This window comes from Gemmatimonadota bacterium, assembly GCA_021295815.1.
Classification (GTDB): domain Bacteria; phylum Gemmatimonadota; class Gemmatimonadetes; order Longimicrobiales; family Gaopeijiaceae; genus JAGWBQ01.
In genome coordinates, this window is sequence record JAGWBQ010000010.1 from 1 (window position 1) to 91,296 (window position 91,296).

72 protein-coding genes are annotated in these 91,296 nt (G+C 66.2%); 41 read left to right on the forward strand and 31 right to left on the reverse strand.

Features of this window, described 5'->3' with window-relative positions; translation table 11 throughout:
- The 4 genes from J4G12_05560 to J4G12_05575 all read right to left on the reverse strand — a co-directional run.
- Positions 1-296 (reverse strand): NUDIX hydrolase (locus tag J4G12_05560; GenBank protein ID MCE2455272.1); only part of this gene is annotated, 296 nt, incomplete at its 3' end.
- Between the two features lie 11 nt (positions 297-307).
- Positions 308-1,582: an insulinase family protein gene (locus tag J4G12_05565; GenBank protein MCE2455273.1), complete on the reverse strand. Its 1,275-nt coding sequence runs from the start codon at positions 1,580-1,582 to the stop codon at positions 308-310.
- Between the two features lie 131 nt (positions 1,583-1,713).
- On the reverse strand, positions 1,714-2,982 hold the full coding sequence (locus J4G12_05570; protein ID MCE2455274.1) for an insulinase family protein: 1,269 nt from the start codon (positions 2,980-2,982) through the stop codon (positions 1,714-1,716).
- 70 nt (positions 2,983-3,052) lie between these two features.
- Positions 3,053-4,243, reverse strand: coding sequence for an aminotransferase class I/II-fold pyridoxal phosphate-dependent enzyme (locus tag J4G12_05575; GenBank protein ID MCE2455275.1), 1,191 nt, complete (start codon positions 4,241-4,243; stop codon positions 3,053-3,055).
- Between the two features lie 80 nt (positions 4,244-4,323).
- Here J4G12_05575 and gpmI point away from each other — a divergent pair, with 80 nt between their 5' ends.
- Positions 4,324-5,901, forward strand: coding sequence for a 2,3-bisphosphoglycerate-independent phosphoglycerate mutase (gene gpmI / locus J4G12_05580; protein ID MCE2455276.1), 1,578 nt, complete (start codon positions 4,324-4,326; stop codon positions 5,899-5,901).
- A 42-nt stretch (positions 5,902-5,943) separates the two neighbouring features.
- Here the strand turns inward: gpmI and J4G12_05585 are convergent, their stop codons facing one another.
- From J4G12_05585 to J4G12_05605, 5 genes are read right to left on the reverse strand one after another with little or no spacing between them, the layout of a single operon-like run.
- Positions 5,944-6,558 (reverse strand): nitroreductase family protein, encoded by a 615-nt coding sequence (locus J4G12_05585; protein MCE2455277.1) that lies wholly within the window; start codon positions 6,556-6,558, stop codon positions 5,944-5,946.
- 52 nt (positions 6,559-6,610) lie between these two features.
- The gene (locus tag J4G12_05590) at positions 6,611-7,204 is read right to left on the reverse strand and encodes a hypothetical protein (GenBank protein ID MCE2455278.1); all 594 of its coding nucleotides are present in this window, start codon (positions 7,202-7,204) and stop codon (positions 6,611-6,613) included.
- Positions 7,192-9,357, reverse strand: a complete 2,166-nt coding sequence (locus J4G12_05595; protein MCE2455279.1) for a M28 family peptidase — start codon at positions 9,355-9,357, stop codon at positions 7,192-7,194. The genes J4G12_05590 and J4G12_05595 overlap by 13 nt, the downstream gene beginning before the upstream one ends.
- Entirely contained in the window at positions 9,344-9,853 is a 510-nt protein-coding gene (locus J4G12_05600) for a sigma-70 family RNA polymerase sigma factor (GenBank protein ID MCE2455280.1), read from the reverse strand. Before J4G12_05600 ends, J4G12_05595 begins: the two co-directional genes overlap by 14 nt.
- The gene (locus J4G12_05605) at positions 9,850-12,171 is read right to left on the reverse strand and encodes a VWA domain-containing protein (protein ID MCE2455281.1); all 2,322 of its coding nucleotides are present in this window, start codon (positions 12,169-12,171) and stop codon (positions 9,850-9,852) included. Before J4G12_05605 ends, J4G12_05600 begins: the two co-directional genes overlap by 4 nt.
- 109 nt (positions 12,172-12,280) lie before the next feature.
- Here J4G12_05605 and J4G12_05610 point away from each other — a divergent pair, with 109 nt between their 5' ends.
- The 4 genes from J4G12_05610 (at position 12,281) to J4G12_05625 (ending at position 18,308) form a co-directional block, all read left to right on the forward strand.
- Positions 12,281-13,402 (forward strand): saccharopine dehydrogenase NADP-binding domain-containing protein, encoded by a 1,122-nt coding sequence (locus tag J4G12_05610; GenBank protein MCE2455282.1) that lies wholly within the window; start codon positions 12,281-12,283, stop codon positions 13,400-13,402.
- Between the two features lie 171 nt (positions 13,403-13,573).
- Positions 13,574-15,283, forward strand: coding sequence for a D-aminoacylase (locus J4G12_05615; GenBank protein MCE2455283.1), 1,710 nt, complete (start codon positions 13,574-13,576; stop codon positions 15,281-15,283).
- 336 nt (positions 15,284-15,619) lie between these two features.
- Positions 15,620-16,837, forward strand: coding sequence for a hypothetical protein (locus J4G12_05620; protein ID MCE2455284.1), 1,218 nt, complete (start codon positions 15,620-15,622; stop codon positions 16,835-16,837).
- A 1,225-nt stretch (positions 16,838-18,062) separates the two neighbouring features.
- Positions 18,063-18,308, forward strand: a complete 246-nt coding sequence (locus J4G12_05625) for a hypothetical protein (GenBank protein MCE2455285.1) — start codon at positions 18,063-18,065, stop codon at positions 18,306-18,308.
- 122 nt (positions 18,309-18,430) lie between these two features.
- On the opposite strand, the gene J4G12_05630 is transcribed toward J4G12_05625, so the two are convergent.
- Positions 18,431-18,604, reverse strand: coding sequence for a hypothetical protein (locus J4G12_05630; protein MCE2455286.1), 174 nt, complete (start codon positions 18,602-18,604; stop codon positions 18,431-18,433).
- A gap of 512 nt (positions 18,605-19,116) precedes the next feature.
- On the opposite strand from J4G12_05630, the gene J4G12_05635 reads away from it, so the two are divergent.
- From J4G12_05635 to J4G12_05655, 5 genes are all read left to right on the forward strand, one after another.
- Positions 19,117-19,917: a hypothetical protein gene (locus J4G12_05635; protein ID MCE2455287.1), complete on the forward strand. Its 801-nt coding sequence runs from the start codon at positions 19,117-19,119 to the stop codon at positions 19,915-19,917.
- Between the two features lie 858 nt (positions 19,918-20,775).
- Complete coding sequence (locus J4G12_05640; protein ID MCE2455288.1) at positions 20,776-21,219, forward strand: hypothetical protein; 444 nt, start codon at positions 20,776-20,778, stop codon at positions 21,217-21,219.
- 5 nt (positions 21,220-21,224) lie between these two features.
- Entirely contained in the window at positions 21,225-22,382 is a 1,158-nt protein-coding gene (locus tag J4G12_05645) for a hypothetical protein (GenBank protein MCE2455289.1), read from the forward strand.
- A 2-nt stretch (positions 22,383-22,384) separates the two neighbouring features.
- Complete coding sequence (locus tag J4G12_05650; protein MCE2455290.1) at positions 22,385-23,614, forward strand: hypothetical protein; 1,230 nt, start codon at positions 22,385-22,387, stop codon at positions 23,612-23,614.
- 318 nt (positions 23,615-23,932) lie between these two features.
- Positions 23,933-24,556, forward strand: a complete 624-nt coding sequence (locus tag J4G12_05655) for a hypothetical protein (protein ID MCE2455291.1) — start codon at positions 23,933-23,935, stop codon at positions 24,554-24,556.
- A gap of 150 nt (positions 24,557-24,706) precedes the next feature.
- Here the strand turns inward: J4G12_05655 and J4G12_05660 are convergent, their stop codons facing one another.
- Complete coding sequence (locus J4G12_05660; protein ID MCE2455292.1) at positions 24,707-25,705, reverse strand: YpdA family putative bacillithiol disulfide reductase; 999 nt, start codon at positions 25,703-25,705, stop codon at positions 24,707-24,709.
- A gap of 208 nt (positions 25,706-25,913) precedes the next feature.
- On the opposite strand from J4G12_05660, the gene J4G12_05665 reads away from it, so the two are divergent.
- Positions 25,914-28,208 (forward strand): carbohydrate binding family 9 domain-containing protein, encoded by a 2,295-nt coding sequence (locus J4G12_05665; protein ID MCE2455293.1) that lies wholly within the window; start codon positions 25,914-25,916, stop codon positions 28,206-28,208.
- Positions 28,209-28,241: 33 nt separating this feature from the next.
- On the opposite strand, the gene J4G12_05670 is transcribed toward J4G12_05665, so the two are convergent.
- Both J4G12_05670 and J4G12_05675 read right to left on the reverse strand, forming a co-directional pair.
- Positions 28,242-29,123 carry an ATP-binding cassette domain-containing protein gene (locus J4G12_05670; GenBank protein ID MCE2455294.1) on the reverse strand — a complete coding sequence of 294 codons (882 nt, stop codon included), beginning with the start codon at positions 29,121-29,123 and terminating at the stop codon, positions 28,242-28,244.
- 19 nt (positions 29,124-29,142) lie between these two features.
- Positions 29,143-30,411, reverse strand: a complete 1,269-nt coding sequence (locus tag J4G12_05675) for an ABC transporter permease (GenBank protein ID MCE2455295.1) — start codon at positions 30,409-30,411, stop codon at positions 29,143-29,145.
- Positions 30,412-30,646: 235 nt separating this feature from the next.
- On the opposite strand from J4G12_05675, the gene J4G12_05680 reads away from it, so the two are divergent.
- Positions 30,647-30,907 carry a hypothetical protein gene (locus J4G12_05680; GenBank protein ID MCE2455296.1) on the forward strand — a complete coding sequence of 87 codons (261 nt, stop codon included), beginning with the start codon at positions 30,647-30,649 and terminating at the stop codon, positions 30,905-30,907.
- Between the two features lie 7 nt (positions 30,908-30,914).
- Here the strand turns inward: J4G12_05680 and J4G12_05685 are convergent, their stop codons facing one another.
- The gene (locus J4G12_05685; protein ID MCE2455297.1) at positions 30,915-31,190 is read right to left on the reverse strand and encodes a hypothetical protein; all 276 of its coding nucleotides are present in this window, start codon (positions 31,188-31,190) and stop codon (positions 30,915-30,917) included.
- Between the two features lie 172 nt (positions 31,191-31,362).
- Here J4G12_05685 and J4G12_05690 point away from each other — a divergent pair, with 172 nt between their 5' ends.
- The 6 genes from J4G12_05690 to J4G12_05715 all read left to right on the forward strand — a co-directional run bounded on the left by J4G12_05690 (position 31,363) and on the right by J4G12_05715 (position 38,925).
- On the forward strand, positions 31,363-31,932 hold the full coding sequence (locus tag J4G12_05690; GenBank protein ID MCE2455298.1) for a cytochrome c3 family protein: 570 nt from the start codon (positions 31,363-31,365) through the stop codon (positions 31,930-31,932).
- Positions 31,933-31,946: 14 nt separating this feature from the next.
- Positions 31,947-34,979: a 4Fe-4S dicluster domain-containing protein gene (locus tag J4G12_05695; protein MCE2455299.1), complete on the forward strand. Its 3,033-nt coding sequence runs from the start codon at positions 31,947-31,949 to the stop codon at positions 34,977-34,979.
- 89 nt (positions 34,980-35,068) lie between these two features.
- The gene (gene nrfD, locus J4G12_05700) at positions 35,069-36,412 is read left to right on the forward strand and encodes a polysulfide reductase NrfD (GenBank protein MCE2455300.1); all 1,344 of its coding nucleotides are present in this window, start codon (positions 35,069-35,071) and stop codon (positions 36,410-36,412) included.
- A complete protein-coding gene (locus tag J4G12_05705) occupies positions 36,409-36,945 on the forward strand; it encodes a DUF3341 domain-containing protein (protein ID MCE2455301.1) in 537 nt (178 codons plus the stop codon). Before nrfD ends, J4G12_05705 begins: the two co-directional genes overlap by 4 nt.
- The gene (locus J4G12_05710; protein ID MCE2455302.1) at positions 36,938-37,594 is read left to right on the forward strand and encodes a cytochrome c; all 657 of its coding nucleotides are present in this window, start codon (positions 36,938-36,940) and stop codon (positions 37,592-37,594) included. Before J4G12_05705 ends, J4G12_05710 begins: the two co-directional genes overlap by 8 nt.
- Positions 37,594-38,925, forward strand: a complete 1,332-nt coding sequence (locus J4G12_05715) for a hypothetical protein (GenBank protein MCE2455303.1) — start codon at positions 37,594-37,596, stop codon at positions 38,923-38,925. The genes J4G12_05710 and J4G12_05715 overlap by 1 nt, the downstream gene beginning before the upstream one ends.
- 106 nt (positions 38,926-39,031) lie before the next feature.
- Here J4G12_05715 and J4G12_05720 read toward each other — a convergent pair whose 3' ends face one another.
- From J4G12_05720 to J4G12_05740, 5 genes are all read right to left on the reverse strand, one after another.
- Entirely contained in the window at positions 39,032-40,369 is a 1,338-nt protein-coding gene (locus J4G12_05720) for a serine hydrolase (GenBank protein ID MCE2455304.1), read from the reverse strand.
- Between the two features lie 149 nt (positions 40,370-40,518).
- Complete coding sequence (locus J4G12_05725) at positions 40,519-41,304, reverse strand: inositol monophosphatase family protein (GenBank protein MCE2455305.1); 786 nt, start codon at positions 41,302-41,304, stop codon at positions 40,519-40,521.
- Entirely contained in the window at positions 41,301-42,137 is an 837-nt protein-coding gene (locus J4G12_05730; GenBank protein MCE2455306.1) for an RNA methyltransferase, read from the reverse strand. The genes J4G12_05725 and J4G12_05730 overlap by 4 nt, the downstream gene beginning before the upstream one ends.
- A gap of 13 nt (positions 42,138-42,150) precedes the next feature.
- The gene (locus tag J4G12_05735; GenBank protein ID MCE2455307.1) at positions 42,151-42,372 is read right to left on the reverse strand and encodes a twin-arginine translocase TatA/TatE family subunit; all 222 of its coding nucleotides are present in this window, start codon (positions 42,370-42,372) and stop codon (positions 42,151-42,153) included.
- Between the two features lie 38 nt (positions 42,373-42,410).
- Positions 42,411-43,517 (reverse strand): acyl-CoA dehydrogenase, encoded by a 1,107-nt coding sequence (locus tag J4G12_05740; protein ID MCE2455308.1) that lies wholly within the window; start codon positions 43,515-43,517, stop codon positions 42,411-42,413.
- A 290-nt stretch (positions 43,518-43,807) separates the two neighbouring features.
- Between J4G12_05740 and J4G12_05745 the strand changes: the two genes are divergently transcribed.
- Positions 43,808-44,650, forward strand: a complete 843-nt coding sequence (locus J4G12_05745; GenBank protein ID MCE2455309.1) for a GLPGLI family protein — start codon at positions 43,808-43,810, stop codon at positions 44,648-44,650.
- 19 nt (positions 44,651-44,669) lie between these two features.
- A complete protein-coding gene (locus J4G12_05750; protein ID MCE2455310.1) occupies positions 44,670-47,513 on the forward strand; it encodes a TonB-dependent receptor in 2,844 nt (947 codons plus the stop codon).
- Between the two features lie 74 nt (positions 47,514-47,587).
- Here the strand turns inward: J4G12_05750 and J4G12_05755 are convergent, their stop codons facing one another.
- The 6 genes from J4G12_05755 to J4G12_05780 form a co-directional block, all read right to left on the reverse strand.
- Positions 47,588-48,007, reverse strand: a complete 420-nt coding sequence (locus J4G12_05755; protein MCE2455311.1) for a hypothetical protein — start codon at positions 48,005-48,007, stop codon at positions 47,588-47,590.
- Between the two features lie 220 nt (positions 48,008-48,227).
- Positions 48,228-48,599: a PIN domain-containing protein gene (locus tag J4G12_05760; protein ID MCE2455312.1), complete on the reverse strand. Its 372-nt coding sequence runs from the start codon at positions 48,597-48,599 to the stop codon at positions 48,228-48,230.
- 13 nt (positions 48,600-48,612) lie between these two features.
- Entirely contained in the window at positions 48,613-48,816 is a 204-nt protein-coding gene (locus J4G12_05765) for a type II toxin-antitoxin system VapB family antitoxin (GenBank protein ID MCE2455313.1), read from the reverse strand.
- Positions 48,817-49,054: 238 nt separating this feature from the next.
- The gene (locus tag J4G12_05770) at positions 49,055-50,344 is read right to left on the reverse strand and encodes a PQQ-dependent sugar dehydrogenase (GenBank protein MCE2455314.1); all 1,290 of its coding nucleotides are present in this window, start codon (positions 50,342-50,344) and stop codon (positions 49,055-49,057) included.
- Positions 50,345-50,513: 169 nt separating this feature from the next.
- Complete coding sequence (locus J4G12_05775; GenBank protein MCE2455315.1) at positions 50,514-51,671, reverse strand: hypothetical protein; 1,158 nt, start codon at positions 51,669-51,671, stop codon at positions 50,514-50,516.
- Positions 51,671-52,270, reverse strand: coding sequence for a hypothetical protein (locus tag J4G12_05780; protein MCE2455316.1), 600 nt, complete (start codon positions 52,268-52,270; stop codon positions 51,671-51,673). Before J4G12_05780 ends, J4G12_05775 begins: the two co-directional genes overlap by 1 nt.
- 461 nt (positions 52,271-52,731) lie before the next feature.
- Here J4G12_05780 and J4G12_05785 point away from each other — a divergent pair, with 461 nt between their 5' ends.
- The 6 genes from J4G12_05785 to J4G12_05810 all read left to right on the forward strand — a co-directional run bounded on the left by J4G12_05785 (position 52,732) and on the right by J4G12_05810 (position 59,047).
- A complete protein-coding gene (locus tag J4G12_05785; GenBank protein MCE2455317.1) occupies positions 52,732-53,871 on the forward strand; it encodes an amidohydrolase family protein in 1,140 nt (379 codons plus the stop codon).
- A gap of 4 nt (positions 53,872-53,875) precedes the next feature.
- A complete protein-coding gene (locus J4G12_05790; protein ID MCE2455318.1) occupies positions 53,876-54,826 on the forward strand; it encodes a hypothetical protein in 951 nt (316 codons plus the stop codon).
- Positions 54,823-55,467, forward strand: a complete 645-nt coding sequence (locus tag J4G12_05795; protein ID MCE2455319.1) for a hypothetical protein — start codon at positions 54,823-54,825, stop codon at positions 55,465-55,467. The genes J4G12_05790 and J4G12_05795 overlap by 4 nt, the downstream gene beginning before the upstream one ends.
- A complete protein-coding gene (locus J4G12_05800; protein ID MCE2455320.1) occupies positions 55,464-56,696 on the forward strand; it encodes a DUF4350 domain-containing protein in 1,233 nt (410 codons plus the stop codon). The genes J4G12_05795 and J4G12_05800 overlap by 4 nt, the downstream gene beginning before the upstream one ends.
- A 152-nt stretch (positions 56,697-56,848) precedes the next feature.
- Positions 56,849-57,709 carry a MoxR family ATPase gene (locus tag J4G12_05805; protein MCE2455321.1) on the forward strand — a complete coding sequence of 287 codons (861 nt, stop codon included), beginning with the start codon at positions 56,849-56,851 and terminating at the stop codon, positions 57,707-57,709.
- A gap of 18 nt (positions 57,710-57,727) precedes the next feature.
- On the forward strand, positions 57,728-59,047 hold the full coding sequence (locus J4G12_05810; GenBank protein ID MCE2455322.1) for a DUF58 domain-containing protein: 1,320 nt from the start codon (positions 57,728-57,730) through the stop codon (positions 59,045-59,047).
- Here J4G12_05810 and J4G12_05815 read toward each other — a convergent pair.
- Positions 59,025-60,908, reverse strand: a complete 1,884-nt coding sequence (locus J4G12_05815; GenBank protein MCE2455323.1) for a stage II sporulation protein M — start codon at positions 60,906-60,908, stop codon at positions 59,025-59,027. The two genes, J4G12_05810 and J4G12_05815, sit on opposite strands and share 23 nt — an antisense overlap.
- 112 nt (positions 60,909-61,020) lie before the next feature.
- On the opposite strand from J4G12_05815, the gene gcvH reads away from it, so the two are divergent.
- The 6 genes from gcvH to J4G12_05845 all read left to right on the forward strand — a co-directional run bounded on the left by gcvH (position 61,021) and on the right by J4G12_05845 (position 69,672).
- Complete coding sequence (gcvH, locus tag J4G12_05820; GenBank protein ID MCE2455324.1) at positions 61,021-61,413, forward strand: glycine cleavage system protein GcvH; 393 nt, start codon at positions 61,021-61,023, stop codon at positions 61,411-61,413.
- 63 nt (positions 61,414-61,476) lie between these two features.
- Positions 61,477-64,353: an aminomethyl-transferring glycine dehydrogenase gene (gcvP, locus tag J4G12_05825; GenBank protein ID MCE2455325.1), complete on the forward strand. Its 2,877-nt coding sequence runs from the start codon at positions 61,477-61,479 to the stop codon at positions 64,351-64,353.
- 231 nt (positions 64,354-64,584) lie between these two features.
- On the forward strand, positions 64,585-65,304 hold the full coding sequence (locus tag J4G12_05830) for a lipoate--protein ligase family protein (GenBank protein MCE2455326.1): 720 nt from the start codon (positions 64,585-64,587) through the stop codon (positions 65,302-65,304).
- A 179-nt stretch (positions 65,305-65,483) separates the two neighbouring features.
- Positions 65,484-66,167: a MotA/TolQ/ExbB proton channel family protein gene (locus J4G12_05835; protein ID MCE2455327.1), complete on the forward strand. Its 684-nt coding sequence runs from the start codon at positions 65,484-65,486 to the stop codon at positions 66,165-66,167.
- Positions 66,168-66,352: 185 nt separating this feature from the next.
- Positions 66,353-69,121: a DNA polymerase I gene (gene polA / locus J4G12_05840; protein MCE2455328.1), complete on the forward strand. Its 2,769-nt coding sequence runs from the start codon at positions 66,353-66,355 to the stop codon at positions 69,119-69,121.
- A gap of 209 nt (positions 69,122-69,330) precedes the next feature.
- Positions 69,331-69,672: a single-stranded DNA-binding protein gene (locus J4G12_05845; protein MCE2455329.1), complete on the forward strand. Its 342-nt coding sequence runs from the start codon at positions 69,331-69,333 to the stop codon at positions 69,670-69,672.
- Between the two features lie 125 nt (positions 69,673-69,797).
- Here the strand turns inward: J4G12_05845 and J4G12_05850 are convergent, their stop codons facing one another.
- The 3 genes from J4G12_05850 to J4G12_05860 form a co-directional block, all read right to left on the reverse strand.
- A complete protein-coding gene (locus J4G12_05850) occupies positions 69,798-71,780 on the reverse strand; it encodes a hypothetical protein (GenBank protein MCE2455330.1) in 1,983 nt (660 codons plus the stop codon).
- Between the two features lie 95 nt (positions 71,781-71,875).
- Positions 71,876-72,736: an RNA polymerase sigma factor RpoD/SigA gene (locus J4G12_05855; protein MCE2455331.1), complete on the reverse strand. Its 861-nt coding sequence runs from the start codon at positions 72,734-72,736 to the stop codon at positions 71,876-71,878.
- A gap of 166 nt (positions 72,737-72,902) precedes the next feature.
- Entirely contained in the window at positions 72,903-74,717 is a 1,815-nt protein-coding gene (locus J4G12_05860; GenBank protein ID MCE2455332.1) for a BamA/TamA family outer membrane protein, read from the reverse strand.
- A 38-nt stretch (positions 74,718-74,755) separates the two neighbouring features.
- Here J4G12_05860 and J4G12_05865 point away from each other — a divergent pair, with 38 nt between their 5' ends.
- From J4G12_05865 to J4G12_05900, 8 genes are all read left to right on the forward strand, one after another.
- Positions 74,756-77,041, forward strand: a complete 2,286-nt coding sequence (locus tag J4G12_05865; protein ID MCE2455333.1) for an NADP-dependent malic enzyme — start codon at positions 74,756-74,758, stop codon at positions 77,039-77,041.
- Positions 77,034-78,623, forward strand: a complete 1,590-nt coding sequence (gene pckA, locus J4G12_05870) for a phosphoenolpyruvate carboxykinase (ATP) (protein MCE2455334.1) — start codon at positions 77,034-77,036, stop codon at positions 78,621-78,623. The genes J4G12_05865 and pckA overlap by 8 nt, the downstream gene beginning before the upstream one ends.
- A gap of 29 nt (positions 78,624-78,652) precedes the next feature.
- Entirely contained in the window at positions 78,653-80,095 is a 1,443-nt protein-coding gene (locus J4G12_05875) for a CoA-acylating methylmalonate-semialdehyde dehydrogenase (protein MCE2455335.1), read from the forward strand.
- Between the two features lie 141 nt (positions 80,096-80,236).
- Positions 80,237-82,045 carry a hypothetical protein gene (locus tag J4G12_05880; protein MCE2455336.1) on the forward strand — a complete coding sequence of 603 codons (1,809 nt, stop codon included), beginning with the start codon at positions 80,237-80,239 and terminating at the stop codon, positions 82,043-82,045.
- Complete coding sequence (locus tag J4G12_05885; GenBank protein ID MCE2455337.1) at positions 82,042-82,641, forward strand: hypothetical protein; 600 nt, start codon at positions 82,042-82,044, stop codon at positions 82,639-82,641. Before J4G12_05880 ends, J4G12_05885 begins: the two co-directional genes overlap by 4 nt.
- Positions 82,642-82,788: 147 nt before the next feature.
- Positions 82,789-84,027, forward strand: coding sequence for an aspartate aminotransferase family protein (locus tag J4G12_05890; protein MCE2455338.1), 1,239 nt, complete (start codon positions 82,789-82,791; stop codon positions 84,025-84,027).
- A gap of 208 nt (positions 84,028-84,235) precedes the next feature.
- Positions 84,236-85,714: a sodium/proline symporter gene (locus J4G12_05895; GenBank protein MCE2455339.1), complete on the forward strand. Its 1,479-nt coding sequence runs from the start codon at positions 84,236-84,238 to the stop codon at positions 85,712-85,714.
- A gap of 261 nt (positions 85,715-85,975) precedes the next feature.
- On the forward strand, positions 85,976-88,402 hold the full coding sequence (locus J4G12_05900; GenBank protein ID MCE2455340.1) for a penicillin acylase family protein: 2,427 nt from the start codon (positions 85,976-85,978) through the stop codon (positions 88,400-88,402).
- Positions 88,403-88,467: 65 nt separating this feature from the next.
- Here J4G12_05900 and J4G12_05905 read toward each other — a convergent pair whose 3' ends face one another.
- Positions 88,468-90,228, reverse strand: a complete 1,761-nt coding sequence (locus tag J4G12_05905) for a ferrous iron transporter B (GenBank protein MCE2455341.1) — start codon at positions 90,226-90,228, stop codon at positions 88,468-88,470.
- A 98-nt stretch (positions 90,229-90,326) separates the two neighbouring features.
- Positions 90,327-90,695 carry a FeoA domain-containing protein gene (locus tag J4G12_05910; GenBank protein MCE2455342.1) on the reverse strand — a complete coding sequence of 123 codons (369 nt, stop codon included), beginning with the start codon at positions 90,693-90,695 and terminating at the stop codon, positions 90,327-90,329.
- A gap of 355 nt (positions 90,696-91,050) precedes the next feature.
- On the opposite strand from J4G12_05910, the gene J4G12_05915 reads away from it, so the two are divergent.
- The coding region (locus J4G12_05915; protein MCE2455343.1) for a hypothetical protein at positions 91,051-91,296 on the forward strand (246 nt) is incomplete at its 3' end.

A 91,296-nucleotide genomic window follows, 5' to 3' on the forward strand; every position in this document is an offset into this window, starting at 1 on the left:
AGCCCGGTCTCATCTACCAGCTCTCTCCTCGCGCACTCCTCCCAGGGTTCGTCCGCCCTGTCGGGTATTCCGGCGGGGATCTCCCAAATGTACCCTCCTGCGGCGTAGCGGTATTGACGGATGAGCACGATCTCGCTTCCGCGGATCGGAACCACCGCGGCGGCGCCCGGATGCCGGATCATGTCGAGCTCGGCCTCGGAACCATCGGGCATGCGCACCTGATCGACCCGCACCTCGATGCGCCGACCCGTGTGGACGAGGGTCGACCGAAGCCTGCCCGGGGCTGTTCGCGGCATCTCGCTTCTCCTCAACCCTCGTCCGGTTCGACCACGGTCACCTCGCCGATCCCGAGCGCCTCCAACGAGGGCTCGATCTTTTCGGCATCGCCCACGACGACGATCTGACATTCGGTGGGGCGCACGCGACGGCGGAGGGCCTCCGAGATCTCCTCGGACGTGACCTTGGAGACGCGTTCCCGGTAGCGAGGAAAGTGATCGCGCGGGAGGCCGTGCACGAAGGCGTAGCTCAGTCGCGACGCCACCTGACCGGCGGTCTCCAGCCGCAGCCCGAAGGCGCCGATCGCGAAGTCGCGGGCAGCTTCCGCCTCCGCGGCGCTCGCCCCTTCCTCCACGAGGCGTTCCAGTTCGGAGACGATCACACCGACGGCGGGAGCGGTGACCTCGGTTCCGACCGAGGTGGAGACCTGGAAGGGACCGGGAAGAGAGCGGAAGCTGAACCCCGAGCGGGCTCCGTAAGTAAAGCCGTGGCGTTCGCGGAGCGAGAGGTTCAGGCGGCTGGAGAACATTCCGCCCAGGATGAGGTTGCCGACCAGCAGAGCGAAGTGGTCGTCGGTCTTGACCGAGGCCCCGACGTGGCCCACGCGCAGGACCGACTGTACCGAACCCGGCCGATTGACGACCCAAAGCCTGCGCTCTCGCGATGCCGGCCCGGAGCGGTGCGCATCTCGGGGCGGTGGCGAACCGTGCCAGTTCCCGAGCCGGTTCGTCGCCAGCTGTTCCACGGCTGCGGGCTCGACGTCGCCGACGACGATCAGGCCCGCATTCGCAGGCCGGTAACGGGCTTCGGTCAGCTCGCTCAGGCGTACGGGGGAGACTCCTTCCACAGACTCCGGGGTCCCGCTGCGCGGGCGAGCGAACGGATGCCCGGGGACGAAGTAGCGTCGGTTCGCTTCGGTCGTCGCCATACCCGAGGGGTCGCGGCGCATGTGCCGGATGCCGGCCAGTTGCTGGTCGCGCACCCGTTCGACCTCGCGCCGTGGAAAGGCCGGCTCCCTGATCATTTCCGCAAGGAGCGGCAGCGCGGTGTCGAGATGGTCCGCCGAGCATTGGAGATGCGCTGCGGTGCCTTCCCAGCTCACGTTGATCGAGACCGCCGCACCGATCCGCTCGAAGGCCTCGGCCATATCGGCCCCGCTCCGTCGGCCGCTGCCTCCGTCCAGGGCGGCTCCGGCGAGTACGGCCCAACCCGCGCGTTCCCGAGCCATGTCGAGCTCGCCGACCCGCATGAAGAGCGTGACCGAGACGAGAGGCAGGCGGGAGAGCCGGCATACTTGAAGGGACAACCCGTTAGCCAGACTAGACCGGGTGACCGGGGGGAAGTCGAAGTGCGGCCTCGGCCCCGGCCCGGGAGGCCGGCTGCGGTCGAGCGGGACGGTAGGATCGGACGGGCGGCCCGGGTCGGGCGTGGCGGCGGTCACGGTTTCGGGCGATAGGTGATCAGCGCCCGATTGCTCCCGATGAGCAGGTTGCGAGCGAACTCGCGCACGTCCTCGACCGTTACGGACCGCACTCTGTCGAGCTCTCGGTTGACGCGTGCGGGGTCGTCGAAGTAAAGCTCGAACATGGACAGGATGTCGGCGCGGGTGGCGACGCTCTCCATGGCGCGGAGCAGGCCGGATTCGCACATGGCCAGAGCTCGCTCCACCTCGGAGGTCTCGACCTGGCTCAGCGCCTCCAGCTCCTCGACGAGGGCCGATTCGAGCTCGGTCGGGGCGGTGTCCGCGAACCCGGTGGCCGACGCCATGAGCGTGCCGGCGTCGCGCCGCAGAGGAATCACATGCGCCGAGGCGGAGCTCGCGACACGCCGTTCGCGAACCAGCCGTCTTCGCAGGAGGCCGGCTCGCCCCGTTCCCAGCAGGGCTGAAGCGACTTCGACGGTTGCGAAGCCGGGATCGGCAACCGGGGGCGTGCGCGCCGCGAAAAAGACGCGGGGCAGCGGAACCGCCGCCTCCACCTCGCACGAGAGCTCCTCGCCGATGACCGGCCCGGCCCGCGGACGTTCGGGGCCCGGAGCGGGGTCCGGAACCGCATCGTCTCCGATCTCCCCGAAGTACCGTTCGACGGCATCGAGCGCGTATCCGGCATCGAAGTGACCGGCGACCGTGAGAACCGCGTTGCTGGGTCGGTAGTGGAGTCCGAAGAAGTCGTGAACGTCGGCGAGGGACGCGGCCTCGATGTCTTCCGTCAGACCGATTACTGGGTGGGAGTAGGGGTGTCCTTCCGGAAACACCATGGGAAGGATGCGCTCCACCCAGTCTCCGTAGGGCCGATTGTCGTAGTGCTCCCGCTTCTCGGCCAACACGACCTGGCGCTGGTTTTCCAATCGGTCCCGGTCGAGTGTCGGCAGCATCCAGCCCATGCGATCGGCTTCGAGCCAAAGCGCCAGCTCCAACCTTTCCGGCGGCGTCACGGAGTAATAGTTGGTGCGGTCGAACCAGGTCGTGGCGTTGCTCGATCCTCCGACTCGCTCCATGTGCTCGAAATACCCGTTCTTCGGCACGTTGAGCGAGCCTTGGAACATCAGGTGCTCGAAGAGGTGCGCGAGTCCGGTACGTCCCGGGCGTTCATGGCCGGATCCGACGTCGTACCAGATGTTCACGGCCACGATGGGAGCCCCGGGATCCGGGGAGAGCACGATGCGCAGACCGTTGTCGAGCGTGTGACGGTCACAAGGGATGCTCAACACCGGGTCGGCCCTGCGGACGCGCGGCGGGGGGATGTGCGGCGAGTCGCCACGGCCGAGCTGCCGAGAATCAGACGGCAGCGGCGAGCGCCGCTTCGTCGAAGGCGTCGCCGATGAGCGCAAGCCCCTCCGAAAGCTCGTCCCGAGGGTTGCCGAACCCTACCCTCAGGTAGCCGTCCATGCCAAAGTGATCGCCGGGCACCACGAGCAGATTCTTCTCGGTGCGGAGCTTTTCCGCGAAGTCGGTGGAGTTCACCGGGGCGTTGTAGCGGAGATAGCAGATCGCGCCGGCGTCCGGGGCCCGGTAGCTGAAGCGGTCGCCCTGCGCGTCGGCCCATTCGCGAATCAGGGCGAGGTTGGCTCCGACGATGCCCCGCGTCCGAGCGATCACACGCGGTCGCACCTCCGGGTGAAGCGCTACTGCGGCGAGGAGGTCCGAGAGGGTGGCTGGAGCGATGGTCGTGTAGTCCGTGCGCCCCCAAAGCTCGGCGACGAGCTCTTCGGGGCCGACGGCCCATCCGACTCGCAATCCGGGAAGCCCGTAAGCCTTGGAGAGAGAGCCGGTCACGAGGACGCGATCATGGCAACCCCAGAACGACGGGGTTTCGGCCAGAGCGTCGGCTTCGAGGGGGGTCGACAGATTGGCGCCGGTCTCCGCGCCGCCGTAGACTTCGTCAGCGATGATCCACGAGCCGTGGAGCTCGGTTAGGCGTGCGATTTCGCGCATGGATTCGGACGAAAGCGCGGCCCCGGTGGGGTTGTTCGGGTTGGTCACGAGCAGGAAGCGCGCTCCCGACTTGAGAGCTTGCTCCAGCGCGGCCAGGTCCGGCTGCCACCCTTCCTCCTCGATGAGTCTCACCGGGAGGATCCGGCCGGAGAACGAGGCGACGAGGCCGGGCACCTGCCCGTATGTGGGCACCAGCGCCGCGGCTCGTCCCTGCTCTTCGGCGAGATGCCAGAAACAGGCGAAGTTGGCCTCGGCCCCTCCCACCGTCACCAGCACTGAATCCTCGTTCGCGGAGGGATAGAGCCGGGCGATGTTCGCACGAAGCTCGTCCGATCCGTTCGACTGACCGTAGCCGAGCGCGATGTCCTCGATGCGGGCCGTGAGGTCGCCACCGGAGAAAGCCGGAGACTGGTCCGCCAGGTCGATCAGGCCGCGGGTGGAGAGCGGGGCGACTCCGCTTTCCGAGAGGTTGATGCCGACCCGATGCTCGTAGGTCGACTGGTACCGCTCCATGTCGAAGGGGACAAGGCGCATGACATGATCCGGGTGGGTTCCGTCCGGACCGGGCTGCGGTGACAGGCGCGGGCAGGGACGATGGGCGTGGGCGAGGGGAAATCCGTTACACTTTCCCCGTGAAGAACGTTCTCCTGGTGGTCCTGGATGGCTGGGGCCACTCCGACTTCGGCCCGGAGCCCGAACCCGGCAATGCGATAGAGCTGGCGAAGGTCCCGGTCTTCAAGAGCATTTACCGAAGCTGCCCGCGGACCCGGCTCGCCTGCTCCGGCCTGGACGTCGGCCTGCCGGACGGACTGATGGGCAACTCGGAGGTGGGGCACCTCAATCTGGGAGCCGGCAGGATCGTTCCGCAGGACATCGCGCGTATCGACCAGGCCCTCGAAGACGGCTCCCTCACCGGCAGGTTCGACATCGACGGGATGCTCGCGAGGCTGGAGGAGGGCGGGCGCCTGCACCTGATCGGACTGGTCTCGGACGGCGGAGTACACAGTCACGTCCGCCACCTTCTGGGCCTGCTCGACCTGCTGCCCCCCGACGCTCCGGTCCGGGTTCACGCCATCACCGACGGCCGCGACGCTTCTCCTACCGGTAGCGCGAAACACATCGAAGCCGTCGAAGAGAAGTTGACTAGGTTCGCCGACGGTCGCATCGCCACCGTCAGCGGACGCTACTGGACGATGGACCGGGATCGGCGGTGGGAGAGGACCGAGAGAGCGTGGCGGGCCATCGTCGACGGTCGGGGAGCCGTCGAAACGGGAACGGGCTCCGCCTTCCTCCGACGGCGATACTCGGAACAGGTCACCGACGAGTTCGTCGAGCCCGCCGTGCTGGCCGGGCATGACGGAATCTCCGGGAAGGATGCCGTGATCCTCCTCAACTTCCGGGCCGATCGCATGCGACAGCTCGCGGCGGCCTTTGCCGAACCCGAATTCGACGGATTCGAGCGCGCGGGCGACCTTCCGGCCGAGTTCCGGACCATGACGGAGTACCGTGCCGACCTGCGTGCGCGGGCGGCTTTTCCTCCGAAGCTCGTCCGCGACTGCCTGGGCGAGGTCGTTTCCCGCTCCGGCCTCCGCCAGCTCCGAGTCGCCGAGACGGAAAAGTACGCTCATGTGACCTATTTCTTCAACGGCGGGGAGGAGGAGCCCTTCCCGGGCGAGGATCGGGTTCTCGCGCCTTCGCCCAAGGTCGCCACCTACGACCTCCATCCGCGGATGAGCGCGCGCCAGGTCACCGACGCCGCGCTTCGCGGGCTGCAAGACGGGTACTCGTTCGTGCTCGTCAACTTCGCCAACCCCGACATGGTGGGTCACACCGGGTCGATTCCCGCAGCGGTCAAGGCGGTCGAGACCGTAGACGCCTGTCTGGGCGAGCTGCTCGACGCCGTGCGCTCAAGCAGGGAATGGGTGGCGCTGGTGACCGCCGATCACGGCAACTGCGAACGAATGCTCGGCCCGGACGGCTCAACCCATACCGCTCACACCGTCGGACCGGTCGACCTCGTCCTGGTCGATCCGTCGAGTCCGGAAGTCCGTCTTCGGGAGGACTCGGGCGATCCTCATCGACTGGCGGACGTCGCGCCCACGGTTCTGGGATACCTGGGGCTGGACCAGCCCGAGGTGATGACGGGCCGGGATCTGAGCCTCCGCTCGAAGCGAGCTAGGCGTAATCCATGAGCCGCATTCCCTGGCGGGCGACCAGCAGGTGACGCTTGGAGTTCACTCCACGAAAGTTGCGATCTCCTCCAGCGGCTTCTTTTCGATGACCGGCACTCGGGAGTTCTCGGCGGGAAAGCCGCATACCAGTATCAGGAACGGCCGCTCGTTCGACGGACGTCCAAGCGCCTGGTTCAGAAATCCCATCGGCGACGGGGTGTGCGTCAGCGTTGCGAGCCCGGCCCGGTGGAGCGCGGTGATGAGCATGCCGGTCGCGATGCCGACGGATTCCGTGACGTAGTAGTTCTTGGCCTTGGTACCGTCGGCCCGGGCCTGATAGCTCTCCCCGAAGATCACGATGAGCCAGGGTGCGGCCTCGAGGAAGGGCTTGTGCTCGTCGGTGCCGAGATGCGCGAGAGCTTCCAGCCACTCAGGGGGTGCGCGACCGCTGTAAAAGGCGCGTTCCTCTTCTTCGGCCAGCTCGCGGATACGGGACTTGATCGTCGGATCTCCAACCACGACGAAGTGCCACGGCTGACGATTGGCTCCGTTGGGAGCCGTGCCCGCTGCGAGCAGGCAACGCTCGATGATCTCTTTCGGTACCTTGCGATCAGAGAAATCGCGAACGGTGCGTCGCCTGCGCAGCTCCGCCAGGAAGTCGTCCGCGCGACGCGCCATCTCCTGAAGGGAGAGCTCCCGGTAGTCGCGATAGGGGGTGTAGCGCGCCGGGCTATCCAAGGCCAAGCAGAATCGCGTAAATCTCCACGAAGCTCATGTCGCCGGCGGAAAGAAGGAGCGCCTCTTCGAATTCGCCCCCCGAAACTCCGGCGATCAGGCGCAGGTTGACGAAGGCGACCACCTCGTCGGCGGTCAGCTCCACCTCTTCCCAGTCCTTGACCGGCGTCCCCTCAAGCTCGGAATACACTCTCGCCAGCGCACCTGCGGCGGTTCCTTGAGGGAGCGGAAGGTGCAGGCTCTCGACGCCGATGCCGTATCTTTCGAGTATACCGCTCCAATCGACGCCCTCGCGCCAGATGGCCACGGCCGCTTCCGCGGACACTCCCGCTCGCTCCGCGACGAAGAGCGCGACCGGTATTTCGTCGGGGGGGAGATTCCAGTCGTGGAGGATGTCTATCTCCGCCCGGGGAACGTCGAAGAATTCAGCGACAGCCTGGAAGTACCCGTCGAGAACTATCGGGTCGGCGCCGTGTTCCTGGCCCGGCGCGGGTTGCGGCAGGAAGAGGAGCGCGAGCCCGGCTGCTGGCAGGCGCCGCCGGTTAAGGGCGCACCGCCTGCCGACGCGAACGCGTGTCAGCGTCGGCACAACTGGTCGATGTCGGTGCCGGGAGTCCACGCGGGACGCTCGTCGGCGTTGGCGATCTCGACTCCGAGATAGAAGATCAGTCTGGCGAGACGGGCGCCCTTTTCGGCATCGATGCGGTCCGGCTCGTCGTCGCGCCCGTGATAGTCTTCGTGAGTGCCGTTAAAGAAGAAGAGAATGGGGACGCCCTTGCGCGCGAAGTGATAGTGGTCCGATCTGCAATAGAAATTCTGTTCCGGCCACAGGTCGTCTATGGGCGTCATCCCGAGCTCCGGGTGCGCGGCGCCCACCCTTTCGAGGGTCTGCCCCAAATCTGAGTGCTCCTTGCCGATCGCGACGATGGTGTCGGTCCAGTTGCGCCCCACCATGTCGGCGTTCAGGTTGGCCACCATGGACTCGGTCGGTACGGTCGGGTTCTCGCTGAACCACGCGGAGCCCCAGAGCCCCTTTTCCTCCCCGCTGACGAGGATGAAGAGCGAGGAGCGACGGGGAGCCCGGGGAAGCGCGGCTATGGCCTGGGCGATCTCCATCACCGCAACGGTGCCGGAGGCGTCGTCGTCGGCCCCGTTGTAGATCGAGTCGCCGGATGCGTCGGCTGTCCCGGTGCCGACGTGATCCATGTGCGCCGAGTAGACGACGTACTCGTCTGCGAGTTCGGGGTCGCTTCCCGGGACGATGCCGATGACGTTGGGAACCCGGACGAGCTCCCCTGCATCGACATCCGGGCCCGGGTCGTCCCGCAAGGGGAAATAGGCGATCCGAGCCGGGACCGAGCCGTCGTCCAGGGTATCCGTGCCCGCCACCGGAATCCGTTGCAACGGATAGCGCTGGATGTAGCCGCCGTCCTCGGCTCCGCCCCTGATTCCCATGGCGGCGAACTCCGAAGCTATCCAGGCCGCGGTCGCTTCGAGCCCGGGGCTTGGGGTGTCGCGCCCGCTCATGGAGTCGTGAGCGATGACCCCGACCCGGTAGGCGAAGTCGGTTTCGGTGATGGTGGAGGCCACTTCGTCGAGGACGGCCGCGTCCGATCCCGGCTGGCAGGCGATGGCGGCCGAGACCGCGACCGATGCCGCAGCGCGTCCGAGGGCGCCGGGTCGGGACGATCTGCCGCTAAGCGAGGGAGCGGATATCCGGGACATGGCTCTCCGTGAGCTGGGATCGGGCGGATTCGGGTCCTGCGGCTCGACGCACGGGTCCGCCTCGTTCGGCGAAGCTTGAGCGAGCGCCCGTCGAGCTTCCATGGTGTACAGCGGAAGTCCCCGGGCGGTCCGTCCCGGGTCGGGCCCGATCGGCCGGAGTTCGAGCGCGGCCGGATTCAACGGGTTCCGTCTGTGGATGATCGGGGCTTGGTCCGCCGGTGTCGGTTCATCGGCGAACGTCGGCAATTCCGGAAGGACGATCTCGCGGGCGCCCGCGGCGATCTCAGGGTCGGCTCCGGGCGCTCCGGGTTCGGCGTCGACGACCGCCATGGCCGGCACCGACCTGCTCGTCAGCTCCTCGTCGACGACCTCGCCGGCGGGAGAGGCTTCTTCGTCGGGTTCGTCTGGAGCGTCGGGTTCGTCTCGAAGGGCCGACGCGGTCTCCTCCAGCGTCGTCGTCTTCGGCTCCACCAGCCGGGCCGTGGCCGGGTCGGCCCTACCGCCGCCGCCGATGCCGTCCGGTCCGGGCGCCTCGTTCCCGAAAGCGGCGCCCAACTCCATGGTTGCGCCACCCAAGTCTCCCGGATCGCCGCTCGCCTCCGCCGGATCGGCACCCACCTGGGGAAGGTTTACGGCGAGAGCGGTCGCCCTTTCTCCTTCGTCGCCTCCCCCCCCGAGCATCCAGCCCGCACCGAGCGCCGCCGCCAGGGAAGCCGCCCAAGCGAAGCGCATCGCCGGACCACGCTTCTCGGCAGAAGCGCTCGGCGTCGGGCCGAGCTCCGCCCTGCGTCGGAGTTCCTCGAGCGGCGGAACCTCGACCTTCCAGTTCGCGCTGGCCAGAATGGCCGCGGCCTCGTCGCGCAAGGCGCTTTCGGCCGCCAGCTTCTCCGCGCACGCTTCACACCGCTCCAGATGCTCCCTGACCTCGCGCGGCCTGCGCGCCACCGCGTCGAGCTCGCCGTCCAGGTAGGCGTGCAGCGTGCCGTCGTCCAGGTGTCCAGTTCTATTTGGCCGCATCTTTCAGTCCCCATTTCTCAATGCCTGCGTATACCTCGGCGAGCTTCTTGCGGGCTCGCGCCAGAGTGGTGCCCACCGCCCCCTTGGAGAGCCCCACCTGTTCCGCGATCTCCGTGTAACTGGCCCCCGAGTCCCAAAGCAGGATTACGGCCCGGTCGCGTTCGTTCAGCTCCTGGAGAGTTGCGCGCACTCGCTTCCGGACCTCGTCCGCCTCGAGCACCTGCTCCGGAGTGGCCACGCCGGAGGCGGTCGCGAGCTCGCCCTTCAGAAGCGTCAGGTGCTTCTTGCGCCGCACCGCCGCGCGGGCCTCGTCGCGAGCCAGGTTGGCGCTCACCTGGAAGAGCCAGGCGCGAGGTTTCCTAGGCTTGTGCTGGAGCGCGCGCACGAAGGCCTCCTGGGCCAGATCCGCAGCTCGCTCCGGGTCCCACACGTACTTCTGCAAGAAGCGGACGAGTTCCGGGTAGGTGCTCCGGTAGAGCTCCGACCAGTCGGTCATCCGCCCTCGCGGAACGCGCGCACGACCGCCGCGACCTCGGACGGATCGAGCTCCGGCCGGTCGAGGGCGCTCTCGGTGAAGCGCAGGCTCACGCCTACGCCGGCGATGGTCACTTCGGTCAACTCCTTCAGCACAGGCAGGATCTCGGGCAGGTCGCGGACCAGCGCGAACCAGGCGTCGCTGAAGTGCACGATCGTGACGGACTCGACGTCCTCTGCGTGGTGCACGTCCATCCAGACACCGTCTTCCTCCACGAAGCTGCGACCTCCGACCCGCCGCGCCGTTCCTGCAAATCCCGGGAGGGCGTGGCTCTCAACGGCCGCCGACATCACGACCAGGTTGTTGAGCGTCATCATCTCGGTCGCGCGACCTGCGGCTTCGACCGCCGCCTGTCCCGTCGCGTCCGAGCCCCGGGCCGCACCGGGCGTTCTCGGGACGCCGCCGGGAAGCATGGTCCGCCAATCGGGATCGATCGGGGCGTCGGTAACCACCACGCCCGGTTCGCGGACGAGGTAGGAGGTGTAGCGCGACGGAAGTCCGTAGCGAAGCGCCAAGGCCCGGATTTCCTCCAGCAGCTCCGGGGTCTCGCCTTCGGTCCACATCCTTCTCTCCAGGTGCCCGAGTTTCCGGGCCGCCCACAGACGCGGAATGAAGCCGTTGGCGGGTTCCGCCTCGGGGAAGACGAACTCGGTCTCGAACTCGAGTTCCTCCTGACCGCGGCGACCGGCTATCGATACCGAAGCCGGGCCGGAGCCCGAGAAGCGTCCGAAGAGAACGAGCTCCTGGCCGAGGAAGAGATCGGGAAGACGCGCGGGGTAGGAATCGGCGAACTCGACCGACGAGACGTTCACCTCAAGGTCCGTGAGAGCCGGATGCGAGACTCTCCGGGCCAGCTCTCCTACCGCTCGCTCCACGTTCTCTCCGGGTGCCACGTAGTCGGTTGCCCCTCTGCCGGCCTCGCCCAGACGATCGAGGAGATGGGTGTTGACGTCGTAACCGACCCCGAACGAGAAGATGCGGGTACGTCCCACCTTGCCCTCCACGCGGTCGGCGATGCGGGCCGGGGAGGTCTCGCCGTTGGTGGGCAGACCGTCGGTAAGGAAGACGACCACGGGAAGGCGATCCTCCGGGCTGACGATGCGGAGAGCCTCGTCGAGCGCTCCGCCGATGTCGGTGCCGCCGTTGGCCATGAGGCCGGCTATCCAGTCGCGGGCGCGATCGGTGGCCGCCCGGCTCCACGGCTCCCAGTCGTTGGAGTTAGTCATGACCCGGTTCGAGAAGGCGACCAGCCGGAAACGGTCGTCGGGTCCGAGGGAGTGGAGAAGTTGGACCAGGGCCCCCCGCGCCTGCTCGATCTTCGGACCGGCCATCGATCCCGAGATGTCGAGGACCGCCGTGACGTCCCGAGGAATCGATTCGGCGTCGGTGCTGCCGGGCGAGAGGGTGAGCATGAAGTAGCCGGCTTCGGTGGTCGGATGGTGGGTCGCGACGGTCACGCCCACGTACTCGTCGGCCAGCGGCAGGAAGAGAGCGAGCTTCCCGGCGCTGAAGTCGTTGACGTTCACGAAAAGATCGCCCCCCCGCCGTTCGACATCCAGCTCGTGGGTCGGAGAGAACGGATCGTGGAAGCGTTCCTCGTCCTCGACCCTGATGTGGAAGGAGGCGTCCACCGGCTCCGGCAGCGGCCGCAGCTCGACGTCTTCTCGGTCGGCCCGTCCCGCGCCAGGCTCGTCGCGCGTGCCGCGTCCGCTTCCGGGCATCGCGAAGCCCGGACTTCCGCCGCGAAGGGCACCGGCGTGTACGAGCCTGTATCCCGACCCCGAGCGAGCGAGGCGTTGGACATAGCGGATGGTGACCTTGCGTTCCTCTCCCGGACCGATGGGGAAGACTCGCGCTCGCAGAAGTCCGTGGCCGTGGTATTCGATAAGGGCGGGATCCTTCCTGCGGCGCACTATGCTCTCGTAGATCTCGCGCGCCTCGTCCGCGTCCATGATCTCGCCGCGAAGCTCCTCTTCGCCAAGGTAGAGGGAGAAGTCCTCGAAAACCGCCTCGCCCGGAATCGGGTAGAGGTAGTCGCCCTCCGCGACGCGAGCGCCGTCGTTCACGAACCACTCGGAAACGGTGACGTGGGCGAGGGACCCTTCCACCATAACGTCCACTTCGCTGCGGACGCGGTCCACCGCGAACCCTCCGGCCAGGGGGGGAGGCTCGATCCAACCCTGAGCGTCCAGCGAAGAGGCCGGAAGCACGGCGGCGAGGAGCGTGCCTGCAATCACGGCGAGGCGGCAGGAGTTTTCGGCGGGAGCGGTTCTGGTCATCTCGGGCAACTCCTTGGTTCGGATCGGTTTCGACAACTGGGTGACGAATCAGACCGCCCCGGTCGCACGTCCGGCAGGCACGGCTCCGCCGAAAATGTTAGCGTTAGATATGAAGATAGCGGTGCTGGGGTGCGGGCTCGTGGGATCCGCCATCGTCAGGGATCTCGCCGCGAGCGGCCACACGGTCGTCTGCGCCGACGCCGACGCGGAGCGTCTGGAGTCGGCAGATCGCTTCTGCGCATCCGCCAAGCTCGTCGACCTGAGCGCGCCTTCGGCCGTTCGGGCCTTTGTCGCCGACTCCCATATGGCGGTCGGCGCCTTGCCGGGCTTCATGGGCTTCCTGGCGGTGCGCGCGATCCTCGAGACCGGAAGGCCCGTAGTGGACATCTCCTTCTTCCCGGAGGATTACCGCGAGCTCGACGAGGTCGCCCGATCGGCGGGCGTCACCTGCCTCGTCGATTGCGGAGTCGCTCCCGGCCTCAGCAACCTCGTCATGGGACGGGCCGAGGCGAGACTCGACCAGGTGGATTCCTTTCGATGCCTGGTCGGCGGGCTGCCGGTGCGCCGAGATCCTCCCTGGGAGTACAAGGCCCCCTTCTCGCCGCTCGACGTGATCGAGGAATACGTCCGACCGGCGCGTTTGAGGCGGAGCGGGGAGGAGCTCGCGCTGCCGGCGCTCTCGGAGCCCGAGCTGGTGGAATTGCCCGGCGTCGGAATGCTGGAGGCCTTCAATACGGATGGCCTGCGCTCCCTTCTCGTCACCTCCAAGGCTTCGAACATGGTGGAGAAGACCCTTCGCTACCCGGGCCACCGCGCGAAAGTGGAGGCTCTGCGCGACGCCGGCATGTTCAGCGTCGAGCCGGTGGTGGTGGGGGGCGAGGAGCTCGTGCCCAGGCGGGTGACCGAAGCTCTGCTCCGCGAGACCTGGCGACTCGACGACGACGAGGAGGAGCTGACCGTGATGCGAGTGGAGATCGAAGGGGAGCTCGGCGGGCGCGGCTGGAGCCGGCGCTGGGATCTTCTCGACCGGCGGGACCCCACGACCGGGGTCTCGTCCATGGCCCGCACCACCGGCTACACCTGCACCGCGATGGTCGGACTGGTGGCCTCGGGAGCGTGGTCGACTGTCGGCGCCTTTCCGCCGGAGAGGGTTGGAGCCGACCGTACCTGCTACGACGGCGTCGTGACGCACCTGGCCGAGCGCGGCATCGCTCTGCGGGTAACCGGGTAGCGACGAACGGGCCGAGGCCCGTCCGGAGCGCACGAGCGTCCGCACGAGGGCTGGGATGGAACCCCGGGAAGGGTCTGCCCTTGACCGTGCGACTCGTGTCTCCTTAAGCTTCAACGTTCTTGCGGGCCGGGAGTGCGTCCGAGCGTCCCGCCAAATCAACCGAAGCCAGCCATGTCACCTCGTCTCTCCCGCATCGCCACCTTCGCCGTTCTCACCCTCACCGGCTGCGCCGTGGAGGAACGCCCCGGGGCCTCCGACGAGGCTGCGAGCTCGACGGTTCACTACGACCTGATAATCGAGGGAGGCTGGATCGTCGACGGCACCGGCAATGCGGCCTACCCCGGCGACGTGGCCGTCCTCGGAGACCGGATCGCGACCGTCACCGCTCCCGGCATGCTCGCCGAGGCCGTGGCGGCCACTCGCATAGACGCGAACGGCAGGATCGTGGCTCCCGGCTTCATCGACATCCAGAGCCACTCGCGCGGGAGCTTCGTCGGCGACGGCGACGGCCGGGTCGTCTCGAAGGTCACCATGGGCGTGACCACGGAGATCATGGGCGAGTCCACGAGCAACGGTCCCGTGACCGACTCGGTGCTCGTACAGGCTGGCGAAGACGCGGGCCGCACGGTCTTCTCCACCTTCGGCGATTGGATGGAGGCGATGGAGGAGCACGGCGCGAGCGTCAACTTCGGCTCCTTCGTAGGCGCGACCACCATCCGCATCTACGGCATGGGCCACGACATGGGCGCCGCAGGGCCGGAACAGCTCGAGCGGATGCGAGAAGCCGTGCGCGAGTCGATGGAGGACGGCGCATTCGGCATCGGCTCCGCCCTGATCTACCCGCCTGGCAACTTCGCCTCCACCGAAGAGCTCGTCGCCATCAACGAGGCCGCCGCACCCTACGGCGGCGTCTACATCACCCACCTCCGTTCGGAAGCGGACGGCTTGCTGGAGGCGATGGACGAGGCCATCCGCATCGGAGTTGAGGCGGGGGTGCCGGTGGAAATCTACCACCTCAAGGCCGCAGGACGGCGGAACTGGCACAAGGCCGCGCTGGCGGTGGCGAAGATCGATTCGGCCCGGGCGGCAGGCATTGACGTCCAGGCCAACATGTACCCGTATACCGCCGGATCGACGGGACTCACCGCCTGCTTCCCGCCTTGGGCTTCGGCGGGGAACCGGCTTATGGAAAGGCTCGCCGATCCCGAAGAACGCGCACGCATAAGGGAGGAGATGGAGAACCCCAGCGGCACGTGGGAGGACCTCTGCGGTCTATCCACTCCCGAAGGGACCTTGATCGTCGGCCTGGACAAGCCCGAGAACGAGCGCTACGTGGGCAGCTATCTCTCCGAGATCGCGGCGGACATGGGTAAGGACTGGATCGAGACCGCCTTCGACCTCGTGGCGAGCGAGGAGCAGCGAGTGGGCACGGTCTACTTCATGATGAGCGAAGAGAACGTCGCCATGCAGATGGCACAGGAGTGGATGAAGTTCGGCACCGACGCCGGCGGCTGGGACCCGGAGGGGGCCACCGGCCTGACCCACCCGCGGGCCTACGGCACGTTCTCGCGCATACTTGGGAGGTACGCGCGCGAAGAGGGCGTGCTCTCGCTCGAGGAAGCGGTGCGCAAGATGACCTCCGCCGTCGCCACCCGCATCGGGATCCGCGACCGGGGGCTCGTCGTGCCGGGCTACTTCGCCGACCTCGTGGTCTTCGATCCCGAGACCGTCGCGGACCACGCCACCTACACCGAGCCGCACCAGCTCTCCAGCGGAGTCGATCACGTCTTCGTGAACGGGGTGGCCGTGGTCGAGAACGGCGTACACACCGACGCCATGCCGGGCCGACCGGTCCGGGGGAGGGGGTGGAGGGGGCGGTAGGCGGTTCAGCGGTCGCTCGCCCGCGGACCGCGGATCACCCGAGCGTACGCCTCGGCATCAGAGCTGCATCGCATCATCCCGAAGCGCCTGCACGTGCCCGCCGAGGCGCATCCCCGTGCATGACACACCTCCGAAACGACGGCTCTTGACACCCGGGCGACACCCGCTATCTTGCTCGCCCTACGTCGCGATGGTCATCCCGACCTTCGAGACCGTCAATCACCTCTTGCTGGGCGAGCCGCCGGAGGACAGCATGAAATTCTTCACCGCCCCCCCCCTAAATGAGCTGACCGGTTGGCTCGACTGCGAGACCACCGGGGGGACCCAATAAGAATGATGGAGCTTCCCTCGGTGCGTGTGTTCGTCGTCGAATTGACATTGATCGTAGGAGTAGTAACGGGAGATACTGTTCCTGTGCCGGCGCAGCAGGTTGTTGACCTGCCAGCGTTGGACCGCCCACTAGCAGTCGAATACAGGGAGTTGCAGCGATTCGGGGCCTTGACCCACGGATGGGATGCGTTCGCAAGAGTAAGCTCTGTGGCCTTTCTCTTAGACGGAGCGTTAGTAATAACTGATCTGCGAAGCCAAAGGGTGACGGTTGCGAATGTGATGACCGGTGAGCTCTTATCCGAAATATCCAAACAGGGTGACGGACCTGGTGAAATTCGCCAGATACATGACGTGCTGACTGCTCCCAATGGAATCACCGTGTACGACAGAGGCAAGATGGCGTTTCAGGTCTACTCAATGAATGGAGAGCTTGAAAGTTACGTTCCCGTTGGTGTGGCGGCAAGGGAGTGGCTGTCGCCAGATCTCGTCGCGTCGTCTCAACACCTGGAGGTCATACACGTCCCCGAGGTCGTGTCTTACTCCACCCATCGTCCGATCATGCGGCTAACGCTCGATGGTGCAAGGATGAAGAGCAGCCTGTGGGCTCATGCGTGGCGGTCTGGCGATCAAAGGAACGATAGCAACGACCAGTTTCGATGGGACCCGAGAACGGGTAGTTCAGGGCTCGACGCGTTCTATCCAGATTTGTATTTGGATGTGCTCCCTGACGGTAGCCTCCTAATGGTGGACTCGTCGGCCTATGAAATCAAGGTGGTCTCACCTGCTTCTGGGACCCTATCACGAATTATCCGTCGGCCGGTACCGCCTGTCAGGGTGACTGATGCGATAAGGGACGAGGAAAAAAGTCGTCGTCGTCGGGAGGCGGACACAAGGGTCCCTCCCTCTCCTAGAGAGTTGATGGATGCTTACCTGGCGGCTATTGACGAGTTGGCGTTCTACCCCGAGCTGTCAGTCATCACTGCGATTCAAGCGAGCCGAGCGGGTGAGGTTTGGGTCCGTCGACGGTCATCGGTCGATCCGTTGGACGAGAACGGGCCGATCGATGTGATCTCCGCGAGTGGTGATTACATGGGCACAATAGCCGCCTCGGATTTCGACATGCCGGCTGCTCTTGGTCCGCTTGGACTCGTGTCCTTTCTCGAGGTAGACGAACGCGGCGTCCAGATCGTTGTCGTGGGGGAGCTCTTCCTGGAGGCCGGATGACGAAGCGCAGGTCAACTTGGGTGTACAAGGCCGGACTTGTGGTGTGCGCCCTCTGGATCGTACCCGTCGGTGCGTGGTCGACGCCGCTCAAGATGGTCGGCCCGGACTCGTGGGTGACGGTGCTGGAAACGGGCTCTCGACGACCGACAGGGTTGTGGGTGATCGATCACCTTCGATCCAATCTCGGGATCGATGAACCCGTGGGTGACAGGAACGAGGCCTGGGGAGCCGCACTCGACGCATGTGTGTCCAATGGTACGCTTACCCGGGTATCTCTCGGTAGCAAATGGACCTTCGATTGTGTACGCGAGCCCGCGAAGCGGGGCGACCCACTCACACCGGAAACGTGATGGCACCGAGGCTTGAGCGGAGTGCGTTCGCCCCCTGTGGTGGCTCTGATCGGTGGCGACGCCGTCGGCTCGGCTCAGCAGGTAGTCGAGGTCGACCACGACTCCGGGCGCGATCGATCACCATTGGGTCCGAATCCGTGGCGTTGGACCGCATCGCGGGATGGATGTATGTTCAAGATGCTGCTGAAGATCCCGACGCTCTCATGGTGTTTTCGCTGGAGACCGGGGAGCGCGTGCGGACCATTTCCGTTCCTCGGGGTGGCGGCCCAGGGGAGCTCCCGGGAGGCTGGCTCGGCATCACGGCGGTACCGGGTGAGGGCGTCTTTGTCAAAGGGCACCATAAAGTCCTCGAATTCGATACCGCCGGGCAATTCATCTCCGCTTGGCACCCGAATGCCCCGGGAAGCACGGATGTCTGCAATATCGGCGGACAGCCTGGTGTTCCGGTCCATAATGCCGTCTTGCAGCGAACGCCGGCGGGTGATCGAGGAATCGGTCCGCACTTCGTTCCCGGGAGACTGTCCGATCCGACCGGAGCTGTGTTTGTAGCGGACGTGGACTGTACGCAGGAGGTGGCGTACGTGCTGTCTCCGAATCTGGACGCGCCTTCGCTGAGGCGGGGTCAGGAGTCGAAGGTTTCAGATTACGAATCTCTGATCTCTCTGGTCGCATATTCGAGTTACCGCGAAACCGATATTCCCATTCCAAGCGAATTGTTCGATTCGTCTGGCGGACCGCAAGGTCTATCTCTGGACGACCGTGGCAATCTCGTCCTACATTCTACATCTCGTAGCGTACCAGGCGGAATTGTCAGGCCAGACGGAGGGTGCTATGCGGTTGTTCGCACCGACGGTTCGGACAGACAGCACCAGTTCATGCGCGTGTACGCCGACAGCGCTCTGGTCTTCCGCCGGATCACGGACACGCGGGTCGTTGGCGGGAGAGAAACCAACATTATGTACTGGGACGCGGACGGCGTCTCGTTGCACCCGTTCCGCCATGTGAGCGGCGATCCCTGTCCGGGCATCCTGCCCTCTTGGGATGAGGAGACCGGACGCGGCGAGGCCGAGTCCGCTCGGACCGACCAGCACGCCGAACCCGGGTCGGGCTGGAAAAGGTAGGGCAGGCAATCCCGACCCCCCCCCCGGTGGTCACGGTACCGCGCCGTGGTCACCGGGGCATGACTGCTACGAGACCCGCACGCCCCCTACACCGAACCGCACCAGGTCTCCAGCGGGGTCGATCACGTCTTCGTGAACGGGGTGGCCGTGATCGAGAACGGCGCGCACACCGACGCCATGCCGGGCCGACCGGTCCGGGGAAGGGGGTGGAGGGGGCGGTAGGCGGTTCGGCGGTCGCTCGCCCGCAGACCGCGGATCACCCGAGCGTACGCCTCCGCATCAGAGCTGCGTCGCATCATCCCGAAGCGCCTGCACGTGCCCGCCGAGGCGCATCTCCGTGCATGACACACCTCCGAAACCACGGCTCTTGACACCCGGGCGACACCCGCTATCTTCCTCGCCTTACGTCGCGATGGCCATCCAGACCTCGCACTGTCACCACCTTGCGAATGGCAGGGGAGCGCCTCCCCCTGGAATTACGCGTTCGCTAAATTCCGGTACAACCCAGGAGGATAGGTGTCGCGCATGGCGGTTGCGGGATTCGTGATTTCCTTGGTGGCAATCGTTATTTCGGTGATCGAGCTTCGTGCCGGACGCAGGAAGCGGGAGAAGGGAGAAGGGTAGGGTGGTCCTACTTTGTTGGACAGTCCGAGGGCAAAGTCAAGGTGGATGCCGACTGGGGTTGAGAGCCCTCGGGGACCTGTGCAGAGCCGCCATTTCGGTGGCGGTTGTCTTGTTTCTGGGTACCGTGCCTTGTGCCAGCCAGCACACCGGGCCGACCCGGGCGATCGACACTCAATTCACCGAGGTGTTCTGGATCGGTGACGAGGAATCGGAGCGGCAGTTCGGGGACGTTGCAGCGATGGAGTTCACCCCGGACGGCCGCCACCTTGTCGTGCTCGATAGGCTGGAATTCAGAGTTGTCGTGTACGACATGGAAGGTGCCGAGGTCGCGTCGTGGGGGCGTCAGGGCGATGGCCCCGGGGAGTTTAGACGCCCCCCTCGGGAGCTGGCCGTCTCCAGGGAAGGATTGATTGCGATCGGCTACTCGGGAAGCGCGGAGCTGTTCGACATCCATGGGAAACCGATCGATACCCGTTCGTTCCGCGGACGCGGCGTTATCGGGATGTTCTTCGATGACCGAGAGCGGCTGCTGGTCGAGGCCGTTTCCCTGCGAGCCGTTTCTCTGGGAGAGGAACCGCCGTTGCAACTGATCCGTCTCGACGACGACGAGGTGCTATGGACGTCGAGACCCGTGCTCCACAAGCCGGGTGGGGTAAGGGTGCATCTTTACGGTGCCGTCCCGATGATCGATCCCATTGGAGACAACCGCGTCGTGGTGGGACACACCGACCGCTACGATTTTGCCATCCTCGATGCCGGTACCGGACAGGAGGTGGGCAGGATCCGTCGGGAAGTGCCAGTCCGCGCTGTGACCGCAAACCACAGGAGGGCACGTATGGATCTCTATACCCATTTCAACGAAGTGACGTTCGCAGAATCCTTCCCCGTTGCTACCAGAGTGTTCGCTGGTCCTTCCGGTAGGTTGCTGTGGGTACGACGCGACATGGGGTGGGTGACGAGCTTGCTCCTCCGGTCGAGAGCATGATCGAGAGCCGGGAAAACCCGATCTGGCGACTTTACGACCTGTTCCGGTCGGACGGCGGCAATTACTATGGCACAGTGGAGGTTCCCGAGGGCTTCCTGCTCTTGGCGACAACTCCGGGATTCGTGGCGGGCGTTCACCGGGACGAATGGGGCCGCGAGTCCGTGCGCGTGTTTAGGGTCCGGGTTTCGATGGACGCTCCGCATCCCCGGGAGCCGATCGACGTGTCGACATCGCGATCGCGACCCGCAGCGACTGCACCGGCCGCGGTATCCCGACGTTGACCATGCCCCATCCTCGTGAAATCGATGCCGGCCGTCGCGTTGGCTCCAATCGATGGCAATGCCGTCGGTCCTCTGCGGACAAGCAACACACTAAACCAGGTCGGGCAGGCTAGGCAGGACGGGGCCTCCGATAGACCCACCCCGGTGGTCATGGCTCACCCGCCGTGGTCACCGGGGCACGGCTGCCGTGGTTCGGCTGGGCGAGGGACGGCCTACGCTGCCCCTCGCCTTCGATCCCGGTGCGCGGCCCCTGACCGAGACACATCCCTGTGCATGACACACGTCCGAAACGACGGCCCTTGACACCCGGGCGACACCCGCTACCTTCGTCGCCTTACGTCGCGATGGTCATCCCGACCTCGCACTGTCACCACCTTTTACTTGGGCCTATGCCCCGGAGCAAACATCCAGTTCTTGAGCCGGCTGGCTCATCCGGCCGATCCTGCTCGCCGTGGTCGCCCTCCTCCCGCTCATCGGCGCTCCCGCCGATGCCTCCTCCGCGACCGTGCAGGACTTCCCGGCTACCGCAGCCGAGGTGGCCGGTCCTCCGCTCCCTGTCGGAGAAACCGTTCCACCGGTGTCTGATGCGATACCGGACCTCGCGACCGACGAGATGTCTTCAGTTCGCGGAACTTCGGTGGCCGTCGCGGATCATGCCGACGTAGCGCGTAGTTCTGGAGTGGTCCATCTTGGGCCGATGGCCGCCCGCAGGCTCCGTGGTTACCCGTTTGACGATGTGGTCGCCTTGGCGTCGGGTTGTGCGGCGCCGGACGCGGGTACCGGAAATACGGACCTGGGGTGGGCACCGTTACCCGGCGGTACTGCTGAGGCCTACGCTATGGACGCCGATCCATGTGACAAAGTCGAGGAAGCTATGATGGCCGCATGCATCGAGGCGGGCTTCATGCTTGGTGAATGGCAAGGCGGCAGAGCGACCGAAGAGGAATGGAAAAAGGCCAAGGCCCTGTGCGACGACCAATGGGATGTGTGGATGATACACTGTGAACTTTCACTCAATTGATGGAAATGTTGTGCAGAGCCGCCATCTCGGCGGCGGTTGTCGTGTTTCTGGGTACCGTGCCTTGTGCTGGCCAGCACACCGGGTCGGCCCGGGCGATCGACGCTCAATTCACCGAGGTGTTTTGGATCGGTGACGAGGAATCGGAGCGGCAGTTCGGGGATGTTACCGCTATGGAGTTCAGCCCGGACGGCCGCCACCTTGTCGTGCTCGATAGGCTGGCATTCGGAATTGTCGTGTACGACATGGAGGGTGCCGAGGTCGCGTCGTGGGGACGTGAGGGCGATGGCCCCGGGGAGTTTAGAAACCGGCCTTTGCACCTGGCCGTCTCCGAAGAAGGAATGATTGCGGCCGGCACCGGCCGAAGCGCGGAGTTGTTCGACATCAGCGGGGAACCGATCGAGACCCGTTCATTCCGTGGGCACACCGCTTTCGGGATGTCCTTCGACGACCGGGGGCGGCTGCTGGTCGAGGCCGTTTCCTGGCGAGAGACAGCGCCCGTCCAACTGATCCGCCTCGACGACGACGAGGTGCTTTGGACATCTAAACCCCTGATTCCCGCGCTGTCACCCGTGGTATACAGTGTCGGCCCCGTGATTGATCCTATCGGGAGCAACCGGATCGCGGTGGGAAACACCGACCGCTACGACTTTGCCATCCTCGATGCCGGTACCGGCCATGAGGTGGGCCGGATCGGTCGGAACGTACCGATCCGCGCTGTGACCGCAGACCACAGGAGGCGACTTAGCGATCGTCTCAGCAACTCCACCGAAGTGACTTTCGCTGACACCTTCCCCGTCGCCACAGAGGTGTTCGCCGGTCCTTCCGGTAGAATGCTGTGGGTACGGCGCGGCATGGGGGTGGGTGACGAGCTTGCTCCTCCGGTCGAGAGAATGGAAGACGCGATCTGGCGGCTTTACGACCTGTTCCGGTCGGACGGCGGCAACTACTATGGCACAGTGGAGGTTCCCGAGGACTTCCTGCTCTTGGCGACAACTCCTGGTCTCGTGGCGGGCGTTCACCGGGACGAACTGGCCCGTGAGTCCGTGCGCGTGTTTAGCGTCCGGGTTTCGATGGACGCTCCACATCCCTGGGAGCCGATCGACGTTTCGACATCGCAATCGCGACCCGCAGCGGCTGCACCGGCCGCGGTATCCCGACGTTGACCATGCCCATCATGAAATCCGTGATTGCCGCAGCGTGCTTGACGCTTCTGGCGCCTTCCTTGATCAGGGCCGCGGTCGGAGAGCACGGCCTCATTCCACAAGCGCTCTCGGTCGACACGACCGGGTCACATACCGTTGTGGTGACCGAACCCCTGCAACCGGACGCCGACGCTACCACTTGGCGCTTGGTCGAAGAGCTCAAGCTGGGTAACGTCGCGGGTGACGGACCGGACGGTTTCGGAGACCTCCGAGACCTTGCTGTAGACGGGATCGGGCGAATCTACCTGTTAGATGTAGCTGCGGAGGAAGTCCGAGTCTTCGGCCGGGATGGCGCCTACCTGGGGAGCATGGCTCGTGATGGTGACGGACCGGGCGAGTTCAGGTACCAGCGTTTCTCCGAACCGCGAATCACGTGGCGAACACCCGACCAGTTGTGGATCGGCGACGGCCAGCGGCATGTGGTGTTGGACACTCTCGGGCAAGAGTTGGCCCGATCCGCAAGCTGGCGTGGCTTTTTTTTGCCTGGCGAGTTCCCGACCTCAAGCAAGGTGATCGCCTCCGGAACCGACGGTTCCCTGTTCTCAGTCGTCGATGTGATCGCGATTCAGGGCCCTGACCAGGCCGTTGTTCCTTTACACACCTATGTCGTCCATTCGCCGGTCACCGCAGACCACGAGGTGCTCCCCGGTGACACCCTTGCGATAGAGACAAGGAACACGGAGATGGGCGGAGGAGCGGAACCGCTTCAGGGTCGCGGTGGCAGCACGACTACACTTCAACGAATGCAGCCCCCGGAAGATCCACGGTTCGTGTGGACGGTCGAACGCCACGGAACGCTGTGGCTGGCGCACCGCTCGCGGTATCGCTTCGACAAACTGACGTTCGTGGGAGATACGGTCCTCACCGTGAAAATGGGGGAGATCCCGCCTCTGCCGAGTGCCGGGTCCGATTTCGCACCGGTTGTCGCGTCTCTCGCATCTTCACCGGAAGGGTGGCTATGGGTGGAGCGGCAGCATTCCACAACTGAAGAATCGACATGGGATGTGTTGGACAACTGTGGACGATACCGTGCGACGGTGACCGCCCCCGTTGGCCTGAGTAGGCCGGAGGTCGGTCATGGAGGCGCGCTGTACGGAATCTCTTCCGACGAGCTGGGTGTCGATTTCGTCTACCGTTTTCGCCTTCAGGAGGAGGGCGGTGCGCAAGTTGCGCGAGAGACCTGTCCTTTCTGACTGCCGGGGGATGCTGCCTGCGGTGCTATACCGCCGGGACGATTAACGGGGTTCGGGGCGAGTTCTCGTCGCCGCCTTCGTAAGCGGAGGCGTGGCGCGGGCTCGTCGCGAGGTGACCGAGGGGATCCCCGCGAGGAGGGCTCGCCCCGAGCTCTTGGTCCGGGTGCTTTTTGGGCAAGGTGGTCGGCCAGGTCTCTTCCGCTAACTTAAGGGGCTCTCCGGCGGCCAAGCTGCGGGCGGTCCGCTCGACGAGACGGGCCGTGCTTCAGGCGGATTCCGGGCCGGGGAGGTCTTCCCCCACAACAACAGGTTTACCGAATGTCCTTTCCTTTCCGTCCTGCCGCCCCGACCGCTCTTCTGGCCTTTCTGTTCGCCGGTTGCGGCGGGAGCGACGAACCCGGAACCGACGCCGAAGGTCCCGAACCCGAGGCTGTCGAAACCCAAGTCGAGGAAGCTCCCGCTTCCAACGCACCGACCCCTCCGTCGGGCGAGCTGACCACGCCCGAATGGTTCACCGTGGATCACGACGCTCGCTCTGTTTCCATGACGCTCACCGCCGGCACCACCAACGCCAACAACTCCTGGAACTACATGGGCACGCTCAACGGCGAGCTCTCGGTGACGGTTCCCGTCGGCTACCAGGTCTCGATCGAACTTGTCAACAACGACGCCGTGATGGCTCACAGCGTGGGCGTCTCGGAGGGCGACGGCACGTTCGGCGCGGTGGTCGAGGCCGTCGCGGCCTTCGAGGGCGCGATGACCGCCAATCCGACTTCCATGATCGACGGCACCATGCCCGGCCAGTCGGACACCTTCACCTTCACGGCCGACACCGCCGGCACCTACCAGCTCGTCTGCTACGTCGCCGGCCACGCCATAACCGGCATGTGGGCCTGGTTCATCGTCTCGGAGGACGGATCGGCGGGTGTGATCGGAGCGTAGTCGAGCGACGCCGCATCCGCTGCCGGGACGCTGCGCTCGGTGTTGCCATTCAGGCGAAGAGCAGCGCTATTCGTCCCTCATCACGCCTTGCCGGTGCGCCGCATCGCCGCGCTCGGCGCTCGTGCGAGTTTCGCCAGGGACTGCTGGCGGCTAACTGCTAGCGGCTAGTGGGCCGGACATCAGGTGTCGGACGATCAGCTCGCCGTGCTCCCTGCCGTTCTCGATGAAGATCTTGTTGGCGTCGTGCCCCGCTGCGATCACGCCCGCCAGGTAGATGCCCCCGACGTCGGTCTCCATCGTGCTCGGGTCGTGGATGGGGACGTCGGTCGCCTCGTCTATCGCGACGCCCAGTGAGCGGAGCGGGGCGTGATCGGCCTTCCAGCCGGTCAGAGCCAGCACGAAGTCGTTGTCGATCTCTTCCGCTTCACCGGTGTCTTCGCGACGTAAAACCACCGAACTCGGTCGGATCTCCGTTATCCGGCTGCGCCAGTGAACCGATATTTCGCGGTTACGGAGACGGTTTTCAATGTCCGGCACCACCCACGGCTTTACGCCTCGGTCGACCTTGTCGCTGAAGTGCACCATCGTGACCCGCGCACCGTTGCGGAAGAGTTCTAGCGCGGCCTCGACCGCCGAATTTCCGGCTCCCACGACGACCACCTCTCGGTCGTAGTATGGGTAAGGCTCGTGGTAATGATGACGCACCTTGGCCAGGTCTTCCCCCGGCACTCCCAGAAGGTTGGGACCGTGAAATCCGCCGGTGGCGAACACCACTGCGCCGGCTGAGACCCGTCGCTCCTCTCCGTCGCCGGTTTTCGTGTCCACGGTGAAGGCGCCGGCGCTTCCGCCGACCCGTGAGACCTCTTCGTACTGCCGTACCTCGAGATCCCAGTGCCGGACCACTCGTCGGTAGTAGGCCAGAGCCTCGCGCCGCGTCGGTTTCGGGTTCGGGATGGTGAAGGGCACGTTCCCGACTTCGAGCATGACCGCCGTGGAAAAGAAGGTCATATAGTAAGGGTAGCCGATCAGCGAGTTGGTGATGCAGCCGCGGTCGTAGAGCACGCAGCTCAGCCCTGCTCGCCGGGCGGCGACTCCGGCGGCGATGCCGCAGGGTCCGGCACCGACGACGACGAGATCGAATCGCTCCATGCCCCAAAGGTAGCAGCGTACCCGACGGAGCCGTTCAACAGCGGTGGCCCATGCGGTGTCCTCAAGGATGTTCGCCCGCTGATCGGTCCTGCTCCGTGAGCCCCCGGGCCCGTCCGGCCGGGCCCGTCCGGCCGTCATTCGGCCTCCCCCCAAGCCGCATCTTCCGCGGCTCACGCACTCCACCCACGTGAACAACCGACACTTCCCGATGAACATTGCACGCTCAGCTTGGGCCCTCCTCGGGGCGCTCGGCCTCTCGGTGCTCACCGCGCCCGGCTTCGCCCTTGCGGCTCAGCTCGAATCCGACGCGGCGGCCGGCGCCGGCAGTGCGAGCGCGGTCCCGCTCACAGCTCACCGACTTGACGACGAACAGATCTTTCTCGACGGACGCATCGTGGAATCGGCATGGAACCGAGCGCTCTCCATCACCGACTTCACCCAGCAGGAACCCGTCGAAGGCGCCGAACCCACCGAGCCCACCGAGATCAAGGTCGCGTACGACTCGGACAACCTCTACATCGCTGCGATCCTCTACGACGACCCGGAAGGGATCATCGCCTACCAGCGGGAACGGGACGCGTACCTGTCCACGGACGACCGCTTCATGTGGATCCTCGACACCTTCAAGGACGGACGCACCGGGTACTTCTTCGAGACCAACGCGAACGGCATGATGGGCGACGCGATCATGACCGGCGGTGGCGGCGGTGGTGGCGGCGGCGGACGCGGCGGCGGCGGACGCGCTTGGGACGGCATCTGGGAGGTGCGAACCGCTCGCCGGGACGATGGCTGGTCGCTCGAGGTGCGCATCCCGTTCCGCACGCTCAACTTCGATCCCTCGGCCGACGAGTGGGGGATCAACTTCCAGCGCACGATCCGACGCAAGAACGAGGAGATACTCTGGCGGGGCTGGCGCAGGAACGAAGGACTGCGCCGCCCGGTCTTCGCCGGGACCCTGAGCGGCCTGAGCGGGCTCTCCCAGGGCCTGGGGCTGGAAGTGGTGCCTTCGGCCATCGGAAGCTGGAAGAGCATTCCCGGTGGAGGCGATCCCACGTCGTATCCTCGCGACGTCTCCTTCGACCTCAACTACAGCGTCACGCCGTCGCTGCGCTCCTCTCTCTCCATCAACACCGACTTCGCCGAGGTGGAGAGCGACCAACGCAGGGTGAACCTGACCCGGTTCCCCCTCAGATTCCCGGAGAGACGCGGGTTCTTTCTGGAAGGTTCCGGCGTGTTCACGTTCGCGCCCAGAAGCGGCCCTTCGCCCTTCTTCTCCCGCAACATAGGTCTCAGACACGGGCAGCAGGTCCCGATTCGCTTCGGCACGCGGGCGACCGGGCAGATAGGCGGCACCGAGGTCGGGTTCTTCCAGGTCGGAACGGGCGACTTGGACTATTTGAGCGACGAGGCGCCGGTCCATGTCGATGCGGAACAGTTCACCGTGGCCCGCCTCCGGCAGCCGTTCTTCGAGCAGTCCACGATCGGGGGCATCTACACGCGCCGGGACCCGGGCGGCGAAGCCGGCGTGGTCGGACACACCGCCGGAGTCGACATCCAGCTCGCGTCGCGCAACTTTCTGGGCGACAACAATGCCGAGATGGAGGCGTTCGTGGTCTGGAATTCAAATCCCGACGCGAGCGTTTCCCGGAGCTTCGGCGATCTCTCGGCCCGCGGCCTCAGGGTCAATTTCCCCAACGACATCTGGTCGGGGCACGTGTCCTACCGCGAGTTCGGCGACGACTACGACCCCACGCTGGGTTTCGTGACCCGCAACAACTTCCGCCGCATCGAACCCAGGATAGGGTGGTCTCCGCGCCCGGAGGCGATTGGCGCCATTCGCAACCTCGGGTTCGACGTGCAGTTCCGCAGCCTTTGGGGGATGGGCGAAGGCGGCGTGCTGGAAGAGCGGCAGTGGGAGTTCGGAGTGGTCGAGTTCAACTTGGAGAGCGGCGACAACATCGACTTCGAGATCACCAACACCTACGAATTCCTCGACTACTCGTTCGACGTCAACGACGGCGTGTCGATCCTGCCCGGCGAGTACGATCTCTGGAGGTACGAGATCGGCGCGCGCACCGCGAGCAGGCGCAAGGTCTCTCTCTTCGGCAACCTGAACTGGGGCGAATTCTGGGACGGCGATCGCTGGGGCGGATTCGCTCGAGTCTCGGTGCGTCCGAATCCGGGCGTCACGGTCGCCACCAACATTCAGTACAACAACGTCACCCTGCCCAGGGGCAGTTTCACCGCGAACGTCTACGAGCTGGAGACCGACCTGAATCCGTCGCCGTGGGTCGCCGTGTCGACGCAACTGCAGTACGACGACGTCTCTCAGCTTGTCGGCCTCTTCGCGCGGCTGCGCTGGATAGTGAAACCCGGAAACGACGTATATCTGGTCTACACCCACAATTGGCAGAACTTGGGCACGGGTGTTCTGAACCACCGGGAGCTGACCACGCTCTCGCGCGGCGCGTCGATCAAGGCGAACTACACCTACCGGTTTTGACGGTCGGCGCCGGCGAGGCAGTCCGGCGTTCGATTACCGGTCGTCGGTGTAGCGCAGGAAGATCTCGTGGAGCGAGGGTTCCAGCAGCTCGAAGCGCAGGATTCGTGCTCCGGCGGCGACCGCGCGCTCCAGAATGGGCTGGTGGTCGGCCCCGTCGCGGAGAACGAGCCTGGACCAACCGTCCATGTCTTCGACCGAGGCTATCTCCGGGCCGCCCATCCAATGGTCCGGACCCTCGAACTCGACGCCGACCGCGCCCTTCCGCTCCTCCCGCTTGAGCTCGCGCAGGTTCGAGTCGATGATCTTTCTAGAGCTTGAAATCAGGCAGACTCGGTCGCAGAGGCTCTCCGCCTGGTGCATAAGGTGCGTCGAGAAGATTATCGTCCTGCCCTGATCCCTGAAGTCCCGTACCAGTCGCTCGAGAGCGTCCTGATTTATGGGGTCGAGGCCGCTGAAGGGCTCGTCGAGAATGAGCAGCTCGGGTTCGTGAAGCACGGTACCGATGAACTGCACCTTCTGCTGCATTCCCTTGGACAGGGCCTCGGCCTTCTTGTCGGCCCATGCGGCCAGCTCGAAACGCTCGAGCCAGCGTCCGGCGCGTGCACGTCCCTCGGACTTCGAGAGCCCGCGTATCTCCGCCAGGAACGTGAGCTGTTCGAGGACCTTCATCTTGGGGTAGAGACCGCGCTCTTCAGGCAGGTACCCCACCTGCTTGCGGCGCGTGTGCTTGGGGTCGCCCCCGAAGAGCGAGACCGATCCGCGATCGGGCATGAGAATTCCCATGATCATCCGAAGGGTCGTGGTCTTACCGGAACCGTTCGGCCCGAGGAGTCCGCACACTCCGCCGCGCGGAATGGTCAGATCGAGCTCCGACACCGCCGTGTGGCCGGTGAAGCTCTTGGAGGCTCCCGCCATCGAGACCACCGCACCCGCGCTATCCACGGATCACCCACCTCGCCAGCTCCCTGATCGACGGACGTTTGCCGGTCGAGAGGATGCCGATTCGATAAATGCGACCGGCGACCCAGGCGCAGCCCACGAGCGCCATCCCCATCAGAGCGAAAGACAACGCGATCTCCCAACCCGCTGCCGCGCCTGCGGCCACCCTCGCCCACATGAGCACCGGCGAGAACATGGGGAAGAGCGAGGCCCATAGCGCCAAGGTCGAGTTCGGCGCCTGGATGATCGGCATCAGAATCATGATCTGGGCGACCATCAGCATGACCACGGGCATCGTCGCGTATTGCGCTTCCTGCTCGGATCCGCACATGGCCCCGACCGCCGCGAAAAGCCCGGCGAAGATGAAGTAGCCGAAGAGGAAATAGCCGAGGAACAGCGCCAGGATGGAGAGCCCCGGAAGTTGACCGCCGAAGGTGGCTAGGATCTGGCTCACTTCTTCGGGCAAGAACCCCTGAACCAGACCGACGCCGAGCGCCACGGCCGCCAGAAGGCTTCCGACCCAAATGGCGAGTTGGGTCAGACCGGCGCTCCCCACTCCCAGGATCTTGCCGAGCATGAGGTGAGTCGGACGCACGCTGGCGACGATGACCTCGACTATGCGTGACTGCTTCTCTTCCAAGGTGGCGCGCAGGACCGCAGATCCGTAGATCAGGATGGCCATGTAGAGCACGAATCCCCCTCCGAATCCCAACCCCAGCCCGACAGCCTCCCTGGCCTCCGCTTCGTCGACGGCGACCGCGTCGTCGGATTCCGTCGTAGACACGGTAACGGCCAGGGAACCGAAGCCGGATCCGGATCCCCTTTCGCCTAGCGCCGCGAGAACGACCGCGCCCTCGATCGCGGCTCTGCGCAGACCCGAAGGAACCTCGGCGGTATGGAACAGGGCCGAGCCGGTCTCGGGGCCGACGCTTCCGATGATGAGGACTCCGGTATAGGTGCCGGTGTCGGCGGCGGCGAGCGCGGAGGTGACCTCGGAGGGCGGGTCGAGCGGAATATCCACGGTCGAGTAGCCGATGCGGGCGAGGCGAGGGCTCAGATCGTCGGCCAGGACGCCGGAAGAGTCCACCACAGCGATGAGGTTCCGGTTTTCGTCGTCTCCTACCGCCATCATCGCGAAGAACACCGAGAGAGCCATCATCCCGATCATCATGAGCGGGATGCCGAGAGTCGCCAGCACGAAGGCCTTGGATTTGACTCGCTGCTTGTACTCGCGACGGAGTATGGTCCACACGTCACCTGCCATCGTCGCTCCTCCGGGAGTCGTGAGCTTTCCGGGAACCCGAACCGACGATTCCGGGGCCTGAAGCCGAAACCGACGGGTTGAAGATATAAAGGGGCCAAGATGCGTGGGCGTTCGGAGCCCCGGGAGCCAACTGAAGTCCGACCGGGCCGACCGATCCGGAAATCAGACTAGATTACAAAGGAGCAGACGTAACGATGTCGGGACCTACAGGCCGCCGGCCGGGGACGAGCGCAGAGTGGCGATATTTCGAGAAGTCGGACGCGGGGAGGTTCCTTTGGGAGTGGGCGGACGCATCACCATACCCTACAACATCCGGGAGAGCATGAAGCTGCTCGAGAAGGAGGGCAGCGCCACGCTCAACCTGCGGGTGGAGGAGACCCGAACCCGTCAGGGGGTCCGCCACCAACTGGTGGTCTGGGAGAAGCCCGCGCCGCCTCCCACCGAGAAGGCCGAACCGCCTCCCACCGAGAAGGCCGAACCGACCCCTACCGAGTGACCGTTCGTTATCCGATCGCGGCGGCGGAGCGCAGCATCGCTACGAGCGTCCGTTCGTCGAACTCCCTTGCGGTCTGCACGGCGGTGTCATAGCTGTCTTCCACTATTATGACGGCGGTCGCGCGACTCGCCTCCGGATCCGCGTTCCCGGCGTCGAAACGAAGACGCCCCTGGAAGACGTCGGGCCGATGGGGGTTGTCGACGGCTTCAAGATACGCGTGCCAAAGCTCGCCCTCGAAGGCGACGGTGGCCAGGTGGGTGCCGCCGGATCCAAAATCTTTCATCCCGAACCTCTCAACTGAACTTGACACTAAGGTACCCCCTGCGTAGCTTACGGCCCTCGTTCAAGGGGGGCCGCCGTCCGACGGTCAAGCGGTCGCGCCTCCCGGATACACCTCCTCCAACCCCGCGTGCCGCGGGCCGCGTACCCGAGACGCCGATCGGACCGAGCCAAATATGACACGGCACTGGTTATTCGTCGGACTGAGCTGCGCGGCCGCCCTCGTGACGCTCGCCTTCATACAGGTCGAGCAGGATGCGGAACACGAGGAGGAGGAGGCGGCGGAGTCGGTCCAGCCCATCGCCTTCCCGCACGATCAGCATTCCGGAAGCGAGCCCGGTCAGAACCGAATGGACTGCCAGTACTGTCACTTTTCGGCGGAGCGCTCGGTGGACGCCGGAATCCCTTCTGTCGCTTCTTGCTGGGGTTGTCATCAGGCGATTCCCGGCACCGACGCCCGGGCGGAGGTGGCCAAGATCGGGGAGTATGTGCGGTCCGGGGAGCCGATCCCGTGGGTGCGCATCTACAAGGTCTCCGATCACGTGCGTTTCCCGCACATGCGACACGTCAACGCGGGCCTGACCTGTCAGGAGTGTCACGGCGAGGTTCAGGAGACGGGCGTCATCGAAGAGCCGTCGCCGGTCTGGGGAGGCGACAACATGGGGTGGTGCGTGAGCTGCCACCGTAAACCCGACGAGAACGGCGAGCAGCAGGCTTCCACCGACTGTGCCGTCTGCCACTACTAAAGGGAGCTGAGAGTATGGCCGCCGGCATGGAACGGAGGGATTTTCTCAAAGTGGTCGGGGTTGGCGGCGCGGGCGCGACCGTCGCCGGCTGCTCGACGGGAGAGGTGGAAAAGCTTCTCCCCTACGTCACCCACCCGGAAGAGATCACTCCGGGCGTGGCGACCTGGTACACCACGGCTTGCGGCGGCTGCGAAGCCGGCTGCGGCATGTGGGCTCGGACCCGCGAGGGCAGGGCGGTCAAGCTGGAAGGCAACCCCAACCACCCCGTGTCGCAGGGTGCGCTCTGCTCGGTGGGTCACGCCAGCCTTCAGCACCTCTACAACCCAGACCGTCATCCCGGGCCGCTCGTGCGCGAGGGCGACCGCGTTCGCAGCGGGGGGTGGGACGAAGCCGAGCGCTTTCTGGCCTCCAAGATCGGTCCCGAGACCAGGGTCCTCCTCCTTACGGGACGGTGTGGCCCGACGCTCGACCGTCTCTTCGACGAGTTCACGGCCGCGGTGAACGGCACCCGGGTCAGGTACCTGCCCGGCTCCAACTCGCCCGCCCTGGCGGCCGCCGCCATCGTCTACGGGGCCGACGCACCGTCCCTCGGCGACATCGGCGCGGCCCGCACGCTCATCTCCTTCGGAGACGATTTCACCGAAGGCACGGGATCGGTCGAAGGCGGCAGGGGCCTCGCCCGCTCGAACGCTCTTGCCCCCGACGGGAGCAAGGGCCGTTTCGTCTACGTAGGCCCCCGGCTCTCGGCCACGGGCATGAACGCCGACGAGTGGGTACCGGTCCGGCCGGGCACCGAGGCGCTGCTCGCGCTGGGCATGGCGTCGGCCATCGCGACCGATCCCGAGGTGGCTGGGTCTTGGGCTCCGCTTCTCCGGCAGCACACTCCCGCGACGACGGCTGCGGCCACCGGCGTAGAGGAAGCCGACATCCGCGAGCTCGCGCACCGCTTCGCCTCGGAGGGGCCGAGCCTCGCGCTGGGACCGGGGGCGGGCGGTTCGCACCGACGCGCCACCCAGGCCCATGTGGCCGTGGCGCTCCTGAATCACGTCGCGGGCGCCGCAGGCGGCACGGTCAGGGTCGGCGCGGGTCCCAACCCCACGGGCAGCTACGGGGAAATGGCCGACGCGGTGGAGGCCATGGCCGCAGGTGCGGTAGACGTGGTGCTCGTGCACGGCATCAATCCCGTCTACGAAATGCCCCGAAGTTCCGGCTTCAGAGAGGCGTTCGAGCAGGTACCCTTCAAAGCGTCCTTCGCCCAAGCTCGAGACGAGACTTCCGCGCTCGCCGATCTGGTACTTCCCGACCGCCATTTCCTCGAGTCGTGGGGCGATACGAACCCGCGGGCGGGAATCAGGGCGCTCCAACAGCCGGTCATGCAGCCGGTCCCGCACTTCGACTCGAAACAGACCGGCGACGTCCTGCTCTCGGTCGCCGCGCATCTCGGTAGCGATCCGGGCGCGAGCACGTTTTTCGACTACCTGCGCGAGGCCTACCGAGCCGAAGCCGGTGAAGGCGACTTCGACGCCAGGTGGCGCGAGTACCTCCGTAGCGGCGTGGTCGAGATCGGTGCCGATCCCGATCCCGAGGATACGGCGGACTCCGCAGCGGCTCCCGCCCTGATGCCGATGGGCGCCGTCGACTTCACCCCGGCCCGGTTCGACGAGGGCGGCGATCTTACTCTGCTGGTACATCCGTCGCCGCGTCTGGGATCGGGCGAGCATGCCAACCAACCCTGGCTCCAGGAGCTGCCCGACCCGGCCTCGAAGATCACCTGGCACTCGTGGCTCGAGATCAATCCGCACACCGCCGAGGAGCGCGGACTCCGAGACGGCGACATCGTATCGGTCGCGTCGGCGCACGGGACAGTCGAAGTACCTGTGTGGCTTTATCCGGGCATCCGTGAAGACGCCGTGGCGCTCGCGCTCGGCGGCGGCCACACCGCCATGGGGCGCTGGGCCGACGGCAACGGCGTGAACGCCCTCGACCTACTCCCTTCGGACACGGACGAGCTCTCCGGGGCCTTCGCGGCGACGTCGGTCACGGTCACGGTCACGCCCACCGGCTCGCGGCGGGCTCTGGCCACGGTCTCCGGCTCCGACGACGACTTCGACCGTCCCATCGCCCCGGCCGTCGCCTTGGCCGATCTCGGCCACGCCGAAGAACACGAGGACGACCACCACGGCGAGCTCGACGAGCTTCAGGGGCTGGGCGGCTTCGTTCCGGTGCCCGCCGAAGACGGCGCGCCCACCGCGTTCCCGCTGGAGGGCTCCCGGCACGGACCTTACGAGAACTCGCACGAGAGCGAGCCGCGTTGGGCGATGGCGATCGACCTCGACAAGTGCACGGGTTGCAGCGCCTGCGTCACGGCCTGCCAGGCCGAGAACAACGTGCCTTGGGTCGGCGAGGAACAGCTTCTGGGTGGGCGCGAGATGAGCTGGATCCGGTTGGAGCGCTACTACAAGCAGGTGGACGCGACGCGGGCGGGTCCGCTCGACGTGCGCTTCCTGCCCATGCTCTGCCAGCACTGCGGCAACGCGCCCTGCGAGCCCGTCTGCCCGGTGTACGCGACCTATCACACCCCCGACGGCCTAAACGCTCAGATCTACAACCGTTGCGTGGGCACCCGCTACTGCGCCAACAACTGCCCTTACAAGGTGCGGGTCTTCAACTGGCTCCGCTACGCGGACGGCGTTCCCGAGCCTATGAACTGGCAGTGGAACCCCGACGTCACCGTGCGCGGCAACGGCGTCATGGAGAAGTGCTCCTTCTGCGTCCAGCGCATCCGTGAGGCCGAGAACCGGGCCGCGCTCGAAGAAGGGCGTCCGGTCAGGGACGGCGAAGTCGTGCCCGCCTGTCAGCAGAGCTGCGCGGCGGAGGCCATCGTGTTCGGCAACATCCGCGATCCCGAATCGCGGGTCGCGAGGGTCACCGACGACGAGCGCACGTATCGGGTTCTCGACGAGTTCATCAACACCCAACCTGCGGTGAGCTATCTGAAGAAGGTCACGCACCACGCGGCCTCCTCCGGGGCGGGTCACGCACCGTGAGCCTGAGTCGGCCGGGGTCGCGAGCCCGGGGAGCCCTTCCCCACCCCGACGTAAGGGGTCACGGCGAGGTCAATCGCGATGTCCTGAAGATGCTCTCCCGGCCCGGCAAGGGCTGGTGGAGGCTTTTTGCCATCGCCGCGACCGGGGTCCTGGTCTTCCTCGGCTCGTGGGGATATCAGATATACGAGGGGATCGGCGTTTCGGGGCTGAACTCGCCGGTGGGCTGGGGCGTGTACATCACGACCTTCGTCTTCTGGGTGGGTATCGCCCACTCGGGTACTCTCATCTCGGCGATCCTCTTCCTATTCCGCGCCCCGTGGCGTCAGTCCATCTACCGCGCGGCGGAGGCGATGACGGTCTTCGCGGTCATGACGGCAGGTCTCTTCCCGCTCATCCACGTGGGGCGGGTCTGGCACGCCTATTGGCTGATCCCGTATCCGAACTCGCGCTTCCTGTGGCCCAACTTCAAGTCGCCCCTGGTCTGGGACGTCTTCGCGGTCACGACGTACTTCACCGTTTCGGCGGTCTTCTTCTTCCTGGGTACCATCCCCGACCTTGCCGCCGCGAGAGACAAGGCGCGCGGTCTGCGCAGGAGGTTCTACCGGGTCATCTCGCTGGGCTGGCAGGGCACCGACCGGCAGTGGCACCACTTCGGCAAGGCCTACATCTTCCTGGCCGCTCTCGCGACGCCGCTGGTGCTTTCGGTCCACTCCGTGGTCTCGTGGGATTTCGCCATGTCGATCGTCCCGGGCTGGCATGCGACCATCTTCGCGCCCTACTTCGTGGCCGGCGCCATCTTCTCCGGCGTGGCCATGGTCATCACGCTGGTGGTTCCGCTGCGCAAGGTCTTCGGGCTCGAGGCCTACCTGACGGTCCGCCACTTCGACATGATGGCGCGGCTCTGCCTGCTCACCTCTCTCATCGTGCTCTACGCCTACCTCTCGGAGTTCTTCATGGCGTGGTACAGCGGAGAGGAGATCGAGCGCACCGCGTTCTGGAACCGCCTATTCGGCGATTACTGGTGGGCTTCGTGGACCATGCTCACCTGCAACGGACTCGTCCCGATCATGCTTTGGTTCAGGCGGGTTCGCCACTCGATACCGGCGCTCTTCGTGATCTCGATCTTCATCAACATCGGGATGTGGTTCGAGCGCTACGTCATCGTGGTCACCTCGCTGCACCACGAGTACGAGCCCTTCGCGTGGGGCATCTACCAACCCTCGATCGTGGAGATCGGGATCCTGCTTGGCTCGTTCTGCTGGTTCGGGTTCTGGTTCCTGCTCTTCACCCGTCTGCTACCGCCGGTGGCCATCCAGGAGCTGAAGGAGGTCATTCCGCCCGCCTTCAAGGGGAGGAGATCGTCTCCCGTAGGCTCCGGAGCCGTCGCGGCGCCCGGCGTGGCCTCACCCGCGGGCAAGGAGGTGACCCTGTGAGCGCGCGACGAGCACTGCTTGCCTCCTACGAATACCTCGACTCGACCGTCAACGCCATCCGACGTCTGCGCAAGGCCAAGTTCGCGGTGAAGGCGTACAGCCCCTATCCCGAGCATCACATCGAGGACGCACTCGGCTACGGGCAGAGTCCCGTGCGGGTGTGGACCCTGGTAGGAGCGCTCACCGGCACCGCCGCCGGCTTCGGCATCTCGATCTTCACCTCCGTCGACTGGCCGCTCGTGGTGGGCGGGAAGCCGATCGTGTCGATCCCGGCGTTCGTAGTGATCGGCTTCGAGCTCACCGTGCTCTTCGGAGCTCTCTCCACCGTCATCGGTCTCTTCGTGCTCTCGCGGATGCCGAACCTGCGGCCCCCGGTCATCTACGACCCCGAGTTCACCGCCGGACGCTACGGCGTCTACGTGGAGGCGCCGCCAGGGCGTTTCGAGGAGGCGCGCCGCATTTTGGAGGACGAAGAGCCGGCGGAGCTGAGGGAGGGCGAAGATGCCGCTGAAGGGGAGGCCGACCATGACTAGGGCCGCCGGAGCATGGAGGATGCTGGTAGTAGCCGGGCTCGCGCTCGTCGCGGCGTCCGGCTGCAAGCCGCTCGACGACGCCATGGTGGCGGTCTTCGGTCGGAGCATGCGCGACCAGCGCTCCTTCGATCCTTACGAGAACACTCGGGGAGTCCCCGACAATTCGGTGGCTTTCGCCTCCGGCAACTACCCCGTCGCTCCCGGCGACGTGAACCTGGGCCAGGCCGAAGGCGCCGACGTTCCGCCATTCACGCAGCTCGACCTGGGCGTGCCCGGAGTGGGCGGCGAGGCGATCCAGGGGCTCGTGAACCCGATCGACCCCGACGACCCGGACGACCTGGCGCGGGGCGAGGAAATTTACCTGCGCTTCTGCGTCGTGTGCCACGGTCCGGACGGGGTGGGCGCGAACGCCTACATCGCCGACAAGCACCTCGTGCTGCCCGCCTACAACATCTCGGGATCCGGCGTCGCCGGCTACAGCGACCAGTACATTTACGCCATCGTGAGGGTGGGACGAGCGGGGATGCCGGAATACGGTAGCAGGATCACCCATTTCGATCGCTGGCGCGTGGTGAACTACGTGCGCAGGCTCCAGCGCGAGGCCGGAAATCTTCCGGAGCCCGGGGACCAGGGCGAGGCAGGCAACTGATGGCGCACCATCAAGTTCCCGACAGCATCGAGCGACGTTACCTGGAGCCGTCGGCTCGGGGTCGCACGGCGGTAGCGGGGCTAGTGGTCGTGGGGCTGGTCGCTCTGGTCTATCGTCTGATCGAGGATCCCCGAGGGGCGTGGATCTCGTACGTGAGCAACTGGCTCTTCTTCACCAGCGTCGCCATGGGCTCGGTCTTGCTGGCGGTGGTGACCTGGGTGGTCAAGGCGAAGTGGAACTGGCCGATGCGCCGGATCTCGCAGGCGGCGGTCGCCTTCCTGCCCATATCGTTTCTCCTGCTTGTGCCCATGCTGCTCTTCCTCGGGGAGAACTACTTCCCTTGGATCGCGATGATGGCCGACGATCACATCGTCCAGAACAAGGCGGCCTACCTGAACCGGCCATTCCTGGTCGCGCGCAACGCGGTCGGCGCTCTCCTCCTCTTCGGCATGGCCGTCTATTTCGTCTGGCACGCGGTCCGACCCGACCTGGGGTCCGACACCGATCCAAGCGAGGGAAGCGGCAGGGAGGCCGCCCGGCGGAGCTTCTGGCGGCGGGAGCTCACCAGAGGCTGGATGGGGCAGGCCGAGGAAGAGGCGGTGTCGTACAGGCGCATGACCGTGCTCGGACCCGCCATCATCCTGGTCTACGCCGTGGTGATGAGCATCTTCTCCTACGACTGGGCGATGTCCTTGGAGCCCCACTGGTTCAGCACCATGTTCGGGCCGTGGTTCTTCATGGGAGCCTTCTGGACAGGCGTGGCGTCCACCGCGCTGTGGAGTCTCCATCTGCGCACCAGGGACCCTTATCTCAGTCGTGAGATCGGGCTCCAGCAGCGCCACGACATCGGCAAGCTCGCCTTTGCCTTCTGCGTCTTCTGGACCTACCTCTTCTTCAGCCAGTACCTGGTGATCTGGTACGCCAAACTTCCGTGGGAGCAGGCTTGGATCGTGCGCCGATCCTATCCCGAGTCCTGGGGTCCGTTCTCGCTCGCCGTGCTCGCCTGCTGCTTCCTGATCCCGTTCGTCGGACTGATCGGACGGAAGTCGAAGCGGGTGCCGGGCCTGCTGGCGTTCTTCTGCGTGGTGGCTCTGGTTGGCATCTGGCTGGAGCGCTACGGGCTCGTCGCTCCGTCGCTCTGGCACGAAGGCGACCCGATCTTCACCATCTGGCATCCGGCCATCGGATGTCTCTTCCTGGGTCTCTATCTGTGGGCGGTGAGGTGGTTCCTGCGCACCTTCCCCGCGGTTCAGCTCTGGCAGCCGCAGCCCGATCCCGAGCCGCTCGAGGCCGAGCTGCACGCTCCTGCGCCGGCGGGGGCCGAGGGGTGAAGGCCATGACGATGTCGGGAGCCGGAAAGGACTTGCGGCCCGTGTGCCTGGCGGAAGGCAAGACTGCGATGCGCCGCTGCCCGGTGGCCTGACGCGGAGCCGAACCTTACCCTGCGGTTTCCGTCAGAATCTCGACCACCTTCCTCTGCAGCGGACCGATGTCGGGATAACGCCCGTCGGCGCCCACCCCCGCATGCTGCCGGTTGGTCAGGAGCACGATCACCATCCGGCGAGCGGGCACGGCCAAAACCAGAGTGCCGGTGAATCCGGTGTGCCCGAAGCTGGCGGGCGGGGCGTAGTCCGGGAGTTGCCAGCCCAGCGCCTGCCCTTCGCCGGTGTCTTCGAGGAACTCGCGCACGGTCTCCGAGCCGAAGAACCGCCGGTCGCGGTAGCGCCCTGCTGTCAGCATGAGGCCTACGAGTGTCGCGAGCTCGCCGGCGGTGGAGAAGAGTCCGGCGTGTCCGGCGACGCCGCCGAAAGCGTGGAAACCGTTGCCGTCGTTGACTTCGCCCACGAGGGTGTATTCCCTCCACCCGTTCCAGGCCAGCGGATCGAGATCGATCCGGTATCCGAAGGCCGCGTCGTGCACCATGCGCCGCTCGAAGGGATTGCCGCGGGAGGTTGCGGCGAAGACGGGGAGCGAACGTGCCGTCTCGGCGGATGGCGGCCGATCGTCGGCCGGTGACGGTCGGATGCGGGTGTCGTTCGGCTGTGAAGCGGACCCCCGGTCGAGCGGCCGGAAGCCGGTGGCCCGGAGTCCGAGCGGGCGGTATAGCTCCTCGAAGGCGAATCGGTCGAGGGGCTTGCCGCTAACCGTCTCGACCAGCCTGCCGAGCAGCATGAAGCCGAGGTCGGAGTAGCGGCGCTCCGCTCCCGGGATTCCGACGAGCGGGTGACGATGCACGAAGGCGTAGGCGGCGTCGGGGTCTTCGGCGTGGTAGTAGACCGGCCACCAGGGCGCGAGCCCGGAGCGGTGGGTGAGCAGGTGTCGAGCGGTGATCCGCTCCCTGCCCCCGCCGGTGAAGTCGGGCAGGTGGTCGGCGACCGGGGCGTCGAGATCGACCAGCCCCCGATCCACAAGAGCCATCGTGCTCATCGTGGTGGCCGCGACCTTGGTGATCGAGGCGAGGTCGAAGATCGTCCCGGCGGTCATGGGCACCGGTTCGTCCAACCTGCCGCCGTCGAAACGGAACGCGCTGGCGTGGCCGAGGGCAGACGACATTTCCAAGGGAAGCCGCTCGCGCCGCGACCACGGTCCCGGGGGGTCGGGATGATGTCGAGCCAGCAGCACCGCGCCCGCCAGTTCCCCCCGCTCGATCCACGCCGCCACCTCGCGTTCGGCCGCCCGGAATCGGTCAAGTCGTTCGGATTCGAGCGTATCGGACGAACATCCCTGGCCGGCAAGGGTCGCGACCGACAGGACTCCGACGATCGTGGCGATCATCTTCCCGGCTCCACGCGCGGCCGGCATCCGGGGAACCGAAGCTCTCACGACCCGGCGGCCCGTGCGGCGAGATTCTCGCGAGCACTTAGCGCAAGCGTCCAGCGCGGAGGCGGCGTCGCGCTGCCGCAGCAGGCTTCGTCCACGGGTTGCTAAACGCTCCCCAGCACGTCCAGAACCTCGTCGTGGAGGAGGCCGTTCGAGCTGACTCCCGAGTCACCGCGGATGGTGGCTTCTCCTTCGAGCGTGGTGAAGCGCCCGCCTGCCTCGGTCAGAATGGGCAGCAGGGGAGCGGCGTCCCAGAGATGGAGGCGCGGATCGACCTGAACATCGGCCCTGCCGGTCGCAACCAGCGCGTGGCCGTAGGCGTCGCCCCAGGTGCGGGCGAGCCCGCAGCGCGTTCTGAGTTCGGTCCAGCCCACTGCGGCTCGGCCTGCGGCGTTCGCTTTTTCGTCCGTGGTGCAAACGACCGCTTCGGCGAGTTCGGCCACTTCGGAGACCCGACACGGCTTCCCGTTCAAGGTGCAGCCCAGTCCGCGGCCTGCGGCCACGGTCTCGCCGAGCGCCGGAAAGTGGGCTATTCCGACGACGGCTTCGCCTTCCATTTCGATTCCGATCAGCACTCCGTAGAGCGGAACGCCGCGCATGAACGAGAGGGTGCCGTCGATGGGGTCGAGTATCCAGCGAACCTCCGCCCCCGGGTCGGATTCTCCGAACTCCTCGCCCAAAATTCCGTGCGCCGGGTAGCGAGAGGAGATGCCGCGTCGGAGAAGCCGCTCCGCAGCGCGGTCCACTTCGGTGACGGGCGATCCGTCCGACTTGTTCTCGAAGTCGAGCGCGAGGCCGAAGTGAAGGAGCGTAAGCCGCCCGGCCTCCTTGGACAGCTCTTCGGCGACCTCGAGCAACTCGCCCACGAGCCGAATCCCGGCATTCGTCATGGACTAGGACTCTCGATACCGTCGGCGTGACTCGCGCCCGGCCGACTCCCGTCGACCCGCCGGTTCACGACGTGACGGACCTCGTGTCCGATGGCCGCCAGGAGTCGCGCTTCGCGGAGATCCGGTCGTGCCCGTCCGATTACGGTGCGGAGGGTGCGCATGATCGCGCTCGGTCTTCTCGCCTTGAAGAAGTCGATGCTCGCCAGTCCTTGTTCGAGCGCCGCGTATGTCGCCTCCATCTCCTCGTGGGTCGGGGGTCTTTCGGCTCTCCTGCCCTCGACGAGCGGGGGTCTGGGTGCGCGAGCGGCCAGGAACACTTCGTAAAGCAGAAGCAGCACCGCCTGTGCCAGGTTGAGCGACGGGCGCTCCGGGCTTGTGGGGACGACCACGGTCGCGTGGCAGAGATCGAGATCCTGGTTGGTGAGCCCGCGGTCTTCCCTTCCGAACACGATCGCGACCCGGGCTCCAGCGTCGTGCCCCCCGCCATGAACGTCCGGTTCCAGCGCTTTCACCAAGCGGTGCGCGGCAGCTCGCGGGCGCAGGTAGTTGCGACCTTCGGTCCGGGGTCGCGCGGTCGATCCCAGCACCCAGACGCAATCGGCCAGAGCTTCCGCAAGGCTCGAGTGCATCGTGGCGGCGGCGACCAGAGTTTCGCTCCTGTGCGCGATCCCCTCGACGCGATGCGGGTCGAAGGAGTCCGGCTCGACCAATCTGAGGGAGCCGACTCCGAAGTTCATCATCGCCCGAACCACACCCGCGATGTTGACGAGGCGCTTCGGATGATCGAGCACCACGACGAGGTTGTCCAACGCGGCCGGTTCTCGGCGCGTCACTTTCGTCGGCGTGTCACTTCGGTCCGTGTTCGACCTCCGTGATCTCGGGCTCGGCGTCGTCCTGCGGTGCGGTGAGCGCCCCCTTGAAGTTGCGGATTCCCGTACCCAGACCCCGGGCGAGCAAGGGTAGCTTCTTCGCGCCGAAGAACAGTATGAGGATGGCGAGGACGATCCCGATCTCCAGGGGACCGAAGGTGATCGCCAGGTGCGGTTCCAGAACGTCGCCTCCGGACATCGGGCCTCCGGGCGTCGTGCTCCCGGGCATCGGGCCGCTCATCCGAGAATCGCTCTGGCTATGGTCTGCTTCTGCATATTCGACGTTCCTTCGTAGATGGTGCCGATCTTGGCATCCCGATAGAGCTTTTCGACCGGATATTCCTTGGAGAACCCGTAACCTCCGTGAAGGTCCACGCAGATGGACGCCACGCTCTGGGCAACCTCGGACGATTTCAATTTGGCCATCGCGCTCTCGATGCGATAGGGTCGCCCCGAATCCTTGAGCCGGGCCGCGTTATAGACGAGAAGGCGCGCCGCCTCTATCTCCGTAGCCATCTCGGCCACCTGGAACTGCACGGCCTGGAAGTCGGCTACCGGGCGTCCGAACTGCTCCCGTTCCTTGACGTAGCGCCCGGTGTGATCGAGCGCGCCCTGCGCCAGACCGACCATCTGAGCTCCGATCCCGATCCGCCCTTCGTTGAGAGTCTCGATGGCGACCTGGTAGCCTCGACCGACCTCTCCGAGCACTCTTGCTCCCGATACCCGAACATCCTCGATAACGAGCTCGGTGGTCGAAGACGCCCGGATGCCGAGCTTGTCCTCGTGCTTGCCCACCGTGACCCCGGATGCATCGCGCTCGACGAGGAACGCGGTGATGCCCTTGTAGCCGGCCCCCGGATCCACCGTGGCGAAAACGATGAAGAAGGACGCCTCTCCACCGTTGGTGATCCACATCTTGCGCCCGTTCAGCACCCAGTCGCCACCGTCCTTAACGGCGCGGCAGCGCAGCGCGAAGGCGTCGGAGCCGCTTCCGGCCTCAGAGAGCGAATAGGCTCCTACGGTGTCAGCGGCCAGTCGCGGCAACAACCAGGCGCATTGCTCCTCGCTCCCCCAGCGCATGATCGCGCTCGCGACCAGCGTGTTCTGGACATCCACGAAGACCCCGACCGACGGATCCACGCGCGAAAGCTCCTCGACCACGAGGACCGTGGTGAAGAAGCTCGCTCCCGCACCTCCCATCTCCACCGGAATCTCGACACCCATCAGCCCCATCCCGAACAATTGCTCGATAACGTCGGGCGGTATCCTGCCCGCTCGTTCCATCTCGTCGACGCGAGGCGCGATCTCGGTCTCGACGAAACCTCGAACGGCGTCGCGGAACATGGTCTCCTCCTCGTTCAGGAGAGTGAGGCCGGGATTGACGATGGCGGTGTCCACGGTCGGCAAGTGTCTTCGAGGCGGATGAGGGGAGGGGAAGGGGCGCGGCAGCGGGCGTCGGCACGCACCAGGAGTGCGCGACGCCAACATCTACCCCGATCTGCGGCTGCGAGTTCGGAAGCCGCTGCCCCGAACCTCTAACGTTTTACGTGGGTGGGCTGTCTAATGGACGACACGCTCCGGGGGCTTCGGAAGACGCTTCCGGGATTCTCGATCCGCCTTTCGGACGAAAAAGCATGAAAGTACCGGCCTTCTCTTCAGTTCTTACGGCAATCGCCGTCGCGGCTCTCGGCGTCTCCCCCGCGGTCGCTCAGACATCGGGTGAGATCACTTACACGCACACCGTCAAGCTGGAGTTCGATCTTCCTCCCGAGATGGCGGCGTTCAGGGACAGGATGCCCGAGTCGCGGGAACGGACGATGCTCGTGCGCTTCACCGGCGAAGCGTCGAACACGACCTTGGAACGCGGCCGAGGGCGCGGCGGTCCCGCCGCAGGCAGGGTGGAGTTTCGCCGCAGAGGCGGAGGAGGAGATATCGTCGTCCGCGGAAGCGACCGCAGGGTCAACATCGAACTCGGCGCCCTCGAGGCGATGCGCGGGGGCGGTCCGGCAGGAGGAGGGGCGGCCAACATGGGCGTGGTGTTGAACACCTTCCGGAGCTTCGAGACCGGCGAGATTATCGAGACCCGCGACCTGCTCGGGCGTAAGTTCCGGATTCCCGCCGAAGCTGCGGACATCGACTGGCGCATGACCGCCGAGCAGGCGATACACGAGGGGCACATGGTGATAAAGGCGACGGCCGATGTCGACGGCTCCGTCGTCGAGGCCTGGTTCACCCCCGAGATTCCCGTCCAAGGCGGGCCTGGGGCTTACGGGGGGCTCCCGGGCATGATCCTCGTCCTCAACATCGATGAAGGGCGCGAGCAGTACTTCGCGACCGAGATCAAGCTGGGCGAGGTGGCTGAAGGATCGGTAACGCCACCTGAGGACGGCGAAGAGATGTCGCTGGAGGATTTCACGAAGATCGCTGAAGAGAAAGCCGAAGAACTAAGGAGCACAAGGCGTCGGGGGCGTGGATAGGATGAACTGCTTGAAGACGATGTGGACAGACGTGCGGAAGATCGGGGCGGGATGCGCCAGAGCGGGATCGAGTGTCGGGCTCGTCCTAGCGCTCGCCGGGTCGGCGCTCCTCGGCGGTCCGGTGGCGGACTCGCTGGCCGCGCAGGAGTACCAGGTCCGCGGTGTGGTGGCCGACTCCTTAGGCGGAGGGGTCGAGAACGCGATGGTGGTCGCGCTGACGCGGCCGGATTCGGTGCTCGCGCGCTACAGCCTCACCAGCGCGGAGGGCAACTTCATCGTGAGCGGGCTCGGGCCCGGAGAGTACATCCTCCAGGTCACAATGATCGGATATGCGCCTTTCCGACGGGATTTCGCCATCATCGACTCGGATCTCGACGCCGGGGAGGTCAACCTCGTGGTAACCGCCCTGGAGCTGGACGAACTCGTGGTGAGCGTGGAGCACGTTCCCTTCGTCAACACCCGCGACACGCTTTCCTACAATCCGATGGCCTTCCAGACGCCGCCCAACTCCACGGTGGAGGACCTCCTTCGCAGACTTCCGGGAATCGAAGTGGACGACGACGGCTCGATCACGGCCCAAGGAGAGGACGTGGAGCAGGTCCTCGTGGACGGCAAGGAGTTCTTCGGCGGCGACCCGACGGTCGCCACCCGCAACCTCCCCGCCGACGCGATCAAGCAAGTCGACGTCTACGACAAGCAGTCCGACATGGCCGAGTTCACGGGGATCGCGGACGGCGACGACGAGCGCACCATAGACCTCAAGCTCCGGGAAGAGGCGAAGGTGGGCCACTTCGGAAACGCCGGCGGAGCCCTCGGCAACGGCATGGGAGGCGTTCCGGCCCTCGTCGACTTCCCCGAGGTCACTACCGGACCTTCGGGCGAGGGAGCCCGGTACAGCGGTTCGCTCAACCTCAACCGCTTTTCTCCGGAAACCCAGGTGACGTTGATCGCGGCAGGCAACAACGTCGGCCGGGCCGGGGTGGTTTCCGTCGGCGCCCGGGGTGGGGCCTTCAGCTCCGGTTCCGGTATCGGCGGAGGCGGCGGCGGATTCACGGAGAGCCTGAACCTGGGACTGAACGGCAGTCGTGACTTCGGGGAGGACAACTGGCTCAGGGGGAGCTACTTCTTCAACAACGCCGAGAACCTGAGCGACCAGGCCCTGCAGCGGAGCGGCCTCATCGGCCCGACCGCCGGCACGTTCTCGGACGAGACGAGCCGACGCGCCAGCGACAACCTCAACCACAGGCTGAACCTCAACGCGCAGGTGTCGTTCTCGGAGGGTCACGATCTCCGTCTGCGAATGAACGGCGGCCTTCGGTCCAATTTCTCGTCGATGCAGTCCGCCGAGGTGACGCGTTCGCTGGTGGGGGATCTCATCAACTCGGCGATCACGGACAACAATTCCGATTCCGACGAGCTGAACGGGAGCGGCACGCTGACCTGGCGCAAGCGGCTGCGGGAGAACGGACAGAGCCTGATAGCGGAGGTGCGCAGCAGCTTCGAGGAGACCGACGACTCCACCGACCTCGTCTCGACCCTGACCGGCGTCGATCGCGCCGGTGACGGGATACGGGAGATCAATCAGTTCCAGTCGCTCGACGGGCAGACCTGGAGCAATTCGGTTCGTCTCTCTCTGACCCAGCCCCTCACCGAAGGCAACACGCTAGAACTCTTCGCTCGTCGCAACGCGACCCTGGAAGATCGCGACAATCGGGTGAGCGATCTTCTGAACGGATCCTACGTACTCAACCCGCAGCAGAGCTCCGGCTTCGAGCGTGCCTACTCATACCTGCGCGGCGGGGCCCGTTTCAGCCACAGCAACGAAAGCTCTTGGGCCACGCTCGGCCTGCAGGTCCAGCGCTCGAATCTCGACGGCACTGTCGTCGGCAGGGACGAGAGCATCGAGAACGGATACACCCACCTGATCTCCAATCTGGAGTACAAGAGCCAGCCCAAGGACGGGCACACCGTCACCCTCAGCTACGGCGGATCGACGCGGGAGCCTTCCCTCAACCAGCTCCAACCCTACTCGAACAACACCAACCCGCTCAACGTCTACGTCGGTAACCCGGACCTGCAACCCGAATACAGACACCGGATCAGGGCGGACTATCGCTTTTTCGACCAGTTCAGCTTCCTGAACATCTTCACCTACACCGGATTTACGTACACGCACAACGACATTTCCACCGCGCGCACCTTCGACGAGCGCGGTTTCCAGACTCGGACGCCCATAAATCTGGGGTCGTCCTGGAATACGAACGTCGGGGTCAACTTCGGTACCCCGGTGCGCAGGCTGGGACTCGACTTGGACCTCGACTATCGCTTCGATTGGGCGGAGTCGAGCGAGCGGATCAACCTGCTTGCCAACGACAACCGGGTGATGGGCAACAGCGTCGAGATCGGGATCGACAACCGCTCCAAGGACCGGATCGACATCAGGGCGTCTGCGGAATTCAACTTCAACGACGTGCGCTACTCCCTGAACGAGGAGCTCAACCGCACCTACATGAACAGCAGCTACTCGACCACGGGCACCCTGTACTTCGGGGACGGATGGGAGCTGGAGTCGGCGGCGCGCTACCAGGTGTACGACCAGGACGTGCTCGGCGAGGGAGCGGAGATCCAGGTCGAGAACGCGGTTTTCTGGAACGCCGAGCTCTCAAAGCGTCTGATGAACGACCGCGTGTCGCTGGTGCTGGGGGTGTCCGACATTCTCGACCAGAACCAAGGCATCGACATCGCGAACACCGCCAACTACATCCAGGAGAGCCGCTCGACCTCCCTCGGGCGTCTGATCATGCTCCGCCTCGACTACCGGCTGGGCACGAATCTCATGCGCATGGGGAGAGGACGGAGGTAGCGGGGGGGATAGACACGCTCGGCCCCGCAGTGTTGATGAATCGCGTCATGGATGCGGGGCCGCCTACTAACCTCCTACCCTCGCCTTCCAACGAGCCGGGCGCCGAATACCGCGCCGACGACGCCCAGCACGGGATTGACGAAAGCCATCCACATGGGCTGCCGTGCCGTCGTCATGGCGGCCGCCATGTCCACGTCTACGGGACGCGGTCCCGGTGCGGTGCCGGGTTCGGTCATCTGGAGGAACGCAGAGAGGATCCCGGTCAGGATCACGATGCCCACCAGTATCCAAAGTCCCGCCGGCCCGTCCGAGATCTTCGCGCAGGTCGCGCCGCCCGCCACAGCCGCCGCCAGCCCGACCGCGATCGACCCCACGATCCAGCCCGATGAAACATCCCAGGCTTCCGGCTGAAAGGCTCCGTCCGGGCCGAGGATCGTCCATAGGGCGGACATGAGACCGAACACGAGCGCGGTCATGGCGATCCAACCGACCACGGCTGCTCCGATATTTCGTGCAGAGGGCATTGTAGAGTTCTCCCAAAGTGAGATTGCGAATCGATCCGCGTACCGAGACCCTAATACTACCTTGGGAGGTGCGCCCCCGGCAAGCGGCGGCGACGCTCGACCCTAGGACCGGAGCGGTGTTGCGGGATCGGGTCATGGGTGCGGGGCCGCTTCACCCAGCATCGGTAGACTCCATGGGATTCCGGCCTGTTCACAGCGGTCGCCCGACCGACCCCAGCTTTTCGAAGTCGGAATCGGCGGACTCGAGTTCGGCGTCGTGCTGGAGAGCGCATGCGGCAATCAAGACATCAGTAGCCGGAACCGTCACCCCTCGGGTCCGAGCCTGCGCTGCCAACCCGAACGCCGTGGTCCACACGTCGGCGTCGATCGGTGCCTCCGGCAGCACTCGAGCGAACTCTCGCAACACCTTTCGCTCTCGGGCACCCCGGGCGCCGTTCCAGAGTTCGAGCTGCACAATGGGGCACCAACAGGCTTCCCCGCTCTTGAGTGCCGCCTGTACGCGAGCACGGACGGCGGTGTCGCCATTCGGGCGAAGCAGGTGAATCCAGGACGACGTGTCCACGAGTATCAATCGTTCATCCCCGCCGCCTAGCTGCCTGAAGTTCTTCGGGAGTGATCAGGTCGGGGCAGGTTCCTGCGTACCTGGCGAGTTCCGCCATTCGCATGCGCTGGTTGAAATACACGATTGCGCCGACGACCGCTTCCCGCTTCGTCTTCGCTTTGGTGAAGCGAATCGCATCCGCCAATTCCTGATCGGGAATATCTACGGTGGTCTTCATGGTTACAGAATAATAGGAATGAGAATATCACGCAACGATCAGAATATTCCGCCGAGGGGATACGACACGGGGGTTCGACGGGGCCGGCCCTTATGGGGTACCCGCATGCTTGCCGGTCGGCGACGTGGTATTCACTGTCTGGCCGGACACTGAATGGGAGCTCACCCTGGCCGCTCCTTTCGCCGCCCCGAACCGCGTCCGCTCGGCTTCGAGGGCTACCGGTAGCTTTCTACCCGCGTCAACCCTCCGCCAGTCCGATTCTCCAGATCCGTCCGACCTTGGAGTCGCTCACGTACACCGCTCCGTCGGGCCCGACCGCCACGCCCGTCGGGCGGTAGGCGGCCTGCGCCGGCGAGGTGACCTGGCCGCCGGAGAAGCCGTCGGCGAAGACCTCCCAGTCTCCGGTCGGGCTTCCGTTCCGGAATGGAACCCAGACCACGCTGTAGCCGCCCTGGACGGGAGATCGGTTCCAGGAACCGTGGAAGGCTACGAAGGCGCCGTCACGGTATTCCTCCGGCAAGGGCTCTCCGACCGAAAACGCCATTGCGTTCGGCGCCCAGTGAGCCGGTAGCCCGAGCTCCGGGGAATCGACGTCCGCGCAACGCCCCTGGGCGGATCCGTCGCCGCCGTACTCCGGCGCCAGAATCTTCCGGTTCGCGCCGGGGTCGTGGTAGCAGTAGGGCCAGCCGAAATCCGCGCCTTCCGTGAGGTGGACGAACTCCTCGGACGGATTCTCGGATCCCTCTTGGGAGCTGTAGAACTGGGGCCAGAGCTCACGCAACTGATCCCGACCATGGACCACCGAGTAGAGCTCGTGCGTCGTCGGGTGGACGGCGAGCGCGGCCGCGTTGCGAACCCCGGTGGCGAACCGGACGCCGTCGGACTGCCCCTGCCCTGTGAGGTCAGTCCTGAAACGCCAGACGCCCGCGCGGCGTTCCAGTGCGTCGCAGGGGTCCTTGCCGGCCACGCCGGGAGTGCGCGGCGGGTCCTGGCAGGCGTTCCCCGGAGAGCCGATGCCGACGAAGATCCAACCGTCGGGGTGGAGCGCGACGCTCTTGTGGCGGTGGTTGCGGTTGGCGGGGAGGCCGGAGACCACCACCTGCGGCGTCCCGACGGGGGTGAGCGAACCGGAAGCGAGCGCGTAGCGGAGCACGGAGGACTCGGTGGCGAGATAGAGCGTCTCCGCACCCAGCGCGATCCCGCTTCCACCGTTGTCGCCCCAGCGTTCGGTCAGATCGGCGCGACCGTCGCCGTCGGTGTCGCGGAGGGCCACGACCCCGCCTCGGCTGCTCGAATTCCTGATCGCGACGAAGACGTCGCCGTTGGCCGCGACCGCGAGTTGCCTGGCCGCGCCCACGCCAGTGTGGAAGACGCGGGCGCAGAATCCGTCCGGGACGTTTATGGAGCGATCGCAGAGCGAGGTGGGCGGAGGTTCGGTCGTCACCTCCGGGGCGTGGGTGTCGCCTCCGCACGCGGCCAGCGCGAGCGCGGCCGCGGCTGCGAGGGACAAGCGGTTTGGTCTGAGCATCGGGAATCGTCGGCGAGGAAACGGTCACCACAGCGTTGGTATACGCCGGAGGCTGGAGAGTATTCCAAGGGCGGGCGGCTAACCCGTCGCGTTCGTCAGCGACTTTGCCCCGCCTGCCGTAGCTCCGGCGGCGCAGCGAGGACCTGCGCCGCCGGAGTACACCTCGCCGTTACGAGGGACGCCGACGCTCCCGAACAACGATGTCGGTTTCGGTCGGGTCGGTGCCGGCCCCCAGAGCCGGGTCATTCTCGTGCTCAGACCGTTGGGACTCCGAGGTCAGTGACGGAAACATCCCCGGACAGGCCTCGCCGCTTATCCGCCGAATCGGGTGCAGTTTGACCAGGCCTGAGGTGTAGAGCACCGTCCGAGTCGGCCGGCCGTTCCGGACGGTATCCTCATAGTCCTTGTACAAGACCAAGGCGCTGTCCTCCACGATGCCTCCGAATGAGATGGTGGGATTCGGGTCGTTTATCCGTATCACCGCGTAGCAACCGCTCCGGGGGTCGATCACCGCGCCCGCGACTTCGAGGACAATTCCCCTGACCAGCACCAGGTTGCCGTGTCCGTCTCCTGCCAGGCGCAGTTTCCGATTCCACGGGACCCGGCCTTCGGCGAACTCGGACGGGGGAAGAATCTTTCCCTCCCCACCGTTCAGGCTGTAGCTGAACACCGTGTCCGCGGCATCCTCGAAGGCGGCCACGGTGTAGGCCGACTCGCCAATGCAGAACATCGAGGTAGGCCGACTGGTAACCTTAGCTACGATTTCCTGCACGGTCCCGTGGAAGGGGAGCGCCTCTCCCTGAACGACGCCGGCGCCAAGAATCTTGTCCCCCGAGCGACCCTTTCTGACCACTCCGCCCCACGACGGGACGGCAGGTGAACCGCCGAGGTCGCACACTGCGGAACCGCCACCCGGAACCACCGGCCGCCAAAAATCTTCGACGACCTGGCCCAGTGAGTCGAGGTGCAGAACCCGGCCGTCACCGAGGACGTACAGTCCTCCGGCGGATGCCTGCGACACCGCCCTGACCGTGCTGGGGAGTTCGCGCGGACCCTCGCCCTTCGGTATCCGTACCAGACGATCCGGTTCACCGGTAAGAAGCGAGAAACCCATGACGTCGTCCGGGTGCTCCAGGTCGACCGCGTACAGGAGGTCGCGTTCGTGGTCGACGAGGAAGCGCCCGCCGGGGAGAATGGCCCTCCACTCGTCGTTGATCACGTCCCTGCCGGAGCCGAGGTCGATCTCGAGAATCTGCTGGGCGAAGGCGGTCTCCCCGCCGGCAAGCACAGCGATGGCTCCCAAGACGGTTCTGGTCAGCAGGGTCATCAGGTCACTTGGACGACGGGGTAGGCAATCCAACCACAGTAACCGTAGTCGCATACGAGCACCTGAAATGACAACGAGGGGCCGATCGTGAAGGGCCCGATGGTGATCCCGACCGAGACGACAGTGACCAAGTGTTGATCCTGTAGATAGCACGTGTGCTCGTAATCCATCCCTTCACCACTCATGGCGGCCAGATCAAACCACATCCAGAAGTCGACATTTGCCAGACTCTTCTCTTCCTCGCATACCCCCAAGCTGGAGGCCAGAGCAGCGCTTCCGGTTGTCGTTGCCTTGAAAGCGTGGGGCGCGGCACCGGCAGACTCTGTGTCAGAAACCTCAACGTCGTCACGGGCATCAATGTCACGGACATCGGCGCACACCGCAGGAGCCACATCCACGACGGCCACCGCAGTTCCGCGAGCGGGAGCAATCCCGCCGGGCAGCAAGCCCAGCGTCGCATCAGAGACCGGTGGGATGGCCTCGTCGACCGCGAGCGGAGGATCGGTGAACCGGGCGGTGACCCGGTGGTCCTGCACGGCTGCGGAGAAGGCATCGGCGGGAGCGCCGATGAGCGGGAGGAGGGCGATCACGGCGAGCATGATCGGACGGATGAGCCAGCCGGTCAGCTCATTTGCGGGGGGGGGGCGAAAAATTGCATGTCATCTCCCGGGCATTCGGCCCAAGCAGAAGGTGGTGACGGTTCGAAGGTCGGGATGACCATCGAAATTGCCGCGAGGATCGTAACAGGTTCTCTCCAGAGTGGCAAGAGCCGTGGTTTCGGATGTGTGCCGTATGCCGTAAACGAAAGGGGTGGTCCTTCGATCTGCACCGCGCGCCAGGACTCGTCCGTCGGCCGCGCAACAGCACCAAAGCGCAGGGGCACACGACGGCCCCCATCCAAGATCATACCATCCTTCGACTACGACGCCCCCTTGACGTCCGGCTCGCCGGATCGTTTCCTTTACTTGAGCATAAGACCGTCCGCGTCCATAAGACCGTCCGCGTCCGTCGCGAGCCGGCGATTCCCAGGGGGTTCCGCTCCCGCCACGAGAGGATCACCATGTCGAGAACCCGGTGCCTGACACTACTCGCCGCCTCGTGTCTCCTTGGCTGCGCCGATGCCGAAGCCGGCGAGGCCCTGCCCGCCAGCTCGCCGCCGCCGCAGGACGTCACCGTGGTGGAGTACGAGCCGCGCAACACCCTGGTCGTTCCGGAGAACCCCGTGACCCGGGCGCGCTTTCCCTTCGTCGACGTCCACGGACATCAGCGCGGCGGTTCGATGACGGCGGAGGCCGTCGGAGGCCTGGTCGCGGAGATGGACGAGCTCAACATGGCCGTGATGGTGAACCTGTCGGGCGGCACCGGCCCCGAGCTCGTGAACGGTTTGTCCAACATGGCGGGTCGTCATCCGGGAAGATTCGTATTCTTCGCCAACACGACCTTCTTCGGGGTGGGCGAGGCGGACTGGGGCGAGCGAGCGGCAGCCCGGCTCGAGGAGGACGTGAGCAACGGCGCCGCCGGCCTCAAGATCTTCAAGGGACTCGGCATGGCGGATCGCGACATTGCAGGTGACCGGATCCCGGTCGACGATCCGCGCCTGGTCCCGCTCTGGGACAAGGCGGGCGAACTCGGCATTCCGGTGCTGATCCACTCGGCCGACCCGGCTGAATTCTGGCAGCCCCACGACCGCTTCAACGAACGCTGGCTCGAGCTCCGTCTCCGCCCCAGACGCATCCGACCGCCTGACCGCTTCCCGTCCTTCGAGCAAATCATCGGGGAGCAGCACAACCTCTTCCGCAACCATCCTGAAACCAACTTCATCGCCGCCCATCTGGGGTGGCTGGGGCACGATCTCGAGCGGTTGGGCCGGATCCTCGACGAGATCCCCAACATGTACGTCGGGCTCGGGGCCGTGGTCTACGAACTGGGCCGCCAGCCCCGGTTCGCCCGCGAGTGGCTGATCGAGTATCAGGACAGGGTGCTCATGGGCAAGGATTCCTACAACCAGGAGGAGTTCCACACCTATTTTCGCGTCTTCGAGACGGAAGACGACTACTTCGACTACTATCGTCGCTATCACGCGTTCTGGCAGATGTACGGGCTGGGGCTGCCCGACTCCGTGCTCAGGAAGATCTACTACGAGAACGCTCTCAGGATCGTTCCCGGGCTCGACCGCAGCCTCTTTCCCGGGACAGGTTGACCGCATGTCCATTCTCCCCATGCGTCCGCTCGGCTTCGGCGAAGTCCTCGACGGCGCCATTCAGCTCTATCGGAGGGATTTCTGGCGTTACTACCTCATCGGTCTGATCGCCACCTTCGCAAGCTTCCTGATGGGCGCGTTCATAGATGTTTCCACGTTGATGGAAGCCTTGGCGGCGATGACGATCATGAGCGAGTCGGAGGAGCCGGATTTCCAAACGATGGCCTCGATTCTGTCGGACCTGGTTCCGGTGTTCCTCGCCGGCCTCGTGTCGAGCCTGCTGACCTGGTACTCCGTGCTGGCGACCACCGCCGCCATGGCCGACAGGGTGGAGGGTGGCTCGGTGAACGTCGGGAGGGCCTTCGTCACCGCCCTCGAACGAACGCCCAGCGCTTTGGGGGCGACCCTGACCATCATCGTCGCGGGCCTCGTCGTCATGGTCGTCTTCGGGCTCTTTGCGTTCCTTGTGACAGCGATACTAGCCGGCACGGGCACGGTCGGAGTGATCGCGGTAGTGGTGATCGTCGTCATCGGGATGGCGATCGGTCTGCTGATGACCATGCTCGGCGCAGGTCTCAGCGTCGCCGTCCTGCCGCCGGTGGTTGTCGAAAAATGCGGGCCCTTCGCGGCCATCGGGCGCCTCTTCTCCCTGGCCAGAGGCAGTTGGCTCAAGGTGATCGGGGTGATGGTCGTCAGTCTGGTCGTCCTGTGGCTCGTGACCACCGCAGCATCCCTGTTCACCGGGTTGCCGGTGATCTTCTCGACCCCGGAGGACTATGACGTCGGCCCCTTGCAGTGGGCGCTCGCGAACGCCGCCGCCTATGTCGTCACGCCCCTCGCCCTCCCCTTCCTCGCCGGTGGCTTTCTGGTGCTCTTCCACGATCTCAGGGTGAGGTCGGAAGGGTTCGATATCGAGATGATGGCCGGGTCGATCGCTTCTCGGGACGAGCGGTGACCGCATTGGCGCAAGCCGCTCGGGAGCTTCCTTCCGCCGACGAGGTTCAGGGAGCGATTCGGGAGATCACCGCCTCGGGGGAATTTGCCAGTGCGGACCAGGGAACCTCCTCGGTTGGGGAATGGATTCTGGAGAAGCTCAACCAGCTCTGGGAGTGGTTCGTCGAGGTCGGCCAAGGCTCGCCGTGGAGATTCGTCGTGGTGTTCGCGGTGATCCTGGCGGTGGTGGCCATCGTCTGGACGGTGGTGAGCCGGCATGCGCCGAGGCTCCGCGGCCGGACGCCGAGCTTCGAGGAGCGGGAGCTTCCCATGACCTCCGAGGAGTGGTTCGCACGGGCGGCCAAGCTTGCGGAGGAGGGTGAGTGGCGGCAGGCGGCCTCCGCCGTCTACCGAGGCTCCCTTCTCATCCTTGAGAAGCGCGGATACCTGAGTTTCCACAGCTCGAAGACCCCCGGGGACTACATCCGCGAGATTGGGCGTGGAAGCGGGAGCTCCGCAGTTGGATTCATCGAGCGTTTCCAGGTGTTCTCCTTCGGAGCCGAGCCTCCGAACGGCCGGGACTATCGGACCTTGATACGGGCAGCGCGGGAGTCCGGCTGTCTGACGGCAGCCGTCTCGTCCCGTGAGAAGTCGCAGGTTTGAGTGCGCTCAGGAAGGCCGGCTCCACCCCGACCTTCTGGGTCGGGGCGATCGTGCTGGCGACCCTGGCGATCGCCCTCCTGGTTCGTCCGTCCACGGGAAGGACCGATCGCGAACTGCGCAGCTCCTTTCGCACATCGCCGGACGGCGTCGCAGCCTTGTTCCGTTCGTTGGAGCGCTTCGGGGTAAACGCCGCTCCCCGGCTCACACCGCTTGTCGAAGCGGATCCGGTGCGAGGCACCATCGTATTGCTCGAGCCCGTCGTATTTCCGAGCCCCAGAGAGGCGCGAGCGCTGCTCCACCACGTTCGTGCCGGAGGCACGCTGCTCTACGCTCCGCGAGCGCGGACTTCGTTGCAGGAATTCGGCCGGATGGCGGTCACTCCCCTCATGGATTCGCTGGGCATCGAACATCGATTCAATAACGCGTACGAGCGGCTGACCGAGGCGACCTTCAGCGATCCGGTCTGGGAAGACCATCCTCTGACCGACGGACTGCCGTCGGCCCACCGCCCCCGTCATGTGATCTCGCTGAACGACGAAGAGGGCGAGACGACCGATCTGCTGACGGCCGAATCCACGGACGGGCGACGCGATTACGGCGCGGAGTGGAGCGTCGTGTCCGAAATCGGGATGGGCGCGGGACGGGTGGTCGTCTTCGCGGAGAGCGCCGGCCTCTCGAACGGCGAGGCTGCGGAAGACCCGCTGGCGGCCCTGTTCGTGCGTGCCGCAGTCGCCTACACGGAGCCCGCCGACACAGTCTTCTTCGACGAGTACCACCTAGGAATCGGCACCTTGAGGAGCCGAGCCGAGATCGTAACCGGCTTTTTCACAGGGAGCCCGGGCGGACGAGCCCTGCTCCAGCTTGTGCTCATCGGCGCCCTGGCTCTGGCCTGCGCAGGCTTGCGCTTCGGGTCCCCCACGCCCGCCGTAGCGCCGCCGGACCGCGAACGCCGCTCGCCGCTGGAACATGCCGACGCGCTGGGCGATCTGTACCGGAAGTCCGGTGCGTCGAGGACGGCGGGACTGCTGCTGGTCAGCCGTCTGGCGCGGGTCTCCCGTCTGAGTCCGCCGCGCAACCGGAAGCAGGCGAGGGAACTCCTCGACCGCGTCGACCGCCGGGGAGACGTCACCCTCGATTCGGTCAAAGCCGACCTGCACGCGTCCAAGCCCGACCTCGTTCGGATGAGCGCGGGTATCGACAAGTACATCGCCTGGAGGAACACCAAGTGAGAGACACCGAATCCACCATCCCCTCCGACCTCGAGCAGGCTCTTCCGCAGGATGTCGCGGGGGAGCCTCGGGTGACGGGAGCCGAAACCGCCGTCCGTCTTCTCGAGCAGCTCGACAGCGTGGTGCTCGGACAGGAGCGCACCCTCAGACAAATGATGGTCACGCTGCTCGCCCGCGGCCACGCTCTTCTGGAAGGTGTCCCTGGAACAGGCAAGACGCTGGCCGTGCGCACGCTCGCCGAAGGGATCGGGATAGATTTCGGACGCGTGCAGTTCACGCCCGATCTCATGCCAAGCGATCTCGTGGGTACGAGCGTTCTCGACGAGGCCGACTTCATTTACAAGCCGGGACCCGTCTTCGCCGACCTTCTGTTGGCAGACGAGGTGAACCGCGCCCCGCCCAAGACCCAGGCCGCCCTGCTCGAGGCGATGGAGGAGCGACAGGTCACGGTGGACGGCGGAACCCGCGCGCTCCCCGCGCCGTTCACCGTCTTCGCCACCCAGAACCCGGTGGAATACGAAGGTACCTATCCGCTGCCCGAGGCGCAGGTGGACCGGTTCCTGATGAAGATCGTCGTCGACTATCCGCCCGAGGAGGCCGAACGCGACATTCTGCGCCGATACGAGGAAGGATTTCGGGCCGACGACGAGCGGACGTTCGGGCTGGACGCTCCCGTCAGCGCGGACGCGCTCCTGGCCATGCGCGGCGCGGTCGGGACCATACACATGGAAGAGCGGGTTCGGAACTACATCACCGACATCGTGCGGGCCACGCGCGAGGACGCCGCCTTCGCCCTGGGCGCCAGTCCGCGGGCCGGAGTCGCCCTCTTCCAGGCCGCCCGCGCCGAAGCCTTCCTCAACGGTCGCGACTTCGCGATCCCGGACGACGTGAAGTCGCTGAGCTTCCCGGTTCTTCGCCACCGCGTGGTCCTCACGGCCGAGGCGGAGGTGGAGGGGCGTACCTCCGACGAGGAGCTCGAAGCCCTGCTCGGCACGTTGGAGGCGCCGAAGTAGGGTGCGTCGGGTACCCGAGTGAAGATCGAGTTCGTACCCAGCGCAAGGGGCCTGGCGCTGCTGGCCGGAGCGTCTCTCCTCTTCTTGGTGAGCGTTCCGGCGGCGCTGCTGGCGGACGCGGCCATACTATGGCTCATCTGGCTCGACGCCAGCCGAGTCCGGCCGCCGCGCGCGAGCAGGACGCCACCCCGGATCTCGGCTCTGGCGACGGTTTCGGAAGTGAAGGTCCGGGTCGACAACCCGGCGGCGCGAGCGGCGCTGGCTCTCGTTACCGACGACCTCGACGCCTGCCTGCGACGCCTGCCGGATCGGGCTGACGAGGACGAATGGGAGCGCGGCAAGCGCGTGGAGCTTCCGGCCGGAGGAGGCGTGGATCTCGTCTACCGCGTGGAGCCGAGAACGCGTGGTCACCTGACCTTGGGAGACATCCACCTCCGGACGCTCGGACGCCTGGGGCTGGCCTGGCGGAGGTCGCGGACCCCGGCCAGTCACACGCTCCGGGTCCAGCCCGGAATCGAGGATCTACTCCGAGACAGGAGCGCGCACGCGCTGAAACGGCTGAGGGCTCCCGGTCAGCGCAGGGTCCGTCTCTGGGGTGAAGGACGAGAGTTCGAAAGCCTGCGCGACTACGCTCGCGGCGACGACCCGCGCACGATCGATTGGAAGGCGACGGCCCGACGACGAAAGCACGTGGTGCGCAACTACGAGGCGGAGCGGAGCCAGAATATCGTGATCGCCATCGACTCGGGGCGACTGATGCGGGAACGGCTCTCGACCAAGCGCGAGAGGATAGACTACGCGCTGGCGGCAAGCATGATGCTCGCAAGTCGGGCTCAGCGCTACGGCGACCGCGTCGGCCTCATGGTCTTCGACGACCGCATCCGCCACATATCGCCCCCTCGGCGCGTGAAGCCCGCGGCCATGGCGGCGGTTCTGGCCGGAGCGGAGACGAGCACCGCCGAGCCCAACTACCCGATGGCTTTCGCAACCCTGGGCCGCACCTTCCGCAAGCGTTCGCTCGTGGTCCTTTTCTGCGACGTGGTGGACGGAGCCGTCTCCAGGGCCCTGACCGCCTCTTTCGCGCGGACCACGCGTGGCCACCTGCCGCTCGCGGTCGCCATCCGCAACCCCATGCTCGAGGAGGCCGCCGCTCGCCCGGTCGCCCGGAAAGCCGCAGCGTACCGCCGAGCCGCAGCCGAAGAGCTGCTCCAGGCCCGACGCGACGCCCTGACGGTCATGCGGCGCACCGGCATACTCGTGGTGGACACCCTTCCCGGCGAGGCCTTGGTGAACACCCTCGACAAGTACGTCGAGATCAAGGAGCGCGGGCTGCTCTGACTCGCGGGCGCGACTCCGCAGATCCGGGGCCGGGGGGAATCGGCCGGCGATCCGCACCGCCGCGCGCGCGTCCACGTCCCGAAAACCCGAGGTAGAGGCCCAGAAGCACGACGGTCGCTCCGCCGAATGCGAACTTCGAGGCGGCCGGAAGCGTCGAGGGGGAGTAGAGGCCTTCGATGAGGGCGGCGACCACGAGCATCAGCGACACGCCGCCGATCAGGACGAGGAAGCTCCGCCCGCGCTCCATCAGCGCCTCGGTGCGGGTCCGCCGCCCAGGTGCGAAGAGGGCCGACGCCAGTCCGAACCCGGCGCCGCCCGAGATGCAGATGGCGGTGAGCTCGATGAATCCGTGCGGAAATACGAAGGCGAGAATCACGCCGCCGACGCCCTCGTTGAAGTAGGATCCGAGCACCGCGCCCAGCACGACGCCGTTCGCCACGAGGACGGTGAAGGTTCCCAGCCCCGCCAGCGCTCCGGCGGCGAACGCGAGGAGCGCGACGCTGATGTTGTTGGTCATCAGTTGCGAGACGAACGAGACGCCCGGGTCCACCTCCACGTACCGCGCCTCGATGTCGTCCCTCTCGGTGTTCTCCGCCCGAGTGAGCATGCTGGGACCCGACATGGCGCGACCGAAGGCGGGGTCCGCCCGGGCCGCCAGGAAGGTGGCGGTTCCCGAGCCGTAGAAGAGGACCCCTGCGAGCAGCGACAACTTCCAGTAGCGACGGAAGGCGCAGGGGAAGTCCGAAACCACGAAGCGGACCAGGGGGAGAACGGCTCGCCGACGACGCTGGTAGAGAAGGTTGTGGCCGGCCCCGACCCACCGCCGCAGCCTTCCCGAGAGACCGGGTGAAGCGCGGTAGGTGTGCGTGCGCGCCAGGTCGGCCGTCATCCCGCGGTACAGGCGGCCGAAGTCTCTGATCTCGTCTTCGGAGAGGGCTCCCAGCCCGCTCGCCCGCGCCCGTCTGACGAGGGCGGCGTACCGGATCCAGTCTTCACGACTCTCCTTCACCAGGAGGCTCGCTTGAACGCTCGCATCAGGTCTGGCGGCGGCGTGGCGGGGGGCCTCGATCCGATGGAGCTCGCTCAGGCGTTCTTCCACGACTCTCGGAAGTTCGATCTTCGGATCTCCGAGCTCCTCAGACAGAGCCTGATCCACCGAAGCCGCTACTCGGGCCCGGACCGCAGGTCGGAAGTCGGTTCTGCGGGCGATGAAGTTGGAAAGCAGCTCGAAGCTCTCCGGCGAGAGCAGCGGTCGCCCTTGGCGGGCGTCGGGGAGCGGAGCTGCGGCGATGATGTCGCCTTCCGCCTCGTCCCGCACCACTATGGTTCCCGCCACGAGGTCGCCGAGGCGCTGCGCCCTGCTGGTCGCCAGAATCGAGACCGCTCCAACGACTCCGACCCCGGGTTGCAGATCGACCACGCGCAGCAGGTTCCGCAGGACGGCTCCCTGGAAGGAGAGCGACTCGCCCGTGGCGTGGATCACGCGCAGTCCCAGCGCCCGCTTGCCAGGGGTACGTCCGCCCGTCAGCCCCTCGAAGAGCAGGAAGTAACCCCATTGAAGCAGGAAGATCGCCAGGTAGACCACCGCCTCGGCGGCGCCCCAGATCGCTGGGAGGCCTATCAGGAATCCGCCGACCAGACCCAGTGCGAGCGCCCCCGCCAAAAGCACGCAGATGTCCAGCAGGAATGCGGCCACCCGCGACCCGAGATCCGCCAGAACATACTCGAGGCTCACATGCTCGGGCGTGTCGAAGGCTATCCTGCGATGGAGCGGCTCCGAGGCACGCGAACGCGCACCGGAAGAGCTGCTTGGCGTCGTCGCCGGGAGCGAGCTGGGGTTGGATCGGCGGTGCATGGTCACGGCTGAGCTTCGGCTCGCGCGCGCGTTCTGTCAACAGGTCTTGACCCTGTCGCTCTTTCTCGCGAAAGTGTGGGCGTAGCAGACCCCCTCCCCCCTGAAGGAGATGGAAAGCATGTCCGACATTCCCCAGGACCTCCTTTACAGCGAGGACCACGAGTACGTGAAGCGCACGTCCGACGACGGCGACGAGGTCCTGGTCGGTATCACCGACTTCGCCCAAGGAGAGCTCGGAGACATCGTATACATCGAGCTGCCCGAACCCGGAACCGCCTTCAACAACGGAGAGGTTTTCGGCACGATCGAGGCCGTGAAAGCGGTTAGCGACCTCTACTGTCCGGTCGAGGGCGAGGTGCTTGAGGTGAACGACGGCCTCGACGACGATCCCGCGGTGGTGAACACTGACCCCTACGGCGAGGGGTGGATGCTCCGGTTGAAGGTGGTCCACGTCGAAGACCTCGACGCTCTGCTCTCTTGCGACGCATATGCCGATCTCGTTTCGCACTAGCTCGCGCAAGCGCCGGAGGGCGAACCACAACTCGGAACCACCTTTCGCCGGAAGCGCAGGCTGATGGCCCGCCTGGATCAGCCCGCCGACTTCGTTGCCAGGCATATCGGTCCTTCGGAGAAAGAGATCGCCGAGATGCTCGCCACGGTGGGCGCCGCATCCCTGGAGGAGCTAACCGCCCAGACCGTGCCGGCGGCGATCGCGTTCGAGGGTCCCCTCGAGCTCCCCGAGGCGGTTGCGGAGTCCGAGGTGATCGAACGCCTCGAACGCTTGAAAAACCTGAACGACGGCCATCGCTCCTTCATCGGGATGGGCTACAGCGACACCGTCATGCCGGGCGTTATCAGGCGTAACATCCTCGAGAACCCCGGCTGGTATACGCAGTACACGCCCTATCAGGCCGAAATCGCGCAGGGCAGGCTGGAGGCGCTCCTCAACTTCCAGACCGCCGTGATCGACCTGACCGGCCTCCCGGTGGCGAACGCGTCGCTGCTCGATGAGGCGACGGCCGCGGCGGAGGCGATGGCTCTCGCATACGGCCAGGCCCGCAACGCGAACACCTTCTTCGTTTCCGAGCTCGCGCATCCGCAGACCTTGGCCGTGCTCCGCACTCGTGCCGAACCTCTCGGCATCCGGGTGGTGGTGGGAGACCACGCCACCTTCGTTCCGAACGAGGACACCTTCGGCGTAATGGTGCAGTATCCGGCCACCGACGGGCAGGTGATCGACTACCGCGCCTTCGTCGAGCAAGCGCGTTCCGCCGGCGCCCTGATAGCGGTGGCCACCGATCTTCTCGCCCTGACTCTCCTGACGCCCCCGGGGGAATGGGGCGCCGACATCGCCTTCGGCAACAGCCAGCGTTTCGGGGTCCCGATGGGCTTCGGAGGGCCGCACGCGGCGTTCTTCTCAGTTACGGAGAAGCTCAAGCGCAAGGTGCCGGGCAGGATCATCGGCGTCTCGGTGGACCGGGATTCGAGAGTGGCGCTGCGCATGGCTCTCCAGACCCGCGAACAGCACATCCGGCGAGAGCGAGCGACCTCCAACATCTGTACGGCACAGGTGCTCCTGGCGGTTCTCGCAGGGGCCTACGCGGTCTACCACGGTCCCGACGGGCTGACTCGGATCGCCACGCGGGTACGGGCCCTGACGGCGGCTCTTGCTCGCGGCCTGACCGAGCTGGGGCACGAGATTCTGACCGAACATTTTTTCGACACGATCCGGGTCCGGCCGGCAGGCGACGCGAAAAAGGTGCTGGCGGACGCGAGGATGAACCGAATCAATCTGCGCGACTTCGGGGACGGCACTCTAGGCGTATCGCTCGACGAGGCCGCGACGGCGGAAGACGTCGAAGGCCTGCTCGCCGTCTTCGAGGTGGAAGAGAGCGGACGGCCCGTCCGAGAGCTGCCCCCGAATTCCCAGGGGGCGGACGAAGCTTCTCCGCTGCCGGACTGGGCACGACGATCAAGCGAGTTTCTCACGCACGAGACCTTCCACTCCTACCGTTCCGAGACCGAGATGCTTCGGTATCTGCATCGTCTCGAGTCGCGCGACCTCTCGCTGAACGTGAGCATGATTCCGCTGGGCTCATGCACCATGAAGCTCAACGCCACCACGCAGATGGAGGCGGTGACCTGGCGCGAGTTCTCTAGGGTCCACCCCTGCGCTCCCCGCGATCAGGTCAAGGGCTACCTCGACCTCTTCTCCGAATTGGAGGCGTGGCTCGCCGAGATCACCGGATTCGCGGCCACGTCGCTCCAACCCAACTCCGGGGCCCAGGGGGAGTACACCGGGCTGCTCTGCATCCGAGCCTACCACCGGGACCGCGGCGATGCCGCTCGCGACGTCTGCCTGATACCGGCTTCGGCTCACGGTACCAACCCGGCGAGCGCGGTGATGGCGGGCATGAGGGTCAAGGTCGTGAAGAGCCGGTCCGACGGCACCATCGACCTCGACGACCTGGATGCCAAGGCCCGCGAGCACCGGGACGAGCTCGCGGCGATCATGGTGACCTACCCGTCCACGCACGGCGTCTTCGAAGAAGGGATCCGCGACGTGTGCCGCATCACCCACGAGCACGGCGGCCTGGTCTATCTCGACGGCGCCAACCTCAACGCGCAGGTAGGGCTCGCGCGGCCGGGCGACTACGGCGCCGACGTCTGCCACATCAACCTGCACAAGACCTTCGCCATCCCGCACGGCGGCGGCGGACCCGGCATGGGACCGATCTGCGTCAACGAGAAACTGGCTCCTTTCCTGCCCGGCCATCCTGTTCACGACGTTGGCGGCGAGGCGGCCATCGGCCCGGTCTCGGGCGCGGCGTGGGGAAGCGCCGGCATTCTCCCGATCTCGTGGTCCTACATCGCGCTGCTGGGTGCCTCGGGCGCCAGAAGGGCTTCGCAGGTGGCGATCCTGAGCGCCAATTACATGGCCGATCGTCTCGCCGAGCACTACGGGATTCTCTACCGCGGCGAGCACGGTCGGGTCGCCCACGAGTTCATCCTCGATCTGAGGCCCTTGAAGAAGACGACGGGGGTGACGGCGGAGGATGTCGCCAAGCGGCTCATGGACTACGGTTTTCACGCTCCCACGGTATCGTTCCCCGTAATAGGCACCCTCATGATCGAGCCGACCGAGAGCGAATCGAAGGCGGAACTCGATCGGTTCGTCGAGGCTCTGCTCTCGATACGGGAGGAGATGCGGGAGATCGAGGAGGGGCGCTGGCCCGTCGACGACAATCCGCTCAGGAACGCGCCCCATACGGCCGAGGCGTTGACCGCCGACGAGTGGTCCCGCCCGTACTCCCGCCGAGCGGCGGCCTATCCGACCGCGGCGACGAAGAGCTTCAAGTTCTGGCCCGCCGTCAGCCGCGTGGACAACGCCTTCGGCGACCGCTACCTCCAGTGCTCCTGCCCGTCGCTCGACCACTTCGACCAATCGTGAAACTCACTTTCATCGGACAAGCCGCGCAAGTGGACATCCTCTCGCCGGGCGATTCTCTCGATCTCCGACGGCCCGCGTAACCGCCGGAGCGCGGGTCGCGCCTCCGACATTCGGAGGCCGAGCGCAGGCGTCACGCCCCGCCTGCGACCTGAAGGACCTTCCGCAGCACGACGACCTGCGCCGCTCCGCTGGCGGATACTGAACGATCCGGCTCTTGCCGGTTCCGAGAACATGTCTCGGGACCACGCGCTCGCCGGCCTGGTGGAGGCGGGCACCGGGGTTCTGCGCTTCTACCGCTGGATTCGTCCGACGATCTCCTTCGGCAGGAATGAACCTTCCGAAGGGCTCTTCGACACCGAAGCGGCGGTTCGCGCCGGTTACGACTTCGTCCGTCGCCCAACTGGCGGCAGGGCGGTTCTCCACGACGAGGAGCTCACCTACTCCGCGATCGTCCCGGTCCGCGCCCTGGGAGGCGCCCGGAAGACCTGCTCCCTCTTCGGGGAGGCGCTCGCGTCGGGACTGCGTTCGCTCGGCGCGCCGGCGGAGCTCGTACCGGACGGCGGTTCCGTTCCTCCTCTCACCGCCGGACCGTGCTTCGCGGCTCCGGGGCCGGGCGAAATCGTGGCGGAGGGGCGCAAGCTGGTCGGGAGCGCCCAGGCCCGTATAGGCGGGGCCCTGCTCCAGCACGGCTCCATACCGATCGCCGGAGACCAGAACGCGCTGCCCTTCGCGCTCGGGCGCCGGGCCTTGGAGGGCGTGGGTCACACCACCCTGCGAACGCTGATCGGCGAGATCGATCCCGGGGAGGCCGCCTCCGCGCTGACCCGTTCTTTTCGAGAGAAGCTGGGAGGAAGCTGGTGCGAAGGACGATTCTCGCAAGTCGAGCTGAAACGAGCCGGGGAGCTTCGGCAGGGGCGTTACGGATCGTCGGCCTGGACCTGGAGGAGGTAGCGAAGAACGGCAACGCCCGGTATCTTTCGCCTCGTCGACGGGGACCTCGCCGACGGCGGCTGGCGGCCGTTCTTGACATATCCGCAAGCGCTCGCCATTATCCCCGGTCTCCGACGAGCACCTCACAGCGAGGCGCTCAACAACCACCCACACTGGACCCTTCGGGGTCGGAGGTCGCCTTGGCGATTCAACTCTACGCTCTTCTGACGCAGATACCCGGGATGGAGCCCCCCGAGATGACGCTGACGGAGACCCTCATAGATCTCTGGAAAACCACAGGCTTCATGGCCTATCCGCTGGCGTTCTGCCTGCTGCTCGGCATCGTGGTGATCGTCATCAAGTTCGTGATTCTGACGAACAAGAGCATCAAGACCAAGAAGGTCCTCCTGGAGGTCGACGAGCTTCTGACACAGCGAGACATCTCCGCCGCTCTCGAGCTCACCCGCGACAGCGACGCGCCCGCCGCCAACATCCTCTACGCCGGTCTCGAGCGTCACGACGAGGGGACCGAGAGAGTGGCCAAGGCTATTGAAAACCAGGGCCTGCTCGAGATGAGCAAGATGGAGAAGGGGCTTGTGGTGCTGGCGACGCTTACCAACGTCGCGCCGCTCCTGGGCTTCCTGGGAACGGTCATCGGCATGATCGAAGCCTTCCAGTCGATCGAGAACGCAGGAGAGGTCGAGGCGCAGCTGGTGGCGGGCGGCATCAAGATCGCCCTGCAGACCACGGCGGCCGGCCTCATGATCGCGATTCCGGTCTCTATCGGCCACAACTACTTCGTCTCGAGGGTCGACGCCCTCGTCATCGAGATGGAGGAGGCGGCCCAGAAGCTGGTCGACACGCTGTACAACACCGGCAGCTGACGGCTGCCCTGCGGGGCTTCGGGCCCCGCGCCGCAAGCTGACGGAGTTGAACGACGGGGACGGATCCGCGGCAGCGCGGGTCCGTCTCATCCGGCGCGGTCGGCAGCCGTCGCACTTCCTTTCCGGCCGGCGCGCCGCTCTCGGCACTCATCGTGGATCGTCCGCCGACTGCGGGCAAGAGGGTGATGGCTGACGCCGGGGGCCGTTCGGGCGGTCGCCCGCGACTCTTCCTCGTCGATGCGTACGCGCTGGTTTACCGCTCGTACTTCGCCTTCGCCAGACGTCCGCTCACCAACTCGGCGGGCGAGAACACCTCGGCTCCCTTCGGGTTCACGGGCTTCCTGCGCGACCTTCTGCGCGACCACGACCCCGAGTACGTGGCCGTCGTCTTCGATGCCGGAGTCTCGTTTCGCGACGAGATCTATCCCGAATACAAGGCGACCCGAGACCGGATGCCGGACGACCTGCGGGCGAGCCTAGGGCATGTGCGGGCGATCGTCCGAGGGCTGAGTCTGGCGGTCGTGGAGCTGGAGGGATACGAGGCCGACGACGTCATCGGCACCCTCGCGCGCAAGGCGGTCGAGGCGGGCATCGACTCGGTGATCGTCTCCAGCGACAAGGATTTCCTCCAGCTCGTCGCCCCTGGGGTGAAGATCATGAATCCGGGCCGAGGCGGGCCGGGCGCGGTAGCCGCCGGGCTGCTCGACGAGGAAGCCGCCGAGCGCAAATTCGGAGTGGCTCCCGCCAAGATCGTCGACTACCTCGCTCTCGTCGGAGACCCGTCCGACAATGTCCCGGGCGCTCCCGGAATCGGGCCCAAGACCGCCGCCAAGCTTCTCGCCTCCTACTCGGGGCTCGACGAGATCGTCGCTCGATCCGAGGAGATCAGGCCCGTCCGTTTCGCTCGGATCGTCCGCGAGCACCGCGAACAGATCCGGCTCTCGAAGGAGTTGGTCACGATCAAGCGCGACCTCGACGTCGAACTGGACCTGGAACGCCTGGAGGTGGGCGAGCCCGACGCGGCGGCCCTCTACGAGCTCTTCTCCCGGCTCGAGTTTCTGCAGTTGAGGGACGAGTTCGCCGAGCAGGCGCGGGGCGGAAAGAAGGGGAGCGCCGCCGAGCCCGTCGCGCCGACCGAGATCGTGACCGATCCCGCCGAGTTTCAGCGGATCGCCGTCGCCGTCGCCGAGGCCGGTATGGTGGCGATCCACACCGAGAGCGCGGACGGGCGGCTCGTGGGGCTCGCCCTGGCCGTCGAAGGCGCCGGCCCGTGGTATCTGCCGTTCGGGCACCTCCGCCCGCTCGCGCTCGACGCCGGTCTTATGGACGAGGAAGGTCCGGCCAACCTGCCGCAGCCGGGCCGGGAGCCGATGGCGGCGTTGAGAGAGCTTCTGGAGGGCGCCGGGACCGAGAAGGTCGCACACGACATCAAGCGCCACGCCCTCGCGCTCGACCGGGCCGGTGTCCGGCTGGGCGGCGACTGGTTCGACGTCTCGATCGCTTCGTACCTCCTGGAACCCGGGAGGCGTGATCGGGAGGCGCATCAGCTCGCGCACGCCGAGTTCGGCGAGAAGCATGCCACTGCCGACGGACTGAGGGGACGCGGGAAGTCGCGCCGCTCGCTCGCGGAGCTGGCCGTATCCGAACTGGCCGAGCTCTGCGGCGGCTACGCTCGCATCTCGCTCCGTCTGGCGACCCGCTACCGGCGCCGGCTGGCCCGGGAAGGACTGACCCGGCTCATGACCGACCTGGAGATGCCGCTGGTACCGATACTGATGCGAATGGAGAAGATCGGAATCGGCCTCGACCTGGATTTCTTCGGCGAGATGCGCAGGCGGATCGTTCTCGACCTGGAGAAGCTTCGGAATCAGGTCCATCTGCTTGCCGGCGGGCCCTTCAACATGAATTCGACTCCCCAACTGCGTCGGATCCTCTTCGGGGAGCAGGGCCTGCCGGTGCTGAAGAAGACCAAGACCGGTCCGTCGACCGACGCTTCGGTCCTTGAGGAACTCGCAGCCCTGGGCCACGAGCTGCCGCAACGCATGATGGAGTACCGGGAGCTGGAGAAGCTGCGCTCGACCTACGTGGAGGCGCTTCCGGCCCTCGTCGACAGTGAGACCGGTAGGCTGCACACGTCCTTCAATCAGACCGTCGCCGCCACCGGTCGGCTCTCGTCGAGCAACCCGAACCTTCAGAACATCCCCATTCGCACCGAGGTGGGGCGGGAGATCCGCCACGGGTTCGTCGCCGACCCGGGCCATGTCTTCCTCTCGGCGGACTACTCGCAAATCGAGCTGCGCGTGCTGGCGCACCTCTCCGGTGACGAGGCGTTCTCAGCCGCCTTCCGCGAAGGGATCGACATCCACCGCCAGACCGCCTCCGTCCTCTTCGGCGTCGGACTCGACGGCGTGACGCCCGCGATGCGGGACCGGGCCAAATCGGTGAACTTCGCGACCCTGTACGGTCAGGGTGCGTTCTCGCTGGGACGTCAGCTCGGCATTCCCCGCAACGAGGCTCAGGTGTTCATCACCGCCTATTTCGAGAAGCTGAGCGGCATTCGCGAGTACCTGGACGAGCAGGTCGAACGGGCGATGCGCGACGGCTTCGTCGAGACCCTGATGGGGCGGCGCAGGACGGTTCCCGAACTGAGGTCGCCGAACTGGCACGTAAGGGAGGGGGGCAAGAGGATCGCCCTCAACACCCCCATTCAGGGGAGCGCCGCCGACCTGATGAAAAAGGCGATGATCGACGTCCGGAGAGCCCTGGACGCCGCCGGGACCGAGGCGAAGATCCTCCTCCAGGTCCACGACGAACTCCTGCTCGAGGCCCCGGAAGACGCGCAGGACGACGTGCTCGCCCTGGTCGTGGACACCATGGAGAACGTGGCCGAGCTGCGGGTGCCTCTGGTGGTTGACTCCGGGACGGGCCGCGACTGGTACGGCTGCAAGGGATAGAGCGCGAGCAGGAGCCGCCCCCCGGGGCGACGACCTGTTCCGGTCGCGTGGAGTAAGGAGTTCGCCGCGGCGCGGTCGTCCTCGTTCCGGAAGGCCGCGACGTCCCAATTCACCATCCCTTCGCCCCATCCGAAGGGTGAGATTCCTTTTTGAGCAACCGTTCGTACCACGCGGACGGTCAAGATCATCAAGCAAAGGGAGGACTCGTCATGAGTCGATCTGTGAATCGCATCGCGCTGATCGGAAACGTCGGACGCGACCCGGATGTTCGCACCACCAAGCGCGGTACCAAGGTGGCGCACCTGGCACTCGCGACCAACCGCCGCAACCCGGCGGGCGCGGAAGGAGAGGAGCGCACCGACTGGCATAGGCTGACCCTGTGGGACGGAAGGGCGCAGCTCGCGGAGGACTACATCCGCACCGGAGACAGGATCTATGTGGAGGGAAGGTTGGAGTACGACTCCTACGAGAGAGACGGCATCACCATCCCCACCTCAGAGATCCACGTTCGCGACATCGTCCTGCTGGGCGGAGGGAGCACCGCCGCTTAACGGCAGGCGGCGAAACTCGCGCGAGCGCCGAGCCCGACGTCCGGCGCGGATGCGGCGCGTTGCCGCAGGGTTGCCGAGGGAAGCTTGGTCCGCGGGCGGTCAGCCGGCCCGGCGGTTCGGCCGGGTCATGACCAGGCGCGGAAGCGCGGGTTCACGGAGAGGGAGAATTCCCATCCGCTTCCGTCGAGGCCGCGCATGAGGTCGAAGCGGAGGAGGTCCCAGCCCAAAGCCGCGCCGGCTCCGAGGCCCGCAAGCAGACGTCCGCTTTCCAGGTGCTGCCATGATGGAGGCAGCTTGCGGTCCGGGTTCGTCGTCGCGCCGCCGACGGCGGCCAGAAGGCGGAGCGAAACCCAGGGCGAGCGGACGGGAAGGGTGAGCTCGGTTCTAAAGAGCCAGTAACGATCTCCGACGACGGAGCGGTAGGGGTGGCCTCCCACGGTGCCCCGACCGCCGAGAAGGAAGAGGTCCTGGAGGGGGGCGTCGGCGGCTGCGGCGCCTCCCTCGATCCGGGCGACGATCTCGGCCACGGATCCGGGATCGGTCTTCCACTCGGCAGCCGCGCCCGCCTTGGCGAAGACATGGCCGTTCCGGCGACCGATCACGCTCGTGACGCCGGCCGAGAGACCGGAGGCGAGGCCGCCGGTCCAGCCGGCCTCGGCTCTAAGTTGCATCCCTTCGCTTACCGCGAGGACGGGACGTGAGTCCGAGAGGGGCGTCGCGTGCTCGTGGGCTCCTGCGCTCAGGCTGAATCCGGATCGCCGGTGGCTCCACGACAGGGACGCGCCGCGGCGTAGAAGGAGGTCGAGGTGGTCCCGCCATCCCAGTCCGACCGCGAGCGAATTGAGAGAAGGGTCGAGCCCCGGTTCCAGCCCGATGTCCGCAGGGTCGTCCCAGACGGCGAGGACGACGAGGTCGCTCTCTCCCAGCTCTCTGGTCAGCTCGAGTTCCGCCGACGGCGCCGATCGACCGAAGGAGTGGCCCAACGAGAGGCGCAGCGTCTCTCCGTTCGCGGCCTCCTTGGAGATGCCGCCGCCGAGAAAGAGCCCCTCAACGCGGTTGAAGCGCAGCACATCCGAGATCCGGCGGAAGTGGGCTCGCAGCGGACCGACGCGGCGCAAGCGGTCGGCGAGCACGGCCTCGGTCGCCCTTGCCCACGCGTCTTCGAGCGCAGGGGGTTGGGCCAGACCCTCGCCCGCACCTTCGAAGAGGCCCCGAGTGAACGGGAAGGAGCGCCTGATCGCCTCCGGAAAGGCGGTAACCGTCGGGAGGTCCCAGGTCGCTGCGGGCGGCTCGACTCCGAATTCGTAGCGTTCGACCTCGAACTCCGTGCGGATGATCGTTCCACCCAGAAGGTCGAGCGACTTCGGCTCTCGGCGCAGCTCGACCGCCTGCCTGCGCGGGAGCCAGCCGTCGTACTCGACCCAATAGCCGTTTTCGAGCGAGAGGCGGACGTAGTCGAGCTTCGGATCCACATAAGAGGACGGCGTGAAGGTGTAGTTCATTTTCACGACGGATCCGTCCGACTCGTCGAGATGGAGCGATCCCACGAAGCCGGGTTCCTCGACGGAACGCGGACGCGCGACGAGCTCGCGAACTCGCAGGGTGTCGCCGGTCGCGCCCAACCCGAGCACAAGCGATTCGCCCAGGCGGAATTCGTAAGCCGCCCCGGAGCCGGCCGCGAGCGGATGCGGTACGCCGGCTACCTCGTCTCCGTCGCCGAAGCGCATGACTCCGGAGAGGTCGTCGTGTACGACGGTAAGGTGATCGAGGTGGTAGCGCACCGAGACGGGCAGCATCTCCTCGTTTCTCCATCCCGCGATCTGCTGGCGGACGCCGTGCTCGGCCATCCAGTGGTTGTCGACCGCCATTTGGTCGACCCGGATCAGGCTGCGCTCGCCGGTATCCGTTCGGTCGAGGATTAAGTGGAGGTATCCGAGCGCCCTCGAACGCCAGGAAGGCGCATCGACGAGCCCGGCGGCGGCCAGGGCGCGCGCGCCGCGTCCGAGCTCCGCCAGCGCGAGGGCCTCAGGGGTGTCCCAAGCCTCCGCCGGGGATGCCTGGTCAGACTCTTGCGCCGTCGCGTTCGCGCTACCGAGGAGAAGGAACACACCGGCGAACGCGAACCGGGCTGCCGTGGCAGGGAGCACCCGGACCGGAGGTGGTGAGGCGCTATTCGGGAGTGGCTTCTAACGGTCCGCGACCGCTAGCTGGCGACCCAGAAGGCCGACAGAGCATGCCCGTCGGGGCTGTCACGCAGCTTCTCGAAGGCTCGGTTCCGGATCTGTCGGATACGCTCGCGGGTGACCCCCATGACCCCTCCGATCTCTTCCAGGGTCATCTCCTTGTTTTCTTCCAGACCGTAGTAGAGGTGGAGTATCTTGCGCTCCCGGTCGGTGAGATAGCGGTCGAAGAGCTCGTCCAGGAACTCCTTCCGCACCTTGCATTCAAGCGTATTCTCGATGTGTTCGGCACCGGTGCCGGAGACCCGCTCGCCAAAGGACGACGAGTTGCGGTCTCCGCCGTCGACCGGAGCGTCGAGGGAGAGCTCCGGCGCCTGAACTCTGCGCAGCACCCTGATGTTCTCGATCGGGGTGCCCATCCGATTGGCGAGCTCGTGGTCGGTGGGGTCGCGTCCGTGTTTCTGGGTCAGCTCGGTGGTCACGCGAGCAAGCCGGGCGAGATTGGTATTCTGGTTGAGCGGTATGCGCACCGAGCGGGTCTGCTCCGCGAGCGCCTGCAGCACCGTCTGACGTACCCACCAGACGGCGTAGGATATGAACTTCACCCCCTTGTCGGGATCGAACTTCTTGACCGCCTTGATGAGGCCTTCGTTTCCGATGCAGACGAGCTCCGCAAGAGCGAGTCCGCGCCCCTGATAGCGCTTCACATATGAGATGACGAATCTCAGGTTGGCCGTGACGAGTCGCTCGGCGGCTTCCTCGTCTCCCTGGCGGGCCCTTCGAGCGATTTCACGTTCCTCCGCCACGTCTTGGATGAGTGGATATCTCTCTACGTCCTTCAGGTACTGATCGAAGGCATCCAGCTTGCTTGCGGAAGGTGACATCGCATGCCTCGGGTTGAGTGGGCGGCCGAAACCGAGTCGCACAACCTCGGCACCTCCTGACGGGTCAGGTAGCGTGCCGCCGGCCAGCGACCGGGGCGGGAAAACCGAATTCCCTAGTCCCCGAAGAAAGTTCCATCGTTCGCGAGCGTATATGCGGGTTTAGGCTTCACCGGGGTTGGAATCTGTCCGGCCCGACCCGGCTCAAGCGGCTCCGTTCCGTCTGCGTGTCTTGCGTGCCCCAGGCTATTCCCAGGAATTCCCGCATGGTGATGCGCAAGACGGGCGAAGCGCCGCCGACACCCAGCGGAAAGGCCACGTCGATCCTCGCGACCCGGGGCGTGCCGGCGGGAAACCCCAAGCGGATCCCCGCCCCGACCGAGGTGCGCCAGTCGGAATCCGTTCCGTAGGGCACGTCGCCGCCCCACATCCGTCCCGCATCGGCGAAGAGCGTGATGCCGGTGTCGATGAAGTCGGTCAGGTCGAAGGCGATCCTGCTCTCGGCCGAGAAGAGGAGCCGGTCGCTCCCCGGGAACGCTTCCTCGCGAAGTCCTCTCAGGCCCTCCCTGCCGCCGAGCGTCAGTTGGAACGGGACGTGGTGGCCCCTGCCGCCGCTCGCCGAAGCCCGGAGCAGGAAGGTGGAGACCGGCGCCCGCAGATAGGCGAGGAGGTCGAGTTCGCCCAAAAGGTCGCGCCACGCCGCCGTATCGGAGGCCGCCTCCATCCGCCGACCCTGTGCCCGAGCGTCGAAGAAGAAGTATGATCCGCCAAGCTTCCACCCGGACGCGAGGCCGAATCGCAGGAAGGTGTCGTCTGCCGACGGCTCGCCGGACGGCCAGGCGCCGACGCTCCGCCCAAGGGTGGCTCCGACGTCTAGCCCCAGCGCGACGTCCTGTTCGCCCCGGAGGGCGTCGAGGCCGGTCGCCCTCTCGAAGCGGAGGTTGCGACTGGAGACCATAAGGTTGACGCGGGTGACCGCGTAAGGCACGAGTCGTCCGCGGACTGCGGCGGCAACGGAGTCGGGTGCGCTCGCGGCATCGCCGAACTCGGAGTCGGTGACGACCTCGACCCCTCCCTCGTAGGCCGAGCGCACCAGTTCGTCGTGGCTCACCCCCACGCCGAAGGCCACCAGAGAGCCGGGCTCGCCGAAGCGCCGAGCCAGCGACAGTTCGCCCGCGCTCACGCGCAGGGGAAGCAGGACGTGGGTCGCGCCCGCGAGCGTACCGGTGGAATAGGCGAACACCTCGTCACGGCCCGAGACCGCGCTCCGGAACGCCCACTTGCCCGCCTCGCTGACGAAGGGGTAGGTGATGCCGGCGTCGAGGAAGCGTCCGACTCGGCTCCGGCCCAGACCGAGGGCGGCGTCGGCCCGGGTGCCGAGCAGGCGCGGATCGCGAACTCCGAAGCCGAGGTCGCGCTGTTCCCGCCGCCTACTCATGAAGACCTGCGCAAGGAGGCCCCGGCCGAGCAGGTTCTCTTCCGCCAACTGGAGCCGCTCGAGTTGCAGCCCCTGGTCGAAAGCGACGCCGAGGTCGACCTTCGTGGTCCACTTGTCGCGGGTGAGGACGGCCACCTCCCAGGAGCCCTCTTCGAGCTCGCGGGCGGTCAGCGTGGCGTCGTCGAAGAATCCGTAGGCGCGAAGGACCCGCCCGGACTCGGCGAGGATCTCCGGGTCGTAGCAGTCGCCTTCGGCGAACAGCAGTTCGCGACGGATGAAGCTCGGGCGCGTGGTGACGTGGAGCGCGCTCGCGAACGAAAAGAGCGGCCTGAGCGCGCTGCCTTCGGCGAGCTCGGAAGGGTCGAAGACCGGCCGGTTGTCGATGACCAGCGAGGAGACGACTCCCAGCGCGCAGCCGTCCCGCCCGGCTCCTGCGGAGCGCTCTTGCGTCGCGGCCGGCGCAGCGGTGACGGCGGCGGCGGTGACGGCGAGGAGGGAGGTCGCGAAGGCGGTGGCGGTTTGCGCTAGAATACTCTTTGTTCCCAAGTTCAGCCTTCGCGGTCTTAGATCAGGAGTCAGGTACCATGGCAAGCAGCCGCAGAGAGGCGCTCGAATACCACAGCACCGGAAGCCCGGGCAAGATCGAGGTCGTGCCGACCAAGTCGGTCTCGACTCAGCGCGACCTCACGCTGGCCTACTCGCCGGGCGTGGCGGAGCCCTGCCGCGAGATCGCCGAAAGGCCCGATGACGTGTTCAAGTACACCGCTCGCGGCAATCTGGTGGCGGTGGTGTCGAACGGAACCGCGGTCCTGGGCTTGGGAAACATCGGGCCGCTGGCGGCCAAGCCGGTCATGGAAGGCAAGGGCGTGCTCTTCAAGCGCTTCGCCGGTATCGACGTCTTCGATCTCGAGGTGGACGCCCGCGAAGCCGAGGACGTGATCCGCTTCTGCGAGATGCTGGGCCCCACAGTCGGGGGAATCAACCTGGAGGACATCGCCGCCCCCGAGTGCTTCGTGATCGAGCGCACGCTCCGGGAGACTCTCGACATCCCGGTCTTCCACGACGATCAGCACGGCACGGCGATCATCGCGGCGGCGGCGTTCCTCAACGCGCTGGACCTCGTGGACAAGAAGGTGGAGGACGTGCGAGTCGTCTTCAGCGGGGCGGGGGCCTCGGCGCTCTCCACCGCGTCCCACCTGCGCCGGCTGGGAGCCTCTCCCGAGAACATCGTGCTCTGCGACTCGCGGGGCGTGATCCACAACGGGCGCGACTCGGGCATGAACGAGTACAAGGAGCCCTTCGCCGTCGCCACCGAGGCGAGGACCCTGGAAGAGAGCCTCGTCGGCGCGGACGTGTTCATCGGTCTCTCGGTCAAGGGGATAGTCTCACCCGAGATGGTCCGATCGATGGCTCGCGACCCGATCATCTTCGCTCTTGCGAACCCCGATCCCGAGATCCTCCCGGAGGAGGCGAGGGCGGTGCGCGGCGACGCCATCATCGCCACCGGACGTTCGGACTACCCGAACCAGGTAAACAACGTCCTCGGTTTTCCCTTCATCTTCCGGGGCGCTCTCGATGTCCGGGCGCGCGGGATCAACGAGGAGATGATGCTCGCCGCCACTCTCGCTCTGGCGGAGCTTGCGCGTCAGGAGGTGCCGGAGGCGGTACGGGGCGCCTACTCCGACAACGACCTCCGCTTCGGCCGGGACTATCTGATCCCGAAGCCCTTCGACCACAGGGTCCTCTTCTATGTGGCGCCCGCCGTCGCCGCAGCGGCCATCCGCAGCGGACTCGCCCGCAAGGCGCTGGACCTGGCGGAGTACCGCGACAGCCTGCACGCCCTTCTGGGGCCCGGTCGCGCCCTGATGAGCGCCACCCGCGCCCGCGCCCGCGCCAGACCGGCTCGGGTCGTCTTTCCGGAGGGTCACAACGTGAACGTGATCCGCGCGGCTTCCGAGCTCGCGGCCGAGGGCGCCTGCCGTCCAGTCCTGCTGGGCAGGCCCCCCCGGGTGGCGGAGAAGGCGGAGTGGATGGGTCTCGACATGTCCGGTGTCGAAGTGGTCTACGCTGCCGAGATGAAAGCCGAGAGGCGCAGGTACGCCGACGAGCTTTACCGGAAGCGCGCTCGCAAGGGGCTGACCCTCGCCGAGGCCAGATGGAACCTCTTCAAACCGGTATATTTCGGCCTGTCCATGCTCCAGGACGGCGCCGCCGACGCAATGGTGGCGGGGATCGAGGCGAAGTACAGCGAGGTCCTGCGCTCCGCGCTGCACGTGGTGGGATCCGAAGAGGGCATCGACCGCGTCTCGGGGCTGCACGTGATCGCGTTGCGGAATCGGGATCTCGTTTTTCTGGCCGACACCACGGTCAACATCGACCCCGACGCCGAGACTCTGCGCGACATCGCGGTGCAGACGGCGACCTTCGTCAGAAGGCTGGGCGTTACTCCCCGGGTCGCTATGGTTACATTCTCCAACTTCGGATCGGTGCGTCACGAGGAGTCTCTGAAGATGGCGAGGGCCGTGGAGCTCGTACGCGCGGCGGATCCGGAACTGGAGATCGACGGCGAGATGCAGGCGGACACCGCCGTGGATCAGGCGAAATTAGAGAACATCTATCAATTCACCCATCTGAGCGGACCTGCCAACGTCCTCATCTTTTCACGACTTTCCGCCGCCAACGCCGCCTACAAGCTTCTCGACCGCCTCGGAGGAGCCGACTCGATCGGCCCGATTCTGTTGGGGATGGCCAAGCCGCTCCACATTCTCGAACGGGGTTGTTCGGTCCAGCACATCGTGAACCTGGCGACGATCGCGACAGTCGACTGGCAGACCCGCGCGAGATCAATCGACAACACCACCGATGTCTGAGCTAGACCCGAACACGCTGGCGCCCGGACTGGCGCCTTCCAAAGGGGTACACGCACGCCGGAGCACGGCCGAGCTCTGCGAGCTGGCTCTCATCCGAGGAGAGGGCCGCCTTACCGACATGGGAGCCTTCGCCGCCGTCACCGAGCCGCATACGGGCCGGTCGCCGAACGATCGCTTCATCGTCCGAGACGACGCCACCGACGGCGCTGTGGGCTGGGGAGCCCACAACCGACCATGTTCGGTCGACGGAGCCCGGGCGTTGCGCGAGGACCTGATCGCCCATCTGGCTCGACGTCCGCTGGTCGTCCATGACGCCCGGGCCGGAGCGCATCCCGGACATGCGGTGGGAGTGCGGTTGATCACCGAGAGCGCTTGGCACGCGATGTTCGCGCGCAACATGTTTCTGCGTCTGGCAGCAGCCGAACTCGCCGATTTCGTCCCTGACTTCACCATCCTGCACGCGCCTTCGCTCCAGGCCTCTCCGGAGCGGCACGACACGGCGTCGGAGACGGCTATCGTCACGGACTTCACGAACAGGGAGGTGCTGATCGCGGGGACGCGGTACGCCGGCGAGATCAAGAAGTCGATCTTCGCGGTCCTCAACTTCCTTCTTCCCGACGAGGGCGTGCTGCCCATGCACTGCTCGGCCAACGTGGGGCTGGAAAAGGGCGACGCGGCTCTCTTCTTCGGCCTCTCCGGTACGGGGAAGACGACTCTGTCCGCCGATCCGGCTCGTGGTCTCATCGGCGACGACGAGCACGGCTGGGGCCCGGACGGGATCTTCAATTTCGAGGGCGGATGCTACGCCAAGACCATCGATCTTTCCGAAAGGACCGAGCCCGAGATCTTCCGGGCATCGCGCAGGTTCGGGACCATCCTGGAGAACGTGGCGCTCAACGGATCGCGCGCCGCGAATTTCGACGACCGCTCCATCACCGAGAACACTCGGGCCTCGTACCCGGTGCACTTCATCGAGAATGCGATCGAGCCTTCCCGGGCCGGTCACCCCCGGAACGTCGTCTTCCTTACGGCGGACGCCTTCGGGGTCCTGCCGCCCATCTCCCGACTGAGCCCCGACCAGGCCATGTACCACTTCCTCTCCGGTTACACCGCCAAGGTCGCGGGCACCGAGCGAGGAGTGACCGAACCTACCGCCACCTTCAGCGCCTGCTTCGGCGCGCCCTTCATGCCGAGACCGCCGGCCCGGTATGCGGCCATGCTCGGGGAGCTGCTCGCGAACCACGGCGCTGACGTCTGGCTCATCAATACCGGCTGGACCGGGGGCGGATACGGGGTCGGAAGCAGGGTCGCCCTACCGTACACCCGCGCGATGGTCGATGCGGCGCTGTCCGGGGCGCTCCGGGTCGGGTCGTTCCGCGTGGACGAGGTCTTCGGCGTCGCCGTTCCCAGGGCGGTCCCGGACGTTCCGGCGGATATCCTCACCCCCCGCGCCACCTGGTCCGATCCTGCCGCGTATGACGCAGCCGCGGGTCGGCTTGCCCGGATGTTCCACGACAACTTCGAGCGCTTCCGGGACGAGGTGGCGGACGGGGTGGCCGGGGCGGGGCCCAAACCGAGCTGACCGAACGAAGTCCGAGAGCCCGAAGATCTATGGAATACGCCGCCAACTACATCGACGGATCCTGGCGCAGGTCCGGCGGCGGGACGCTGGCGGTCACAAATCCGGCCACCGGGGAGGAGATAGGAAGGACCCCGCTCTCTTCGGCTGCCGAGGTGGACCTGGCGGTGCAGGCGGCCAGGGATGCGTTTCCCTCCTGGCGCGCCACCCCCGCCCCGGAGAGGGCGCGGACGCTCTTCCGCCTCAAGGCCCTCCTCGACGAGCATCACGACGAGCTCGCGCGCCGACTCACGGTCGAGCACGGCAAGCCCGTGGCGGAGACCTGGGGCGAGATCCGGCGGGGCATCGAGAACGTCGAACACGCCTGCGGCGTCCCGACCCTGATGATGGGCGACACCGTGGAGGGCGTCGCGGCGGGGATCGACTCCGCCACCTGGCGACAGCCCATCGGTGTTTTCGGCGTGGTCACGCCCTACAACTTCCCGGTGATGATCCCGCTCTGGTTCTGGCCGTACGCGGTGGCGACCGGCAACACCGTCGTTCTCAAGCCGAGCGAGCAGGATCCGCTCACCCACCAGCGCGTGACCGCGCTCGCCGAGGAGGCTGGGCTGCCCGCCGGCGTGCTGAACGTGGTCCATGGCGACCGGACCTGCGTGGAGGCGATCTGCGACCATCCGGACGTGGCCGGCGTCTCCTTCGTCGGTTCGAGCGCCGCGGCGGGGGCGGTCTACGCCCGAGCCGCCCGCAGCGGGAAGCGGGTCCAGGCCCTCGGCGGAGCCAAGAATCATCTGATCGTGCTTCCCGACGCCGATCTCGACCGGGCCTCCGAGGCCTGCTCGGCTTCGATCTTCGGTTCGACCGGGCAGCGCTGCCTGGCGGGGAGCGTGATAGTCGGCGTTGGAGATGCGCACGCTCCGCTCCGTGAACGCTTCCTGGACCACGCGGCCTCCATCCGCCTGGGCGACGGTCTGGAACCTGAGACCGGCATGGGTCCCGTCATCTCGGAGGCGCACCGGGCGCGCGTGCAAGGCTACATCGACCGAGCGGAGGCCGAGGGAGCCGGCCTCGCCCTCGACGGCAGAAGCGCGACGGTGGCGGGTCTGGAGTCGGGCTACTGGCTTGGCCCCACCGTCTTCGAGCAGGTCAGACCGGAGAGCGAGCTGGGATCGGAGGAGGTCTTCGGGCCGGTCGCGGCGCTCAATCGGGCCGACTCCGTCGACGCCGCGCTGGAAATGCTCGGCCGGAGCAGCCACGGCAACGCTTGTTCGATATTCACGACGAGCGGGAAGGAGGCGCGCGAGTTCCGTTACCGCGCCGGAATCTCCATGATCGGGGTCAACGTCGGCGTGGCGGCTCCCATGGCCTTTTTCCCGTTCGGCGGGGCCCGGGCGAGCTTCTACGGAGACCTGAAGGCGCAGGGAAGGGACGCGGTGTCGTTCTATACCGATCAGCGGGTGGTGATCGAACGCTGGTGATGCTCCGCGCGCTGTTTTCGGCCCCCGCCGCCCCGTGCACGTTCGACGGCCGGCCGGCAGTCTTTCCCCGTCTGCCGGTACATGGTAAGATTTTAGGAGCCCGGGCGTAAGCCAACTCCCACCCCCAACGGAGGAACCAGCATGAATCCGAACCTGCGCCACCTGTCAATGGTGGTATCGGCCGCAACGGCAACCTTGCTCGTCGCCTGCGAGACCATCTCGCTCGAACCCGCCAGCGAGGCGACCACCATCCGTATCGAACCCCAGGACCTCTTCATCCAGGAGGGACAGACCGGTACGCTCAGAGTGGTGGTGCTCGACCAGAACGATCGCGAGATGCCGTCCCCCCCCACCTGGGCCCCGCCTCAGTGGAACATCACCGGCGCCGGCCTGAAGATAGGGCCGGACGGCTCGGTCGAGGGACTCCGGGGAGGTTTCAACAACGCCATCGCCCGGGTTGCCGGTAAGAGCGCGGCCGTCTCGGTCAAGGTCCAGCCCGACGAGGTAGCCCTAAGGGCCGTGCTCTACCTCAACCAGGCCGCGCAGAACCAGTCCGCCGGAGTTCGTACGATCGCGGGCAGGGCCGGCCTGCTCCGGGCGTTCGTCCTGGGCGACGAAGGCAGCTTCTACGAGCCTTCGGTCAAGGCGATGCTCTACCTGGGCGACGAAGAGGTCTACTCGGTCACCATGACGCCGGAAGGCGACTACCTGCCGGAACGGGTTGACGAGGGCAGGCTCGACCGATCCTATAACGCGGTGATCCCCGGGGAGCACATCCAGGAAGGACTTGAAATAGTGCTCGACATGGACGTGAACGACGTGATTCCGCTCAAGGCGGGCTCGTCGAAACGTTGGCCGGCCACGGGAAGGGTGGCGATGAACGTGATCCAGCTCGAAACCATGAGGTTGATGGTGGTTCCCACCTTGCAGAGCCTCTTCCCTGGTAACACCGACGGGATCACTTGGGCGAACAGGCTCACCACCACCGGCAACGACACGAGGCTGACGCGGGCTCTGCGCCCGATTTCCGACTTCGAGATCACCGTCCACGAGATCTTCACCACGGACCAGGACATACGAAGCGGGAACGGGTGGAGCCGGTGGCTCGCGGAGATCGGGTTACTTCGATCCGTCGAGGACCACAAAGGCTACTACTACGGTACGACCGATCTTCCACCGGGCTCCGCCTACGGAGGGCTGGGATGGGTCGCCCGACCCTGGAGCGTCGGCGGCGACTGGGACGACGTCATGGCTCACGAGCTCGGCCACAACATGAGTCTGTATCACGCTCCCTGCGGCGGAGCGGGTGACCCGGACCCGGCGTTTCCATACGGAGAGGGCGACATCGGCATCTGGGGCTACAACGTCGAGGGCGGCCGGCTCATGCCTCCGTTCGATTTCAAGGACGACATGAGCTACTGCGACCCCACCTGGGTGAGCGACTTCCACTTCCAGCGGGCGATCGAGTTCCGACAGACCGAGCCGTTCGCCGACGCCGCGCCCGCCGATCGGATCCCCCGACTCTACGTCTCGGGCGGCGTGATCCGCGGTGGTGGAATCGAGTTCTATCCTTCCTACGTGATCGAGAGCGGTCCGCTGACCCCGGACGGCGTAGGAGAGTATTCGCTGGAGGGCGTGACCGCGGACGGCTCGATCCTCTTCTCCCATCGCTTCACTCCCCACAGGAACGGCAACGGCGGCGCAGGTTTCACGTTCGCCCTCCCCTTCGAGGCGACATGGACCCACGAACTCGACCGGATCAAGGTCGACGGCCCGGCGGGTCCGGCGTACCTCGACCACAACAGCCAGGCAGCCTCCGCCATTGTCGTGAACCCGGAGTCGGGACAGGTCACGGCCATCACCAGCGACCTGGCCCGCGTGTCGGCTGCGGACGGCGCCGTGATCGCCATCAGCGCCGGGCTCCCCATTTTCGAGGATGAAATTCGATGACTATTTCAAGAATCGGCTTGACCGCGACCCTGCTTGCGCTCGTTGCGGCGGGTTCGTCTTCGGACGCGGCCGCGCAGGTGTCGGGGCCTGGTGACATCACGATCGAACTGGGCGGTGGCGGATCGATCGGAGGGCACAGCTCCTCCGCGGCCGGCCTGGAAACCGCGGCCGAATTGTCCTACCACGCCTTGTTCGGATACAGACTGAGCGAATCTCTCTCCGTCTTCGGCGGCTACGCTCGCACCGCCTACGGCTGCGAGAACGCCTACTGCAGGACCATCAACCCGGTGCTGACCGCCCAGCACGGCGTGGTTGGAGCCGAGTTGAACCGGGGTGGCGGCTGGCTGAGAGTCGGGGCCGCCTACGGAGCGTCCAAGGGCGTCCCGGCGGAGCTGACCCAACTGCCGCCTTCGGATCCGTCCCAGGGCCTGGGCGCCTTGATCAGCGTCGGGACCACCTGGGGCCGCGGGGCCTTCAGGGCTCGTCCGTTCCTCTCCTATCTGTACTACCTGACGGACGACGCCGTCGCGGGAGGCGGCCACGGCATAGCCCTGACTGCGGGGTTCGGGTTCCAGTTCCGGTTGGTAGGCGGTTGATCGAGGTAGGGACGGACGCTCGGCGATGAGCCGGGCAGGCTTAATTGACGGCAGCCCGGATACACAACGGGCTGCCGCACCCGATACGGAAGGTTGAACACGAGGGAGGCGGTTCTGGACGGGCAGCGCGACCTGCTGTTGCCCTCCATGCTCCACCTCTACTCGGAGCCGCTCGTGCTCGCGGAAGGGGAAGGCGCCCGTGTGCGGGACGCCGACGGAAGAGAGTACCTCGATCTCTTCAGCGGTATCCTGACCACGTCGGTGGGGCACTGTCATCCCAGAGTGACCGCGGCTGTGGCCGATCAAATGGCCAGGCTGGGTCACACCTCGACGCTATACGCCACCGAGCCGCAGGTCGAGGCGGCCCGACGCATCGCGCGCATAGCTCCCGGCAAACTCAGGCGTACCTTCTTCACCAACTCCGGGACCGAAGCGATCGAGACCGCTCTCATGATGGCGTGTCTCGCGACCGGGCGCAGCGAGATCGTGGCCTTGCGCATCGGCTACCACGGCCGCTCGTTCATGGCGACGAGCGTCACCGCTCACTCGGGATGGCGCCCCCTGTCGACGCCGGTTGCCGGGGTCAAGCACGCCCGCGCCCCGAATCCGTATCGCTGTCCGTGCGGAGGCGGGTGCTCGGACGGCTGCGTGGACTACTACCTGGCGGACCTGGAGGAGACGATCGTCACCACCACCAACGGTCGGCCCGCCGCGTTCATCGCCGAGACGGTCATGGGCGTGGCCGGCTACGTGGTGCCTCCGCCGGAGTACTTCCAGGGCGCCGCCGAGATCATCCGCTCCAGAGGCGGTCTGCTCGTGATAGACGAGGTGCAGGCGGGCTTCGGACGCTGCGGAAAGCATTGGTTCGGGATCGAACACTGGGGGGTCGAGCCCGACATCATGGTGATGGCGAAGGGAATCGCCAACGGTGCGCCGGTAGGAGCCACCATCGCCAGCGACGAGGTGGCGCGCGCCTGGCGAGGCAAGACCATCTCGACCTTCGGCGGCAGCCCGCCGAGCATGGCCGCTCTCTGCGCCACCCAGGACGTGCTGGCGGAGAACGCCGCGCCGGCGAACGCGGAGACGCGGGGCGGCGAGCTGCGGGTCGGCCTCGAAGCCATCCAGGCACGCCATCCGTGGATCGGCGACGTGCGCGGGATGGGGCTCATGCAAGCCCTGGAGATCGTGAAGGACCCCGCGTCCAAGACGCCCGATCAGGAGAGGATCGCCCGGCTCATGGAGGCCACTCGCGAGGAGGGCCTGCTGGTCGGGCAAGGCGGCCTGCACGGTACCGTGGTGCGCATCGGGCCGTCGCTACTCGTCACCGCCGACGAGATAGCCGAAGGGCTGGAGAAGCTGGCTCGCGCCTGCGAGAAGGCCGAGTGAGGGCGCCCTCCCGTCCGTCCCGCCCAAGGCCCGGCAGCCGTCCGCCGCTCGCGGTCGCAGCCGACGCCTGATGCGCTGAGATGCCCGCCGAGGCCTGGGCTCTGCTCGCGCTCGGGGTAATCCCCGGACTCGCGCTCGTACTGGTTTCGCGCTTTCGGAGCGGTGGTGACGGGCGCAGAGGAGAAGACGGCTGAGCGCGGTCGTCGCGGTGCTCGTCGGATACCTCGCGGTCCTGCTCGCCATCGGACTGTGGGCGCGCCGAGCCTCGGGCGACATGGCTGGCTATTACATCGCCGGCAAGCGACTGCCCTCGTGGGTGATCGCGTTCTCGAGCAACGCGACCGGCGAGAGCGCTTGGCTGCTGCTGGGGTTGACCGGCATGGGCTACCTGGTCGGGGTCCACGCCTTCTGGGTGATAGTCGGCGAGGTGCTGGGCGTGGCGTGCGCCTGGGTCTTCGTCGCCCGACCCTTCAAGGCCTACACCGACAGGATCGGCGCGATCACCGTTCCCGACTACCTCGCCCACCGGTTCGGCGACCGCCGCCACCTCTTCCGCTGGATCGGCGCGGTGATCGCCATCACGATGGTCACCGCTTACGCAGCAGCCCAGTTCACCGCGTCGGGCAAGGCTTTCGACTCCTTCCTCGACACCGGGTACGAGTGGGGCGTCTGGCTCGGTCTCCTGATCGTCCTTTTCTATACCACGGTGGGCGGATTCAAGGCGGTCGCGTACTCCGACTTCGTGCAGGGAGCCCTCATGCTCGGCTGCCTGATCGTGCTGCCTCTGGTGGCGATGAGCGAGGCCGGCGGATTCGATGCGACCATGGCCGCCCTGCGCGACGCGGATCCGGCCTTGCTGGCTCCCATGGGTGCGGAGGGAGGATTGGCCGGTGCGCTGACCGCAGTCGGTTACGTCGCCATAGGCTTCGCCTTTCTGGGATCGCCGCAACTCCTGACTCGGTTCATGGCGGCAAGGAATCAGAAGCAGATCCGGGACGGCGGACTCTGGGCGGTGCTCTGCGTGATCGGCTTCGACGTGGGCGCCGTATTCGCTGGGATGGCGGGAAGGACCTTGTTTCCCGGACTGGCCGACCCGGAGACCGTACTGCCGGAGATGAGCGCGGCGCTCTTCCCGGCTGTCGTGACCGGGATCGTCCTGGTGGTCGTTCTCGCGGCGATAATGTCCACTGTCGACTCGCTCCTGCTGTGGGCGTCGTCGGCCGTGGTGCGAGATGTCGGACAGAAGGCGCTCAAGCTGAAGATCGGCGAACGCGACCTGACCAGGCTCGGCAAGCTCGTCACCGTGATCCTCGGCTTCGCGGGCGTGCTGATCGCACTCGCCGAGAACCGGGTGATCTTCACCTTCGTGCTCTTCGCCTGGTCCGGCATAGCGAGCGCCTTCACGCCGGTCGTGCTCTGCTCGCTCTTCTGGTCGCGGACCACGCTCAAGGGCGCGGTAGCCGGAATGGTGGGCGGCTTCCTGGCGGCGGCGCTCTGGACCGCGGATCTCTTCGGACAGCCGTCGCTGAAGACGCGGTTCTACGATCTCTACGAGATGATTCCCGGCTTCGCCGCAGGCTTCGCTCTCTGCGTCGGAGTAAGCCTGCTGACCCGCCACCGCTCCGAGACGGTGGAGCTCCTGAACGAGGTGCGGGGGGAGGCCGGCGGACCGAAGCGGCTGCGTTGACTCCGGTCACGGTTTCGGTTAATCTTCGCGGGCCAGGTCGCCCCCGGCTGCTGGACCTGTTCTGCGGCGCCGGTGGTGCCGCGTTGGGCTACTACGCTTCCCCTCCCTGTCAGGCGTACTCCGACACGAAGGACAAACGCAAGAAACATTATGGAAAGACCGATGAGTGGCGGGATTTCGTGACTGTCACGGGACATGGCACTTAGCGAAGAGGCCGTCAGTGAGCGCGAAAATCTCGCTTGTTGGCGCACTTCCTTGAGCATGTCCGTCCGCTCCGCCACCCTCATCCGTTGGCTCACACTCGCGGCAGCCATCCAAATGCCGGTCGTTCTCGTCGCCCAGGATCGCACCGAGCTGACGCTGCCCGACCTCGACCATCCCGTCGAGATCATCGTGGACCACTGGGGCATCAGCCACATCTACGCCGAGAGCGAGCGCGACCTCTTCTTCGCTCAGGGGTGGAACGCCGCCCGCGACCGTCTCTTCCAGCTCGAGATGTGGAGAAGGCAGGCGAGCGGGACCGTTTCCGAGATCCTTGGAGAACGTGAGCTCCGCCGGGACATCGGCACCCGACTCTTCAGGTTCAGACGGGATTTGACCCAGGAGCTCAACCACTATCATCCCAAGGGCGAGATGATAATCGGCGCGTTCGTCGACGGCATCAACGCCTACATCGACCGGACGCGGCACGACCCCGACCTTCTTCCCGTCGAGTTCGGGTTGCTGGGCATCGAGCCCGGGGAGTGGACTCCCGAGATCGTCATTTCGCGCCATCAGGGGCTGCTCGGCAACATCGGCCAGGAGCTCGCAGTCGGACGCCGGGTCGCCGCGATAGGGGCGGAGGCGGTCAAGCGCGCCGGCAGCTTCGGTCCCGGAGACCCCGACCTTTCGCTCGATCCCGCGATAGACGGAGACGCTCTCTCCGAAGACATACTCGGGATCTACAACGCCTTCCGCGGTCCGGTGCGCTTTCGCCCGGAAGACATCGTCGCCGAACATCGGGGCGACGCCGACAGCTTCGCGATGCTGGAACGCGCGGCCGCCCTCGCGAGCGCTGCGCCGGAATACGACTCGGAGGCGGACATCGGTTCCAACAACTGGGTGGTGAACGGTCGCTACACCGAGAGCGGCTATCCGATGATGGCGAACGACCCGCACCGAGTTCAGGCGGCTCCCTCGCTCCGCTACTGGGTGCACCTGGTGGGCCCGGGATGGAACGTCATCGGCGGCGGCGAGCCGAGCCTGCCCGGGGTGTCGATCGGTCACAACGGCCACGGCGCCTGGGGACTCACCGTCTTCGCCACCGACGCCGAGGATCTCTACGTCTACCGGACCAATCCCCAGAACCCGCTCGAATACCGCTACCGGGGAAGCTGGGAGACGATGACGGTCGTCCGCGAGAGCATTCCGGTGAAAGGGAAGGAGAACCACGTCGCCGAGCTCAGATACACCCGCCACGGACCGGTCGTTTTCGAGGACCGCGAGCGGGGTCTCGCCTACGCCGTGCGCGCGGGCTGGATGGAGATCGGGGGTGCTCCCTACCTGGCGTCGCTACGCATGGATCAGGCCAAGACCTGGGAGGAGTTCGTCGAGGCCTGCACCTACTCGAACATTCCCGGCGAGAACATGGTGTGGGCGGATCGCGAGGGCAACATCGGCTGGCAATCGGTGGGCATCGCCCCCATCCGTCGCAATTGGAGCGGACTGGTGCCCGTCCCCGGCGACGGGCGCTACGAGTGGGACGGCTACCTGCCCATGCGCGCCAAACCTCACGTCTTCAACCCGCAGGAAGGCTACTTCGCAACCGCGAACAACGACCTCGTCCCGCGCGACTACGAGTACATGGACGCGGTGGGCTTCTCATGGTCCGACCCCTACCGCTGGCTGCGCATCGTTGAAGTGCTGGGGAGCGGGACGCGCTTCTCCATCGGCGACATGATGAAACTCCAGACCGACGAGCTATCCATCCCTGCGCGTCAGCTCGTGCCCATGCTGAAGGATGTCGAGCCGCCGGAAAACCGCGTGCGCAGGGCGATGGAACTCCTGCTCGATTGGGACCGCCGCGTGAGCGCCGGCTCGACCGCCGCCGGTCTCTACGTCGCCTGGGAGGCGGAGCTGCGCAGACTGGTGCGCGAGCGCCTGGTGCCGGACGGGGTCTCGATGACCATTTCTCTGCACAAGACCATCGAGGCCCTGTCGGTGCCTCCGGGCGAGTTCGGAGACGACCCCCTGGCCGCTCGAGACGGGATCCTGCTGGAGGCGCTGGAGGGTGCGATGGCGAAGCTGACCACCAAGCTCGGCCCTGACTCGGGCGGCTGGACGTGGGGCCAGGAGGACTATCACCACATCTACCTCCGCCATCCGCTGAGCAACGCGGTCGACGCCGAGACGCGGGCCCTGCTCGAGGTCGGTCCGCTTCCCCGCGGCGGTTACGGCTTCACAGTGAACCAGACCGGCAACGGCGACAACCAGACCTCAGGGGCGTCGTTCCGCATCATCGTGGACACCGGAGACTGGGACCGCTCGGTCGGCATGAACAATCCGGGACAGAGCGGCGATCCCGAATCGCCCTTTTACCGGAATCTGTTCGAGGAGTGGGCCGCGGATCGCTTCCACCCGGTCTACTACTCGCGGGATCGGGTCGAGTCGGTGGAGTCGCTGCGCATCGCCTTGACGCCGGGGGGCTGATTCTTTTCAGGTTTGGTCTAACATCCTGCGGTTCGGTGCAAGATCGGAAGATGAACCGACCATGACTAAAGCAGTCGGTACGCCAGGAACGCTCCGACCCAACCCAGCGCGAGCATGTATGCGAACTGGAGCGCGGGCCATTTCCAGCCGCCTGTCTCTCGTCGCATGACCGCCACGGTGGACATGCACTGGAGCGCGAACGCGAAAAAGAGGAGCAGCCCCATCGCCGCCGCCGGCTCCAACTGCGCTTGGAGCGCGTCCAGAAGACCCTCCGAGCTCTCGTCCGCGTCATCGCCGACGCCGTAGATGACGCCGAGCGTCCCAACGATGACCTCGCGGGCGGCGAGCGACGATATGATTCCCACGCCCACCTGCCAGTCGTAGCCGAGCGGCTCGATCAGCGGCTCGATCACGCGGCCGGTCGAAGCCAGGGCGCTTTCCTCGAACGGCGGAGGCTCGCCGTCGACCCGGGGGAACTGGGAGAGCCCCCAGAGCACGACCGAGACCGTCAGAATCATTTTGCCCGCCCGACCCAGGAAAATACGGGACCGGTCCAGAAGTCGCAGACCGATGGAGCGCACGGTCGGCCAGCGGTAGGGCGGAAGCTCGAGGATGAATGCCGCTCTCGGCGCCCGCAGCAGGGTGCGCCGGAGGAGAAAGGCCGTTCCGACGGCCGCGAAGATACCGAGCAGATAGAGCGCCAGAAGAGTCGCGGCCTGGGTTCCGAAGAACGGTCCCAGCAGCGGTCCGGCCGGGATGAAGGCGGCGATGAGCAACGCGTAGACGGGGAGCCTGGCCGAACAGGTCATGAAGGGCGTGACGAAGATGGTGGCGAGCCGATCGTCCTCGTTCTCGACCGTTCGAGCCGAGAGGATGGCCGGTATGGCGCAGGCGTACCCGGAGAGCAGCGGCAGGAAGGCCCGTCCCTGCAGGCCGATGCGGTACATGAGTCGATCCGCTATCGTCGCGGCCCGAGCGAGATACCCCGAGTCCTCGAGGACTCCCAGAAACAGAAAGAGCACGAGTATCTGCGGCAGGAAGATGACCACCGCGCCGACACCCGCCCACACCCCGTCCACGAGCAGGCTGCTGAACCAGCTCTCCGGCAGGGAGGAATCGAGCCAGGCCCCCGACGCGCCCACCGCACGGTCCACCAGATCCATCAGCGGGGCCGCCCAGGCGAAGATGGCCTGGAAGACGAGAGCCGCCACCGCCAGGAAGACCGCCGGTCCCGCAAGCCTGTGCAGGAAGATGGCGTCGAGCCGTCTTGTCCAGCGCGAAGGCCCCGGGGCGCGATGACCGGAGCGGGCCAGCAGGCGCTGGAGCTGACCCCGACGGGCGACCAGGTCGTCCACCGTAGGCAGCCGTCGGCCGGGAGGCGAACCGGCGCCGATCAGCGGGTGACCGCGTTCCTCCCCGCGCGGCTTGACCGAAAGAAGAAAACCGAGAAGCTCGTCCATGCCGACCCCCGAGCGGGCCACCGAACGACACGCGCCGACTCCGGTGCGAGCGCTGAACAGCTCCGGGTCGAGCGTTCCGCCCCTGGCTTCCAGTTCGTCGAACATGTTCAGCACGACGAAGGTCGGAAGACCGAACTCCAGCAGCGGATCGAGCAGCATGAGGTCGGTCTCGGCCCGGGTGGTATCGACCACGAGCACGATCGCGTCGGGCTTGGCCGTACCCTCCATCCTCCCATGAAGAACGTCGAGGGTCACTCGTTCGTCCAGGGAGCGGGCGGAGAGTGCGCGCATGCCGGGCAGGTCGACGAGTTCGACCCTCCTGCCACCTCCGAGTTCGACCGTTCCCTTGTGCTTCTCGACGGTCACGCCGGGGTAGTTGGCGACCTTCTGCCTGAGACCGGTGAGCCGGTTGAAGAGCGTCGTCTTGCCCGCGTTGGGGGGGCCGACGACGGCGACGAGAGGAGTCAGGAAACCTCGGGCGTCGCCGGTCCCTGGTTCTCGTCGGAAAGCGTTTCGGGGGCGAGCTCGCCTTTCGTGCCGGAGTCGGTGCTTTCAGTCCCGCTCGCTTCGTGTTGTGAAGCGGCGCCGCGTTTGTCGAGGACCTTGCGGAGGTCGCACTCGGCCTGCGGCTTCACCCAGAGGAGCCGAGCCGTTTCCTTCCGCAAAGCGAAGCAGACGCCGTCGGCGCTCACGACGGTGTCGCCGGAGGGTGTCGCGCGCACCCGGCAGAGAGAGCAGCCGGGCACGATGCCGCTGTCGAGCAGCGGAGCGGCCTCCTCCGGGGAGAGTCCGATCTCGACGAGCTCCATCTCGGTCAGAGGAAGCGCGTCCATCAGGGATATGCGCCGATCCTTCTCGGACGAGGGTCGGGATCGGCGGGAAGTGTCTATCGACATCGCGTCATGGCAAGCAACTTTCATTCCGTGCGGGCTCGAAATCCGTTCGGTGCGAAAGTTACCCTAACCACGGAAGGATGTCACCCTCCTCCGGCAACGCGAGCTAGGGGGAGGCGTTGGGCGCGAGCGCCCGCACCGCCCGGCGCGACGTGGCGGCGGCCCGAGGGACGGCGACGACCGAGACCGAGATGGTTCATGAGCATACATGTGCGTATATGCTCATATGGTTTGCGCTCCCGGCGAACGTCCCCATGTTCCACGGTGACGGATTCACCCTTTACGACGGACCGAGATGACCGGAACCCCGAAGCTCCCCATCCGCGCCCTCGTGACAGTGCTGCTCCTGCCTCTCGCCGCGACGGTGTTCGTGGCCTGCGGCGAATCCCCCACACCGGTGGACGACCCGCCAGACGCGGCGCTGACGGTTTACGAGCACCTCGGCCCCGACGGAAAACCCGCGAGTTTCACCATGTCGGATGGCTCGTGGTCAGGGAAGACCTACCCTGTCCGGTTTGTGCGAGTCGATGCGGAAGGGGGT

Excerpts from the sequence above, each read along its gene's own strand:
- J4G12_05575 (MCE2455275.1), bottom strand. The coding sequence starts at position 4,243 with ATGCGCCTTGTCCCCTTCGACATGGAGCGGTACCAGTCGACCTACGAG.
- J4G12_05585 (MCE2455277.1), bottom strand. The coding sequence starts at position 6,558 with ATGGCGCGTCGCGCGGACGACTTCCTGGCGGAGCTGCGCAGGCGACGC.
- J4G12_05595 (MCE2455279.1), bottom strand. The coding sequence starts at position 9,357 with ATGCGGCCAAATAGAACTGGACACCTGGACGACGGCACGCTGCACGCC.
- J4G12_05600 (MCE2455280.1), bottom strand. The coding sequence starts at position 9,853 with ATGACCGACTGGTCGGAGCTCTACCGGAGCACCTACCCGGAACTCGTC.
- J4G12_05605 (MCE2455281.1), bottom strand. The coding sequence starts at position 12,171 with ATGACCAGAACCGCTCCCGCCGAAAACTCCTGCCGCCTCGCCGTGATT.
- J4G12_05610 (MCE2455282.1), top strand. The coding sequence starts at position 12,281 with ATGAAGATAGCGGTGCTGGGGTGCGGGCTCGTGGGATCCGCCATCGTC.
- J4G12_05615 (MCE2455283.1), top strand. The coding sequence starts at position 13,574 with ATGTCACCTCGTCTCTCCCGCATCGCCACCTTCGCCGTTCTCACCCTC.
- J4G12_05620 (MCE2455284.1), top strand. The coding sequence starts at position 15,620 with ATGGAGCTTCCCTCGGTGCGTGTGTTCGTCGTCGAATTGACATTGATC.
- J4G12_05625 (MCE2455285.1), top strand. The coding sequence starts at position 18,063 with ATGCGCGTGTACGCCGACAGCGCTCTGGTCTTCCGCCGGATCACGGAC.
- J4G12_05630 (MCE2455286.1), bottom strand. The coding sequence starts at position 18,604 with ATGCGACGCAGCTCTGATGCGGAGGCGTACGCTCGGGTGATCCGCGGT.
- J4G12_05645 (MCE2455289.1), top strand. The coding sequence starts at position 21,225 with ATGTTGTGCAGAGCCGCCATCTCGGCGGCGGTTGTCGTGTTTCTGGGT.
- J4G12_05650 (MCE2455290.1), top strand. The coding sequence starts at position 22,385 with ATGCCCATCATGAAATCCGTGATTGCCGCAGCGTGCTTGACGCTTCTG.
- J4G12_05655 (MCE2455291.1), top strand. The coding sequence starts at position 23,933 with ATGTCCTTTCCTTTCCGTCCTGCCGCCCCGACCGCTCTTCTGGCCTTT.
- J4G12_05660 (MCE2455292.1), bottom strand. The coding sequence starts at position 25,705 with ATGGAGCGATTCGATCTCGTCGTCGTCGGTGCCGGACCCTGCGGCATC.
- J4G12_05665 (MCE2455293.1), top strand. The coding sequence starts at position 25,914 with ATGAACATTGCACGCTCAGCTTGGGCCCTCCTCGGGGCGCTCGGCCTC.
- J4G12_05670 (MCE2455294.1), bottom strand. The coding sequence starts at position 29,123 with ATGGCGGGAGCCTCCAAGAGCTTCACCGGCCACACGGCGGTGTCGGAG.
- J4G12_05675 (MCE2455295.1), bottom strand. The coding sequence starts at position 30,411 with ATGGCAGGTGACGTGTGGACCATACTCCGTCGCGAGTACAAGCAGCGA.
- J4G12_05685 (MCE2455297.1), bottom strand. The coding sequence starts at position 31,190 with ATGAAAGATTTTGGATCCGGCGGCACCCACCTGGCCACCGTCGCCTTC.
- J4G12_05690 (MCE2455298.1), top strand. The coding sequence starts at position 31,363 with ATGACACGGCACTGGTTATTCGTCGGACTGAGCTGCGCGGCCGCCCTC.
- J4G12_05695 (MCE2455299.1), top strand. The coding sequence starts at position 31,947 with ATGGCCGCCGGCATGGAACGGAGGGATTTTCTCAAAGTGGTCGGGGTT.
- nrfD (MCE2455300.1), top strand. The coding sequence starts at position 35,069 with ATGCTCTCCCGGCCCGGCAAGGGCTGGTGGAGGCTTTTTGCCATCGCC.
- J4G12_05710 (MCE2455302.1), top strand. The coding sequence starts at position 36,938 with ATGACTAGGGCCGCCGGAGCATGGAGGATGCTGGTAGTAGCCGGGCTC.
- J4G12_05715 (MCE2455303.1), top strand. The coding sequence starts at position 37,594 with ATGGCGCACCATCAAGTTCCCGACAGCATCGAGCGACGTTACCTGGAG.
- J4G12_05720 (MCE2455304.1), bottom strand. The coding sequence starts at position 40,369 with ATGATCGCCACGATCGTCGGAGTCCTGTCGGTCGCGACCCTTGCCGGC.
- J4G12_05725 (MCE2455305.1), bottom strand. The coding sequence starts at position 41,304 with ATGACGAATGCCGGGATTCGGCTCGTGGGCGAGTTGCTCGAGGTCGCC.
- J4G12_05735 (MCE2455307.1), bottom strand. The coding sequence starts at position 42,372 with ATGTCCGGAGGCGACGTTCTGGAACCGCACCTGGCGATCACCTTCGGT.
- J4G12_05740 (MCE2455308.1), bottom strand. The coding sequence starts at position 43,517 with ATGTTCCGCGACGCCGTTCGAGGTTTCGTCGAGACCGAGATCGCGCCT.
- J4G12_05745 (MCE2455309.1), top strand. The coding sequence starts at position 43,808 with ATGAAAGTACCGGCCTTCTCTTCAGTTCTTACGGCAATCGCCGTCGCG.
- J4G12_05750 (MCE2455310.1), top strand. The coding sequence starts at position 44,670 with ATGTGGACAGACGTGCGGAAGATCGGGGCGGGATGCGCCAGAGCGGGA.
- J4G12_05765 (MCE2455313.1), bottom strand. The coding sequence starts at position 48,816 with ATGAAGACCACCGTAGATATTCCCGATCAGGAATTGGCGGATGCGATT.
- J4G12_05770 (MCE2455314.1), bottom strand. The coding sequence starts at position 50,344 with ATGCTCAGACCAAACCGCTTGTCCCTCGCAGCCGCGGCCGCGCTCGCG.
- J4G12_05775 (MCE2455315.1), bottom strand. The coding sequence starts at position 51,671 with ATGACCCTGCTGACCAGAACCGTCTTGGGAGCCATCGCTGTGCTTGCC.
- J4G12_05780 (MCE2455316.1), bottom strand. The coding sequence starts at position 52,270 with ATGCTCGCCGTGATCGCCCTCCTCCCGCTCATCGGCGCTCCCGCCGAT.
- J4G12_05785 (MCE2455317.1), top strand. The coding sequence starts at position 52,732 with ATGTCGAGAACCCGGTGCCTGACACTACTCGCCGCCTCGTGTCTCCTT.
- J4G12_05790 (MCE2455318.1), top strand. The coding sequence starts at position 53,876 with ATGTCCATTCTCCCCATGCGTCCGCTCGGCTTCGGCGAAGTCCTCGAC.
- J4G12_05805 (MCE2455321.1), top strand. The coding sequence starts at position 56,849 with ATGATGGTCACGCTGCTCGCCCGCGGCCACGCTCTTCTGGAAGGTGTC.
- gcvH (MCE2455324.1), top strand. The coding sequence starts at position 61,021 with ATGTCCGACATTCCCCAGGACCTCCTTTACAGCGAGGACCACGAGTAC.
- gcvP (MCE2455325.1), top strand. The coding sequence starts at position 61,477 with ATGGCCCGCCTGGATCAGCCCGCCGACTTCGTTGCCAGGCATATCGGT.
- J4G12_05830 (MCE2455326.1), top strand. The coding sequence starts at position 64,585 with ATGTCTCGGGACCACGCGCTCGCCGGCCTGGTGGAGGCGGGCACCGGG.
- polA (MCE2455328.1), top strand. The coding sequence starts at position 66,353 with ATGGCTGACGCCGGGGGCCGTTCGGGCGGTCGCCCGCGACTCTTCCTC.
- J4G12_05845 (MCE2455329.1), top strand. The coding sequence starts at position 69,331 with ATGAGTCGATCTGTGAATCGCATCGCGCTGATCGGAAACGTCGGACGC.
- J4G12_05855 (MCE2455331.1), bottom strand. The coding sequence starts at position 72,736 with ATGTCACCTTCCGCAAGCAAGCTGGATGCCTTCGATCAGTACCTGAAG.
- J4G12_05865 (MCE2455333.1), top strand. The coding sequence starts at position 74,756 with ATGGCAAGCAGCCGCAGAGAGGCGCTCGAATACCACAGCACCGGAAGC.
- pckA (MCE2455334.1), top strand. The coding sequence starts at position 77,034 with ATGTCTGAGCTAGACCCGAACACGCTGGCGCCCGGACTGGCGCCTTCC.
- J4G12_05875 (MCE2455335.1), top strand. The coding sequence starts at position 78,653 with ATGGAATACGCCGCCAACTACATCGACGGATCCTGGCGCAGGTCCGGC.
- J4G12_05880 (MCE2455336.1), top strand. The coding sequence starts at position 80,237 with ATGAATCCGAACCTGCGCCACCTGTCAATGGTGGTATCGGCCGCAACG.
- J4G12_05885 (MCE2455337.1), top strand. The coding sequence starts at position 82,042 with ATGACTATTTCAAGAATCGGCTTGACCGCGACCCTGCTTGCGCTCGTT.
- J4G12_05890 (MCE2455338.1), top strand. The coding sequence starts at position 82,789 with ATGCTCCACCTCTACTCGGAGCCGCTCGTGCTCGCGGAAGGGGAAGGC.
- J4G12_05900 (MCE2455340.1), top strand. The coding sequence starts at position 85,976 with ATGTCCGTCCGCTCCGCCACCCTCATCCGTTGGCTCACACTCGCGGCA.
- J4G12_05910 (MCE2455342.1), bottom strand. The coding sequence starts at position 90,695 with ATGGACGCGCTTCCTCTGACCGAGATGGAGCTCGTCGAGATCGGACTC.